Genomic DNA, 111,893 nt, shown 5'->3' on the forward strand with positions numbered 1-111,893 from the left:
CGCAAGCCGAGGCGTGTCTCGTCGGCGACGAAAAACGATGAAACAGCCGGCGGACACCCGCCCGGGCGCAGCGAAATAGGCTCGGCGGCGGCACCGGATCAGCGGCGCAACGTCACCGATAGGCCCAGCGGCAGCGCATCTGCGGCGTGATCACGTCGCCGCTCGGCCGGCGCTCGATCGCCAGCCAGTCGACGCATTCGCGGTAGAGTTGCCGGTTCGGCGTCACCTGGATCCGCGTCGGACCCCGCGCGGCGCGGCGCGCTTGCGCGCGCTCTTCCGCCGATGGCACCGTGTAGCCCGGACCGGCTTGCGCATGCGCCACGCCGAGCCCGGCAGAGACTGCGAGCATGAGCCCCGCGGTCGCGACGCGCCAAAACCCCCGCATGATCCGTCCTCCTGTGCCCCTTCGGCACGCTCGCGCATCGCCACCGTTCGTGTCAATCTCGGCCGTCCATGATGCCCGGTCATTGTGCCTTCCGGGTCTCAACTGCGTCCGACGGTCCTGCCATGCCCCAATATCCGCTGTCCGATCCGCTCGCCTGGCGCACCGTCAAGGCGCCGTCGCTGATCGCGTTCGAGGTCCTGGCGACCGCGGCGTTTCGCCGGCTGCCGGCGCGGTTCCGCGGCATGTGCGAGGGGCTGGTCATCCAGGTCGACGACTTTCCGACCGAGGAAGTCCTGGACCACATGGACCTGGAGAGCGAGTTCGACCTCCTCGGCCTCTTCCAGGGTGTCGGCCTGCCGTTCCGCTCCGACAGCGCGCCCGGCCAGATGCCCAACATGATCTGGCTCTATCGACGCCCGATCCTCGACTATTGGGCCGAGCACGACGAGACCCTGGGCGCCGTCGTCACCCATGTGCTGGTGCACGAGATCGGCCACCATTTCGGCCTGTCGGACGACGACATGGAAACGATCGAGAAGGGCGCCGACTGAGATCACCCGGCGGTGCTCCGGGCCTTGACGAGATCGCGCACCGCCGTCTCGGCCCGCCTCACCTCGGGAATGCCGCGCCACCAATCGTAGACCTCCTGGAGATCGCCGTCGGAGTCGCGGGCGCTGCCGCGGCTGAGCTTCAGGTGTCCGCGTCCGCCGTCGCCGTCGGTACGCTCGATCGCGGTGATCTCTTGTCCGAAGTGGCTGACCACCGTGCGCCACGGCCGCGCCCTCAGCGTGAACATGCGCTGGTCGGTCACGACATGGACGGAACGGGCGGCCTTGACGGCCGCCACCAGCGGTGCGGCCAGCATCCCGAGGCCGATCAGCACGAAGGGCAGGCCGAACAGGGTGAAGCCGAGCCCGAACAAGGTCGGCATGTCGCCGCCAGCCTGGTCGCGTCCCCACAAGCCGAGCGACAAGCCGATGGCCGATCCCTCCCACACGATGACGAACGTCATCCAGGCGATCCCGAAGATGAAGATCGGCAGCGTCGGCAGCAGCGCGGAGCGGGGGCTCGGCTGCCCGGCATAGACGATCCGCTCGCGCGGCTGCACTTCGTTGCAAACCGCGGCCTGGACGGCCGGCGGGAGCGACAGGAGGTCGGCACTCATGCGGCTTTCTACCACCGGATCCGTGAACGTAGCGTCACACCTAAGCCGCCAGGGTGCCCCGGCATGCAGGCCAGGCAGCGCCTCCGCGTCGTGGACCCTCGGGACAAGGGAGGCAACCACCAGCCGCCTTGACCGCGGCGCCGCCAGCGTTCATCACACGCAACGCGCTCGAACGCGCAAGATCGCAGGACCGACCCGCGCAGGACCGACCGACATGGACAAGTTCACCACCCTCGAAGGCATCGCCGCACCGCTGCGGACCATCAACGTCGACACCGACGCGATCATCCCGAAGCAGTATCTCAAGACCATCAAGCGCACCGGGCTGGGCACCGGCCTGTTCGCCGAGAAGCGCTTCCGCGACGACGGCTCGGAGAACCCGGACTTCGTCCTCAACAAGCCGGCCTACCGCAAGGCGAAGATCATCGTCGCGGGGGACAATTTCGGCTGCGGCTCGTCGCGCGAGCACGCGCCCTGGGCGCTGCTCGACTACGGCATCCGCGCCGTGATCTCGACCTCGTTCGGCGACATTTTCTACAACAACTGCTTCAAGAACGGCGTGCTGCCCATCCGGGTGTCGCCCGAGGATCTGGAAAAGCTGTTCGACGATGCCGAGCGCGGCGCCAACGCGACGCTGTCGATCGATCTCGAGAAGCAGGAAATCCGCGGCCCCGACGGCGGCACCGTGAGGTTCGAGATCGATTCGCACCGCAAGCATTGCCTGCTGAACGGCCTCGACGATATCGGCCTGACGCTGGAGAAGAGCAGCAAGATCGCCGGCTTCGAGAGCAAGCTGAAGGAAGACCGCCCCTGGGCGTGAGCCTTTCGGCCCCGTAGGGCGCAATGAGCGCAGCGAATTGCGCCGATCATGATCGCCGTGTTTCGCTTCGCTCGACCGGGCCTACGGTTTCTTCGGCGCAATTCGCTGCGCTCATTGCGCCCTACGGCTTGTCGCCCGCCTTGACGAAGGCCGCGAAGGCCTCGGCGTAATCCGGATGCCAGCGCGACAGCGGCGGCCGGTTCTCGACGATGTCGCCGGCCGCCCACAGGATGCGGCGCGCGTCGAGGGCGTGCGACACCTCGTTGTCCGGGCACAGGATGTAGAAGTCGCCGTGCTCCAGCCGCTCCATCATCGACTCGATGGTCTGCTCCGGCGTCCAGGCGCCGGCCGGCTTCTCGGTGCGTCCGCGCGCCGTCAGCGCCGTGAACACGAAGCCGGGGATCAGCAGATGGGCCGAGACGGCGCAGCCCTCGGTGGTGCGCAGCTCGTAGGCCAACAGCTCCGTAAAAGTCTTCACGCCCGCCTTCGAGACGTTGTAGGCCGGGTCGCCCGGCGGCGTGGTGATGCCCTGCTTCGACCCGGTGTTGATCACGAGGCCCGGTCGGCCGCGCGCCATCATGCCGGGAACAAACACCTGGCAGCCGTGGATCACGCCCCACAGATTGACCTCGAGCACCCGCTGCCAGCTCGCTTCGGGACCGAACATGTGGCTGCCCGGCTGCACGCCGGCATTGTTCATCAGCACGTCGGTGCCGCCGAACTCTTCGCGCACCGTCGCTTCCAGCTTCTGGAGGTCGTCCAGCCGGCTCACATCGGTCGCCATGGTCATCACGGCAGCATCCGGCACCGCTGTCTTGATGGCCTGGGCGGCCGCCGCCAGCCGTTCCTCGCCGAGGTCGGCGAGGCACACGGTCAGGCCGAGCCGCGCGAAGCGCGTCGCCGCGGCGCGCCCGATCCCCGACGCGCCGCCCGTGACCACGGCGACGGCTCCGGGCGCAAAAGCGGGGTGTGGCATCGGGGTCTCCTCGTTCGCGACGGACCGTCCAGCCGAAAACGCGTGTTCGGGCGATCCCGTGTACCCGAAATCGCCGGAACCCGCTGTGCCCGTTTCGCAATGGAGCATAACGCTGACGGCGCGACATTGATCGCCCGTCAGCGATCTCGCCGATTTGAACGGATTGTCGGTCGTCCCGGCCGCCGGCTTACGGCGTGATGCGCGTGCCGCCGCGGCCGGCGAGCGCCGCGGCGAGGTGCTCCTGGTCGGTGATGATGGCCTCGCGGCCACCGCCTTCCAGGAACTCGACCACGGCCTGCACCTTGGGCAGCATGCTGCCGGGCTTGAAGTGCCCCTCGGCCATGTGGCGCTTCGCGTCGGCCACCGTGATGGTGTCGAGCGTCCGCTGCTTCGGCGTGCCGAAATCGAGGCACACCTTCTCGACCCCGGTGGTGATGACCAGCACCTCGGCGCCGAGCTGGCGCGCCAGCAGGCTGGAGGCGAGATCCTTGTCGACCACGGCGGAGGCGCCGCTGATGTCGCCGTTCGGCTCCTGGACCACGGCGATGCCGCCGCCGCCCGCCGCCACCACGACGAAGCCCGCATCGAGCAGGGTCTTCACCGCGTCGATGTCGAGAATGGCCTTCGGGTCGGGCGAGGCGACGACGCGGCGCCAGCCGCGGCCGGCGTCCTCGACGATGGCCCAGCCGTCGTTGCGCCGGTGCTCCTCGGCCTTCTCCCTGGCGAGGAACGAGCCGATCGGCTTGGTCGGGTTGCGGAACGCCGGATCGTCCGGGTCGACCAGCACCAGCGTCACCAGCGCGGCCGGCGAGCGGGCGAGGCCGGCCCGGCGCAGCGCGTTGCGCAAGGCGAGCTCGAGCTGATAGCCGAGCGCGCCCTGGGTGTCGGCGACGCAGGAATCGAGCGGCACCTGGTGCATGGTCGGTGCGGCGAGCTCGGAGCGGCGCAGGATGAACCCGACCTGCGGGCCGTTCCCGTGCGTCACCACCAGCCGCAGCTCGGGATCGCGCAGCAGGGACACGATCTCCCCGCAGGCGCGCTCCGCGGCCCGGTACTGGTCGGGCACCGACTGGTGCGTCTCGTCCGAGATGAACGAGTTCCCGCCGAGCGCGACGACAACCGTCTTCTTCATGCCAGCCTCCTTCCGGCGGAGACCGCCGGCAATCAGATGCTCAATGCCTTGGCGCGACGGACGATCTGCTCCAGCTTGGCGCCCGGATCGGAGAGGCGCGTCAGGAACATCAGGGCGCTGATGACGAACGGCTTGTAGCTCGCCTCGTTGTAGGTCGGGATGCGGTACTGCTCGAACACCTCGGCGCTCACCTCGCCCGCCTTGCAGCTCACGTCGGTGATGTCGGCCGGCAGGCAGTGCATGTAGAGCGCCGACTTGTCGCGGGTCAGGTTCATCTTGGCCCGGTCGCATTCCCAATTCTGGAACTTGGCGTTGTTGGCGAGGCACTCCTTCTCCAGCGCCTTGAGCCCGTCCTTGTCGGAAACCTTCAGGAGCTCGGTGCGGCGCTGCATGACCTGATAGGGCGCCCACGACTTCGGATAGACGATATCGGCGCCCGTGAAGGCCTGCTCCATGCTGTTGACCACCTCGAACGAGCCGCCGCTCTCGGTCGCGTTCTTGCGGGCGACCTCGATCACCTCGGGGATCAGGCCGTAGCCCTCCGGGTGCGCCAGGCTCACCTGCATGCCGAAGCGGCTCATCAGGCCGATGACGCCCTGCGGCACCGACAGCGGCTTGCCGTAGCTCGGGCTGTAGGCCCAGGTCATGGCGATCTTCTTGCCGCGCAGGTTTTCCAATCCGCCGAAATGCTTCTTCAGCCAGGCGAGGTCGGCGAGCGCCTGGGTCGGGTGGTCGACGTCGCACTGCAGGTTGATGATGCTGGGGCGCCGATGCAGCACGCCCTTCTGCGTGCCTTCGGTGAGCGCGTCACCGACCTCGCGCATGTACTTGTTGCCTTCGCCCAGGAACATGTCGTCGCGGATGCCGATCGCCTCCGCCATGAAGCTGATCATGTTGGCGGTCTCGCGCACCGTCTCGCCATGCGCGATCTGGCTCTTCTCCTCGTCGAGCTCCGACAGCGTGAAGCCGAGCGCGCTCGCGGCGGCCGCGAAGGAGAACCGGGTGCGGGTCGAGTTGTCGCGGAAGATCGAGATGGCGAGACCCGCGTCGAAGGCCCGGTAGGAGATGCCCTCCTTGTGAAGCTGCTTGAGCGTCTCGGCGAGCGTCAGGATCGCCTTGATCTCTTCGGTCGGGTGCTCCCAGGTGATCAGGAAGTCCTTCTGGAAGAGGTTGGTCTTCAGGGCCTGGAAGGCGGCGAGCTCTTTCTCGACGGCGGCGCTCATGGCGGGTTCCTTGCGGGATGGAGTAGGGCAGGGATCGGCTTGGTGGGTCCGGGGTGGAGGTGTCGGTCAGTGCCCCGGCAGCACCGGCTCGGCGTCGAGCAGGGCGATGAGGGTGGCGCAGGGGGTGAGGTCGATGGCTTCGCCTTCGGCGAGAGCGCTGGTCGGCTCCGACGAGAGCCATTCCCATGTGCGTGGCTGGAGGCGGGCGACGAGCTTCTCCGAGCGGTACACGGCCGCACCGTCGCGGCGCTCCAGGCTGTGGAGGCGACCTCCGAGCCGTGCCTCGACGACGGTCGCGTCGGCGCTGCGCACCAGGCGGAACGCGTCGCCGTGGGCCTCGCGCCAGCCGTCACCGTCGATCCAGAACCGCGGCTTCTCCTGGTAGGGCGCGCCGGCGGTCGGGCAGAACGTGGTGCAGTTTCCGCACTCGTTGCAGTAGTCGCCGATATTGACGATCTGCACGCGCTGGCCCACGGCGTGCGGCTTTGCACCGGCGTCGACCAGCGCGCCGCCGCGCGCGACCAGCGAAGGCCAGGTGACGCTGAACGGCGAGACCGTGTAGGCGAGGTTGGCGCGGTTCGGGCAGACGGTGACGCACAGGCTGCACAGGTCGTCGCAGTCGAGGCAACGGCTTGCTTCGCGCACGGCCGCCTCGGGGCCGAAGCCTCCGACGACCTCCGCGAAGCCGGTCCGCTCCGCGACGGGGAGCACCGGCACGGTCTGCGGGGGCACGCTCCGCGCCTTCTTGTCGAGGAGCGCCGCCGGCTTAGCCTGCTTGTCGAGCGCCGGTTCCGCCTCCGGGGCGATGCCGTGGCGGCGTGCGATCTCGGCCGCGACCGCATGGCCGTCGGCGATGGCCTTGATGACCGACGCCGCGCCGCGCGACACGTCGCCGCCGGCGAACAGCCCGGCGACACTGGTCTCGCAGGTGGTGGCGTCGACGACCAGCGTGCCGTCGCGCCGGCGCGCGACCTCGAGGCCCTCGAGGAAGTCCAGCACCGGCTCCTGGCCGATGGCCGGGATCACGGCGTCGGCGGGCAGCAGCACCTCGTCGCCGCCGGCGGGCACCGGCCGCGGCCGACCCGAATCGTCGGGCGGTCCCAGGATCATCCGGGTGCAGGCGAGGCCGACGACCCGGCCGCCTTCGGTCACGATGCGGGCAGGCGCCAGGAGGTCGCGGATGACGGCGCCCTCCTCGATGCACTGCAGCACCTCCTCGGCGTCGGCCGGCATCTCGGCGCGGGTGCGGCGATAGATGATCGACACCTCGCCGTCCGGGGCGAGGCGACGCGCCGTGCGGGCGGCGTCCATCGCCGAGTTGCCGCCGCCGACGACCAGGATGCGGCGACCGAGCGCGGGCGGCCGTTTGGCGCGCACCGCATTCAGGAACTCCAGCGCGTCGACCACGCCGGCGGCGGTCTCGCCGTCGATCGCGAGCCGCTTGCCGCGCTGCGCGCCGATGGCGAGGAAGACGTAAGGATAGTCCCGGCGCAACTGGTCGAGCGTCATGTCGCGGCCGAGCGCCTTGCCGAATGCGATGGGCACGCCGAGCGTCCGGAGCCGGTCGACGTCCTGCTCGATCGCGTCGCCGGCGAGCCGGTAGCCCGGGACGACGCCGTTCACCGTGCCGCCCGCCGCCGCCCTGGCGTCGAACAGCGCCGGCTCGAAACCCGACTTGGCGAGATAGTATGCGGCGGCGAGCCCGGCCGGCCCGGCGCCGACGATGGCGACCTTGATGCCGTTGGGCGGCCCGGCGCGTTCCGGCGACGCCTCGCCGTGCTCGAAGGCGAAGCGCTTCACCTCGCGGATGGCGAGGGGCGCGTCGTAGAAATTGCGGACGCAGCGCTCGGTGCAGGGGTGGTCGCAGATGCTGCCGGTCATGCCGGGCTGCGGGTTGGTGCGCAGGATGACGTCGAGCGCGTCGGAGGGGCGCCCGTGTCCCACCAGCCACAGATAGTCGGCGATGTTCTGGTGCGCCGGGCACGCCTCCTGGCAGGGCGCGGCGATGCAGTCGAAGCGGCCGAGCGCACGCGGCCCCTTGAAGACCAGCGGGCGCTCGCGGCTGGCGTAGCGTTCGTCCCGTGCGACCGACTCGGCATGGCGGGCCAGATTGAAGCGGGCGCCGCGCCCGCCGGACCTCGCCTGCACGAACGCCTCGATGCTGTCGGCCCCGGCGTCCGCCATGGCGGCGTCCAGGTTGACGAGATACTGCTGCAGCCGCGCGTAGCCGCCGGGCTTCAGCAGATCGGTGCAGACCGTGACGGGCCCGAGCCCGTCGGCCACCAGGTCGGCGAAGTTCCGGGCGTCGGCGCCGCCGCAGAAGCTGATCGGAACCCGCCCGTCCAGCTCGTCCGTCACCAGGCCCGCCAGGGTCAGGGTCAGCGGATGCAGCGAGCGGCCGGACATGTACATCATCTTCTCGGCGGCCGGGAAGACGGGACGCCGGTTGACCACCTCCAGCGTGTTCGACAGCTTGAGCCCGAAGCTCTGCGGGCGGCCGGCGGCGATCTCGGCGAGGTTCTTCACCATCGTCATGGCGTCTTCGAAGCGCGGGTCGTGCTCGAACGCCGCGTCCGGAACCTCGATGTCGAAGCCGAGCGTCCGGTTGAGGATGCTGCGCAACCGGTCGGGGCCGAGCAGCGTCGGATTGAGCTTCACCCAGGTGTGGACGCCCAGCTCCGTCAGCAGGTAGCGCGCGATGCGCTCGATCTCGGCCGGCGGGCAGCCGTGCATGGTCGACAGCGTGATGTGGTCCGAGATCCGAAGCGGGATCTCGATGTCGCGCACCGCCGGATAGACCTTCGCGACCGCCTCGACGGCCGCCGGCAGCGCCTCGCTCGCGTCGCGCAGCGAGGCGATGAATCGCTGCACGCGCGGCGTCTGGATGCCGGCGAGGTCGTAGCCGACGCTCATCGCGAAATGGGTGCCGGGATCGGCGAGGCCCATCCGGTGCGCCAGCGCGTGCACCAGCACCCAGGCGTTGAGGTATTCGTCGTAGGACTGCTCGAGCTTCAGCTCCTGCGACCATTCGCAGTTGTAGGTCTCGTCGGCCGAGTCGATGCAGGGTCGGCTGACGGCGATCTCGTCTAGAATCTGGACCGTCTTCAGCTCGATGAAGCGTGCGCCGCACAGCCAGCTCGCCACGATGTTCTGGGCGAGCTGCGTGTGCGGACCGGCGGCGACGCCGAGCGGCGCGGCCACCGTGTGCCCGAACATGCGCGCGGCGACCCGCGGCCCGGGAACGGCGAAGTTGGCCTGCGGAATCCCCATGACCGAGTCGCGCGATTCCAGCTCGCCGAAGATCCAGCGAGCCAGCAGCTCGATCGGAGCGGGACGGAACGGCTTGTCCATGGAGCACCCGTGGGTTGTCTTCGCCTCTCGAGCCGGGAAGGTCAGTGGCCGGTCGCGAACACGCTGGGGAAGCGCGCCAGGAACGCGATGCAGTGCCGCAGCTCGCGCACGTCGACGCACTCGGCGATCTTGTGGGTGTTCTGCTCGATGCCGGGCGCGAAGCCGAACATGGCCGGGTGCTTGTAGGCGCCGGAGACGACCCACTTCTTGCTCTCGCCGACCGGGATCGAGGTGTCGTCCTTCGGCACCGGATAGCCGACGCCGTCAGTCGAGAAGATCCAGCGGTCGACGCGCGGCTCCTTCGGGATGCTGCCGCCGGTGCCGCTCTTGCCGTTCACATGCGGGCTGATGACGCCCTTGTAGGCCGTCACGGCCGCCGCGATGGCGGGATGCTCCTCAGGCGTCACCCAGCCGAGATAGATCTGCTTGTTGTTGAGCACGTAGCCCTTCCAGCTCGCGTCCGGATAGACCGGCACGGCGACCTCGACCTGGAGGCCGGCGGCGCGCGCCGCCGCGACCGAGGACAGGGCCTCGACGTCCTTCACCGACTGCTCCGGCGTCTCGCCGATGGTGAGGCGACGGTCGAAGCGGAACACGAAGCGGGCCGGCACGGCGCAGTCGCTCGGCGTGTCGAGGGTCGACCACGAGGCCGTGCGGGTACCGTGGCCCAGGAAGGCGTTGTCCAGGAAGCCCTCGCGCTTCTCGTACTTCTCGGCGGCTTCTTTCAGGATGGCGGCGCCGTATTCGAGCGGGTTGAGGCCCATCCACGGCATCGAGCCGTGCGAGGAGCGGCCCGTCACCGTCACCTCGATCTGCATGCGGCCGCGCTGGCCGCGATAAATGCCGAGCGCGCCCTTCTTGGCGTCGCCGGTGGAGTCGGTGAGGATGACGACGTCCGGGATCAGCTCGGCTTTGGCGCCCGGCAGCACGTTGCGCATCACATACATAGGGCCGGCGCCGTCGTTGTCCTCCTCGCACACCGTCGCGTAGGAGCGCACGATCACGCCCTTGAGCGCGCCCTCCGGCGCCAGCTCCAGGAGAATCTTCGAGGCGACGATCTGCGAGATGACGCCGCCGAGCTGGTCGGCCGAGCCGCGCCCGAACAGCAGGTGCTCCCACTCGGTTTCCGGCGGCACCCAGCCGAGCTCCTTCTCCAGCATGGCCTTGTCGATCTTGGAGCGGTCGAGCAGGCCGTCATAGACGTCGACGCCGCCGTTGGTCTTCTCCAGCCACACGGGCCGCAGCGGCTTCACCGTGTCGGTGTGGCCGTCGAGATAGATGACCTTCTTGCTGTCGGCCGGAATGCCGTCGCTCGGATCGCTCACGACCCAGACGAGATTGCCGAAGGCGTCGAAGTTGACGTCCTTCGGATCGCGGACGGCGCCGATCTCGATGATGCGCTTGCGGAGATAGTCGAGCCGCGGAAACTCGTGGTTGGAGGTGCCGCAACGCGGGTCGCCGCCCTGGTCGGCCGGGCGGTCCACGTAGTCGGCGGGGATGCGAATGGCTTCCTTCAGGATCTCGATCGCCAGGGGATGATACTTGGCGGCGAGCTCGGCCACGCGCCCATCGAGTTTCGACATGATTTTCTCCAGTTGACCGGAATGCGGGGTCCGCACTCCGCGACGAACCGCCCCCTCGGGCCGCACGCCGACAACGCCCACCCAGGCCGTCGCCACCGATCCGCAGGACTTCGTACGGGACGCGAACCTCGTGACGGTCCGGATGCCGCGGCGGGCGGACGCGGCGTATACCCGGCCGGTTCGCTCTCCATGAAACACGAATTTCGTATTTGCGTCTAGATGAAATTTGTGTTTCTTTTCTCCTCATGGTGCAGCCGTTGGAACAAGCGATCCGCGCCCATTATGAACGGCTGCCCGCCGGCGAGCGGAAGATCGCCGATGTGCTGTTGGATATCGGCGACGATCTCCCGGCCTATTCGGCGACCGAGCTGGCCGGCCGCGCCGGGGTGTCGAAGGCCACGGCGACCCGGCTGGTGCGCCGCCTCGGCTTCGCCGACTATCAGGAGCTCCGCCAGCGCACGCGCGCCAGCCAGGCGGCGGGCTCGCCGCTCGCCGAGCTGCACGGCGCCGCCTTGCCCGGTTCGCTCGGCCGCCATCTCGAGCACGACCTCACCTGCCTGGCCCGGACCCTCGAGGGGGTGGCGGCCGGCCAGGCCGGCCGCGCCGTCGACATTCTGGCCGGCGCCGGCACCGTGTGGGTGGTCGGGTTCCGCAACAGCCACGCCCTCGCTCTCTATGCCCGCGAGCTGCTCGTGCAGGTGAAGCCGGACGTGCGGCTGCTGCCGCTGCCGGGCCAGACGCTCGCCGAGGATCTGTCCGCCCTCAAGCGGCGCGACGCCGTGCTGACCATCGGTTTCCGTCGGCGGCCGCCGGTACTCGCCAAGATCGTCCGCGCCGCCAACCAGGCTGGCGCCGAGGTGGTGCTGCTGGCTGACCCTTCGCTCGGTGATCTCGGCGACGAGGCTGCCGTGACGTTCCGCTGCCTCGGCCGCGGCGCGAGCCTGTTCGATTCCTACGTGGCTCCGATGAGCCTTCTGAACTACCTGTGTGCAGAGGTCGCTCTCGCGCTCGGCGAGGCGGCGCAAGCGAAGCTTCGACGCAGCGAGCAGTTGCACGAGGCCTTCGGCGACTTCGGATTCTGAGGAGGGGCGCCACAATGAAAACCGTCCGCTTCAAGCTGAATGGTGTTCCCCGCGAGATAGACACGCTCCCCGACGAGCCATTGCTCGACGTGCTGCGCGAGCATTTCAAGATCAAGTCGATCAAGCCCGGCTGCGGCCCGCAAAAGGAATGCGGTTGCTGCCTGGTGCTGATCGAGGGCCAGCCCAAGGTCACCTGCTCCATCAAGGTGTCGCAGGTGGAAGGGCGCTCAATCCTGACGCTCGAGGGCGTCTCCGACAACGAGCGCCAGCTCTATGCCGCCGCCTTCCAGGCCGCCGCCGGCCTGCAATGCGGCTACTGCACGCCGGGCCTGGTGCTGCGCATCAAATACCTGACCGACCAGGACCGCGAGCTCAGCCGCGCCGACATCGCCAAGGCGATCGACGGGCACCTGTGCCGCTGCACCGGCTATGTGAAGATCATCGACGCCGTCGAGCTGATCCACAAGGCGAAGCGCGGCGGCGCGCTGCCGCCCGTGGTCGAGAACGGCGGCGTCGGCGAGCCGCTGCAGCGCTGGCAGGGCGCCGATCTCGCGCTCGGCCGGCGCCCCTTCGTCGCCGATATCGACGCGCCCGGGATGCTGTACGGCGTCGTCGTGCTGTCGCCGCATGCGCGTGCCCGCGTGAAGCGGATCGACACCTCGAAGGCGCTGGCGCTGCCCGGCGTCGCCGCGGTCGCGACCGCCAAGGACGTGCCCGGCAACCGCTGGGTCGGTCTCATCTACAACGACTGGCCGTGCTTCGTCGCCGAGGGCGAGGAGGTGCGTTACGTCGGCGACGTGGTCGCGGCGGTGGCCGCCGACACGGCGCGCATCGCCCGCGAGGCGGCCAAGCTGGTCGAGGTCGAGTACGAGGTGCTGCCGGCGGTGCTCGATCCGTTCGAGGCCGTCAAGCCCGGTGCCCCGCAGGTCAACCCACATCACGCCAACACGCTGTCGGTCACGCGCATCGTCAAGGGCGACGCCGAGGCGGCGCTCGCGGCGTCCGCTCACGTCGTCACCGGCACCTGGCAGACGCAGCGCATCGAGCATCTGTTCCTGGAGACCGAGGCGGTGCTCGCCGTGCCGCTGCCGGACGGGCGCCTGCATCTCTACAGCCAGGGCCAGGGCATCTTCGACGACCGCCGCCAGGTCGCCTCCGTGCTCGGCGAGCCCGAGGATCGCCTGTTCGTCGAGCTGATGCCGAACGGCGGCGCCTTCGGGGGCCGCGAGGACATGACCATCCAGGCGCAGACGGCGCTGCTCGCCCGTCTCACCGGCCGCCCGGTGCGCCTGACGCTGACGCGCGAAGAATCGGTCCGCATGCACCCGAAGCGCCATCCGCTCACCATGACCTACACGGTCGGGTGTGATGCCGAGGGCCGGCTCACCGCCGCCAAGGTCTCCATCATGGGCGATTCGGGCGCCTATGCCTCGGTCGGTGGCAAGGTGCTGGAGCGCGCGGCGGGCCACGCCTGCGGGCCCTACAGGGTGCAGGCGATCGAGATCGAGTCGACCGCCGCCTACACCAACAATCCGCCCTGCGGTGCGATGCGCGGCTTCGGCGTCAACCAGACCAGCTTCGCCATCGAGGGCTGCCTGGATCTGCTCGCCGAGAAGGTCGGGCTCGACGGCTTCGAGATGCGCTGGCGCAACGTGCTGCGCAACGGCGACACCTACACGACCGGCCAGATTCTCGACAAGGCGGTCGGGGTCGAGACGACGCTCGCCGCCGTGAAGGACGCCTATTACGCCGCCAAGCGCGACGGCCACGCGGTCGGCATCGCCTGCGCCCTGAAGAACTCCGGGCTCGGCAACGGCGCCATCGAGCGCGGCCATGCGCGGCTCGTCGTGCAGCCGGACGGCACCGTCGATCTTCACACCGGCTTCACCGAGATGGGGCAGGGGCTCTTGACCATCCTGACGCAGTGCGCCGTCGAGGTGACGCATCTGCCGGCCGAGATCTTCCGCCCGCAGGTCAACACGCGCTTCGAGCTCGGCGCCGGCCAAACCACCGGATCGCGTGCGACGCTGCTGGCCGGCCGCGCCATCATCGACGCCGCCGAGAAGCTCAAGGCCGATCTGCACAAGGGCCTGTCGCTCGACGATCTCGCCGGCCGCGTCTATGTGGGCGAGACCGTGATCGACGACACCACGGCGCCGGGCGAGACCAAGAACGGCAAGATCAAGACTCACACCACGTTCGGATGGGCCACCCAGGTGGTGGTGCTCGACGACACCGGCGCGGTCGCCAAGGTGATCGCGGCGCACGACGTCGGACGCGCCCTCAATCCGCAGCAATGCGCCGCCCAGATCGAGGGCGCCGTGCATATGGGCCTTGGCTACGCCCTGACCGAGGAGCTTCCCTGCAAGGACGGCATGCCGGTGACGTCGAAGCTGCGCGAGATCGGCGTGCTGCGCGCCCAGCACATGCCGCTGGTCGAGGTGAAGCTGGTCGAGGTGCCGGAGCCGGAAGGGCCGTTCGGCGCCAAGGGCGTCGGCGAGATCGGCCTGGTGCCGACGGCCGGCGCGGTCGCCGGTGCGCTCGCCATGTTCGACGGCACGCGGCACCGACGCCTGCCCATGAAGGAGTCGCCCGCCGCCCGCGCCATCAATGTCGGAAAAATTCCCGGCGACCGCAGCGAGTGGCATTGAGGATATGATGCGACCGAGCATCACCTTTCGTCATTCCGGAAGCCGACCGAAGGTCGGCTGTCCGGAATCCATAACCCCGGTCTGTGTGTATGGATTCCGGGCTCGCCGCGGAGCCTGTCATCGGGCCGGCCAAAGGCCGGACCCGGTGGCGGCGCCCCGGAATGACTGGAGCTGAAACCATGGCTTCCGCAACCCTCCTCGTCGGTCCCGACAAGCACGGCCGCAGCGTCGCCATCGTCGACGGCATCGTCGCCGCGACGGCGCCGGCCGGCACGCCGGTGCTGGCCTGTCCGGACGGCGAGATTTTTCCAGGCGCCGTCTGCGCCCACACCCACATCTACAGCGCGCTGGCGCCCTATGGCATGCCGAAGGCCGAGCCGGCGCCGGAAAACTTCATCCAGATCCTCGAGCGGGTGTGGTGGCGCCTCGACCGCGCCATCGACGCCGAGACGCTGCGGGCCGGCGCGCGCGACTATGTCGCCAAGGCCCTGCTCGCCGGCACCACGACGCTGATCGACCACCACGAGTCACCCAATCTGATCGAGGGGTCGCTGAAGGTTCTCGCCGACGTGTGCGACGAGCTCGGCATCCGGGCGATGCTGTGCTTCGGCGCGACCGAGCGCAATTTCGGCCGCGACGAGGCGGTGCGCGGGCTCGCCGAGAACCGCAACATCAAGCCGTCGCCGCTGCTGCGCGTCCTGGTCGGCCTGCATGCGAGCTTCACGGTGTCGGACCAGACGATCGGCGAGGCCGGCGATCTCGCCCGCGCCCTCGGCACCACCGTGCACGTCCATGTCGCCGAGGATCTGGCCGACGTCGCGGATGCCAAGCAGCGCGGCTATGTGGGCCCGCTGGAGCGGCTGATCGCGCTGGGCGCTCTCGTGCCGGGGTCGATCCTCGCGCACGGCGTGCATCTCGATGCCGCGCAGGTGCGCCTCGCGGCGGAGCACGGTGCCTGGTTCGTGCAGAATCCGCGCTCCAACGAAGGCAACCAGGTGGGCTACGCCCGCAACCTCTCGCAGGTGCCGACCGTGGCGCTCGGCGTCGACGGCTGGAACCCCGACATGGGCGAGGAACTCTCGGCGCTTTCGCGTCTCGCGGCGCAGAACGGTGACGACGCGGTCTCCGGACCACGGGCGGCCGGCCGTCTCGCCAAGGGACACGCCCTGATGGCGGAGCGTTTCGATCTGCAGTCCGATCCGCTGGCGCCCGGCGCGGCCGGTGACTTGGTGGTACGCAGGGGGGGCGCCGTCGTCGATGTCGTCGTCGCCGGACGCCACGTGGTGGCGGACGGACGGCTGGTCGGCGGCGATGCAGGCGCGTTCGAGACGGCGGCCCGCGCCGAGGCGACCCGCCTGTGGGATCGGATGAAGAATGTATGATAGGACCCTACGGCTCGCGTCGGTGCATTTCACCACTCCCCGCGCGCGGGGAGAGGTCGGAGTCCGCGCCCGCGGCGCGGACTCCGGGTGAGGGGGCGCTCCCGTATCCACGAGGCGCCCCCTCACCCCGACCCTCTCCCCGCAAGCGGGGAGAGGGAGAAGGAACCAGCTCTCCCGCCCGGGAGGGGAGCGCGCCCGGCGCTCGACTGACGCAAACGAACTGATCATCACGAACGGAAGGACATCATGGCGCGGCTTGGACTCGAGCGTACGGTGGTCGACACCGATGTCTATGCACGGACGAACGCCCGCTTCGGCGAGGCGAACGTGGTGCTTCCGACGCTGGCCGAGCTGGCGAACCCGACCACCATCGATCCGACGATTCGGGGAAAGCTGAGCGAGGTCGATCCCGACTCGCCACACCCGCTGAATCTGTTCCGGGTGCACTGGTGGAACGACGCGGCGCGTCGCGGTCTCGTCGACGTGCCCGGCTTCGTCGAGCTGCCGAGCGAGCTGACCGGCGTCAAGGCCCGCATCGTGCTGGCGCTCGGCGACCGCTTCCCGATGATCGCCGCCCACAAGGTCCTGGCCGCCTATGGCTGCCTGGTGCCGCGCGTCGTAACCGGCCAGTTCGACCCGACGCATCATCGCGCCATCTGGCCGTCCACCGGCAACTACTGCCGCGGCGGCGTCGCCATCTCGCGCATCCTCGGCTGCCGCGGCGTCGCCGTGCTGCCCGAGAACATGAGCAAGGAGCGCTTCGACTGGCTCGACCGCTGGGTGACGGATCCCTCCGACATCATCCGGACGCCGGGCTCGGAGAGCAACGTCAAGGAAATCTACGACACCTGCGCGGCGCTCGATCGCGATCCCGACAACATCATCTTCAACCAGTTCTGCGAGTTCGGGAACTACGTCGTCCACCGCACTTGCACGGGCGCAGCGCTCGCCAAGGTGTATGAGACCATCACCAAGGGCAAGAAGGGTGCGACGCTCGCGGCCTATGTCTCGGCGACCGGCTCGGCCGGCACTCTCGCGGCCGGCGATCACCTCAAGAGCAAGTTCGGCACCAAGATCGTCGCGGTCGAGGCGGAGGAGTGCCCGACGCTGCTGTACAACGGCTTCGGCGAGCACAACATCCAGGGCATCGGCGACAAGCACGTGCCGTTCATCCACAACGTGATGAACACCGACATGGTGGTCGGCGTCAGCGATCATTCGACCGACACGCTGTTCGTGCTGTTCAACACCGACGAGGGCCGCAAGTATCTGATCGAGCGTCGCGGCCTCGATCCTTCCGTGGTGGCGCAGCTTCCGCATTTCGGCCTGTCGGGTCTGTGCAATATGCTGGCCGCCATCAAGGCCGCGAAGTACTGGGACCTCGGCCCCGACGACGTGATCATGACGGTGGCGACCGACGGCTCGGCCATGTACGGCAGCGAGATCGTCAAGGCGATGCCGAAGTATTTCGGCAACCGCTTCGATGCCGTGGCGGCCGGCGAGACCTGGGGCCGCTCGCTCGCCGGGATCGGCACCGATCACCTGATCGAGCTCACCCATGTGGACCGCAAGCGCATCTTCAACCTCGGCTACTTCACCTGGGTGGAGCAGCAGGGCGTCTCGCTCGAGGAGTTCACGGTGCGGGCCAGGCAGTCGTTCTGGGACGGCCTGCTCGACATGGTGCCGGCCTGGGACGAGATGATCCGCACCTTCAACGCCAAGAGCGGCGCCGGCAGGTAATCGGTCCAACCGCCCTCACCCTGAGGAGGCCGCGAAGCGGCCGTCTCGAAGGGCGGGGCGGCCTAGGTGCCCAGCCGCAAAGCTCAGAGCCGTCATGCCCGGGCTTGTCCCGGGCATCCACGCCTCCGGGCCGATACCGCAAAGTCGTGGATGGCCGGGACGAGCCCGGCCATGACGAGGCAGAGGCCAGGCCTCTTTGATCCACTCCGGTTTCCGATGACCAATTCCGTTCCCAACTTCGTCTGCCACGGCTGCGGCGCGCGCGTCGCCATCGATGCAGCCTTGCCGTTCGCCTGTCCGAACACCCGCGACGGCGACGATATCGATCATCTGCTGGTGCCCGAGGACGGCCCACCGGCGTTTGCGCCGGGCGCGGAGACAAATCCGTTCCTGCGCTATCGCGCGCTGCTGTCGCCGTATCGGCTCGCCCGCGCGGCGGGGCTCTCCGACGCGGCCTGGGACGATCTCGTCGATGCGCTCGACCAAAAGCTCGTCGCGGTCGACGGGCGCGGCTTTCGCGTCACGCCGATGACGGCACAGCCGGCGCTCGCCCGGGCGCTCGGGCGCGACGCACCGCTCTGGGTGAAGGACGAGACCCACAACGTCTCGGGCTCGCACAAGGCGCGCCACCTGATGGGCGTGCTGCTGTATCTGCGGGTCTTGGAAGCGGCCCGCCTTCCGGCCGCCGATGGCCTGCGTGGGCGAAAACTGGCGATCGCGTCCTGTGGCAATGCGGCGCTCGCTGCCGCCGTGGTGGCGCGGGCGGCCGACTGGCCGCTCGACGTGTTCATTCCCCCCGATGCCAGCCCCGCCGTGGTGGCGCGGCTCGTCGACCTCGGCGCCACCGCCACGATCTGCGATCGCCGTCCCGGCGAGACCGGCGACCCCTGCGTCACCGCGTTCCGCGCCGCGGTGCGCGACGGCGCGTTGCCGTTCGGCGTGCAGGGACCGGACAACGGCCTGGCGATCGAGGGCGGCCGCACGCTCGCCTTCGAGATCGCCGAGGTCTTGGCGCACGCCGGCGGTGATCCCGGCACGCTCATGGTGCAGGTCGGCGGCGGTGCGCTGGCGTCCGCGCTGGCGCAAGGGCTTTCCATCGCGACGGCGGCCGGGCGGCTCGCCCGGATGCCGCACCTGATCGCGGTCCAGACCGCCGGCTGCGCGCCGCTGGCCCGGGCCTTCGGCAAGACGGCCGGCGTCGACCTCGCCGAGGCGGCCCGGCATCGCGCAAATTTCATGTGGGCCTGGGAGACGACGCCGCACAGCCTCGCCCACGGTATTCTCGACGACGAGACCTACGACTGGCTGGAGATCGTCAAGGGCGTCCGCGGCAGCGGCGGCAGCGTGGTCGTCGTCGACGAGGCTGCGGTGGCGCGGGCCCATGCGCTCGCCCACGAACACACGGACGTCGACGCCTCGGCGACCGGCACGGCCGGACTCGCCGGGCTCGTCGCCGCGCCGGTTCCGGCCGGTCCGGTCACGGTGATTTTCTCCGGGGTGGAGCGGTAGCGCCGAGGCACCGCGCTCTTTCGAGCGATTCCAATCCGGATTTCCCCCAAATGGCGCGCGAGGCGCCGGCCTGATACGCCGGATTCCGAGAAGGAGACTTGCGTCATGGCCTACAAGATCGTCGCCTCGCAATGCACCGCCTGTGGCGCCTGCGAATTCGAATGCCCGAACACCGCCATCAAGATGAAGGGCGACATCTACATCATCGATCCGGCGAAATGCCAGGAATGCGAGGGCAGCTTCGACGAGCCGCAATGCGCGGCCGTGTGCCCGGTGCCGAACACCTGCGTTCCGGCCTGACACCAGCCTCGTCGGCTTCGACCTTCGTCGTCGTTGCCGGGCTTGACCCGGCAATCCATCGAGCTTCGAAAGACGCTCTTTTCCAGCGATGGATGCGCGGGTCGAGCCCGCGCATGACGCGTCGGAGTCGGTGAAGGCAGGTCCGGTCACCCGCCCGCGCTCATCGACGAGCGGAACGCCCAGCCGACGAAGTACGATTCCACATAGGCGAAGATCGCGTACATCACGATGCCTTCCGCCGCGAGCAGCAAGAGCCCGGCGAAGACCAGCGGCATCTGGAAGTTCGAGCCCGCCTGCACCATCAGGAAGCCGAGGCCGGCATTGGCCGCGATCGTCTCCGACACCACGGTGCCGACGAAGGCGAGCGTGATGGCCACCTTCAGCGAGCCGAACAGATAGGGCTGGGTGCGCGGAATCCCGATCTTCAGCATGATGTCGAGCTTTTTCGCCCCGAGTGCGCGAAGAACGTCCTCGAGCTCCGGCTCGATGGTCGACAGGCCGGTCGCGACATTGACGACGATCGGGAAGAACGAGATCAGGAAGGCGGTCAGGATCGCCGGGATCTCGCCGATGCCGAACCAGATCACCAGGATCGGCACCACGGCGACCTTGGGCACCGAGTTGAAGCCGATCATCACCGGGTAGAGCCCGCGATAGATCGCCCGCGACCAGCCGACGACGATGCCGAGCACGATCCCGAACGCCACCGCGAGCGCGAAGCCGGCGAGCGTCGTCCACAGCGTGACGAACGAGTTCTTGGCCAGCGGCCACCAGTACTGCCCCATCGCGACGAAGATCTGCGAGGGTGCCGGCAGGATGAACGGGTCGACCTTGAAAGCGCGGCAGACGATCTCCCAGATCAGGAACATGCCCAGCGTGAACAGCCAGGGCGACAGTCGTTCCATTGCGTTGGTACTCATCCCTTGCGCACCTCCCCGATTTTGGCGCGCAGCTCGTGCACGATGTCCGTGAAGGCCGGCTCGAAGCAGACCTCGATCGGCCGCGGGCGAGGAAATGGAATCTCCTTGGTCATCACCAGGCGTCCCGGCCGGGCGCTCATCATGTGAATCCGGTCGGCCAGAAAGGTCGCCTCGCGCAGGTCGTGCGTCACCAGGATCACGGTGAAGCCGATCTTTTCCCAGAGGTCGCGCAGGACACACCAGAGCTCTTCGCGCGTGAAGGCGTCGAGGGCCGCGAAGGGCTCGTCGAGCATCAGCAGCGCCGGCGAGTGGATCAACGCGCGGCACAGCGAGACGCGCTGCTGCATGCCGCCGGAGAGCTCCCACGGGAAGCGCTCGGCAAAGCCGTCGAGGCCGACGGTGGCGAGCAAGGCGCGCGCCTCCTCGCGGTAGCGCTCCTTCTCGCGCCGGAAGCGCGAGCGGTGCGGCTGCACGATCTCGAGCGGCAGCAGCACGTTGTCGATCACCTTGCGCCACGGCAAGAGGTTGGGGTTCTGGAACGCCATGCCGGCCATCTTGACCGGGCCGCGCACCGTCTCGCCGCCGATCTGGATCTTGCCGAAGTCGGGCGGCACGAGGCCGGTGACCAGCTTCATCAGCGAGGATTTGCCGCAACCGGACGGACCGACCACGGCGGCGAACTCGCCTTTCTGCAGGCTGACGCTGAAGCGGTCGAGCGCATGCACGCCGCCATTGGCGCCCTTGTAGACGAGGGTCACGTCATCGATGTCGACGAAGGCCGTCATGATGCGGCGTCCGTCGGCATCGGGCCGCAGGCGCGGTGGGAGGAAGAGAAGAAACGCATGGCGTACTCGTGTTGCGCCGTCATTCCGGGGCGCGGGCGAAGCCCGCGAACCCGGAATCCAGCGGCGGACTCGGAGTTTGGGGCTGGATTCCGGGTCCGACGCTGTCGCGTCGTCCCGGAATGACGTGGTCTTCGATCACAGCTTGCGGTCGGCGGCGGGAGGCAGGAACTCGCTGGTGAAGACGTCCTCGGCCTTCGGCTTGGCCTTGAACTCGTAGGTGATGCCGATCTGCTCGATCGACTTGGACAGCCGCGCCATGTCGACGTCGCCGAGCCCGTTGGCCTTGACCCAGGGGGTGACGAAGTTGTCGCGCAGCGACATCTTCAGGCGCTCCAGCTCGGTCTTCTCGTCGGCCGTCTCGTTGCGCTTCATCACCGACTTGATGGCGGCGTCCGGGTCCTTCACGGTGTCCTGGATGCCCTTGATGGTGGCCCGCACGAAGCCGGCGACGATCTTCGGGTTGGCCTTGGCGAAGTCGGGATTGACCATCACGGCATTGCCATACAGCACCAGCCCGTAATCGGACATCAGCATCATCTTGATGTCGTCAGGCTTGAGGTTGCGCTGCAGCAGGTTGAAATACATCGAGAACGAGAAGCCCGTGATGGCGTCGACCTTGCCGTCGGCCAGCATCGGCTCGCGCACCGGGAAGCCGATATTGTCGATCTTCACCTTGGAGTCGTCGATGGCGTTCTCTTTCACGAACGCCTTCCACTGGGCGAAGGCGCCGTCGGCCGCCGGGGCGCCCAGGATCTTGCCTTCCAAATCCTTCGGCTTGCTGATGCCGGTCTTGGTCGTGGTGGCGATCGCGAAGGGCGGGTTGTCGTAGACCATCAGCACGGCCTTGACGGCCTTGTCGGGGTTCTGGTCGCGGAACTTGACCAGCGAGTTGATGTCGAAAAACCCGAGCGGATACGTGCCGGCCGCGACCCGGCCGATGCCGGCCACCGAGCCGGGACCGGTGTCGATGGTGACGTTGAGGCCTTCGGCCTTGTAGTAGCCCTTGTCGAGGGCGACGAAATAGGGTGCCGACGGTCCCTCGAACTTCCAGTCGAGGGCGAACTTCACGTCGGTGTCGGCGTGCGCCGGCTGGGCCACGGCCGCGAGGCCCGCCGCCAGCACCCCGAACGCAAGCGATTTGATCATCTCGAAAACTCCCCTTGGCCAAAGGCCGGGCTCCGCTGCTCAGGTCAGCAAGCCGCATGCCACCCGTTTCGCCACGTAGGCCCGCAAATCCGCGGCTTTGGCTCGCAAAACCCTGCCTAGAAAAACAGCAGCCGGCCCGGTCCTGCTCACGATACCGCCGTGGCCGCTGGCCCTGAAGAGCGATCGGAACGTCGTCCCCGGTCAGGTTGTCGCGCCGCGTCAGCTCCCGCGGTAGGTTGAAAAGCTCCACGGCGTCACCAGAAGCGGCACGTGGTAATGGCCCTCGGCCTCGGCCACGGCGAAACGGATCGGCACCACGTCGAGAAACGGCGGATCGGCGAGCGGCACGCCGCGTTTGGCAAAGTAGGCGCCGACCTCGAAGACGAGCTCGTAGGTTCCGATCGGTACCGGCCGGCCGCCGATCAGGGGCTGGTCGGTGCGGCCGTCGCGGTTGGTCCGGGTCTCCACCACCAGGCGGCGCGCGTCCCCGGGGCCGAGCTCGTAGAGGGCGACCGGGATGTCCTTGGCCGGGCTGCCGCCGTGGGTGTCGAGCACATGGGTCGACAGCCGCCCGGCGAGCGGCAGCCGGTCGGCGGCCTGGACGCGCTGGTCGAGCCGCAGTGCGGCGATGCGGAACACCTCGTCGAGCGCGGTCGCGTGCTCGGCCGCGGCGTCGTTGGCGAGCCGACGCTCGAACAGCCGCAGGATCGAGCCCTTGGTGTGCCGGCGCACGCAGACGATGAAGGGGATGCCGAATTTTTCCCGATAGGCATCGTTGAGGCGGTGGAAGGCGGCGAGCTCCTCCTCGCTCAGCCGGTCGAGGCCGGCGCTCGCCTGCTCGGCGGTCGAGGAGGCCGTCAGGCTGCCGGCCCGCGCCGCCTTGCCGGCGAGATCGGGATGCGCCACGAGCAGCGCCCGCTGCCGATCCGCCGGCGCGGCCCGGACGGCCGCGACCATGGCCTCGTGGAGAGCGGCGAGCGAGCCGAACGGTCGTGCCGCGACGGCCGCCTCCGCGACCCAGGGCGAATGCTCGAAAATGTCGCCCAGCGCGGTGACGAAGGTGGCGTGGTCCGTGGCGTCGAGGCCGTCGAGGGTGAGTGTGGTCATGAGCAACTCGTTCCGATGAAAGACGAGGAATCGCCGAGCGTGTTCGTCACCCTCCCCTGGAGGGGGAGGGTCGGGCGCGCGCGTCAGCGCGCGTCCGGGGTGGGGTGAAGCCCCGAGCGCCGGCTTCGCCGATCACCCCCTCCCGACCAGCCTGCGGCCGGTCGACCTCCCCCCTCCAGGGGGAGGTGAATAAAGCCTCACTCCCCCGGCGCGCCGGCGGCGAGCCAAGCGGCGAGCTGGGCGCGCTCGTCCAGCGTCATCTCGGTGACGTTGCCGGGCGGCATCGCGTGGGTGCGCACCGCCTGCAGGTCGATCAGCCGCGCATGGCGCCGGATGCTTTCGGGGTCGTCGAGCCGCAGATCCCTCGGCGCATGCGGGATGCCGGCCCACACCGGCTCCTGCGCATGGCACATGCTGCAACGGGACATCACGATGTCGCCGACCTCGGCGAATTTCGGCGTCGGCGGCAGCGCGCCGCTGCGACCCTCGCGCGGGCCCGCCATCGACAGCCAGACGATCGCGGCGATGCCGGCCGCCGCCAGGCCCCAGGTCCACCACGGATCGCCCTTGCCGGCGTGCCGCGTGTTGTAGAAGTGACGGATCACCGGGCCGATCAGCAGAACGATCGCGACGATCAGCCAGTTGAAACGTGTCGCGAACACCAGCGGATAGTGGTTGCTCAGCATCAGGAAGACGACCGGCAGCGTCAGGTAGTTGTTGTGCACCGAGCGCTGCTTGCCGATGTCGCCCCAATACGGGTCCGGGGTGCGGCCATCGACCAGCGCCGCCACGGTCTTCTTCTGGTACGGGATGATGATGACGAAGACGTTGGCCACCATGATGGTGCCGACCAGCGCGCCGATCTGGGTCAAGGCGCCGCGTCCGGAAAACACATGGGTGAAGCCCCAGGTCAGCGCCACCAGGAAGGCGAAGCCGACCAGCGCGAGGGCCACCTCGTAGCGGCCGAGCGGCGAGCGGCACAGGCCCTCGTAGCCGAGCCAGGCGACCACCAGCGTGCCGAAGGCGAGGCCCGCCGCCTGCGGCGCCGTGAGGTCGAGCACGGCGCGGTCGATCAGGAACAGGTCGGCATTGAGATAGTAGACGACGACCAGCAGGGCGAAGCCGGACAGCCAGGTCGCGTAGGATTCCCATTTGAACCAGGTCAGCTCGTCGGGCATCCGGGCCGGCGCCACCACGTATTTGAGAATGTGGTAGAAGCCGCCGCCGTGCACCTGCCAGGCCTCGCCCTTGACGCCGTCGGGCAGCGGTGTGCCGTCCGAGCGGCCGCGCAGGCTCAGGTCGAGATGGATGAAGTAGAACGAGCTGCCGATCCAGGCCATCGCGGCGACAACGTGCAGCCAGCGCAGCAGCGCGGAAAGCCATTCGGTCAGTATCAGATCCAAGGCCGAGACCTCGTGATGTCGGGGGTGGCGAGCCCGCCTGGGAGGTCCGTCGGGCGACCTCCATTCGAATCCCCGGTCGGGCTCCGAGGGCGGCGCACCATGGCAGAGGCGAGCCGGCGAGTTCAAGCCGGCGCCGACCGGTAGCCGCCGGCTAGTTTTTGGGCAGGCCGCCCACGACGCGGGCGGTAGCCGCGAGGCCTGGCCTACGGAGTTGTCCGGATGACGGGATTCCGGTCGTCCGACTGATCGGCCGACCTGCGGACAACCTTGGCATGCTCCTTGCGATTTGCTCCCCCGCCGGCCGTCCGGCCGCGCTCTCGGGGCGCCCGACTCTGGCGCCCGGGTTCTGGAACGAACAAGGAGTGACGATGCACGCATCTCTTCGGATGGGGGCCGGACGCCTGGCCGGCCGGATGCTCGCCGCCACGGTCGGCGCCGCGATCAGTCTTGCCGCCGCGCTGCCCGCGCAGGCGCAGGCGCAGGAGACCATCAAGGTCGGCATCCTGCATTCGCTGTCCGGCACCATGGCGATCAGCGAGACCACGCTGAAAGACGTGATGCTGATGCTGATCGAGGAGCAGAACAAGAAGGGTGGCCTGCTCGGCAAGAAGCTAGAAGCTGTGGTGGTCGATCCGGCGTCGAACTGGCCGCTGTTCGCCGAGAAGGCGCGCGAGCTGATCACCAAGGACAAGGTCGCGGCGGTATTCGGTTGCTGGACCTCGGTGTCGCGCAAATCCGTGCTGCCGGTGTTCAAGGAGCTGAACTCGATCCTGTTCTACCCGGTCCAGTACGAGGGCGAGGAAAGCGAGCGCAACGTCTTCTACACGGGCGCGGCGCCGAACCAGCAGGCGATCCCGGCGGTCGATTATCTCGCCAAGGAGGAGAAGGTGCAGCGCTGGGTGCTCGAGGGCACCGACTACGTCTATCCGCGCACCACCAACAAGATTCTCGAGGCCTATCTGAAATCCAAGGGCGTCAAGGACGAGGACATCTCGATCAATTACACGCCGTTCGGCCATTCCGACTGGCAGACTCGCGTCGCCGAGATCAAGCGCTTCGGCTCCGCCGGCAAGAAGACCGCGGTCGTCTCCACCATCAACGGCGACGCCAACGTGCCGTTCTATAAGGAGCTCGGCAACCAGGGCGTCAAGGCGACCGACATTCCGGTCGTCGCCTTCTCGGTCGGCGAGGAGGAGCTCGCCGGCGTCGACACCAAGCCGCTGCTCGGCCATCTCGCCGCGTGGAACTACTTCCAGTCGATCGACACGCCGGTCAACAAGGACTTCATCGCGAAGTGGAAGGCCTTCACCAAAAACCCGAAGCGCGTCTCCAACGATCCGATGGAGGCGCATGTCGTCGGCTTCGCCATGTGGGTGAAGGCGGTCGAGAAGGCCGGCTCGACGGATCCCGACAAGGTGATCGACGCGTTGCCGGGCACCACGGCGCCGAACCTCACCGGCGGCACCTCGGAGATGCTGGCCAACCATCACATCACCAAGCCGGTGTTCATCGGGGAGATCAAGGACGACGGCCAGTTCGACGTGGTGTGGAAGACCGAAGGCCTGGTGCCCGGCGAGGCGTGGTCCAAATATCTCGAAGGTTCCAAGGACCTCACCGCCGACTGGGTGAAGCTCAAATGCGGCAACTACAACACCAAGACGCAAAAGTGCGGCGGGTGAGCTTGCTGCTTCTGACCTGACCGGTGGACCGACGGGCGTTGTTCCGTGTGGCTACCCCCCTCCCTGTTTCTCCCCCACAAGGGGGGAGGGAACCCCTACGGAAGGGCCTGTGCATTTGATTTCGACCGGACTTGCCGCAAGCAATTGCCGTTGTGATTGGGACGGCGCTGCCGCACCCGGTTCCCTCCCCCCTTGCGGGGGAGGGATAGGGAGAGGGGTGAGCCCCGGGCGACGGCGCCTGCGAGCCTTGTTCGTCGCGACCTTCGCTGTCCTTCTCACGCTTGTTTTGACGTCGCCGACGTTCGCCGACGCCTTCGACGACGCACTCGCAAATTTCTTCACCAACTCCTATGCCGACACCGAGGTCGGTGTGACCGCGCTCGCCGCCGCCGGCGATTTTCGCGCAGCTCCGGTGCTGAAAGCCCTGCAGGACGGCAAGCTCGCCGTCGACCCGTCGAGCCGGCGCGTGCTGATCGAAGACGGCGTGGCTTGGCGCGATGCCGCGAGCGGCGCCGCCATGTCGCCCGCGCCTGCCGATCTCAAGCGTGTCCGCCTCAACAACCGGCTGCGCCGCGCCGTCGATGCCGCCCTCGGCGCGCTGACGCTGCGGGCCCCCGATCCGGCCCGCCGGCTCGAGGCCGCCCAGGCGGTGTTCAAGTCGCGCGACGCCGGTGCGCTCGCCGCCGTCGACGCGGCGCTGGCGCAAGAAACCGACGCCCGCGTCAAGGCGGCACTGGCCGACGCGCGCGCCGCGATCCTGATCACCAGCGCCGAGGCACCGGAGGCGGCCCGCATCGAGGCCGTGGCGGTGCTGCGCGAGCGTGGCGACCAGAGCGCGCTGGCGCTGCTCGGCTCGCTGCCGCCCGGCACGCCCGCAATCTTACAGCGCGCCGCCGACAGCGCCGCGAGTGCGATCCGCGGCCGCCTGCAGGTGTGGGAGGCGGTGCAGAACGCTTGGTACGGGCTCTCCCTCGGCTCGGTGCTGCTGCTCGCCGCCATCGGGCTCGCCATCACGTTCGGCGTCATGGGCGTCATCAACATGGCGCATGGCGAGATGGTGATGCTCGGCGCCTACACGACCTTCGTGGTGCAGGAGGCGATCCGCCAAAAGGCGATCGTGCTCTCTCTGCCGGGCACCGACATCGGCGTCATACTGCCGCTGCCGGCGGCGCTGACGCTCGACTGGTCGCTGCCGATCGCCGTGCCGCTCGCTTTCGTGGTCACGGGGCTGGTCGGGATTCTCATCGAGAGGAGCGTCATCCGCTTTCTCTACGGGCGTCCGCTCGAAACCCTGCTCGCCACCTGGGGCATTTCGCTGATCCTGCAGCAGGCGGTGCGCACCGGTTTCGGGCCGACCAACAAGGAGGTGAGCAATCCGTCCTGGATGAGCGGCGCCTTCGAGATCGGCCAGCTCGCCATCACCTGGAACCGCCTGTGGATCCTCTGCTTCAGCCTGGCCACCTTCGCGCTGCTGCTGACGATGCTGCGCTGGACGCGGCTCGGCCTGGAGATGCGTGCCGTGACGCAGAACCGCAGCATGGCGGCCGCGGTCGGCATCCGCACGGCCCGCATCGACGCACTCACCTTCGGGCTCGGCTCCGGCATCGCCGGCATCGCCGGCGTGGCGCTGTCGCAGATCGACAATGTCAGCCCCAATCTCGGCCAGAGCTACATCATCGACAGTTTCATGGTGGTGGTGTTCGGCGGCGTGGGGAACCTGTGGGGCACGCTGGTCGGCGCCTTCACGCTCGGCATCGCCAACAAGTTCCTGGAGCCCTTCGCCGGCGCCGTGCTGGGCAAGATCGCCATCCTGGTGCTGATTATCCTGTTCATCCAGCGCCGCCCGCGCGGCCTCTTCGCGCTGAAGGGAAGGGCCGTGGAGGCATGAACGCCACCATGACGACCTTCGTCATTCCGGGGCGCCGCGCAGCGGCGAGCCCGGAATCCATACACACAGACCGGGGTTATGGATTCCGGGCTCGCGGGCTTGCAGCCCGCGCCCCGGAATGACGGAGGTCAGTCCATGACCCCCCGCGTCCTCGATCCTGGCACCATCGCGTTTCTGATCATCCTCGCCGTCGCCGCGATCGGTGTGCCGCTGCTCAACCTGGCGACGCAGGACTCCTCGGCCCTCCATGTGCCGACCTATCTGATGGCGCTGTTCGGCAAGTATGTCTGCTTCGCGCTGCTGGCGCTGTCGATCGATCTGATCTGGGGCTTTTGCGGCATTCTCTCGCTCGGCCACGGGGCGTTCTTCGCGCTCGGCGGCTACGCCATGGGCATGTATCTGATGCGCCAGATCGGCGGTCGCGGCGTCTACGGCAATCCGCTGCTGCCCGACTTCATGGTGTTCCTCAACTGGAAGGAGCTGCCGCTCGCTTGGTGGGGATTGTCCTCGTTCCCCTACGCCGTGCTGATGGTGCTCCTGGTGCCCGGCCTGCTGGCGCTGGTGTTCGGCTGGTTCGCGTTCCGCAGCCGCGTCACCGGCGTCCATTTCTCGATCATCACCCAGGCCATGACCTTCGCGCTGCTGCTCGCCTTCTTCCGCAACGATTTCGGCTTCGGCGGCAACAACGGTCTCACCGATTTCAAGGACATCCTGGGCTTCAACGTGCAGGCCGACACGACGCGGGCCGCGCTGTTCGCGATCTCCTGCGTCGCGCTGGCGCTCGGCTATGTCGTCTGCCGCGTGCTGGTGTCGTCGAAGTTCGGCATGGTGCTGATCGCCATCCGCGATGCCGAGTCGCGCGCCCGCTTTCTCGGCTACCGGGTCGAGTCCTACAAGCTCGCCGTCTTCACCATCTCGGCCTGCATGGCGGGGGTTGCCGGCGCCCTCTACGTGCCGCAGGTCGGCATCATCAATCCCGGGGAATTCTCGCCGGCGAACTCGATCGAGGCGGTGATCTGGGTCGCGGTCGGCGGCCGCGGCACGTTGGTCGGTGCGGTGGCAGGCGCCATCCTGGTCAACTACGCCAAGACCACCTTCACCAGCGGGCCGCTTGCCCCCTACTGGCTCTTTCTGCTCGGCGGCCTGTTCGTCGGCGTCACCCTGTGGCTGCCGCGCGGGATTTTCGGGACGATCGCGCACTGGCGGGCGTTTCGGCGCAGCCGATTGGCCGAAGCCGACGCGTCCGACGCGTCGGCTTCGGCCAAGCCGCTGGCGGCGGAGTGAGGGCGTGATGGAACTCCGCACCACACCAACCCTCCTTTATCTCGACGCCGTGAGCGTCTCGTTCGACGGCTTCAAGGCCCTCAACGGGCTGTCGCTCACCATCGCGCCGGGCGAGATGCGCGCCATCATCGGCCCCAACGGGGCCGGCAAGACCACCATGATGGATGTGATCACCGGAAAAACCCGGCCCGACGAGGGCGAGGTGGTGTTCGACGGCAGCCACGATCTGACGACCCTCGACGAGGCGTCGATCGCCGTGCTCGGCATCGGCCGAAAGTTCCAGAAGCCGACCGTGTTCGACTCGCACACGGTCGAGGACAATCTGCGCCTCGCGCTCGCAGGCGACCGACGCGCCCGCACGGCCGTCGCCTGGCGCGAGAGCGCCGCGGCGCGCGAGCGCATCGGCGCAATTCTCGACACGGTCCGCCTCAAGGGGGCGCGCCAAAAGCTCGCCGGCAGTCTGTCGCACGGCCAAAAGCAGTGGCTGGAGATCGGCATGCTGCTCGCCCAGGATCCGAAGCTTCTCCTGGTCGACGAGCCGGTCGCCGGCATGACGGACGCCGAGACGCACCAGACGGCGGAGCTGCTGCGCACCATCAATGCCGAGAAGACCGTCGTGGTGGTCGAGCACGACATGACCTTCGTGCGCGCGCTCGGCGTCAAGGTCACGGTGCTGCACGAGGGCCGGGTGCTGGCCGAGGGCTCGATCGACCAGGTTTCCGAGAACGAGCGGGTCGTCGAGGTGTATCTGGGACGATGACGATGAACGAGATGCCATGCGGCGCCATCTCTTCACCTCCCCCTGGAGGGGGGAGGTCGCCGCGCGTAGCGCGGCGGGAGGGGGTGACAGCGTCGCCGGTGCGCGCGGCTTCACCCCACCCCGGTGCGCGCTGTCGCGCGCCCCGACCCTCCCCCTCCAGGGGAGGGTGAAGGACGTGCCATGCTGAACGTCCAATCCATCGACCTCTACTACGGCGCGGCGCAGGCGCTGCGGGGCGTCAGCCTCGTCGCCGAGCCCGGCAAGGTGACGTGCGTGCTCGGCAGGAACGGGGTCGGCAAGACCAGCCTCTTGCGCGCCATCGTCGGCCAGCACGCCGTGCGGGCCGGCACCATCGACTGGGACGGCGAGGACATCAGGGGCCTCGCCCCCGACCGGCGCGCCCGCCGCGGCATCGCCTATGTGCCGCAGGGCCGCGAAATCTTCCCGCTGCTCACCGTGCAGGAGAACCTGGAGACGGCTTTCGCGGCGCTGCCGCGGCGTGACCGCACGGTGCCGCCCGATGTTTTCACTTTGTTTCCAGTGCTGTCAGGCATGCTGCGCCGGCGCGGCGGCGATCTCTCTGGCGGCCAGCAGCAGCAGCTCGCCATCGGCCGCGCCATGGTGATGCGCCCGCGCCTGCTCCTGCTCGACGAGCCGACCGAGGGCATCCAACCGTCGATCATCAAGGATATCGGCCGCGCCATCGCCTATCTGCGCGATCTCGGCGGCATGGCCATCGTGCTGGTCGAGCAATATCTCGACTTCGCCCGCGAACTCGGCGATCATTTTGCAGTCATGGATCGCGGCAGCGTCGTCTATGCGGCGAGCCGTGCCGATCTCGACGAGGGGGCCCTGCGGCGCGCGCTGGCGCTTTGACTCGTCGGCCGGACGCGACGGCGGTGAACAGGGGCTGGGGAGCGGTGAGCGAGCAGGCGGTTCCGCCGGGCGAGACCTTCGCGGCCAACCGGGCGGTGGGCAAGATCCGCTTCGGGGTCGGCATGCGCGAGGGCGTCAGCCGCCGCACCCATGTGTTCGAGGAGGGCTCGCTGCGGGTGCGGTTTCCCACCGCGACGACCGCCGACACCGACCTCGAGGCCGTGATCATCAATACGGCGGGCGGAATCGCCGGCGGCGACACCGCCGACGTCGATATCGCGGTGGAGGACGGCGCGTCGCTGCGGGTCACCACCTCGTCGGCCGAGAAGGTCTACCGGTCGGCCGCCACGGCCGCCTCGATGGCGGTCCGTCTGAAAGTCGGGCGGGGCGCCAGCCTCGCCTGGATGCCGCGCGAGATGATCCTGTTCGACCGCGCCCGGCTCGACCGCACCATCGACATCGACCTCGCCGAGGATTCGCGGCTGCTGCTCGCCGAGGCCGTGGTGTTCGGCCGCTCCGGCATGAACGAGGTGGTCGCCGAGGGCTGGTTCTCGGACCGCTGGCGGGTGCGCCGCGCCGGCAAGCTCGTCTATGCCGAGACGATCCGGCTCGACGGGGCGATCGCCGACACGCTGCGCGAGCCGGCCGTGGCGAAGGGCGGCGTCGCCATCGCCATCATCCTGCTGATGCCGGCCGACGAGGCCTTCGTCGCCGCACTGCGGGCCTGCGAGGGCCTGCGCGGCGAGGTCGGGGCGTCGTCGTGGAACGGCATGACGGCCGTGCGTTTCTGCGCCCCCGACGGCGAAAGCCTGCGCTACGATCTGATGACGGCCCTGACGGTGGCGCTCGCCGGCCCGCTGCCGCCGCTGTGGCTGAACTGAACCAAGATGGACTCCGATGCACCTGACGCCGCGTGAAAAAGACAAGCTGCTGATCGCCACCGCCGCCATGGTGGCGCGCCGCCGCCTGGAGCGGGGCGTCAAGCTCAACCACCCCGAGGCCGTGGCGCTGATCTCCGACTTCATCCTGGAGGGCGCCCGCGACGGCAGGAGCGTCGCCGAGCTGATGGCGGCCGGCGCGACGGTCCTCACCCGCGACCAGGTGATGGACGGGATCCCCGAGATGATCCACGACGTCCAGGTCGAGGCGACCTTTCCGGACGGCTCCAAGCTCGTCACCGTGCACAATCCGATCCGCTGAGGCCTTGCTGATGGTCCGCTCCGGGAGGATCGCGACAATCGGCGTGCTCGCCGCGGCCCTGCTTGCGGCCGGGCTGGTCGCCACGCCTGCCCATGACGGGCCGATCGAGCAGACGCCGCCGGACGAGCGCGACCTGTGGGTGTCGCTCGGCGCCCGTATTCACGGCGGTTTCGGCTCGCTGATCGCGGTCGGCATCCGGATCGGCGACGATGCGCGGCAGAAGCTCGGCGCGGCGCCGCGCGAGCTCGACGTCACCTATTTCACCAGCCCCGAGGCGCCGTGCCCTTGCGTCGTCGACGGCGTCATGGTCGCGACGCGAGCCTCGCCCGGCCAGGCGAGCCTGCGAGTCGCCGACGCGCCGGCCGGGGCTGGTCTGTTCGGGCGCGTGACCATCCGCCACAAGCCGAGCGGGCGGGTTCTCGAGTATGCCGTGCCCGCTGCGATCTGGCCGCGGCTGCGCGACATCAACAAGGAACCCACCGGCACGGCCCGCTGGAATGCCGTGATGGCGATCCCGGCCGCCGAGCTGATGACGGTTCGCGAGGAGCCGGTTGCCGCGGCGCAGCCGGCGAAACCCCAGGAGACGAAGCCATGATTCCCGGCGAGATCATCACGGCCGAGGGCGACATCACCCTCAATGCCGGCCGCAAGACCGTGATCCTGACCGTGACCAACACGGGCGACCGGCCGATCCAGGTCGGCTCGCACTACCATTTCTTCGAGACCAACCCGGCCCTGAAGTTCGAGCGTCGCAAGGCCCGCGGCCTGCGGCTCGACATCGCCGCCGGCACGGCGGTGCGGTTCGAGCCCGGCCAGTCGCGCGAGGTGACGCTGGTGCCGCTCGCCGGCAAGCGCAGCGTCTACGGCTTCCGGCAAGCCGTGATGGGGAAGTTGTAGATCGTAAGGAGAACGCTTATATTGTAAGGAGAATAGAAGAAAGTAAGGAGGATTTGATGCCTCATTACGAAGCCAAGGTAAGCTCCAAGGGGCAGATCACCATTCCGGCGGAGGTCCGCAGTTTCTTCATGCTGAAGGACGGCGACAAGGTCGATTTCTATGTGGATCCGCGCAGCCGCGCCGTCAGCATCCTGGCCCGGAACGCCAAGGCGTCGGACCTGTTCGGTATCCTGAAGGACCGCATTCCGGATCGGCCTCCGGTGACTCTCGGGGAGATGGATCAGGGCATCGCCGATCACCTCGCCGAGAAGCACGCTCGGATCAGCCGCGAGTGGAACGAGTGGCGCGAGTTCCAAGAGTGGAAGAAATCGAGGGCGGCCGAATGAACGGCTGGGACACCAACGTTCTGCTGCGGCTGTTCACGGCCGACAGTCCGGAGCAGAGCGCGGCTGTCGCGCGACTTCTGGACGGGTGCGGCCCGGCCTCGATCCGGCTCACCAACATCGTGCTGGCCGAATTCGTGTGGACCCTGTCGCGATCCTATAAGCGAGACAAACGCGAGATCGCCGATGTCCTGGAACTCATGCTCCAGCGCGAGGAGTTCGTCTTCGAGAACCGGAGCGCCCTGATGACGGCGATTCACTGGTTCGGCAAGGGCAATGCGGATTTCGCCGACTATCTGATCGCGGCCCTGAACGACGAGGCCGGAGCCTCGCCGACTTACACGTTCGACCGGTCGGCCGCCGCATTCCCGGTCTTCGCGCTGGTGCCGCCTTGATCCGGACTGCCGAACATCTTCTGAACCCGATGTGACGAGCCTTCGCAGCAAGGATCCGATATGCCGACGAAACACTACACCGGCGGATGCCAATGCGGCGCGGTGCGTTTCGAGGTCGACGCCGATCTCGATCGCACCATCTCGTGCAACTGCTCGCGCTGCGCCAAGCTCGGCGCCATCCTGGCTTTCGCGCCGGCATCCGTGTTCACGCTGACGTCGGGCGAGAACGCCACGACCGACTACCAGTTCAACAAGAAGATCATCCATCACCTGTTCTGCGCCACCTGCGGGATCGAATCCTTCGCCCGCGGCGCCATGCCGGACGGCACCGAGATGGTCGCCGTCAATGTCCGCTGCCTCGACGGCGTCGACCCGGCGACGCTGTCGCCGCAGGCGGTCGACGGCCGCAGCCTCTGACTCTCGGAGACGACCATGCCCGTCACGCTCTCCCGCGCCGCCTATGCCGGCATGTTCGGGCCCACCACGGGCGACCGGGTGCGGCTCGCCGACACCGACCTGTTCATCGAGGTGGAGAAGGACTTCACCACCTATGGCGAGGAGGTGAAGTTCGGCGGCGGCAAGGTGATCCGAGACGGCATGGGCCAGAGCCAGCTCACCAACCGGCAGGGCGCCGTCGACACCGTGATCACCAACGCCCTGATCCTGGATCACTGGGGCATCGTGAAGGCCGATGTCGGCCTCAAGGAGGGCCGCATCGCCGCGATCGGCAAGGCCGGCAATCCGGACATCCAGCCGAACGTGACGATCGTGATCGGCCCGGGTACCGAGATCATCGCCGGCGAAGGAAAAATCCTCACGGCCGGCGGCTTCGACACCCACATCCATTTCATCTGTCCGCAGCAGGTCGAGGACGCGCTGATGTCCGGCGTCACCTCGCTGCTCGGCGGCGGCACCGGGCCGGCGGCCGGCACCAACGCCACCACCTGCACGCCGGGACCCTGGCACATCGCCCGCATGATCCAGGCGGCCGACGCCTTCCCGGTCAATCTCGGCTTCGCCGGCAAGGGCAACGCGTCGCGCCCCGCCGCGCTCGAGGAGATGATCAAGGCCGGCGCCTGCGCCCTGAAGCTGCACGAGGACTGGGGCACCACGCCGGCCGCGATCGACTGCTGCCTCACGGTCGCCGACGAGTTCGACGTGCAGGTGATGATTCACACCGACACGCTCAACGAGTCGGGCTTCGTCGAGGACACGATCGCGGCCTTCAAGGGCCGCACCATCCACGCCTTCCATACCGAGGGTGCCGGCGGTGGGCACGCACCCGACATCATCAAGGTGGCGGGCCTGCCCAACGTGCTGCCCTCGTCGACCAACCCGACGCGGCCGTTCACCAAGAACACCATCGACGAGCATCTCGACATGCTGATGGTGTGCCACCATCTCGACCCGTCGATCGCCGAGGATCTCGCCTTCGCCGAGAGCCGCATCCGGAAAGAAACCATCGCGGCCGAGGACATCCTGCACGATCTCGGCGCCCTCTCGATGATGTCGTCGGACAGCCAGGCCATGGGCCGCATCGGCGAGGTGATCATCCGCACCTGGCAGACCGCCGACAAGATGAAGAAGCAACGCGGCCGGCTGAAGGAGGAGCGGGGCGACAACGACAATTTCCGCGCCAAGCGCTACATCGCCAAGTACACCATCAATCCGGCCATCGCGCACGGCGTATCGAAGCACATCGGCTCGGTCGAGAAGGGCAAGCTCGCCGACCTGGTGCTGTGGTCGCCGGCCTTCTTCGGCGTCAAGCCGGACTGCATCATCAAGGGCGGCTCGATCGTCGCGGCACCGATGGGCGATCCCAATGCCTCGATCCCGACGCCGCAGCCGGTGCACTACCGGCCGATGTTCGCGGCCTTCGGCCGTTCGCTCACGGCCTCCTCGGTGGTGTTCGCCTCGAAAGCCGCGGTGCGCGCGGGCCTGGGCAAGAAGCTCGGCATCATGAAGGAGCTGGTCGCGGTCGAGAAGACCAGGAAGATCGGCAAGAAGAGCCTGATCCACAACGACGCGACGCCGCTGATCGAGGTCGATCCCGAGACCTACGAGGTGCGGGCCGACGGCGAGCTGCTGACCTGCGCGCCGGCCGAGGTGTTGCCGATGGCGCAGCGTTATTTCTTGTTCTGACGTCCTGGCCGGCGCGCCGCCCGCTTTGCTGCTGACGCCGGCCGTTCGCCCGCCTCGTCGAGGCCGGCGGCTGCCGCGTGGGCCGCGGCGAGGAACGGCGGCACCAGCAAGGGCGGCTGCCCGCCGCGCCAGGCGACGCTGACGTCGGCCGGCTCGGGCGGGTCGGTGAGGTCGATCAGCACGGCGCCGGCGCGCGGCAGCCGCTCGGCCGAGGACGGCACCAGCGCGAGGCCGATGCCGGCCGCGACCAGCCCCATCACGGTGTGGATCTGGGTCGCCTCCTGGACGATCACCGGCGTGACGGCGGCCCGCTCGAAGGCCGCCGTGATGCGCATGTGGAACAGCGGGCTCGCCTCGCGCGGGAACATCACCAGCGGCTGGCCGGACAATTCGCGCAGGCTCACCGATCTGCGGCGGGCGAAGTCGTGGTCGGCCGGCACGGCCAGCCGGAACGGCTCGCGCATCACCGTCTCGAAGGCGATGTCGGTGACGTCGGGCAGCGAGCGCAGCAGGCCGATGTCGATGTCGCCGGCGCGCAGCGCCCGCACCTGCTCGACCATGGTCATCTCGACGAGGTCGAGCATCACGGCGGGCCGCATGGCGCGGAACGAGCGGATGATCGCCGGCAGCATCCCGTAGGTCGACGAGTGGATGAAGCCGATGCGCAGCCGCCCGGCCGCGCCGGTGCCGACCTGTCGGGCCTCGACCTTGGCCTTCTCGACCTCGTCGAGGATGCGGGTCGCGCGCAGCCGCAGGGTGGCGCCGGCGGCCGTCAGTTCCACCCGGCGCTGCGAGCGGGTGAACAGGCGCACGCCGATCTCCGCCTCGAGGTCGCGGATGCGCCGGCTGAGATGCGGTTGGGCGATGCCGAGCCGTGCCGCGGCGCGGCCGAAATGCAGCGTATCGGCGAGCACCAGGAAGCTTTTCAGGCGAAGCAGGTCCATCGGACGGCGGCCGGGATTGAGACCAATTCAGTATCAATCATAGCCTAGCAAGTTATTGGACGTCTGTTCAAGCTGCGCCTAGATCTCGAGCATCAACGATCCCGGAAGGTCCCATGTCCATCGGCTTCAGCATCGCCCCGCGCGCCCCCGCCATCGATCCCGCCCTGCTTGCGGCTTTCGCCGGCGTCCCCACCCCGATCGCCAGCGACAACATGTCCCGCATGTTTTCGGGCGGTGCCGGCCTGCGGCCCTACCACGACGGCACGCCGCTGCTCGGCGTCGCCCTCACGGTGCGCACCCGGCCGGGCGACAACCTGATGGTCCACAAGGCGATCGATCTCGCCGAGCCGGGCGATGTCATCGTCATCGACGCCGGCGGCGATCTCACCAACGCGATCCTCGGCGAGATCATGACGACGCTGGCGGCCAAGAAGGGCATCGCCGGCTTCGTGGTCGACGGCGCGGTGCGCGACACCGACAGCATCGCCAAGGCCCCGTTCGCAGTCTATGCCCTCGGCGTCATCCATCGCGGCCCCTACAAGGACGGTCCGGGCGAGATCAACGGCCTGATCAGCATCGGCGGCACGCCGGTGCGGCCGGGCGACATCATCATCGGCGACGCCGACGGCGTGCTGGCCATCCCGCGCGACGAGGCGCCCGCCATCGCCAAGCTCTGCCATGCCCAAATGGAGCGCGAGAAGGCGATCCTCGCCTCGATCGCCGACGGCACGGTGGACCGCCGCTGGATCGACGAGACCCTCAAGGCGAAGGGCTTCAAGCCGTGAGCCGGGCCGTCGGCCCCGTGCCGGGCGCGGTGCGCGCCGACGATCTCGGTGCCTTCTGCGCCGCGGTGTTCGAGGCGGCGGGCGTGCCGGCCAAGGTCGCCCGGATCGTCGCCGACTCGCTCGTCTGCGCCGACCTGCGCGGCGTCGACTCGCACGGCGTCCTGCGGCTGCCGATCTATCTGCGCCGCGTCGCCGAGAAGATGATCGACGTCGCCGCCGAGCCGCGCATCGAGCGCGACGAGGGGGCGACGGTCCGGATCGACGGCGGCAACAATTTCGGCGCCTATGTCGGTCAGCGGGCCCTCGAGGTCGCGCTCGACCGCGCCGGCCGGCACGGCGTCGCCTGCGTCGGGGTGCGGGCCTCCAATCATTTCGGCACGGCGGCCTATTTCGCCGAGCAGGCGACCGCGATCGGGCTCGCCGCGATGGTGATGTCGAACGCCTCGCAGACCATGCCGCCGACCGGCGGCTTGCGGCCGTTCATCGGCACCAATCCGCTGGCCATCGCCTTCCCGACCCGCGAGGGCGCGCCGTTCCTGCTCGACATGGCGACCAGCCATGTGGCGCGCGGAAAAATCCTCTCGGCAGCGAAGAAGGGGGATTCGATTCCGCTCGGCTGGGCGATCGACAAGGCCGGGCGGCCGACCACCGACGCCCAGGCGGCGCTCGACGGCGCCGTGCTGCCGGTCGGGGGCGCCAAAGGGTCCGGCCTGTCGATGGCGATCGACATCCTGTCGGGCGTGCTCACCGGTGCCGGCTACGGCCCACACATCCGCAACATGTACGAGGACTGGAACGAGCCGCAGAACGTCGGCCACTTCTTCTTCGTGCTCGACATCAGCCGCTTCCTGCCACTGGCGATGTTCACCGAGCGGCTCGCCGATTACGTGGCGCTGCTGCGGGCGGAGCCGAAGGCCGACGGGTTCAGCGAGATCCTCTATGCGGGCGAGCACGAGCACCGCTTGGCACAGGCGCGCCGCGCCAACGGCATCGTCCTGCCGCCGGCCCTGATCGAGGAGTTGTCGGCGCTCGGCGCCGGCAAGGGCATCGCCTGGCCCGCCTCGATCCCGGGCGCGCCCGGCAACGGAAAGGTCGCAGCCAAGGTCTGATCGGAATCGCATCCACGGTCGGACAGGTGCGGTGCTCGGTACGAAATCAGAGAAGCACGTCATCCCGGGAGGTGACACATGATGGACCGTCGTCGTTTCCTCACTGCCGCGCTCGGCACCGCGGCGTTCCCGCAGGCGCTCTCCACGTCCCTCTCGCCTGCGGCCGCGCAGGCCGCGTGGCAGCCGACCCGGATGGTGCAGATCTTCGTCGGCTTCCAGGCCGGCGGCGGCACCGACGTGATCGCCCGGCTCTATGCTGCGGCGGCGGACGAGCTCGCGCCCGTGAAGTTCGTCGTGATAAACCGCCCCGGTGGCGCCGGCGCCATCGCGGCCGATGTGGTCGCGCATCTCGAGCCGGACGGCTACTCGCTGCTGCTCGGCGGCGGCAGCGAGAGCACGACGCTGCCGCACTATACCAAGCTCAACTACAAGCTCGACGACTTTGCCGCGATCGGCCGGGTCAATCGCGAGCACATGGTGCTGGTGACCAGCCGCAAGGGGCAGCTCGACAGCGTCGACGCGCTGGTGAAGTACGCCAAGGCGAACCCCGGCAGGCTCGCCTACGGCTCGTCCGGCGTCGGCGGCATCCTGCATGCCGGCTTCCAGGCGTTCGAGAAGGCGGCCGGCATCGAGCTGAACCACGTGCCCTACCGGGGCGGCGCCGACGCCTTCAAGGACGTGCTCGGCGGCAGCATCGCGATGACCCTGGTGATTCCGGCCGAGGCGAAGTCGCAATACGACGCCGGCAACGCCTATATCCTGGCGACGTTCTCGGACCGCAGCACGATCATTCCCGACGTGAAGGGCATGTCGGAGCTCGGCTACGACATGACCATGGACAACATGAAGGGCCTGCTGATCTCGTCGCGCACGCCGGAGCCGATCATCCGTTGGCACCGTGAGATGTTCGACAAGGTGATGAAGAGCGAGCGGATGGCGGAGCTCGCCAGGCGCATGAATGTCGAGCTCGGCTATCTCGACGGCCCGGCCTTCATGAAGGCGATGGCCGACACCTCGAACACCGTGCTGGCGCTCCGGCGCGGATGATACGGGGTCCGGGTTTTCGTTTGGGGGTCATTCCGGGGCGCTGCGAAGCAGCGAGCCCGGAATCCAGAGACGAATTCCGAGCGTGTGGTTGGATTCCGGGTCCGGCGCTCCGCGCCGTCCCGGAATGACCAATGGATGATCCGTGCGGAACTCAAAGGCCCAACGACAGGGGGACGTGACGGCATGGCGGCACCGCAGGTCGCATTCATCGGGCTCGGCGTGATGGGCGCCGGCATGGCCGCCAATCTGGCGCGCAAGGGCTTTCCGCTCGCCGTGTTCAATCGTACGCCCGAGAAGGCGACACCCGTCGTGGCGCTCGGCGCCACGCTCGTGGGTTCCGCCGCCGAAGCGGCGCGCGGCGCCGACGTGGTGTTCCTCTGCCTGCCGGCGACCGAGGACGTCGCCGCGGTGTTGTTCGGCGAGGGCGGCATCGCCGTCGTGATGAATCCCGGCGCCGTCGTCATCGACACCAGCACCATCGATCCGGTGGCGACCCGCGAGCTCGCGGCGCGTCTCGCCGCGCAAAGCATCGCCATGCTGGACAGTCCGGTTTCGGGCGGCCAGAAGGGTGCCGCCGACGGCACCCTCTCCTGCATGGTGGGCGGGCCGGCCGACGTGCTGGCGCAGGTGCGGCCCTGCCTCGAGGCGATCGCGACGACCATCGTCCATATCGGCGACGCCGGCGCCGGACAGGTGGCAAAAGCCTGCAACCAGATCTGTGTCGCCGCCAACATGCTGGGCGCCAGCGAGGCGGTCGCTCTGGCGCTGAGCATGGGCGTCGACCCCAGGCGGGTGCGCGAGGCGCTGCTCGGCGGGGCGGCGAAGAGCACGGTGCTAGAGCGGCATGCGCTTCGCCTGATCGAGCGCGATTTCAAGCCGGGCTTCCGCGCCGCCCTGATGGAGAAGGATCTGCGCATCGCCGTCGAGGCGATGAACCGGACCCTCGTCTACGCGCCGGTCTCGGCCGGCATCCATCAGCTCCTGAAAGCGCTGCTGCAGACCGGCCGCGCCGACCTCGACTGGGGCGCCGTCGGCGCGCTCATCCAGGAGCTGTCGGGCATTGCGCCGGAGACGGGGACGAAGGGTTAGGACCCCGCCTATTGAGACTCAAGCAGCCGCCCCGATCTCCGCTCATTCCCGCGCAAGCGGGAATCCAGATGCGGGGCACTGGGTCCCCGCTTTCGCGGGGACGAGCGGACAATTCAATTCGGACTCACTGCAGATACGCATTCGTGTAATACGCGCCCGGCTCCTTGCGGACCTTCAGGTTGCCGGTCTCGGCCAGGAGATCGAGGCAGGCCGTCCAGGTCGCCTCGTCCTGCCAGCCGATCGGCTTGCCGGCGGGCGCGTTGGTCGAGGCCATGGTGGCGCGCACCTGACGCTCGAGCACGCCCGGGTCCTCCTTCAGGGTCAGGTATTTTTGGAAGATCTGCGCGGCGCCGGCCGGATCCGCGATGGCGTCGGCATAGCCCTTGGCGGTGGCGCGCAGCACTTTTCGGACGAGCTCGGGGTTCTGTTCCGCCCAGGCAGCGTTGGCGATCAGCGCCGCGCCCGGCACCTTCAGGCCGAAGGCGCCGACGTCGAGCACGTTGAACTTGACGCCGGTGACATGCTCCATCTTGGGCAGATCGTTGGTGAGGAACACGGCCATGGCGTCGATCCGGCGGGCGAGGAATTGGGCGGCGCGGGCGGAATTGTCCATCTGGACGCGGGTCACCTTGTCGATGTCGACGCCGTTGATCTTCAGGAACGGCCGCACCATGTCCGAAAACGTCTCGCCGACCGAGATCGCCAGCGTCTTGCCCTCGAGATCCTTCGGCGTCTTCAGCGCCACCTCGGGGAACGAGATCACGCCCATCGGCGTGCTGGTTTGATAGAGCGCGACCAGCTTGACGGGCAGGTCCTGGCTCACCGCCTGCACGGCGTTCACGGCGGGGCCATAGGCGAACTGCTCCTGGCCGATGCCGACCATCTTGATCACCGTGAGCGCGCCGGAGCCCTCGGCGAGCTCGACGTTGAGCCCCTCGGCCTTGTAGTAGCCCTTGTCGAGGGCGACGAAGAGCGGCGCGTACTCGCCCTTCAGCTTCCAGGTGAAGCGGATCGTGATCTTGTCGGACGCCGTCTGCGCGGCGGCGGGGGTGCCGCCGATCAGCAGAGAGGCCGGCAGCAGCGCCGCGAGTGCGGCAGCACAGATCAGGCGTCGGATCGGTCGCATCGTGGTCCCCGTAAAAGCCGCTCCAGGCGGGTCGACGTCCCAATACGCGCGGGCCGGCCCGCGCCTCAATATCCCTGCGGACCGAACACCGTGATGCCGAGACGTCGTTCCAGCGCCCGGCCGAAGCGGTATTTCATTTCCGGGCCCTCGTACGGCATCGGCGGAATCGCGCGATGCGACGGGTCCGGCTCGACCCGTAGATTAGCAAATACCGGACCATCGCCGGCCAGGATCGACGGCAGCGCGGCCTCCAGGCTCGCCGTATCGGACACTGTCGCGGTCCGCCCGATCCCGGCCGCCTGCGCCATCGCGGCATAATCGGTGCGGCCGCGATTGATCATCGGCACGGCGCCGACCGTCTGGTAGACGCCGTTGTCGACCAGAAAGTGGCGCAGGTTCTTCGGCGCCTGCTGCGCCTCGGTGAGCAGGCAGCCGAGGTTCATGCACAACGACCCGTCGGCGTTGATCACCCAGACGGGCAGGTCCGGTTTCGCCAGCGCCAGCCCGAGGGCAAAGCTCGCCGCGAAGCCCATGGCGCCGTGCATGTAGAACGTGTCCTCGCTCGCGGTCGCCGCCCACCACTCGTTGGCGGCCATCCCGAGCGCGCACACCACGGCCGCCTCGCCGCGGTGCTTCGCCAGGATCGAAAGCGCCTCGCTGGCCCTCATGGCGCGCGGCCCTTCACCAGCTTGCGGGCCAGGAACAGCACGAAGGGCCGCTTCTGCAGCCGGCAGGTCTCGTAGGCGTCGGGGATGCAGTCGAGATCCTCGGCGCGCTCGACCACATGGTATGGAAAGTCGTAGGCGTCGAGCACGGCCAAGGTGCGGCGGCCCTGCACCTCCTGATAGATGCGGTGATCGTCGATCGAGCCGCGACGGCTCGCCACGATGAACACCGGAATCTGGTGGCGCAGATTGAGGGTGGCGAGCTCGCCCGTGCAGGTCAAAAGCCCGGTCGCGCCCATCACGGCCGCGGCGCGCACGCCGCCAAAGAAGGCGCCCGAGCAGATCGCGATCGCCTCGGCCTCGCGCGCCACCGGCACGTGCCGGATCTCCGGGTCCTTGTCGATCCGCCCGATCAGTGGCGCCACCCAGTCGTCCGGCAGCGTCGCCGCGAGCGTGACGCCCGCTTTGCGCAGTTGGTCGTGGATCGCGTCGTTCACGTCCATGCCGTGCGACTCGCCTGAACACATCGGCGGCGATCATGGCCGACCGCGCCGCGCCGGCGCAAGCCGGCGTCGCAGGGCACGGCGCAGTTTGACGCTGAGGGCGGCCGCTGCCTAAGGTCGCCGGTCTTCGCGCCGCCCCCTGCCCGGTGGCCGACCAGCGAGCCGAGAAAACCGATGACGGACCGGATCGACGACCTCCGCAGCTTCATGGTGCTGCTCCGTAAAAAGGGCCTGCTGTGCGAGATCACCACGTCGGTCGATCCGGTGCACGAGCTCGGTGCTGTCCTGCGCGCCTGCGAGCAGGACGGGAAGGCGGCCTACTTCCATCGGGTGGCCGGCTCGTCCGTGCCGGTGCTGGGCAGCGCACTCGGCTCGCACGAGCGCATCGCGCTCGCCGTGGGGGCGTCTCGCGAAAACCTCGGCGAGGTGCTGGAGGCGGCGACCCGCGCCCCGGTGCCGCCGCGCCCGATCGACGGGCCGGCGCCGTGTCAGGAGATCGTCGAGACCGAGGTCGATCTCGGCACCCTGCCGGTGCCGACGCACGCGCCCAAGGACGGCGGGCCCTACATCAACGCCGGCGTCGTCATCGCGCGCGATCCGGTCAGCGGCCGCCACAACCTCTCCTATGTGCGCCTGCAGGTGAAGGGACGGGACCGCATCGGCGTCAACCTCAACACCTGGCGCCATCTGCTGGAGTTCTTCGAGGCGGCCGAGAGACAAGGGCAAAACCTGCCGTTCTGCGTCGCCATCGGGGTCGACCCGGCCCTGATGATCGCGGCGGCCTATCGCTACGACGGCGACGAGTACGAGATCGCCGGCGCGCTGCGCGGGGAGCCGACGCCCGTGGTGCGTGCAAAAACCTGCGACGTGCTGGTGCCGGCGACCGCCGAGATCGTGCTGGAATGCGAGATCATCTCCGGCGAGCGCGAGGCCGAGGGGCCGATGGCCGAGTACACGGGCCACTACTCGGGCGTGCATCCGCAGCCGGTCGGCCGCGTCAAGGCGATCACGCATCGGCGCGACCCGATCTTTCAGACCACGGCCGGCGCCTCGTTCGAGCATCTGCTGCTCGGCACCGCGGTGACGCGCGAGCCGAAGCTGAAGCATCTTTGCCGGCAGGCCTCGCCGCGGGTGCGCGAGGCCTATCTGCCGCCCTTCGCCTCGGGTTTTCTCGCCTTGATCGCCATGCAGGAGCCGCGCCCCGGAGAGGCGCGCACAGTCGGTCTCGCGGCGCTCAACGCCCACGTCAACATCAACACCGTCGTGATCGTCGACACCGATGTCGACGTATTCAATCCGACCGAGGTGTTCTGGGCGCTGTCGACCCGGGTGCGTTGGGAGCGCGATCAGGTGGTGATCCCGGGCACGCTCGGCAACGAGCTGCACCCGGCGGCGGACCGCACCGGCGTGATCGCCAAGACCATCATCGACGCGACGCTCGCCCCCGAGCTGCGCGGCGCCTACAGCAAGATTGTCTATCCGAAGGTCGATCTCGCGGCCCTGCTGGCAGGGCAGAGACCGAAGGGGGAGTGAGGTTAGGGTGCCGCGTTTCCTTCCCCTCTCCCCAGTGGAGGGCTTTGCATGATCCGTCATTCCGGGGCGCGCCGAAGGCGCGAACCCGGAATCCAACCCCGAACTCGGCATTCCGGGCTGGATTCCGGGTTCGGCGCTGCGCGCCGCCCCGGAATGACCAGTTTGCGCAAAGCCCTCTTTGGGAGAGGGTAAGACCCTACACCAGCTTGCCGACGTGCTTCTCCAGCAGCGCCCAGGCCTTGTCGCCGTAGACGCCCTTCCAGCGCGTATAGAAGCCGGCGAGCGGCGTCTTGAAGCCGGCGGTGTCGCAGTCGTTGACGATCATGCCCTTGCTCTTCAGGACTCCGACCGCCTCGTCCGTCAGCTTCGCCACGTCCTGGCGCTGGGCCAGCGCCATCGTCTTGGCGTGCTTCTCGACCACCGCCTTGAGGTCGTCCGGCAGCGTGCTCCACGCCTTGGTGCTCGCCGTGAACGTGAAGCCGGACCACCAATGGTTGGTGAGGGAGAGATAGGTCTGCACCTCGTAGAGCTTCATCAGCACGATCAGGCCGAGCGGGTCGGTCTGGCCGTCGCAGGTCTTGTCCTTGAGCACCTCGTAGAGGCGGTTCAGCGTGAAGGTCTTCGGCTTGGCGCCGAGCGTCTCGAAGAAGTCCACCGTCATCTTCTGCACCGGCGTGCGGATCGTCATGCCGGCCAGATCCGCGACCGAGTTGATCGGCTTGGTGCTGGTGGTGAGGTGATGGAAGCCGTTGTCGAGCCAGTAGCGGAACGAGTAGATGCCCTTGGCCAGGAGCTCGGCGTGGATGTAGTCGCCGAGGTCGCCGTCGAGCGCCTTGAACACCTCGGCCGGCGACTTGAACGTGAAGGGCAGGCCGGGAATCTCGGCGACCGGCACCAGGGGGCCGAGCACGTTGCCGGCGTTGTAGAGCTCGAGCTCGCCGCTCTGCACCATCTCCAGCATCTTGCTGTCGGAGCCGAGCGCGCCGGCGCCGTGCACCGCGATCTGCAGGCGGCCGTTGGTCTCGGCCCGGATGGCGTCGGCCATCTCCTTCAGGCGGATGTAGTTCGGGCTGTCGAGCGGCTGGCTGAGGCCGAGGCGCCAGGTGATGTCGGCGGCGCGGGCACGCGTGCCGATGACGGCTGCCGCCGCGGTCCCGGCCAGGACGGCACGGCGCGAAAGACGGGTCGAACCGATGAGGCTGTTCATGGCATTCCCCGATGGATTATGGGTTGCTTTGAAAACAGGGAAGCGTCAGGCGAGACGTCGAGAGCGACGCTGCCCGAAACGCTAGCATGGTGCTCAACCGCTGGGCGATCCCGGTAAAACGCGGATCTGTGCGGCGGCCTTGGTATGAAGAGTGCGACGAAACGGCGCGGAGCGAGGACGAGGATGTTGCGAGCCACGACTGTCTTGCCGAGCGGAACCGCGGCGCCGTCCGCGGTCGTCGACCGGGTCCTGCTCGACGCCGATGCGCGGCATCGCCGCCGCTTGGTGATGACCGGCGAGGGCGGAACGACCTTCCTGCTCGATCTCGCCGAGGCGACGCGGCTGCGCGACGGCGACGGCCTGCTCCTGGAGAACGGCTCGGTCGTGATTGTCGCGGCGCAGCCCGAGGCCCTGGTCGAGGTGGCGGCCAAAAGCCCGGCCGATCTAGCCCGCCTGGCCTGGCACATCGGCAATCGCCACACCGATGTGCAGATCGTCGGCGACCGTCTGCGCCTGCGCCGAGACCACGTGCTGGAGGACATGCTGCGCGGCCTCGGCGCCGTGCTCGCGCCCGTCGAGGCGCCGTTCGATCCCGAGACGGGCGCCTATGATCATGGGCCGGCCCATGGGCATGCCCACGATCACCACCACGGCCACGATCGCGGCCACAATCGCGATCGCGACCACGCGCACCCGCATGGGCATGACCATTCGCATGGCGGCTGAGCCGCAACCGGCCTCGGCGGCGCCGCTGCCGGCCGCCGGGCTGTACCGGCTGATGGCCTGGCTGTCGCCGTCCTTTCCGGTCGGGTCGTTCGCGTATTCGAGCGGGCTCGAATGGGCCGTCGAGGCGGGCGACGTACGCGACGCCGCCAGCTTGCGCGGCTGGCTCGCCGTGATGGTGGCGGAGGGCGGCCTGTTTTGCGACGCGGCGCTGTTCGTCCACGCCCACGGCGCGGTCGTTCGCGACGATGCAGCCCACGTCGCCGAAACGGCCGAGCTGGCGCTGGCGCTGGCGCCGTCGCGCGAGCGCTTCCTCGAGACGGTGACGCAGGGGAAGGCCTTCGTCATGGCGGTGCGCTCCGCCTGGCCGTGCGCCGCGCTCGACCGGCTGCCGCTCGGTCCGGACGGGGCGATCGCCTATCCGGTCGCCGTGGCGGTGGCCGCGGCCGGCCACGGCATTCCGCTCGCGCCGGCCCTGCACGCCTTCATGCATGCGCTGGTGGCGAATCTCATCTCGGCCGGGGTACGGCTGGTGCCACTCGGCCAAACCGACGGCCAGCGCGTGCTGGCCGCGCTGGAGGATCCGATCGCCGCCGCCGCAGCGCGGGCGCAGGCGACGCCGCTCGACGCCATCGGCAGCGCCGCCTTCCGGGCCGACCTCGCGGCGATGCGCCACGAGACCCAGTACACGCGGCTGTTCCGGAGCTGATTTGCGACGGATCTTCGCATGCCACAGGTGCTCAGCCGAAGCATTGCCATGCACACAGGCGTCATGCGCGGGCTTGACCCGCGCATCCATCAAAGGAGAGAACGGCGTCGTTTCGAAGGGATGGATCGCCGGGTCGAGCCCGGCGATGACGCCGCGGATGGAGCGTCGCGCTCGGGTCCAGGCCGCCTTCAGGAGGTTTCGGCATGTCGAAGCAAAGTCCCAACGGTCCCCTGCGGGTCGGAGTCGGCGGTCCGGTCGGGTCGGGCAAGACGGCTCTGATGGACATCCTCTGCAAGAGGTTGCGTGAAAGGTTCGACATCGCGGCCATCACCAACGACATCTACACCAAGTGGGATGCCGAATATCTGGTGCGCTCGGGGGCGCTGGCGCCGGAGCGCATCGCCGGCGTCGAGACCGGCGGCTGCCCGCACACGGCGATCCGCGAGGACGCCTCGATGAACCTCGCCGCCATCGCCGAGATGCGGGTGAAGTTTCCGAACCTCGACCTGGTGCTTGTCGAGTCGGGCGGAGACAATCTGGCCGCCACCTTTTCCCCTGAACTGGCCGACCTCACGATCTATGTCATCGACGTCGCGGCGGGGGAAAAAATCCCGTCCAAGGGCGGCCCCGGCATCACCCGCTCGGATCTTCTGGTGATCAACAAGATCGACCTCGCGCCTTATGTCGGCGCCTCGCTGGAGGTCATGGAGCGCGACGCCCGGCGCATGCGCGGAACGCGGCCGTTCGTGTTCACCAATCTCAAGACCGGCGAGGGCGTCGACACGGTGGAGAAGTTCGTGGTGGAGACGGGCGGTTTGGGATGAGGCTGCAGTGGCAGTTTATCAAGATGTACGAACGTGCGGCCACCCCTCTCCCCAACCCTCCCCCACAAGGGGGGAGGGAGCAGACTGCGGTGACTTGGCAGTCTGTTTGATACAGTTGATGTCGCAGATCCGAGGTCGATTGCGTTTCGGTTCCAGCGTTCCCTCCCCCCTTGTGGGGGAGGGACAGGGAGGGGGGTAAGCCCCGAACGCAAAACCTTCGTCCGATCCATCGGGGGAGTGCAGGCCCGAACCGCAGCTCACCCCTGCGACGCGTAAGGCGAAATCCCGCGCCTCAAGAACGTGCCGTCGCCGGGGGCGCCGAGGATCTTGCCCTCCTCGCACGCCGGCTTGCCTTTGAGGATGGTCATCACCGGCCAGCCGGTCACGGCGAGGCCCTCGTAGGGCGTGTAGTCGCAGGCGCCGTGCATCAGCTCCTGGCGGATCGTCTCCTTGCGGGCCGGATCCCACAGCACGATGTCGGCGTCGAAGCCGGGCGCGATCGAGCCCTTTTGGGGATAGAGGCCGTACATCTTGGCGTGGTTGGTCGAGGTCAGCGCGACGAACTCGTTCATGCCGATGCGGCCCTTGTCGACGCCCAGGCCCCACAGCACCTGCATGCGGGTCTCGACGCCCGGGATGCCGTTCGGCACCCATTTGAACGAGGTCTTCGCCTTCGGGCTGCGCTTGCCGTCGACCCCGTCCATGAACGGGCAGTGGTCGGACGAGAAGGTCTTGAACACGCCGGCCTGGATGCCCTGCCAGATCGCCTCCTGGCTGGCATGGTCGCGCGGCGGCGGCGAGCAGACATACTTGCCGCCGCTCTCGTCCATGTTGAGGCCCTTCATGTCGTCGGCCGTCAGCGCGATGTATTGCGGGCAGGTCTCGCCATAGACTTTTAAGCCGCGGTTCTGCGCCCAGCGGATCTGCTCCATCGCCTCGCGGCCGGAGACGTGGACGATCATGATCGGCACGTCCAAGAGCTCGGCGTGGCTGATGGCGCGGTGCGCCGCCTCGCGCTCGACGATCTCGGGGCGCGACACGCCGTGATAATAGGGCGCCGTCTTGCCGGCCTGCTCGAGCCGCTCGGTCATGAACTTGATGGCGTCGTAGCCCTCGGCGTGGACCATCACCAGGGCGCGGCAGGCGCGCGCGCACTCGAACACCTCCAGCAGCTCGCGGTCGTTCAGGACCATGTCGTCGTAGGTCATGAACACCTTGAACGAGGTGTAACCGTCGTCGACCAGCGCCGGCAGCTCCTGGCCGAGCACGGACGGCGAGGGGTTGGTGATGATCAGATGGAAGCCGTAGTCGCAGAAGGCCTTGCCGTCGGCCTCCTTGTGGTACTCGTTGACGATCGCCCGCAGGCTGGCGCCGCGCGGCTGCATGGCGAAGGGCAGCACCGTCGTGGTGCCGCCGGCGATCGCGGCGCGGGTGCCGGAGACGAAGTCGTCGGACATCTTCGGCCCGCCGAAGGTCGGCTGGGCGAGATGCACGTGGCTGTCGATGCCGCCCGGCATCACCAGCAGGCCGGAGGCGTCGATGCTTCGCGCGGCCCCCTCGATGCGGTCGGCGACCGCGACGATGCGCCCGCCCCGGATGCCGACATCGGCCCGGACCGTGTCGCTCGCCGTCACCACAGTGCCGCCGCGGATGGAAAGATCGTAGTCGGGCATGGAGTACTCCGGATGCGGGAGGACCGCGGCCGGCGCTCGCAACGGGCGGCCGCGTGGACCGGCCGCGAGCCTTACCCCGATCCGGAAAGCGGCGCAACGGCGTGGCCGAACGCTGCGCGACCGGGCATCCGCTGCCGTAAACTTGACCCTACCGGCGCGGGCGGCGATTTCGTATGATTCGCAGCTTCCCGGAGGAGTCATGTCGCGAGACTGCATCCAGTTCATCCGCCAGGGGCGGGTTCTTCGGCTGCGCGGCTTTGCGCCACGCACCACGCTGCTGGACTGGCTGCGGCTGGAGGAACGTTCGACCGGCACCAAGGAGGCCTGTGCCGAAGGCGATTGCGGCGCCTGCACCGTGGTGCTGGCGCGCCGCTGCGGCGACCGCATCGCCTACGAGCCGGTCAATTCCTGCATCGCCTTTCTGGGTCAAATCGACGGCACCGAGCTGATCACCATCGAGGATCTGGCCCGCGATGGCACGCTCCACCCCGTGCAGGCGGCGCTCGCGGCCGGCCACGGCTCGCAATGCGGCTTCTGCACGCCCGGCATCGTGATGAGCCTGTTCGCCTACTACCATCGCGTGTCCGGCACGCCGTCGCGCGAAACAATCAACGACGTGCTGGCCGGCAATCTGTGCCGCTGCACCGGCTACCGGCCGATCGTCGAGGCGGCGTTGGAAAGCCTCGCCGGGCCGGCCGCCGACCGCTTCACCGCGGCCGAGCCGCAGCGCCTCGCGATGCTGCGCGACCTCGATGACGGCGCGGACGTCTTCGTCGGCGACGAGACGTCGTTCTTCGCCGCGCCGAAAAGCGAGGACGCGCTTGCCGCGCTCCTGGAAAGGCATCCCGATGCCACCATCGTGGCGGGCGCGACCGATGTCGGCCTGTGGGTCACCAAGAAGCTCGCCGCGCTGCCCAAGATCATCCATCTCGGCCGTGTTCTTGGGCTCGACGGTGTCGAGGAGACGGACGCGACGCTGACGCTCGGCGCCTCGCTCCCGCTCGGCCGCGCCGCGCCGCGGCTGGGCTCGCTCGATCCAGACATCGAAGAACTGTTGCGCCGCTTCGGCTCCGTCCAGGTGCGCACGTCTGGCACGGTCGGTGGCAACATCGCCAACGGCTCGCCGATCGGCGATCTCGCACCCGTGCTGATAGCGCTCGGCGCCTCGGTGGAGCTGCGCAAAGGCGAGCGCGTCCGCACGCTGCCGGTGGAAAAGTTCTTCGTCAGCTACGGAAAGCAGGACCGCGAGGCGGGCGAATATGTCCGCCGACTCGTCGTTCCGAAACCCGCTCCGGACGCACGGTTGCGGGTGATGAAGATCACCAAGCGCATGGACGAGGATATTTCGGCCGTGATGGGCGCTTTCGCGGTGACGGTGACGGACGGCCGCGTCGCCGCGGCCCGCATCGCCTTCGGCGGCATGGCCGGCGTGCCGAAGCGGGCGAGCGCGGTCGAGCAGGCGCTCGCCGGTGCGCAGATCGCCGATCCGGCGACCTGGCACGCCGCCGCGGACAAGATCAGTGACGATTTCACCCCGCTGACCGACCAGCGCGGCAGCGCCGCCTACCGGCTGCAGGTCGCCAAGAATCTGGTCGTCAAGGCGCTGGCCGAAATCGCCGGCGTGCCCGGTGCGGCGACGCGCGTGCGGCCGAGACAGGAGCGTGCCCGTGTCGCGTCCTGAGAAACCCGACATTATGCTGCGTCACGTTCGAAAACCGCTGGCGCACGACAGCGCCATAAAGCAGGTGCAGGGGGCAGCGCCCTATATCGACGACCTGCCGGAGCCGCAGGGCACGCTGCATGTCGCGGTCGGCGGCGCGCCGGCGGCGCGCGGCACCCTCACGAAGCTAGACCTCGACCGCGTGCGAAAAGCGCCCGGCGTCGTCGCCGTGATCACGGCAGCCGACATTCCGGCCAAGAATTGCGTTTCGGCCCACATGGACGACGAGCCGATTTTTGCCGCGGCGCAAGTGGATTTCCACGGCCAGCCGGTGTTCGCCGTGGCGGCGACGAGCCGCGATGCCGCGCGCCGCGCCGTGCCGCTCGCCACCATCGAGGTCGCGGCCGAGCCGCCCGCCGTCACGGTCGATCAGGGACTCGCGACCGGCGAGCGCGTGCTGCCCGACTACGCCTTCGTCGGCGGCGACGTGAGTGCGGCGATTGCGGCCGCGCCGCTGCAGGCTGGCGGCACGCTGCGCATGGGCGGCCAGGAGCATTTCTATCTCGAAGGCCAGATCGCGCTCGCCGTGCCGGGCGAGGACGGCGCCATGCTGGTCCATTCCTCGACCCAGCATCCGACCGAGGTGCAGCATATCGTGGCGCGGGCGCTCGGCGTGTCGGATGCCTTCGTCACCTGCGAGGTGCGGCGCATGGGCGGCGCCTTCGGCGGCAAGGAGACGCAGGGCTCGCAGTGGGCCGCCATCGCGGCGGTCGCGGCACGCGTCACGAGGCGGCCCTGCAAGCTGCGGCTCGACCGCGACGACGATTTCGTCATGACCGGCAAGCGCCACGATTTCCGCGTCGACTGGTCGGTCGGCTTCGACCACGACGGCCGCATCGCCGGCCTCGACGTGCTGCTGGCGGCGCGCTGCGGCCTGTCGGCCGATTGTTCCGCCGGCGTCGTCGACCGCGCCATGTTCCACGCCGACAACACCTACCATCTGCCGGCCTTCCGCATCGACTCGCGGCGTGTGCGCACCAACACGGTGTCCAACACGGCGTTTCGCGGCTTCGGCGGGCCGCAGGGCATGCTGGCCGCCGAGCGGATGATCGATGCCATCGCCTGGCAGCTCGGTCGCGATCCGCTCGACATCCGCAAGACCAATTTCTACGCACCGGGCCGCGACCGAACGCCCTATGGCCAGGTAATCGAGGACCACGATGTCGGGCTGGCGCTGATCGAGCAGATCGAGTGCACGTCCGACTACCGGGCGCGTCGCGCCGAGATCGCCGCGTTCAACCAGACGTCGCCCATCCTCAAGCGCGGCCTCGCGCTCACCCCGCTCAAATTCGGCATCTCGTTCACGCTCGCCTCGATGAACCAGGCCGGCGCGCTGGTGCACGTCTATCAGGACGGGTCCGTGCATCTGAATCACGGCGGCACCGAGATGGGGCAGGGCCTGTTCCAGAAGGTGGCGCAGATCGCGGCGGAGGAGTTCGGCATCGGGCTCGACCGCGTCCGCATCACGCCGACCTCGACCGAAAAGGTCCCCAATACCTCGCCGACCGCCGCCTCCTCGGGCAGCGACCTCAACGGCATGGCCGTGCTGGCCGCCGCCCGTACCATCAAGGCGCGGATGACGGCGTTCGCGGCGGACAACTGGTCGGTGCCGGAGGAGCAGGTCGTCTTCCAGGACGACCATGTGCTGATCGGCAACCAGCGCATCGGCTTCGGCGAGCTCGCCAAGGCGGCGCATGGCGGCCGCGTGTCGCTGTCGTCGACCGGCTACTACAAGACGCCGAAGCTGCATTGGGACCGCGCCCGCGGCATAGGTCATCCGTTCTTCTATTACGCCTGGGGCGCCGCCGTGAGCGAGGTGCTGATCGACGCGACCACCGGCGAGAACAAGGTTTTGCGCGCAGATATCCTCCACGATGTCGGGCGCTCGCTCAATCCGGCCATCGACATCGGCCAGATCGAGGGCGGCTTCGTCCAGGGCATGGGCTGGCTCACCACCGAGGAGCTGGTGTTCGACGACTCCGGCCGCCTGCTGACGCATGCGCCGTCGACCTACAAGATCCCGGTCGCCTCCGACGTGCCGGCGGATTTCCGCGTCGCGCTGTTCGGCGGGGCCAATCGCGAGGAGACGATCTATCGCTCCAAGGCGGTGGGCGAGCCGCCCTTCATGCTGGCCATCTCGGTGTTCTGCGCCATCGCCGACGCCGTCGAGGCGGCCTGCCCGGGCGCCGGCCAGAAGCTCGATGCACCGGCGACTCCGGAGGCGATCCTTCAGGCGATCGGGCCGTTCGACGCTGCCGCGGCGCTGGCGGTGCTGGCGCCGCCGAGCTGATCAGGTCGCGAGGACACCATGGCCGTCTGGGCCCGCATCGCCGAGACCATCGCGCGGCACGGCTCCGCCGCGCTGGTGAGCGTCGTGCGGGTCGCCGGCTCGGCCCCGCGCGAGGCCGGCGCCCGCCTGGTGGCGCGGCCGGACGGCGGCTTCTTCGGCACCATCGGGGGTGGCCGGCTCGAATATGAGGTGCTGGCCGAGACGGCCGCGGCGCTCGCGGCCGGGCGCGCGCCGGCGAGCTTGCGCACCTGGACGCTCGGTCCCGACCTCGCCCAGTGCTGCGGCGGCGCCGTCACGACGCTGACCGAGATTTTCGACGCGGCCGACCTGGAGACAGTCACGATGCTGGCGACGGCCGAGCGCGGCGGGCCATTCGCTGTTCTGGCGTGTCTCGGTGAGGACGGGCGTGTCCGCCGCGAGATCACCAGCGATCCGGCGGTGCTCGGCGCGCCCTCGGCACGGCCCGCGCCCGGGCAGCCCTTCGTCGAGCACCACGGCGACGATCTGGCGCCGGTGCTGCTCTTCGGCGCCGGGCATGTCGGCCGCGCTCTGGTGCTGGCGCTGGCGCCGCTGCCGTTCTCGGTGCGCTGGATCGACAGCCGCGCCGATCAGTTTCCGCCCCATGTTCCGGCCAACGTGGTCGCCGTGCACAGCGACACGCCGGACCAGGAGATCGACGCTGCGCCGAGCGGCGCGCTCGCGCTGGTGATGACGCACGCCCATGCGATCGACTACGCCATCGCGACCCGGGCGCTCGCGCGCGAAAACTTCGATCTGGTGGGCATGATCGGCTCGGCGACCAAGCGGGCGCGATTCGCCTCGCAGGCGCGCCAGCTCGGCGTTTCGGAGAAGGCGATCGCCCGCCTCGTCTGTCCCATCGGACTCCCGGACATCGGCGGCAAGACGCCGGCCGTGATCGCCGCCTCGGTTGCAGCGCAATGCCTAGTCGCCCGCGAGCGCCTCGGCGCGGTGCCGCGGCGGATGGTTGGCGCGACAGCATAACCATTCCGGTCATTCCGGGGCGCGGGCTGAAAGCCCGCGAGCCCGGAATCCATACACGCATTCATGGGTTATGGATTCCGGACAGCCGACCTGCGGTCGGCTTCCGGAATGACGAAGGTCCGGATAGTCACCCGGATCCGTGCGGCTTGTTCAGGCCGCCACCGCCGCGCCGGCCGCCTTCTTGTCGCGCCACGCCTTCAGGCGGAACGCCCAGGCGATGTAGACGATGCCTTCGATGATCGCGTAGGCGGCGATCATCCACACCACGGCGAGGGCGCCGGCGAGCGGCTGGGAGAGCAGGAGGCCACCGAACAGCACCGACACCACGCCGGCGAGGATCAGCAGCCACTCATGCTCGATCTCCTTGCGGAGCTGGATCGCGGCGACGATCTGCATGACGCCGAGCGCGATCGACCAGGCGGCGATGAAGATCAGCAGCGCCACCGCGACGGCGCCGGGCGCCACGAAGGCGATGGCGCCGACCGCGAGACCGAGCACGCCGGACAGCACCAGCCACCAGCGCGCCGAGGTCGGGCCCTTGCCCGCGATCGCACCCCCGATGGCGAGGACGCCGTCGGCAAACGCGAAGGCGCCGTAGAACACCACGAGGGTCACCAGCGTCAGGCCGGGCCAGGCGAAGGCGACCACGCCGAACAGGATGGCGACGATCCCGCGCAGCAGCACCAGCCACCAGCGGCCGGCGAGCATGTGCAGGGTGGGGCGTGCGAAGGGCGGCGTGGGCGCCGGGGCGGTGTCGGGCATGGTCGGCATGGTGGTTCTCCTGGCCAGGATGTCGGGTTAACGCGCCAATCCTAAAACTGTTCCCTGTTACCGCCTTCTCGTGCGCGGCCCTCGGCCACCACGGTTAATCATCTCCCGGTCTTGCCACCGGCCGATCGATTACGCCGTTCGTCCGACGGGGCTCGAGGCCCCGCAGGAGGCGATGCCGTTGTCCCTGGTGTCGGCGGCGAGCCACGCGGTCGCGGCATCGGCCGGCACCGGCGTGCCGATCAGATAGCCCTGGCCGAAGTCGCAGCCGAGCATCTGCAGGCGGCGGAGCTGCACCTCGCTCTCGATCCCCTCGCCGACCACCTCCATGTCGAGACTGTGGGCGAGATTGATGATGGCGCGGGCGATCGCGGCGTTCTCGGTCTCGGTGCCGAGGTCGGCGACGAAAGAGCGGTCGATCTTGAGCACGTCGACCGGAAATCGCTTCAGGTGGGCGAGCGACGAGTAGCCGGTGCCGAAATCGTCGAGCGCGATGCGGGCGCCGGCGCGGTGCAACCGACCGAGCGCCGCCTCGATACGCGGATCCTCCTCGATCACCACCTGCTCGGTCACCTCGACGAGGAGCCGCGACGGCGCGATGGCGGCACCGGCGAGCGAGGCCTCGACGTCGTCGGCGAAGCTGTCGGCCTTGAGCTGGTTGCCCGACATGTTGACGCCGACCCAGCCGGGATCGAACCCGTCGTCGAGCCAGGTGCGCACCTGGCGGGCCGCGGTGTCCAAGGTGAAGCGCGCCAGCCAGCTCAGCAGCCCGGCGGCCTCCAGGGCGTCGAGAAACTCGGCCGGCGGAACCAGGCCGCGATGTGGATGCGCCCAGCGGATCAGCGCCTCGAAGCCGACATGGCGCCTGCTCCGCATGTCGACGATGGGCTGGTAGGCGAGGCGGAACTGGTGTGCGGCCATCGCCTGCCGCACCTCGTCGAGGAGCTTCAGCCGCGCGATGGCGTCGGTCATCATGCCAGCGTCGAAGAGCGAGATCGAGCGGCGTCCGCCCGCCTTCGACCGGTAGAGGGCGACGTCGGCGTTCTTGAGAAGCTGGGCGGCGTCGCGGCCGTCGCGAGGGAATTGCGTCACGCCGATGCTGCCGCTCGGGTGGATCATATGGCCGCGATGCCGCAGCGGTTGGCTCAGCGTCTCGAGCATGCGGCGCGCGCAGCCGGTGATCGCCGCGCTGTCGTCGATGTCGTCGAGGATGACGGCGAACTCGTCGCCTCCGAGCCGCGCCACCACGTCGCCCTCGCGGGCGCAACGGCGCAGCCGCTGGCCGACCTTCTGCAGCAGCGCGTCGCCGGCGTCGTGGCCAATCGCGTCGTTGACGTCCTTGAAGTGGTCGAGATCGATCAGCAGCAGCGCGCCGCGCGGCGCCCGACCGGCCGAGGTCCGGCGCAGGCAGCGCGCGAGCTGCTCGTTGAAGGAGCGGCGGTTCAGCAGGCCGGTCAGCGTGTCGCGATAGGCGAGGTCGCGGATCTGCGCCTCCCTGGCCTTCTGCTCGCTGACGTCCTGCACCAGCGCCATCCAGTGCTGTGCGGCCGGGTCGATCGCGACCGAGCTCACCGAGACCGGGACGGGCGTCCCGTCCCGGCGCAGGCAGTTGCGGTGGAACGGCTTGACGTGCTCGGCCGGCGGCGCGGGGGTGCCGCGGCCGCCTTCGCGCGGATCGGGCGGGGCGAGCCGCGACCAGGTCAGCGCGCCGGCTTCCAGGTCGGCGCGCTCCCAGCCGACGATGCGCAGGAACTCGCGGTTGGCGTCGACGACAAGGTCGCCGCGGCACGTGATCACGCCGATCACCCCAGAATCCTGCAAGGCATGCAGCTTGGCGCTCATCTCGCGCATCGCCGTCTCGGACAAGACCATTGCGGTGACGTCGCGGCCGGTGCCGCGATAACCGCGGAATTGGCCGTAGTCGTCGAACACCGGCTTTCCGTTGGTCTCGAGATGGCCGAGGCTGCCGTCGTGTCGCCGCATCGCGTAGCGGAAACCGCGGAACGGTCGCCGCGCCGCGAGATCGTCGAGATGCGCCTGCCAGGCCGGATCGTCGGGATCGGCCTCGGCCGCCTCGCACCGCGTCCGTCCGATGAAAGCGCCGCTGCCGAGGCCCGCCGGGGAGCCGAGCGACACATAGGTGAATCGGTGCTCGGGGTCGGTCTCCCACAGCCAATCGGTGGCGGTCTCGAGCAGGTCCTGCATGCGACGCTGCATCCAGGCCCGCTCGGTCTCCAGCACGGCCCGGGTGGTCAGCTCGCGGGCGAGCCGCTGGTTGGCGCTGCGCAGTTTGAGTTCGGTCGCCACCATGGCGGCGAGCTCGCGCAGGATCGCGACCTGGGCGTCGTCGAAGCGGCGCGGCGCGTGATCGATGGCGCACAGCACGCCGACATTGAACCCGTCCGGAGTCTGGATCGGCGCCCCGGCATAAAAGCGCACGCCGTTCTCGGCGAGGACCAGCGGGTTGTCGCAGAAACGCGTGTCGCCGAGTGCGTCCTCGATCACCAGCGGAGTGTCGCCGAGGATCGCATGGGCGCAGAAGGCGACGTCGCGCGTGGTCTGCTCGGTGCTTAGGCCGACGCGCGACTTGAACCACTGGCGGTCCTGGTCGACGAAGCTGATCGCCGAGATGGGCACGCCGGTCATCAGCGTCACCAGGCGGGTGATGCGGTCGAAGCACTCCTCCGGCGCGGTGTCGAGGACGGCGTAGCGCCGGAGCGCGGCGAGGCGTTCTTCCTCGTTGGGCGGGACGGCGGCAGACTCCATCGACGCAGACCCTCGATCCTGATCCGCTCACGGCGGTGTCGATGACGGGGGCGGTGCCGGGCACGCCCGACGGACAGGCGCTCGACGATTGCGCGTGGCGTCGCTTGTCGCATCCCGGCCCATGAACCCCGGTCCCTCGTCCCGTCATGGGCTAATCCGATCTGGCTGTCCTAATGGAGCCCGGTTAAGACACGGTGAGGGCTCAGCCTGTGCGTGTGGCCTCGGCTTGTCGTGGTTAACGGACTCGCCTGCGGGGCGGCCGCCGTCGAGGCGTCGGCCCGCCGGGATGGTTTCGGTTTGGTCGGTCGGGCTATCAGGGCGTCGTCGTCATGCACGACGTCATGAAGCTGCGTCGGGCCGAGGCCCGCAGCCCCTTGGCATCGGCCTCCTTCCAGCAGGTGGCGTGCTTCTCGGGATTCTGGACACGCCAGCACGGGCCGCCCTGGCCGGTCACGCACGGGCCGCCGGCCTGCCGCCAGCCCGGCCCCCGACCGTATCCGTAGCCCGGGCCATATCCGGAGCCGCGGCCCCATCCGGAGCCCGGGCCATAGCCGCCGCCGCGGGCGCAGCCCTGGGCCCATCCGCAGCCCTGGCCCTGGCCGGATCCCGGGCCGTAGCCTTGTGCCCCGGCCGTCATCGTGCCGGCGGCCAAAAGGGCGATCGCGACGACGAGCGAACGAGCGGGTACCATGTCGACCTCCTTCGGTCTGTCGGGGGAAAGCGTCCCGATCGACCGACAGCGTCGCACACGGCCCCTGATTTCGATCTGACGGGATCCGTCAGGTGTCCGTCAGCGCGACGCAACGAGAATGCGACGATGACGATCCACCGCCGAACCCTGGTTTTCGCCGGCCTGGCGCTTTTCGCCGGCGCGCTTCCGGTTCTCGCTCAGCGGGGCGACGGGCCGCCGCCATGGGCCGGTCCGCCCGGGGGCGGGGGTGGCCGCGGCGAAGGCCGCGGCTGGCGGCGACGCCACCGCGGCGACCACGACTGCGCTCTGCGGGCTCTGGCGGAAGGCCGCGCCAAGCCGCTGTCGGAGATTCTCCCCATCGTCGAGAAGGATCTCGGCGGCCAGGCCATCGACGTCGAGCTGGAGCACTGCCAGGGCCGCATCGTCTACGAGGTCAAGCTGCTGCGTCCCGACGGCCGCCTGGTCGAAGCCGTGGTCGACGCCATGACGGGCAAGCGCATCGAGGACAGCGACTGATGCGCATCCTGGTGGTCGAGGACGAGCCGCGGATCGCCCGCGATGTCGCCGCGGCGCTGTCGGCCGCCGGCGGCGTCGTCGACGTGGTCGGCGACGGCGAGGAGGCGTGGTTCAAGGGCGACACCGAAGACTACGCCGTCATCGTGCTCGATCTCGGCCTGCCCGGGCTCGACGGCCTCGCGGTGCTCAAGCGCTGGCGCAACAACGCGCGCCAGATGCCGGTCCTCGTCCTCACCGCCCGCGGCACCTGGGCCGAGCGGGTCGAGGGCATCGACGCGGGCGCCGACGACTATCTGCCGAAGCCGTTCCGCATGGAGGAGCTGGTCGCCCGCGTGCGCGCCCTGATCCGCCGCTCCGCTGGGATCGGCTCCGCCTCGATCGAGGCCGGGCCGCTGACGGTCGATCCGCGCGACATGCGGGTTCTTTTGCGCGGCGTACCCGTCAGCCTCTCGCCGCTGGAGTACCGGCTGGTCGCCTATCTGGCGCTCCACAAGGATCGCGTGGTGCCGGCGCACGAGCTGATCGATCAGCTCTACGGCACCGACGACGCCCGCGACGCCAATGCGCTCGAAGCCCTGGTGACCCGGCTGCGCCGAAAGCTCGGCGCCGACGTGATCGAGACGCGGCGCGGCTTCGGCTACCGGGTGGCGGAGCCGAAGCCGTGATCGCCGGCTCGCTCCGGCTGCGCCTCCTGCTGGCCGGGGCGGTGTCGATCCTGATCGCGCTCGGGGTCGCGGCCTTCGGGCTCTCGGTGCTGTTCGAGCGTCATGTCGAGCGGCGGATGGCGGACGACCTGGTGGTGGTGCTCGACCGCCTGCTGGCCGGGCTCGACCGCGACGCCGAGGGGAAGCTCACCGTCGCCGACACGCCCGACGACCCCCGGTTCGAGCGGCCGCTCTCCGGCCTCTTCTGGCAGGTGACGACCGAGCCGCGCGGCCTGGTCGACCGCTCGCGCTCGCTGTGGGACACCGAGCTGGCGCTGCCCGACGACGAGCTGTCCGAGGGGGCTCTGCACCAGCACCACATCGACGGGCCCGGCGGCTCGACGCTGCTGGCGGTCGAGCGGCGGGTGGTGCTGCCGGCCCGGCTCGGCGGCGGCCCGGTTCGGCTGGTGGTGGCGCGCGATCTTTCCGACATCACCGCGGCGACCCGTGACTTCACCGGCGAGCTGCTGCCCTTTGTCGGGCTGGTCGCCTTCCTGCTGGTGATCGCCTCGGCCGTTCAGGTGCGGGTCGGCCTGGCGCCGCTCGCCGCCGTGCGGGCCCGCCTCGCCGCCATCCGCTCCGGCGAAGCCGAGCGCCTCGGCACGGCGTTTCCGGACGAGGTGCAGCCGCTCGCCGCCGAGGTCGACGCTCTGCTCGCCTCGCGCGACCGACAGGTCGAGACGGCGCGGGCGCGCGCCTCCGATCTCGCGCACGGGCTGAAGACGCCCCTGCAGGTGCTCTCCGGCGACATCGACCGGCTGAAGCAGAGGGGCGAGACCGAGATCGCGGCCGATCTCGCCGGCCTCGGCGAGACCATGCGACGACATGTCGAGCGCGAGCTCGCACGGGCCCGGCGCAACGCCGTGGCGGGGAGCGCCGCCGCCGCCATTGCCGAGGTGGCGGGGCGGGTCGTCAAGGTGGTCGGCCGTACCCCGGCCGGCGATGCGCTCGACTGGGAGATGGCGATCGACGCGCGCCTCAAGGTACGCATCGCCCCGGATGATCTCGCCGAGATTCTCGGCAACCTGCTCGACAATGCCGCCCGCCACGCCCGCGAGCGCGTCGCCGTCAGCGCCGAGGTGGACGGGCGCGAGGTGATCATCCGGGTGGTCGACGACGGTCCCGGCATTCCGCCCGAGCTGGTGCCGCAGGCGCTCCGCCGCGGTGGCCGCATCGACACCGGACCGGGAACCGGCCTCGGCCTCGCCATCGCCAGCGACATCGCCGAGGCCTGGGACGGCGCGCTGCGGCTCGGCCCGACCGAGCCGGGCCGGATGACGGCCGCCGTCCATCTGCACCGCGCGCCGTGAGGGTGTTCAGCCGGCCCCCGGCCACCCTGACGAAAGCCTGACGGCGGTGGTCAGATCCGCGTCAGCGGCCGCGTGCGAAAAACCGGCATCGATTCACAATCCGGTTCGAGCACCCGAGATCATCGCCATGACCAAGCTTCGTTACGATCCTCTCACCCAGATCATTCATTGGCTCACCCTGATCGGCGTCGCCGGCGCCATTGCCAGCGGGCAGATCATGGAGGAAGTCGCCCGCGGGCCGGCCAAGGCTCAGCTCATCTCGTTCCACATGTCGCTCGGCGTGCTGGTGCTCGCCCTCACGCTGCTGCGCCTGTCGTGGCGGCTGGTGACGCCGCAGCCGGAGCCGATCCCAGGCTCGCCGCTGGTGCAACTCGCCGCCCGCGCCATGCACCTCGCGCTCTATGCGGCGCTGGTCGCCGTGCCGGTCGCCGGCATGCTGATGGTGTGGGCCAAGGGCCGCTCGGTCGGCTTCTTCGGCTTCTTCACCCTGCCGCCGCTGATCAGCCCGGACCGCGGGCTGGCCGAGACGCTGGAGGATGTGCACGCCTTCGCCGCCAATCTGATCATGATCCTGGCCGGCGTGCACGCGGCCGCAGCGATCGTCCACCACCTCGTCTTGAAGGACGGCGCCATCGCCCGGATGCTGCCGTTCGGCGAGCCGCGGCACGGTTGAGCCGGGCCGCCACGGCGGCCTTCCGCAAGCACGACCTTCCGCAAGCAAGAGAGATCGATCATGGCCCTCGTCGTCAGCCGGCTCGCGCAGCCGGCCGTGCCCCTGCTGTTCGCCGCGGCCCTCGTCTCCGCGGCGCAGGCCGAGCCCGGCCCGGCGCAGCGCGCCGTGCTGGCCCAGCAGGTCGAGGCGGCGCGCGCCGTCGCCCCGGGCTTCGCGCCCTCCGCCGAACGCGGCCGCACGTTGTTCATGAGCAGCCCAGCGGCCGGCAAGCCCGACACGCCGTCCTGCACGTCGTGCCACACCACGAATTTGAGCCGGGCCGGGCAGAGCCGCGCCGGTAAGGCGATCGAGCCGATGGCGCCGTCCGTGGTGCCGACCCGGCTGTCGGATTCCGCGACAGTCGAAAAATGGTTCCGGCGCAATTGTCCCGACGTGCTCGGGCGCGACTGCAGCGTGGCCGAGAAGGCGGACCTGCTCGCCTTTCTGATCGGTCTGTGAGGGCCACGATGGACACGACGAACCGAACGATGCGCTTTCTGCGTGGTGCCGTGCTGGTGGGTGCGCCGCTCGCCGTCCTGGTGGCGATCGCGAGCCCGCTGGTCGCCGACGGCGTCCGGCTCGAGCCGGTCCGGGATTCCGTGGTGGCGAAGGAGTGCAGCGCCTGCCACATGCTGTATCCGGCCGGGCTGTTGCCGGCGCGCTCGTGGCGCGGCATGACCTCGACGCTCGCCGATCACTTCGGCGACAATGCCGCCCTGGACGACCCGACCGCCGCGCGGATCGCGGCCTATCTGGCCGCCAATGCGGCCGATGCCGCCGCACGGAACCGCAAGATGATGCGGGGCCTCGCCGCCGACGTCACGCCGGCGCGGATCACCGAGCTGCCGTGGTGGACGCGCAAGCACGAGCGCAAGGACCGCGTCGCGCCGGCGACGCTCGCGCGCAAGGGCGCCAAGTTCAAGGGCGACTGCAAGGCGTGCCACGACGACGCCGAGCGCGGCCTGTTCGACGACGACTGACCAGTCACGCCTAGGCTGCCGCGGTGATCGGGCAGGCCCGGATACCGTTCGGGCCGGCCGTGTCCTAGTGTCCCGTGACGACCGTCACGGGAGCGCGCCATGCCGATCGACCGCCGGGTCTTCCTCGCCTACGGGGCGAGTGCGTCGCTCGGCCTGTTCGCGGTAGGTGCATCGGGGCGCCGCGAGGCGGTCGCCGCCTCGGTGACGGGCGGCACGCTGAGGCTCTCCCGGGTCGAGAGGTTCGCGCTGCCGCTGGCCGTGCCGCCGGCGATGCCGCGCTCCGGCCGGAACGCCTGGCGGATCGCGGCGCGCGAGCAGGCGCAGCAGATGTTGCCGCCGCCCTTCGGGCCGACCCGGGTGTGGTGCTACGGCGCGAGCGGCGTCGACGACAGCTTCGCCTCGCCCGCCTTCACGATCGAGGCGACGCGCGGCACGCCCGTCGAGATCACCTGGATCAACGAACTCGTCACGCCGGAGCGGCGCTTCCGGCCGCATCTGTTCGCCGTCGATCCGACCCTGCACTGGGCCAATCCGGGCGGCCGGCGCGACACCCGTCCGACCTTCGCGGCGACGCCTGGGCCGTACCGCGGGCCGGTGCCGCTGGTCACCCATGTGCACGGCATGGCCGAGGTTGACGACTGGAGCGACGGCTATCCCGAGGCCTGGGTGTTGCCCGACGCGGCCGACATTCCAGAGGGCTTCGCGCCGGTCGGCACCTGGTTCGACTTCTTCTGGACCAAGTCGGGCCGGCGCGACTGGGGCCCTGGCCACGCGACCTTCCGGTATCCCAACAGCCAGCGGCCGACCATGCTGTGGTTCCACGACCACGTGCTCGGCCTCACCCGGCTGAACGTCTATGCGGGCCTCGCCGGCTTCTATCGGCTGCGCAGCGACGACCCCGCCGACCACCCGACCGTCGCCGGAACCAACGCGCCCGCCGTGCTGCCGGACGGTCCATACGAAATTCCGCTCGCCATCCAGGACCGCTCGTTCAACGCCGACGGCTCGCTGTTTTATCCCGATGCCCGCCAGATGTTCGACGGCTATGCCGGCCCCTATGTGCCGGCCTCGGCGGTGCCGCCCATCTGGGTGCCGGAGTTCTTCGGCAACGTCATGGTGGTCAACGGCCGCACCTGGCCCCATTGCAATGTCGAGCCGCGGCGCTATCGCCTGCGCGTTCTCAACGGCTGCAATTCCCGTGTTCTGATTCTGCGCTTCGGCGATCCCAAGGTGGAGGTCTGGCAGATCGGCACCGAGGGCGGCTATCTGCGCGCGCCCGTGAAGCTGCGCGAGATCCGACTGGCGCCGGCCGAGCGCGTCGATCTCGTCGTCGACTTCTCGCGGCTCGCCGCCGGCAGCCGGGTGACGCTGCGCAATCTCGGGCCGGACGGTCCCTATCAGGGGGCCGCCGACGCCGAGCCGGCCGATCCGCGCAGCAGCGGCCAGGTGATGCAATTCCGGATCGTGCGCGCGTCAGGGCCCGACCCGACGACGCCGCCGGCCCGGCTGGTGATGCCGGCGATCGCGCCGCTGACCGCGGGGCGCGAGCGCGCGCTTGCGCTGGTCGAGGCGATGACGCCGGCGAAGAGCGGCGAGGTTCCGCACGAGGCGGCGCTCGGCATCTTCGATCCGGCGGCTGGCCGCCCGGCCGGGCTCACCGTGGCCCATTGGGCCGATCCGGTCACCGAGAACCCGGCGGTCGGCGACACCGAGACCTGGGCGTTCCACAATTTCACCGCCGACGCCCATCCGATGCATGTCCACGACGTGCTGTTCCAGGTGGTCGACCGCCGCGCCCTCGATCCGGCGACCGGCCGGCCGACCGGGCCGGCGCGGCCGCCGGTCCCGGAGGAGGACGGCTGGAAGGACACCGTGACCGCCTATCCGGGCGAGGTGGTGCGGGTCCGAATGACGTTCTCGAAGCCCGGCCAGTTCGTCTGGCACTGCCACATCGTCGAGCACGAGGACAACGAGATGATGCGGCCGTTCCGCATCGGGCCGGAGCAATCCGGCGAGCCGCAGGACCACGGCGCCCCGAAGACGTGACGGGCGCGGGTCAGCGATCCCGCCAGGTCGCCGCAGCCATGACGGCGCCGATCAGCGCGAGCAGCACGGCCGGCACCGCCAACGCCAGAAACCCGATCCGCCCGTGCGTGAGCCCGCCGGCGACGGCGCCGCACAGCAGCGCGCCCCACAGCAGCGCATGGGTGAGAGAGGGGCGCCAGGAGGCACGCCGCTGCACGACTTGCCCCAGCATGCGCCCGAGATTGACCAGCGCGCCGGTGACGTAGGTCATCGCCACCCGCGTCTCGCCGATGCGCGACAACGGGATGTTCTGCATGCCCATGGCGACGGTGATGGGCAGGAGCGACAGCGCGGGGGGCACGCCGCTCGCGAGCGCGGCGAGGGCGGCAGCGAGCAACGCCGCCTCCAGCCCGCACACTGCTGCCATGGCCCAGCGCCCCGCCGGCCCAGTGATCAGCGCGCCGACGAAGGCCCCGAGCACGAAGCCGGCAATCGCCAGCGCCGGTTCGACAGCGGCCGTCCATTCGGCATTGGCCGCATGAATGCCGAGCACCGTCGTGTTGCCGCTCATGAAGGAGACGAACAGCCGGCTGAACTGGAGATAGCCGACCGCGTCGACGAAGCCCGCGATGGCGGCGAGCGCGCCGGCGAGTATCACGACCGAAGCCTGCATGGGTTGGGTCTCTCCTGCGAGTGCGCGACCCTATCGGGCGGCGGCAGCCGGCGCGATCCCCCGACCGTCGACCGCGCGGTCGCCGGCCCGCACGGGTCAGGCCGGCGGCCCGAGGCCGAGCTCGACGCCCTCCGGCCAGGCCAGCAGGTGACTGCGGCAGCGTCGGCAGTCGCTGCTGCCGAAACCGGGCAGCGGCACCGGCAGGGCGGCGAGGCGAGCGACGAGGTCGCATTCGTCGCCGCCCGGGATCGCCCAGACGGCAAACACGGTGCCGCGGGTCGTGAGCCGGTCGACATGCCAGCGCAGCGTCTTGCGCCGGCGCAGGTGGCGGGCGATGCGGGCCCGCAGGCCGCCGGGTCCGCGGGCCGAACCGCAGTAGAGATAGCGCCCCGCTGGAAGCGTTTTTGCCATGCGCCCAGCGACGGTCACACGCACCGGTCGAGCCAGCCGGATGGCGAGGACATAGGCACCCGCCAGGGTCGGAAGGCTGGCCCCGGACTCGCAGGTATGCCCTGCGGCACAGGCACTACCGATAGTCGTTCCGGGCCTGTCCATTCGGTGAAATCCTGAGGCTCATGGCCGCAATTGTATGCAAGTACCACGAAACGTACGCGGATGGCGCATACCTGGCATTTATTGTGCATAGCACAAATTTGTATTGACTCGTATACCTCCCCAGGGTCGACTAGCCCCTGCGTAATTGCACGGACTGGAAAAGCCGAGGAGTTCGCATGCGCCGTCTCGCCGTCGCCTCCGCTAGTTCGCTTCCGTCGCTGATCATTCCATGCCCGCGCTGCGCGAAGCGCATGTCGTACCGATCGACCAGCTCGACCAAAGCCGAACCTCGTATCCAGGACACCGTGTTCGCCTGCGACCAGTGCGGCACCGAAGTGATCCGCACCAGCTTCCGCTCCTTCGATCCCAAGCAAGCCGCCTGACGCTATTCGCTTGATCCGGGCCGCCTGCCGGTCCGGCCGACCCCCGCTATCCCGTTTCGCCAACGCTCGCCCCGCCGCGCCGGTTCTTCGACCGGCGGGATGCCGTCGTGCGTCGGGCGACCATCCGGGTCGGGGACGAATGTGGTACCGAGGTCCGCAGGGCTGGCGTGAGGCGGAACCGGAGGGGGCCATGGGCGAGCGGGTGTTCGGCATCGACGAGAGCCGCATCTGGTCCGACCTGATGGCGCTCGCCGAGATCACGGATCCGGCCCGCCCGTACACACGCCGCTCCTTCACGCCACTGTTCCAGGCCGGGCGCGACTGGCTGCGCCGGCGCTTCGCCGAGGCCGGCCTCGCGGTGCGGCTCGACACCGCCGCCAACCTGTTCGGCCGGCTGGAGGGCAGCGAGCCCGGCCTGCCGACCATCATGCTCGGCTCCCATTCCGACTCGGTGCCGTCCGGCGGGCGCTTCGACGGGCCGGCCGGCGTCATTGCGGCGCTCGAGGTGGTGCGGGCCCTGCAGGACGACGGGCGGCGGCTGCGCCATCCGGTCGAGGTGGTCGACTGCCTGGCCGAGGAGCCGAGCGACTACGGCCTGTCCTGCGTCGGCAGCCGCGCCATGGCGGGGCTGCTCTCGGCCGAGATGCTCGACCTGCGCAATCCGGCCGGCGAGCGGCTCGGCGACGCTATCGTGCGGGTCGGCGGCGACCCGGCCCGGCTCGCCGAGGCGCGGCGGTCGGACGTGGCGGCCTTCCTGGAGCTGCATATCGAGCAGGGCGTCGTGCTGGAGCGCAGCAAGACCGACATCGGCATCGTCACGGCACTGGTCGGCATCATCCGGCTGGAGATCGTGTTCGAGGGCGAGGCGGCGCATGCCGGCACCATGCCGATGGCGATGCGCCGCGACGCCGGCGTCGCCGCCGCCCGGCTGGTCGGCTTCGTCTCGCAGCGGGCGCGGGCGCTCGCCGGTGCCGGGCGCGGCTACGTCGTCGGCACCACGGGCGTCATCGACATCGCGCCGAACGCCATCAACGTGGTGCCGCAGCGTGCCCGCATCGTGGTCGACACGCGAGCCGAGGATGCGGCGCTGCTCGATGCCTTCGTGGCCGAGATCGAGGCCGAAAGCCGCCGCATCGCCGAGGAGACCGCCACCGTGCGCGAGCGTTGCACCGTGCTGTCGCGGGCGACGCCGGCGAGCTGTGATCCGGACTTGAGAAGGCTGCTCGCCGAAGGTGCTGCAGCGTGCGGCCTGTCGAGCCTGGCGCTGCCCTCCGGGGCTGGCCACGACGCCGCCTTCCTGTCGCGCATCGCCCCGGCCGCCATGGTGTTCGTGCCGTGCCGCGACGGCCGCAGCCATGCGCCCGAGGAGTGGGCCGAGCCCGCCGCCATCGCGGCCGGCGCCGTCGCCCTGCTGGAGGCGGTGGAGCGCTTCGACGCCAAGTCGCCCGATCGCGCGGCCGCCTGATCGCGCCTGCGGCGATTCTCGCCCGCCAAACCGCGTGCCCATCGGGACAGGCGGCCTCGGCCGCGATAACATCGCGGTCACGCCGTTGCGCCGTTCGTCGCGTGAACCCGCGGGCTGCCCGCCGACACCTTTGTCGAGGGGATCCGGCTGCGCCGGGGTCGCGTAAGGGCCGGCTGCGCCGGACTCGAGCGAAGGCCGGCCGGGCCGGCCAGGGAGACTGTGATGTCCTCATCGGTGCTCACCGCGGCCGCCGCGGCCGTGTTGCTGACGCTCCTCGGGCCGGGCTTCGTCGTGCCGAGCGATGCTGCGCCAGCCGACCGCTCCGACGGTCGCACGACACCCGCCCGCAAGCCGAAGGCAGCCGAACGGCCGCCCGGCGTGCCGGTGCCGGCGCCGCGGCCGCAGCCTGTCGCCGCAAAGCCAGCCCCGGTCGCGGTCGATGCCGCCGGCATGTTGGCCGCACAGTCGCGGCTCGCCTTCCGCCTTGTCGAGACGCTGCAGAAAGAGAAGCCAGACGCCGCCAATCTGGTGGTGTCGCCCGGCAGTCTCGCGATGGTGATGACGCTGATCGACCTCGGCGCCGACGCCACGCTGAAAGCCGCGCTCGCCCGCACGCTCGCCTTCGGCGAGGAGGCGGCACCGGCCGCACCGGGCGCCGAGACGAAGCCGGCCGCCAAGCCCGGCAAGGAGGCCAAGCCGCGCAAGGGCGACAAGGGCCGGGTCGACGCCGCCAAGCCGGCACCGCCGCCGCCCGCGGTCGATCTCGCGACGGTGCGCGAGCTGGTGGCCGCGCTGCAGTCCGACAAGGCGCTCGCCGAGGTGCTGTCGGTCGCTAACGCCATCTGGGTCGATCCGGCGGCGAAGACCAAGGAGCCGACGCTGGCGGCGGTCGGCGCCGCCGGCGGCGAGGTGTTCCGCGAGAGCCTGTCGACGCCCGAGGCGCTGGCCAAGATCAACGGCTGGGTCAGCGAGAAGACCCGCGGCATGATCCCGACGATCCTCGAACGGGTGCCGGCGGATCCGGGGCTGGTCGCACTCAACGCCCTCTATTTCAAGGACCGCTGGCGGACCAGCTTCGCCGTGGCCCGCACCAAGCCGGCGCCGTTCACCCTGCAGGACGGCAGCAAGGTCGAGGTGCCCATGATGGCGGCGACCATCGAGGCGGTGCCGGTGCGCAGCGACGACGGCTTCGTCGCGGCCGAGCTCGGCTACACGCATGAGCGCTTCGCCCTGGTGCTGCTGACCAGCAAGGACAAGCCGCTGCGCGCCGCCGAGTTCGCGCCGGCCGCCGCGTGGCTGTCGGGAGAAGGGTTTGCGCCCGCGACCGTCGACCTGTCGCTGCCGCGCCTCAAGCTGGAGGAGCGCACCGAGCTGTTGCCGGTTCTGGATGCGCTCGGCCTGAAGGAGGGGCGCATGTCGCCGACCGCGCTCGACGGTTTCGCGCCGGGTCAGCGCATCTCAGACGTGATCCAGAAGACGGTGCTGAAGATCGACGAGTCGGGCACCGAGGCGGCGGCGGCGACCGCCGTCCTCACGGTTCGCTCCGCGGTGCGGTCGCAGAACCAGCGGATCGCCTTCGACAAGCCGTTCTGGTTCGCGCTGCGCGACCGCGACACCGGCGTGGTGCTGCTCGCCGGTTTCGTCGGCAATCCCGGCCGCGCCGTGGCGACGGCCGAGGCGGTTGCGCCGGCAGAAGCGGCGCCGGCGGCGGCGGCTCCAGCTCCGATGCCGGCACCATCGCCCGCCGAGGACACGCCCGCGCCGGCGACGACGACCACGCCGCCCGACACGGCCCCGCCGGTCGGCGAGGAGCCGCGCAGCGAGACGCCGCGCGGCGACGAGGCGCGCTGATCAGTTGGTCTTGTCGAAGTAGTGCAGCGCCGCCGAGGTGAGGGCGCCGCCGACCACGCAGGGCAGGCCGAGCGCGACCTGCCCGACGGCGGCCGCGGCGACGCAGCCGAGCGACATGGCGCCTTCGCCGACATGGCCCCAGAAGGTGAGCTCCTTCCGGCTGTCCGGCCGGTTCTTCTCCAGCGCCCGGATCGCCGCCAGCGCCTCCTTGCGGACGCGCCCGACATCGACCGTCTCGGCCGCCGCGACCGCGTCCTTCAGCACGGCGGCGGTCGCAGGCGGCTGGCGCGAGACCTCCTCGCGCAGCAGCGCCAGCAAGGCGGGATCGCGCGACGCATTGGCCACCAGCGTGAACTTGGCCATGCTGCCGACCGTGAGCCGCTCGAGGTCGTCTTGCTCCTGCGACCACGGCAACAGTGCGACGATGCGGCCGATCGGGCCCGCGTCGCCGGTGGCGAAATAGACGCCCCACAGCGTGTCGAGCACGTCGGGGCCGACGGCGAGCCGCGCCGGCCTGGTCGGCGCGTCGCCGATCCGCAGCCAGCCGCGCATGCGGGTCCACACCGTGGGGTCGTCCTCGGTCGCGAGCCGCGCCAGGGTCGGCATGCGGTCGTTCACATAAGCTTCGATCATGGCGGCGTGCTGCGGCAGACGGGCGGCATTGCGGGCGAGCAGGCCCTTCCAGTCGGGATGGCCCGAATAGGCGATGGCGCGGACGATCACCCAGGAGTCGGCCTGCGGGAACGGCAGGATGGCGGCGATCAACCGGTCGGCGCGGGTCGGCTGCGCGGCGATCACGCCGGCCAGGAAGCCGACATAGATGCCGGCGGCGTCCGGCGTCGCCAGTGCGCCGGCCTCGCTCGCCGCCCGGTAGGCGGCCGGCAGGCGTCCCGGATCGGGCCGCGAGCGATAGGCGTGAATCCAGTGCAGCACGCTCTCCGGCGAGCCGAATGCCGGGGCCGCGCTCGACGCGACGGATGCGGGCGAGCCTAAGGGTCCGGTCGATGCGGTCGCCACCTCGGCGGCCGTCGCCGCCAGCGGCGAGGCGAGCAGCACGCCCGCCGTCAGGACCGCGATCAGTGATCTCATGCTCGCTCCCTCCGACCGCCTGCGCCGCCGTCCCGGGCGTCCATGCGGCCTCTTCCCGGGTGTCCAAGGACCAGACCGGAGGGGCGGTTTCGTGGGGCGGAGGTGCCGATTCGATGGCACGATCAGGGCCGGCCCGCGCGTGTCCCACGGGCCGCAGGCGCGGCGTCTTGGCGCAACGCCGAGAGACGAGCGGCGCATTCCTGCGCGGGCGCTCGAAAGTCAGATCGGTGGGCTAATCGGATTAGGCGGCGTCGAGCGTGCGGCTGCGGTTCTGCGTCAGCTCGACATAGCGCGCGATGTCCTGCACGCGGCTGTCGCGGCCGTTCATGCTGTCCGTCCAGATCGTCCGGATCTCGGCTTCGTTCTCGTAGTAATTGATGCTGCGCCATTGGTTGAGCCGGATGCTGCCGTCCGCCAACCGGGTCGCCGAGAACATCAGCCCGAGCGTGCCGAGCCGGTCCAGAAAGTCCTTGATCCTGAAATCCGACATGGGCCTGCCTCGCTCCCTGATTCGTCAGTGTGAGGCGTTTTCGCGGCAGGTCAATTTCGAACCACCCTTTTAACAAGATGTTAACTGCGGACAGCCCTCGGCTGTGGCCGACGTGTCACACGCGTCGCTTCGGGCTACCGCAAGGACGCGTGGCTCGGTCGGCTGGACGACACCACGGGGTCCACGCCGCCGAAATGTCGCGACCATGGTGTGGTGCGGCAAAGGCGCCGCGGGTCGGGAGTGGCGCCGTCCGGAGCCGCGTGTTAGGTGCAGCCGCCTGCGCCGACGCTTGGAACCTCGCATGCCCGACACCCGCCTGCACCCCGGCCTCAAGGTCGCTCTCGACGTCGGCCCGCTTGTGCTGTTCTTCGCCGCCAACGCCAAGCTCGGCATCTTCGCCGCGACCGCGACCTTCATGGTCGCCGTTTTGGCGGCGCTCGCAGTGTCCTGGGTCCTGACCCGCCACCTGCCCCTGATGCCGGTGGTGTCGGCCGTGATCGTCGTCGTCTTCGGCGGGCTGACTCTGGTGCTGCACGACGAGACCTTCATCAAGCTCAAGCCGACGCTGATCTACCTGTTGTTCGCCACCGTGCTGGCGGTCGGCCTGTGGCGCGACCGGCCGCTGCTCGCGCTGGTGTTCGACACGGTGCTCGATCTCACCGACGAGGGCTGGCGGCGACTGACGCTGCGCTGGGCCGTGTTCTTCGCCGTGATGGCGGTGGTCAACGAGCTGGTCTGGCGCACGCAGAGCACCGACTTCTGGGTCAACTTCAAGCTGTTCGGCTTCGTGCCGCTGACCTTCGCATTCGCGCTGCTGCAGGTACGGCTGCTGTCGCACCATTCGCGCGCCGAGCAGGCCGCCGGCGAGGCCGCGCCGCCGGCCGCCGAGGCCCCGCAACCGCCGCCCCCACCGCCGCCGCGGCAGCCCTGAAGGCCCGCCGCTCAGGCCCGATATCGCTTGCAATGGCAGCTCGGGTTTGCGAAGCCGTCCCCTCACGGACGCCGCCGTGCCGCTGCTGCGGCGGCGCGATCAAGCGGACATCTCATGGCTGAACGGGTTGCACTGATCACCGGCATCACCGGGCAGGACGGTGCCTATCTGGCCGAGTTTCTGCTCGCCAAGGGCTACACGGTGCACGGGCTGCGGCGGCGATCGTCGTCGTTCAACACCGGGCGGATCGACCATGTCCTGCACGATCCGCACGAGCACGGCGTGCCGCTGACGCTGCACTACGGCGACCTGACGGACTCGACCAATCTGCTGCGCGTCGTGCAGGAGACCCAGCCGACCGAGATCTACAATCTCGCGGCGCAGAGCCACGTCGCGGTCTCGTTCGAGACCCCCGAATACACGGCGAACGCCGACGGCATCGGCACGCTGCGCCTGCTCGAGGCGATCCGCATTCTCGGCCTGCAGAAGCAGGTGCGTTTCTATCAGGCCTCGACCTCGGAGTTCTACGGCCTGGTGCAGGAGACGCCGCAGCGCGAGACGACGCCGTTCTATCCGCGCTCGCCCTATGCGGTCGCCAAGCTGTATGCCTACTGGATCACGGTGAACTATCGCGAGGCCTACGGCATCCACGCCTCCAACGGCATCCTGTTCAATCACGAGAGCCCGATCCGCGGCGAGACCTTCGTCACCCGCAAGATCACCCGCGCGGCGGCGGCGATCGCGGCCGGCGTGCAGGAGAAGCTCTTTCTCGGCAATCTCGACGCGCGGCGCGACTGGGGCCATGCGCGCGACTATGTCGAGGGCATGTGGCGGATCGTGCAGCAGAACGAGCCCGGCGACTATGTGCTGGCGACCGGCGAGACCCATATGGTGCGGGAGTTCACCGAGAAGGCCTTCGCGCGCGCCGGCCTGTCGATCGTCTGGCAGGGCAGCGGCATCGACGAGAAGGGTGTCGATACGGCGACCGGTCGCGTCGTGGTGGAGATCGATCCGCGCTACTTCCGGCCCACCGAGGTGCAGCTCCTGCTCGGCGATCCGACCAAGGCGCGCGAGCAGCTCGGCTGGCGCCACCGCATCAGCTTCGACCAGCTCGTCGAGGAGATGGTCGACGCCGATGTCGTGGCGCTGCGTCGCCACGGCGGCGTGCGGACCTGACGCGGGTCCGCGCCGCGCTGAAGAGTCCGATCGGTGTCGATGGCAGCGGCCGGCCCGGTCAGAACGGTCGCGTCGGACCCGGGCCGATATGCCAGTCGCGCTTGAAGCCGGTGAGACGGCCCTTGCGGAACTGCAGATAGACGAGCCCGTCGACCGGGGTGAGGCCGGGCGTCGCCGCCGGCAGCCGGGCGACGAAGACCTCGGAGCCGGGGCGCCCGGCGATGGGTTGGAGCGGCACGCCGAGCGCCGCGGATGCGGCGGCCGGCGTCATGCCGAGCTCGAGCGGCACCGTGTTGGGCGCCGTGGTCGGCGGCGTCATGCAGCCGCCGAGCCAAGCCGCGCAGGCCAACGCGCCAGCCAGACCGACGATCCCGCGTCTCATGATGCCGTCCCCCTCGCGACGATCGTGCGGCAGGCCCGTGCCCCGGTCAACCGCGCGGCGCGGGTCGTCCGGCGGAAACAAAACGGCCGGGCGAAACGCCCGGCCGTGGATCCAGATCGCGTGCAAGTCCGCCGCCCAGCGGCTCGACGTCAGCGAAGCACCTGCGGCAGGCCGGCGCTGTGCGGGACCTGTCCGCGGCTCGGCATCTGGGCGCCGCTCGACGACTTGCCGCTCGGCTTCACCACCACGCGGGTGCCGACGCCGACGCGGCGGTAGAGATCCTCGATATCCTCGTTCACCAGGCGAATGCAGCCCGACGACACGAAGGTGCCGATGGTCGAGGGCTGGTTGGTGCCGTGAATGCGGTAGACGGTCTTGCCGAGATAGAGTGCGCGCGCCCCCATCGGGTTGCTCTCGCCGCCGGCCATGAAGCGCGGCAGGTAGGGCTGGCGCTCGATCATCTCGGTCGGCGGGTGCCAGTCCGGCCACTCCGCCATGCGGGTGACGCGCTCGACGCCCGACCAAGTGAAGCCCTCGCGGCCGACGCCGATGCCGTAGCGCATCGCCTTGCCGTTGCCGAGAACGAGATAGAGGTAGGTGTTGGGCGTGTCGACGATCAGGGTGCCGGCCGGCTCGGAGGTGGGAAAGTCCACCACTTGGCGCTTGAACTGCGCCGGCAACTCCTTCCGCTCGCCGACCTCGGGCTGATAGTCGGGCGGCAGCGCCGCATAGCCCTGGCCGCCACCGGAGGCGGGCGGGATCGCGCCGACCGGGGCGCGGTCGGCCTCCTGGGGCCGGGCCCCGTAGGGCTGGGTTCCGTAGCCGGGGGCGGGCGTTCCGTAGCCGGGCTGCGGAGCCGCATAGGTCGGGCTCGCGGGCGCTCCGTATCCGGGGGCCGGAGCCGCATAGCCGGGCTGCGGCAGGCCACCGCCGATATCGCCGGGCGGCCGCATCGGCCCCTCGGCGGCGCCGGGTGCGGCATAGCGGGGCGCCGGGCCGGGCGGGCCCGACTCTGGAACCGCATAGGTGTCGCGGTACTGCGGCAGGCGCGGCGGCTCGCGATAGAGGGACGGCGGCGTGTCACGATAAGGCGACGAGGCGGGCGGCGGGGCGCTGCGCGAATAGTCGACCGCGCCGGGCGGCGGCAGCGGCTGGCTCTCGTAGGGGACCGGGGCGGCGGCCGGATGGCCGCTCAGGTCGGCGCCGCCGGGCGCCGGATAGCCGGCCGGGACATCGTCGTCGTCCTCGTCCATGACGGGCGCGCCGCCATACGGGCCGGGCACCGCATAGGAACCGGGCGAGCGATACGAGCCGGGCGGATAGGACTGGGCGGTGGCGTCCACGGCCGACGCGGCAAACGTCGTCGCGGCGAAGCCGGCGGCCAGCAGGACCAGACAGGTTGCGCGCAAAAACTCATCCCCCTCGAATTCAAGCTCGATTTTGCTCGCCTTGTGGGAAGAAGATAGGGCAGGAACAAGGCGGAAAATGGCGTCGGCGACCTGTCGAGACTGCATCCCAACCCTGAGAATTTGGTAAAGGGACAGCAAATCCGCACCGCCACACCGCCCGCATCCTCAATGCGGTGCCACCGTACCAGGAGAGAGCCGGCGAGCGGCGGCACCATACCGTTCCGGCCGCGATTCGGGTGATGAATTGCGGCGCGATATGCGCTAGCTGTCGCGCCGACCTTCGGGGACGCGTGTCCCGGCCCGCCACCTCCGGCACCCGACCAGGCCGCGCGGCGACCTCCGATTGCCGTCCTGCCCGCATGATCCGCACCAGGAGAGCCCCATGACCGCGACGCCGCGCCGCCTGATCGTCGGGATCAGCGGCGCCTCCGGCATCGTCTACGGGGTGCGGCTGCTCGAGATCCTGCGGCGGACCGACATCCAGACCCATCTGGTGGTCAGCAGCGCCGCCAAGGTGACGCTGTCGCTGGAGACCGAGCTGACGCTGCCCGATCTTCTGGCGCTCGCCGACGTGGTCTACCCGACCAACGACATCGGCGCCGCGATCTCCTCGGGCTCGTTCCGCACCGAGGGCATGATCGTCTGCCCGTGCTCGATGCGCACGCTGGCCGAGATCGCCAACGGCATCACCGCCTCGCTGTTGTCGCGCGCCGCCGACGTGGTGCTGAAGGAACGCCGCCGGCTGGTGCTGGTCGCCCGCGAGACGCCGCTGCATCTCGGCCACCTGCGCAACATGGCGGCCGTCACCGAGATGGGCGCCATCGTCTATCCGCCGGTGCCGGCCATGTATGCCAAGCCCGTCTCGATCGACGAGATGATCGACCACACGGTCGGCCGGGCGCTCGACCTGTTCGGCATCGACACCGGCACGGTGCGGCGCTGGCGCGAGCCGCCCGACGAGCCGGGCGGCGAGCCGAACGGCGTGTGACGGCGTCTGCGTCCCGCCGACGCCGAGCGCCCGGACCGGCGCTCGGCGCCGTCCGGGGCAAGGTTTCAGCCCCTTCGGCCTGCAGGCTTCACTGATCGATGACGAAGCCGTCGAAGTGCGGCCGCATCGAGATCGGCTTGGACAGCGGCGGCCGGATCTTCTGGGCGTCCGGCAGCAGGTTCATGCCCAGGCCCGGCGTCGACGGAATGTCGACGAAGCCGTTCTTCGGCAGCGGCACCGTGTCGACGATGTTGCTGCCGAGATGGATCGGCAGCGACTCGAAGGTGCCGGCCTCGAAGCCGGTCGAGTACTCCTGGATGGCGAAGTTCGGGATCGCGGCGTCGAGCTGCAGGCAGGCCGCGAGGCCGATCGGCGACAGCGGGTTGTGCGGCACGATCTGCACGTTGTGCGCCTCCGCCATCGCGGCGACCTTGCGGGCGCCCGTGATGCCGCCGCACACGCAGGGGTCGACCCGGGCGTACTCGGCGCTGTTGCGGGACATGATCGCCTGGAACTCGTAGATCGTGGTGAAGCGCTCGCCGGTGGCGATCGGCACCTGGATCTTCTCGGCGACCCGCGCCATCTGGTCCGGGCTTTCGGGGCGCACCGGATCCTCGATGAACATCGGGTGGTACTGCTCGATGCCGCGGGCGAACACGATCGCCTCGGCCGGGGTGAGCCGGCGGTGCAGCTCGATCAGCAGGTCGACGCGGTCGCCCACCACCTCGCGCATGCGGCGGACATTGTCGATCGCGTCCCGCATCTTCTTGATGTGGGTCTTGAACCAGACCTTGTCGTTGCCCTCGTCGAGGAACGGGTTGAGGTGGCCGAAGGCGGTGAAGCCCGCCTCCATCTTGCGATGGCACTCGTCGAGGATCTTCTCGATGTTGCTCTCGTAGATGTGCCCGTAGATGCGGGCCTTGGTGCGCACCGGCCCGCCGAGAAGCTGGTAGATCGGCACGTTCAGGGCCTTGCCCTTGATGTCCCACAGGGCGATGTCGATCGCCGCGATGCCGGAATTGATGGCGATGCCCTGGAAGTAGCCGAAGCGGTGCATCACGTTCCAGTGGTGCTCGATCGCGAACGGGTCCTTGCCGACCAGGTATTCGGCGAAGCGGGTGATGGCGGCGCTCGACGCCTCGAGCTGGCCCCAGGAGCCGCCCTCGCCGACGCCGACGATGCCGTCGTCGGTCTCGACGCGGGCGAACATGAACTGCCCGACATGGAGCGGTTCGACCTTGGTGATCTTCATCGTGATTCCCCTTGATGGTCTTGTCGGTGGCCGCGAGCCGATGCGCGTCACCGCGCCGTGGCGGGTGCTGCCGCGCCCGGCGCACTCGTCTCGGGCGCCGACTCGTCGTCGGCGTCCTCGGTCGTGTAGTGCAGCGGCACGCCACGCGTCTCCGGGCCGAGGAAGACCGAGACGGCGGTGATCACCGCGAGCGCCACCACGTACCAGGCGACGAGATGCGGCGAGCCGTCGCCGGCGGCCAGCAGGGCGATGGCGATCATCGGCGCGAGGCCGCCGGCGATCGGCGAGGTGACCTCGCGGGCGAGCGCGAAGCCCGAGTAGCGGACGCGGGCCGGGAACATCTCGGCGAGCCACGGGCTCTGCGCCGACGTCATCATGGTCTTGGCGATCGACGAGACCAGGAACAGGCCGAGATAGATCAGCAGCTCGTTCTTGGTCTGCAGCAGGTAGAAGAACGGGAACACCGAGAGGCCCGACAACAGCGCGCCGGCGATGTAGACCGGCTTGCGGCCGATCTGGTCGGACAGCCAGCCGAAGCCCGGCACGGTGACGAACTGCGCCGTGGTCGAGAACATCAGCGCCGTCACGATCATGTCGCGCGACATGCCGAGCTGCTTGGTGACGTAGACGATGACGAAGGACTCGTAGACATAGGCGAGCGAGTTGTCGCCGAGCCGGGCGCCCCAGGCGCACAGCAGCGGCTTCAGCGAGGTGCGGAACACCTCCTTGATCGGCGCGCGCGAGCGCTTGTTGCGCGCCTTCAGCTCCTCGAAGATCGGCGTCTCCTTCAGGGTGGCGCGGAACACCATGCCGATCGCGACCACGATGGCGCTGAGCAGGAACGGGATGCGCCAGCCCCAGTCCTCGAACTGCTCGTGCGACAGGAGCGAGGACAGCCGGAAGGTGACGAGCGACAGCAGCAGGCCGAGCGCGACGCCCATATAGGGGGCGGCGCCATAGAGGCCGCGGCGGTTCGGCGGCGCGTACTCGACCACCATCAGCACCGCGCCGGCGTATTCGGCGCCGGACCCCAGTCCCTGCAGGGCGCGCAGGATGCACAGCAGGATCGGCGCGACGATGCCGATGCTGGCGTAGCTCGGCAGCAGGCCCATGGCCGTGGTCGAGCCGCCCATCAGCAGCAGCGTGGTGATCAGCACGAACTTGCGGCCCAGGCGGTCGCCGAGATGGCCGAAGATGACGCTGCCGAACGGCCGCACGAAGAAGCCGATCGCGAAGGTCGCGAAGGCAAGCAGGGTGCCGGTGAGCTGGTCGTAGGAGGGGAAGAAAAGCTTGTTGAAGATGGTCGCCGCGGCGGTCGCGTAGAGATAATAGTCGTACCATTCGACCGCGGTGCCGATGATGGCGCTCAGGGTGGCGTTACGGACCGCCCGGCGGACCTCGGGATCCTGACTCGATAGCTGCTCCACAGCAGTCTCCCCAATGTTGATGTGCCGCCACGGCTGGGTTCGGGGGATTTGGTCGGTGGTGTATCGGGCGCGCCGCAGCCGCGGACGCAGTAGTGGTGAGGTCGAAGGTCAAGTGGAGATCGAGGATTCGATGTCGATCATCGTCCCAGGCCGGACGTGCGGATTTCTGTCGAGCCGGTTTATCTGTACAATGACGTATATCGGCCAGACTGTACTGCAGTGTCCCGGACACGTTTGTGTTGGAAACGGTTCCGGAAACGTTTCCAACTGTCGGGCGACGGCTTGCGTTTGTCAAGCGGCGGCGTAGAAAAAGTCGTGAGCACGAGATCGACCGGATCAGGATCGAGTCGCCCCGGCATCCGTCAGGTCGCCGAGCGGGCGGGGGTCGGCATCGCCTCGGTGTCGCGGGTGCTGTCCGGCCAGCCGGGGTCCAGCCCGCAGCTCACCGAGCGCGTGCTGGAAGCCGCCCGGCAGCTCGGCTACACCCCGAACCTGCTCGCCCAGAACCTCAGGCGGCGCACCACCCAGTCGATCGGCTTCGTCGGATCGGACATCACCAATCCGCTGCTCGCCTCGATCGTCGGCGGCGCCGAGAGCGTTCTCAGCGCCGCCGGCTACTCGGTCCTGCTGACCAATTCGGGCGGCATCCCGGACGTCGACGCCAAGCGCATCGCCGTCCTGCTGCAGCGCCAGGTGGATGGCCTGATCCTGCTGCCGGCGCTCGAGGACGATCCCGCGACGCTCGCCGCGCTGCGCAGTTCCGAAGCCCCCATGGTGGTGATCGACCGCACCATGCCGGCCGATCTCGGCGCCCACTCGGTGCTGTCGGATCACCACGCCGGCCTCGGCGAGGCGACGCGGCATCTGCTCGATCTCGGGCACCGCCGCATCGGCGTCGCGGTCGGCCGCGACGTGCGGCCGTCGCGCGAGCGCATTCGCGCGGTCGAGTACGGCTTTCGGGCCCGTGGGCTGGTGCCCGATCTGATCGTCGACTGGGGCACGCTGTCGGGCGAGCACGGCGAGAGCGCGATGGAGCGGTTCCTCGCCGACCCTGTGCCGCCGACTGCCGTGGTGCTCGGCGGCATCCAGCTTCTCGAAGGCGCTCTGCGGGTGGTGCGCCGGCGCGGCCTGCGGCTCGGCGACCAGCTCTCGCTGGTGTGCTGCGACGACAGTCCGCTCAGCCGGTTCCACGACCCGCCGATCGCCGCGGTGCTGCGCGACACCGCGCTGCTCGGCCAGCGCGCCGCCGCCATCCTGCTGGAGCAGATCGAGCGGCCGCATCCGACCGAGCCCGAGGTGCTGCCGACCTGGTTCGAGCCGCGCGCCAGTTGCGGCCCGGCCCCGGCCGTTGCGCCGGGCGTCGCCGCCGGGGACGGCGCGACGACGAGTCGGACGGGATCGCGCCGAAACCGTCCGGCGCCGGCGTGAGCCGGACAGGCCGTCCGGCTCGTGTGACGCCAGAAATCAGATCGCGTCGGCGATCGCCTTGCCGCAGGCGGTCGTGTCGGCATTGCCGCCGAGGTCGCGGGTGCGCAGCGTCTTCTCGGCCAGCACCCGCTCGATCGCCGTGACGATGGCGCCGGCGGCCTCGTGCTCGCCGAGATGGTCGAGCATCATGGCACCGGACCAGATCTGGCCGATCGGATTGGCGATACCCTGCCCGGCGATGTCCGGCGCCGAGCCGTGCACCGGCTCGAACACCGACGGGAAAATCCGCTCCGGGTTGATGTTGGCGGCCGCCGCGATGCCGATGGTGCCGGCGCAGGCGGGCCCGAGATCCGACAGGATGTCGCCGAACAGGTTGGAGCCGACCACCACGTCGAACCAGTCCGGATGCAGCACGAAGTTCGCCGTCAGAATGTCGATGTGGAACTTGTCCCAGCGCACGTCCGGATAGGCCTTCGCCATCTCGACCACGCGCTCGTCCCAGTACGGCATGGTGATCGAGATGCCGTTCGACTTGGTCGCCGAGGTGAGATGCTTCTTCGGCCGCTTCTGGGCGAGGTCGAAGGCGTATTTCAGCACCCGGTCGATGCCGATCCGCGTCATCACGGTCTCCTGCACGACGAACTCGCGCTCGGTGCCGGCGAACATGCGGCCGCCGACCGAGGAGTATTCGCCCTCGGTATTCTCGCGCACGACGAAGAAGTCGATGTCGCCCGGCTTGCGGCCGGCGAGCGGGCAGGGCACGCCGGGCAGCAGCTTCACGGGGCGCAGATTGACGTACTGATCGAAGTCGCGCCGGAACAGCAGCAGCGAGCCCCACAGCGAGACGTGGTCCGGCACCTTTTCGGGCCAGCCGACCGCGCCGAAGAAGATGGCGTCGTGGCCGCCGATCTGCTGCTTCCAGTCCTCCGGCATCATGCGGCCGTGCTTGAGGTAATAGTCGCAGGAGGAGAAATCGTACCAATCGAGCGTCAGCTCGAAGCCGTGCTTCTTGGCGACCTTCTCCAGGACGCGGACGCCCTCCGGCACCACTTCCTTGCCGATGCCGTCGCCGGGGATCACCGCCACTCGATAGGTCCGTGTCATGCCTCGCCTCCGGCTGCCTGTGCGCCGCCTGCACTGTCTGCTGTCGGGAAAGTCGATCGTCGAGCGCGACCGAGGTTGAGGGGAGATGTTCGATGCCGTCAATCCCCGACCGCAGCAGACCCGGCGCGCGGTAAATGGAGCACGGGTTCCTGCGGTTGACCCAAATCAAGGCTGGCGCGCAGCCGCCCCATAGTCTTCGCGTGGTTGCATGCGGTCAGGTGCCTGTCGGCGAAGCAGACGGAGGGTGAGGGCCGGTTTCGACGTCGACATGGGCTGGGCCGCGGAAGGACGCCAGCCATGATCACCGCGCCGACTCTGACGATCTCCCCGGAAAAGGTCTGCTACGTCATCATGAAGGCGCGCGAGTTCGAGGTTCTGGACGTCGCCAACGACGACGCCGGTGCCGAGGACGACGAGGGTAGCTGGTCGGCGATGGACGCCCGCCGCGACGACCCCACCTTCCGCGAGCTGAAGTCCTTCATCCGAGGCCTCAACCAGGACGAACAGGTCGATCTCGTGGCGCTCACTTGGCTCGGCCGCGGCGACGCCACCATCGACGAGTGGGACGACATTCGGGCCGAGGCCGCCCGTGCCCACAACAAGCGCACCGCCGACTACCTGCTGTCCAAGCCGATGCTGCCCGACCACCTGCAGGACGCGCTGGAGCAGTTCGGCTGCTCCTGCGACGATTACGATCTCGGGCATTTCTGAGTCTCACCCGCAAGAAATTCTTGCGTCATCGCCGGGCTCGACCCGGCGACCCGGCGATTCATCCTATTGAAAATAAAGAATCTTCCGTCCTTTAGTTGAATGCGCGGGTCGAGCCCGCGCATGACGGCATTCGACGCTTGGCGGCCTGCCCTTGCCTCGGGCGGCTCGCTTTTGCAGATTGCGCCGCCGATCCGCGCCGTCGCCCGACAGCCGCGGCGCGCCAGGACCGCCATGACCGAGACCATCACCTCCCACTACCTCGCCCGCACGCCGCTCGACGCGCTGCATCGCCGCCGCGGCGCCCGCATGGTGCCGTTCGCCGGTTACGAGATGCCGGTGCAGTACCCCATGGGGATCCTGCAGGAGCACCTGCACACCCGCAGCGCCGCCGGTCTGTTCGACGTCTCCCACATGGGCCAGATCGTGTTGCGTGCGCCCTCGGGCAAGGCCGAGGACGCGGCGCGGGCGCTGGAGTCGCTGGTGCCGGCCGACATCGTCGCGCTGGCGCTGGGCCGCCAGCGCTACACGGTGTTCACCAACGACACCGGCGGCGTCCTCGACGACCTGATGGTGTCGAACCAGGGCGACCATCTCTTTATCGTCGTCAACGCCGCCTGCAAGGCGGCCGACGAGGCGCATCTGCGCGACCGGCTGGCCGGCCTGTGCACAGTCGAGCCGCTTGCCGACCGGGCGCTCGTCGCCCTGCAGGGGCCGCAGGCCGAGGCCGTGCTGGCGGCGCTCGCCCCCGAGGTTGCCGCGATGCGCTTCATGGACGCCAGGCCGGTGACCCTGATGGGCGCCGCCTGCCTGGTCTCCCGCACCGGCTACACGGGCGAGGACGGCTTTGAAATCAGCGTGCCGGCCGGCCGTGTCGAAGAGCTTTGCGAAACGCTGCTCGAGAGCCCGGCCGTGGCGCCGATCGGGCTCGGCGCCCGCGACTCGCTGCGGCTCGAGGCGGGCCTCTGCCTCTACGGCAGCGATCTCGACACCCGGACGACGCCGGTCGAGGCGGCGCTGGAGTGGAGCATCCAGAAATCCCGCCGCCGCGGCGGTGCGCGGGCCGGCGGCTTCCCGGGCGCCGACACCGTGCTGCGCCAGCTTTCCGAAGGCGCGGCCCGTCGCCGCGTCGGCCTCGCGCCCGAGGGCCGCGCCCCGGTGCGCGGGCACACGGCGCTCTACCGCGACCAGCAGGGCGGCGAGCCGGTCGCTGGCGAGCCAGCCGCTGGCGAGCCAGCCGGCGAGGTCACCTCCGGCGGCTTCGGGCCGAGCATTGGCGCGCCGGTCGCGATGGGCTATGTGCCGGTCGCGGACGCCGGCGTCGGGACCCTCCTGTTCGCCGACGTGCGCGGCAAGCGCCTGCCCGTGCGGGTGGCGGCGCTGCCGTTCTGGCCCAACCGCTACAAGCGCCCCTGACGGATCCGGAGAGCCCGATGCTGAAATTCACCAAGGACCACGAGTGGCTGCGGCTCGACGGCGACGTCGCCGTGGTGGGCATCACCGACCACGCCCAGGAGCAGCTCGGCGACCTGGTCTTCGTCGAGTTGCCGGGCATCGGCGCCGGCTTCTTGCAGGGGTCGGCGGCGGCCGTGGTCGAGTCCGTCAAGGCGGCCTCCGACATCTACGCGCCGGTGTCGGGCGAGGTGACCGAGGTCAACGACGCCGTCGTCCAGGAGCCCGGCCTGGTCAATTCCGATCCGACCGGCCAGGGCTGGCTGTTCAAGATGAGGGTCGCCGACAAGACCCAGCTCGACTCGCTGCTGGACGAGGCCGGCTACAAGGCGATTTTGGCGGGATAGGGCGAGATTTTCCGCGGCGGTCATTCCGGGGCGCGCTGAAAGCGCGAACCCGGAACGACGGCACACTACCCCTCGATCCCCGCGACCGCCTTGGCAAAATCCTTCGCCTCGAAGGGGGCGAGGTCGTCGATCCCCTCGCCGACCCCGATGAAATGCACGGGCAGGCCGAACTTGGCCGAGACGGCGACCAGGATGCCGCCCCGTGCGGTGCCGTCGAGCTTGGTCATCACCAGGCCGGTGACGCCGGCGATCTTGGTGAACACCTCGACCTGCGACAGCGCGTTCTGGCCGACGGTGGCGTCGAGCACCAGCAGCACGGCATGCGGCGCGGTGGCGTCGACCTTGCGCATCACCCGGACGATCTTCTCGAGCTCGCCCATCAGGGCGGTCTTGTTCTGCAGCCGGCCGGCGGTGTCGACCACCAGCACGTCGGCGTTCTGGGCCCGGGCGGCCTCCAGCGCCTCGTAGGCGAGGCTGGCGGCATCGCTCCCCTGGGCGCCGGCGATCACCGGACTCTTGGTGCGCTCCCCCCAGATCTTGATCTGCTCGATGGCGGCGGCCCGGAAGGTGTCGCCGGCGGCCAGCACCACCTTGCGGCCCTCGGCCGAAAGGCGCGCCGCGAGCTTGCCGATGGTCGTCGTCTTGCCGGAGCCGTTGACCCCGACCACCAGCACCACGAAGGGCTTTTGGGCCGCGTCGATCACCAGCGGCCGGGCGACGGGCAGGAGGATCTTCTCCACCTCGGTGGCCAGGACCGCCCGCACCTCGTCGGCCGAGACCTGCTTGTCGTAGCGGCCCTCGCCGACCTTGGCGGCGATCGAGACCGCGGTCTCGACGCCGAGATCGGCGCGGATCAGCGCCTCCTCGAGCTCCTCGATGACGCCGGCGTCGAGCTTGCGCTTGGTGACGAGGTCGGCGATCGCCCCGCCGAGCGAGGCGGAGGTGCGCTTGAGGCCGCTGGAGAGCCGGCGCCACCAGCTCGGCCGGCCGGTGGTGTCATGGTCTTCGGTGCTATCGGTCATGTCGGGGGCCGTGATAGCGCTTTCGCCATGACACAGGAAGAGATGCTTGCGCGCGTCCTCTACCGGGACGGGCTGATGATCGTGATCGACAAGCCGGCCGGGCTGCCGGTGCATCGCGGGCCGAAGGGCGGCGAGAGCCTGGAGGAATCCTTCGAGGCGCTGCGCTTCGGGCTGCCGCGCGCGCCCTCGCTGGCCCACCGGCTCGACCGCGAGACCTCCGGCTGCCTGGTGCTGGGGCGCCACCGCAAGGCGCTCGCCCATCTGGGCCTCCTGTTCAAGCACGGCGAGGTGAAGAAGACCTACTGGGCCGTGGTCGAGGGTGGGCCCGAGGCCGACACCGGGACCATCGACATGCCGCTCGGCCGCCTCGACGAGACCCGCGGCTGGTGGATGCAGCCCGACCCCAAGGGCCAGCCCGCCGTCACCACCTGGCAGGTGCTGGGACGCGGTGCCGCGCCCGACGAAGCCGGCCGAGACGGCGACAGCCCACGGCTGACCTGGCTGGCCCTTTCGCCGCTGACCGGCCGCACCCACCAGCTCCGGGTGCACTGCTCGGCCATGGGTTTTCCCATTCTCGGCGACAACATCTACGGCCGCGCGCCCCGCTTCGGCGGCCCGCGCCTGCACCTGCACGCCCGCGAGATCGTCGTGCCGCTGTCGAAGAACAAGCCGCCCGTGCGGATCGTCGCGCCCGTGCCGGAGCACCTGCGGCCGGTGCTGGCGGCCTGCGGGTGGGCCGGGGAGGAATGAGCGCCAAAGGCAAAGGCTTTCAGGGCCAAATACATTCGACCGTCACCCCGAGCAGCTCGGGCGAAGCCCGAGCCTCGAAGGGCGACGGCGTGGCGCGGAATCCACCGGAAATCGTCGTCTCAAAAGCTCCCCCCCACCAGAATCCGCGCCTTGGCCGTGGTGGCGACCTTGCCGGCGGCGGTGAGGATGCGGCCGCGCAGGATGACGACGTCGCTCTTGAGGTGCGGGGCTTCGGTCACGCTGTCGACCGACCATTCCAGCGTGATCTCCTGGTCGGCCGGGATCGGCACGTGGAAGCGGAACGAGATGTCGTGGCCGATCACGGCGCCGCGCGCCGCATAGTGGCTGGCGAGAAATCCCATGAGCTGCGCCGCCATCTGCGGGCCCGAGATGATCGGCACCTTGTAGCGCGTGCCGGCGGCGAAATCGGGATCGTGGTGCAGCGGGTTCCTGTCGCCGGCGAGCGCCGCGAAGGCGCTGGCGTCGGCAAAGCTCACATGGAGCGTGGTCGAGAACTTTTCCGTCGGATCGACGCGCATGGGCTCACGGGCGCTCAGTACAGGGTGGCTTTCTGCCGTTCCGGATAGGTGCGGTCGTGCTCGGCGGCATCGATCCGCCCGGACGACGCGGCGGCCAGGATGGCGCCGGAGCTCGGCAGGCTCTTGCGGTCGACCCGCCGCGCCGGATCCCACAGATGCGAGCGCACCAGCGCCTTCGGGCACTGGAAATAGACCCGCTCGACCGTGACGACGATGACGGTCCGGGGCGTCTTGTTCTCCAGGCGAAAGCTCTCGGTCAGGGCCGGGTCGGTCGAGATGACGGCGCGGCCGTTGACCCGCAGGGTCTCGTCGCAACCCGGGATCAGGAACAGCAGCGCGATGCGCGGATCGACGATCAGGTTGCGCAAGGAGTCGATGCGATTGTTGCCGCGCCGGTCGGGGATCAGCAGCGTCTTCTCGTCGGCGACCCGCACGAAGCCGGCCGGGTCGCCGCGCGGCGAGCAATCGAGCCCGTCGGCGCCGCCGGTGGCGATCACCACGAAGGGCGCGGCCTCGATCAGGGCCCGGTAGGGGGCGTTGACGTGGTCGATTTCCTTCAGGACCGCATTCGGGAGCGGCGTGTCGTAGAGCGCCTCCAGCGCTTCGATGGTGGTGACGGTGTGATCTGCTCCCGACCTGCCTGCCATGCTGCTCCCTCTCTGGCCTGCCCGTGCAGGCGGACCGGCCACTCCGGCCGGCCGCCCAGTATAGGTCATCCGGCGGCGGCGATCCTGCCGGTCGCCGCCGGGCCGTCATGCACGAGCGGGCCGGTCCTCCGGCCCGACGCCGCTGACGCGATCAGAACGGGCCGCGCGAGGCGATGCCGGCGATGACGCCGTCGAGTTGCCGGATGCGTGCCGCATAGACGCCGGTGAGGCAGCCGACATCGCTGCCGCACGCCTCGCGGGTCTGGATGAAGGCGCGCTGCGCGTCCTGGATGTCGCCGCGCTGGCCCATGGCGACCAGCGAGGTGGCGACCCCGTAGAGCGTCGCCATCCGGGCCTCGTTCTGGCCGAGGGCGTAATGACTGCAGACCGTGCGGTCCGCCGGGGTCGTCGCCTTGGCGCAGTCGATCGGCGAATAGTCGGCAGCCGAGGCCGTACCCGTGACGGCGGCAGCAAGGCACACGCCGAGCAGCAAGGCTTTCATCGCAACCTCCTGGTGTCGTCGACGGACGTTTTCAAAACACCGCGCAAAAAAACGGCCCGCAGGCCGTCGTCAGGCGGCGAGCAGCCGGCGTCCGTCGTGGCCGGCGATCAGCACGTCGATCAACGTGCCGGGGGACGCGCCCCCCGTGAGCCGGACCGGCGTGAACTGCTCGGTGCGGCCGATCGTGCCGGTCTCGGCCAGCACGGCGCGTTCGTGGCCGATCTCGCCGTCGAGATGCCGGGTCAGCAGCGCGTCGCCCAGCGTGCGCAGCCGCATGGCGCGCTCCTTGACGACGTGGCCTGCGACCGGCGGCATCCGGGCGGCCGGCGTGCCGGGCCGCGGCGAGAACGGGAAGACGTGCAGATAGGTGAGCCCGCAGGCCTCGACGAGGTCGAGCGAGCTTTTAAACATCGCCTCGGTCTCGGTCGGGAAGCCGGCGATGATGTCGGCGCCGAACACGATGTCGGGGCGCAGCCGCCGCACGGCGGCGCAGAAATCGATGGCGTCCCGGCGCAGGTGCCGGCGCTTCATCCGCTTGAGGATCATGTCGTCGCCGGCCTGCAGCGAGAGATGCAGGTGCGGCATCAGCCGCTTCTCCTCGGCGAGCGCGGCCAAGAGGTCGTCGTCGGCCTCGACCGAATCGATCGACGAGAGCCGCAGCCGCGGCAGCTCCGGCACCTCGGCGAGCACGCGGCGCACCAGCGTGCCGAGCCGCGGCGCGCCGGCGAGGTCGGCGCCGTAGCTCGTGAGATCCACGCCGGTCAGCACCACCTCGGCGTGGCCGTTGAGGGCGAGGCGGCGCACCTGGGCGATCACGTCGGCCATCGCGACCGACCGCGAATTGCCGCGGCCGAACGGGATGATGCAGAACGTGCAGCGGTGGTCGCAGCCGTTCTGCACCTGGACGAAGCCGCGGGCGCGGCCCTCGATGCCGTCGATCACCGGGGCGGCGCCACTCCGCACCGCCATGATGTCGTCGACGGCGGCCTTGGTGGATGCATCCACGGCGCCGCGGGCAAACACGGCGCGGGTCTCGGTCCAGGCGTCGTCCGAGAGCTTCTCGGCATTGCCGAGGACGCGGTCGACCTCCGGCATGGCGACGAAGGTCGCCGTCTCGGTCTGAGCCGCGCAGCCGGTGACGACGACGCGCGCATCGGGCCGCTCGCGCTTGAGCTTTCGAATGGCCTGGCGGGTCTGGCGCACCGCTTCGCCGGTGACGGCGCAACTGTTGACCACCACCGTGTCGGCGAGCCCGGCCGCCTCGGCGCGGCGGCGGATTGCCTCCGACTCGAAGGCGTTCAGCCGGCAGCCGAACGTGACGACGTCGACCGTCATGACGCGGGAGCTCCCGCGAACAGGGCCGGGTCGAAGCGGCCCTCGCGCTCGTATTCCACCGGGCCCGTCATCAGCACATGGTCGTCGCGCTCGCGCCAGTCGATGACGAGGTCGCCGCCCGGCAGCGTCACCCGCACGCTGCGCCCCGTGCGGCCGGTGCGGGCGGCCGAGACGGCGGCCGCGCAGGCGGCCGAGCCGCAGGCCCGCGTCAGGCCGGCGCCGCGTTCCCAGGTGCGGACCGTCAGATGGTCCGGTCCCGTCACGGCGGCGAGCGAGATGTTGGCGCGGTCCGGAAAGATCGGATGGTTCTCCAGGAGCGGGCCGATCTTTTCGAGGTCGTAGGCCCACGGATCGTCGACCCAGAACACCGCATGCGGGTTGCCCATGCTGGCTACCGACGGCGAATGCAGGATCGGCGCGTCGATCGGGCCGATCTGAAGCTCGATGGCGCGGGTGTCGCGGAATTCTTCCGCCAGCGGGATGTCGCGCCAGCCGAACTTTGGGGCGCCCATGTCGACGGTCGAGACCAGCGGCTCGGCGCCCTTCCAGCAGTTGAGAAGGCCGGCGCGGGTCTCGAAGGTGAGCGCGGTCTTGCCGGTCTCGGCAAAGACGATGTCGGCGACGCAGCGCATGCCGTTGCCGCAGGCGCCGGCTTCCGAGCCATCGGTGTTGTAGATGCGCACGAACGCGTCGGTGCCGGGCGTGCGCGGCGGATACAGCACCATGAGCTGGTCGAACGGCGCCCCCTCGGGCCGTGCCGCCGCCCGCGCGTCCGCGGCGGTGAGCTTGTCCGGCGCGCCGCGCAGATCGACGACGACGATCTCGTTGCCAAGGCCGTTCATCTTGAAAAATGGCTGGTTGGCGAGCGCGCTCATCAGGGGGCCGGGGGTCAGATGCGGTATCGGGGCCTTATATGGGAGATAGGCCGCCTTTGGCCAGCCGAGCGGGCGCCTGCGGGCGTCCGGCCAGGCGACGCGGTTGCTTCACCTCTTCCCGCACGCGGGGAGAGGGAGAACCGGCGCCGCGCTCCTCACGCAAACCTCCATCCGTCCCGCGACGCGCATTTCGCGCCCGGGGTTTGCCCATGACCTGCACCCTCGGTTCCTTACGAAAACCGAGGGAGGCGGAGCGCCGGCAGGCGCTACACCTTTGTCTGCGTCCGACGGGACGCAGCGCGCATCGAAGCGTCGATGCGCACGCCTCCCGGCGCTCCGCCGCGGCGATTTTGGGCTTTCGGGCCGCGCTTGGATCCCGTCCCGACCGGGGATGGGGATCTTTCAGCGATGCTCCTCGCGCCCGGGTCGTTTTGCCCGGAGGGCGGAGCCCCAAAAACCCCCGGGAGCCCGGGGGACGAGCCCGGACCCGCAGGCGCCGCATCCGCCGGCCGGATTTCCCGGGAGTTCCGGCGGCCGGTCGTTCCACACGACACCGTCGTGCGGAAAAACCGGCCCGCTCCGCCGCCCGACGTCACCGGTCGACGCCCCTCGACGAGCGAGATGTTTGGAGTATAGGAATATTATCCGCATACGCAAGCCCGATCCAGTCCGCCCGCGCGTCGCCGCGGCGGTCCTCGCCGCGTGTCGTCCGGCGAGGAGGCGGCGGAGCCGGCGGACCGCCCATGCGTTGGGCTTCCGTTCATCCGGCCGGTGCTCTATCGGTTGGACGGAGCAGACCGACAGGAGTGAACGATGCGACCGACCCGCTGGGTGGCGACCATCGCCGTATTCGTCGCGGCCGCCGTGCTGTGGCAGTCCGGTCTCACCTTCGCGCAGGCCCAGGGCGGAAGCCCGGCGGCGAGCCCGCCCGCTGCCACGCCCCCGGCCGCAGCCACGCCCCCGGCCGCAACTCCGACGCCCGCGACGCCCCCGGCGACGTCACCGCCGGCTGCAAGTGCCCCGGCCGCGCAGGCGCCCGCCGCTTCCCCTCCCGCCGCGCAGGCGCCCGTCGCATCGCCTCCGGCGGCTGCGGCCCCCGCGGCGCCGCCGCCGGCCGCCAGTGCTCCGGCCCCCACCGGCGACGCGCCGTTCGGCGAGGACGTGACCCTGACGGCCAAGACCATCGTCTACGTCTCCGGCAAGGCGACCTGGGACAAGGCCTTCGAGGCCATCCAGGACGCCCTGAAGGCCGTCAACGCCTACCTGCAGAAGCAGAGTATCGCCCCGATCGGGCCGGCGATGACGATCTACACCGCGACCGACGACAACGGCTTCAGCTTCCGGGCCGGGATGCCGGTCGCCCAGGCGCCGACCCCGGCCCCGACCGGCGACCTCGCGGTCGGCCAGTCGCCGGCCGGCAAGGCGCTGAAATACGTCCATCGCGGCTCCTACGACGCCATGGACTCGACCTACGAGGCGATCACCAACCAGCTCGACGACAAGAACCTGGAGGCGCAGGACCTGTTCGTCGAGGTCTATGTCACGGACCCGCTGACGACGCCCGACGACAAGCTGGTCATCGAGGTCTACGTGCCGCTGCGGTAGGCAGCGGCGCTTCCATGTCCCGTCATGCGCGGGCTCGACCCGCGCATCCATCGAGTTTCGTAAAAACGCTTTGTTCGTAAGATGATGGATCGCCGGGTCAAGCCCGGCGATGACGCCGAACGGGCCGCTACAATTCCCACGCCTCGCCGGGCTTCAGCACCCGGAACCGCTCGGGCGGGATCTCGGCGGCCGCGCAGGCGAGGCCGAGGTCGCGGGCCGGCGCGTCGATCGCCTCGTCGGTGAGCTTGAAGGTGCCGTGGTGGTGGGCGAGCGCCAGCTCGGCGCCGCAGTCCTGCAGAGCCTGCACGGCCTCGGCCGGGTTCATGTGCTGGTCGCGCATGAACCAGCGCGGCTCGTAGGCGCCGATCGGCAGCACGGCGAGGCGGAACGGGCCGTAGCGCTCGCGCGCCTCGCGGAAGCGGAAGCCGTCGCCATAGCCGGAATCGCTGACGTGGTAGATGCGGCCGGCCGGCGTCTCCAGCACGAAGCCGGCCCACAGCGCCTTGTTGCGGTCGAGGAGGCCGCGCGCCGACCAGTGCCGCAGCGGCACCAGGGTCACGGCGAGGTTTTCCGCCAGCTCGACGCGGTCGTGCCAGTCGTAGGTCTCGGCCACGATGGCGGGGTCGTGCGCCGCCATGGCGGCGTCGTTGCCGAGCGGCGTGACGATGCGCGGCCGGTGGGCGGCGACCAGCCGCGACAGGGTGTCGACGTCGAGATGGTCGTAATGTCCGTGCGACACCAGCACGGTGTCGATCCTGGGCAGCGCCTCGAACGGGATGCCGGGATCGTTGACCCGCTTGGGCCCGGCGAAGTCGACCGGCGAGGCGCGCTCCGACCACACCGGGTCGATCAGCAGGTTGTGGCCGGCGGTCTGCACCAGCACGCTGGCATGGCCGACCATGACGACCCGCAGCGCGTCGCCGTCCACTCTTGCGGGCGGCTGATCGACATGCGGGCTCGGCGCCCGGTCGGGCCACGGCTCGCCGCCGCGCGACGCCCACCACCGGGCCAGGTCGGCGAAATTCTTCGGCGGCGCGCCATGCGGGTCCCGGAAGAAGACCCCGTCGAAATGGTCGCTGACCGGCCCGTCGTAATAGCGGGCGGCGCGCGCCCGCGCCGTGAACAACGTGGCGGCGGCCGCCGCCAGTCCAGACAATCCGAGCAGCAGGCCTCGACGGGTGGACGGCACGTTCCTATCTCTCTGTCAGGGCCGCAGCGACGTTCGTGCCGCGGCCCTGCGACCGGGCGGCGATCGGCTGACGAAACGTAGGCGATCCGCAGCCCGGAACAAGACGCGGCAGGGCGTCGCGTCGGAGGCGTCGGGAGGTTGGCATGTCGGAGTTGACGCGGGACGAGATCGTGTCGGTGGTGCATCCGGTGGACGACGCGACCGTTGCCGAAATCATCGCGACCGGGGCCACCCAGGCCGACCTGGCCCTGGCCTGCACGTTCGTGGCGAAGGAAATGCGGCAGCACGAGAACCGCGAGGTGCCGACCGGCACGGTCGGGCAGGTGATCTCGATCCTGGAGCGGGTCGGGGCGCGGCCGCTGCGCGGCTCGCCGTTCGGCGAGGCCGGGTCGACGATGGAGTAGCAAGAGCATCGACGTGTCATGCGCGGGCTCGACCCGCGCATCCATCGAATCTCGCAAAAAAGCTTTGTTCGCAAGATGATGGATTGCCGGGTCAAGCCCGGCAATGACGCCGGTGAGACCGGTGCCGGGGTCGCTCCGGGCGGATATTTGACTTGCCCTCGCGCCGGATAGTAGTGTCCGGCCGCTCTCGACAACAGCCGAGACGACATCAACCGACCGGTCCTGGAGGCCGGAGGCCAACGCCCGACAGCGCGACGCGCCCTCGGGCGCCACAAGTGTTTGGTTCGGCCGCGTCCGATGCAGGGCGGGGCGAGCGGGAACAGACGCGCATGTTCGACGGTCTTTCCGACAAGCTTTCCGGCATCCTCGACCGGCTGACCCGGCGCGGCGCGCTGACGGCCGGCGACGTCGACGCCGCCGCGCGAGAAGTCCGCCGCGCGTTGCTCGAGGCCGACGTCGCCCTCGACGTGGTGCGCGGCTTCATCGACAAGCTCAAGGAGCGTGCCGTCGGGGTCGAGGTCATCAAGTCGGTGACGCCCGGCCAGATGGTCGTCAAGATCGTCCACGACCAGCTCATCGAGACGCTGGGCTCGACCGCCGATCCGATCGACCTCAACGCGCCGTCGCCGGTGCCGATCATGATGGTCGGCCTGCAGGGCTCGGGCAAGACGACCACCTCGGCCAAGATCGCCAAGCGGCTCACCGAGCAGGGCAAGCGCAAGGTCCTGATGGCCTCGCTCGACACCCGCCGCCCGGCCGCCATGGAGCAGCTCGCGGTGCTGGGCCAGCAGGTCGGCGTCGAGACGCTGCCGATCGTCGTCGGCCAGACGCCCGTGCAGATCGCCCGCCGGGCGCTCGAGGCGGGCCGGCTCGGCGGCTACGACGTCGTCATGCTCGACACCGCCGGCCGCACCACGCTGGACGAGGCCATGATGGCCGAGGCCGCCGAGGTGAAGCAGGCCGCCAATCCGCACGAGGTGCTGCTGGTCGCCGACGCCCTCACGGGCCAGGACGCCGTCAATCTGGCGCGCTCGTTCAACGAGCGGGTCGGTCTCACCGGCATCGTGCTGACGCGTGTCGACGGCGACGGCCGCGGCGGCGCCGCGCTGTCGATGCGGGCCGTCACCGGCAAGCCGATCAAGCTGATCGGCGTCGGCGAGAAGCTCGACGCGCTGGAGGAGTTTCACCCCAGCCGCATCGCCGACCGCATCCTCGGCATGGGCGACATCGTCAGCCTGGTCGAGAAGGCGGCGGCGACCATCGACGCCGAGAAGGCGCGGCGCACCGCCGAGCGGATGCGCAAGGGCCAGTTCGACCTCAACGACCTGCGCGAGCAGCTCGAGCAGATGATCAAGATGGGCGGCCTCGGCGGCATGATGAGCATGCTGCCCGGCATCGCCCGGATGAAGAACCAGATCGCCGCGGCGAATGTCGACGACCGCATCCTCAAGCACCAGATCGCCATCATCCAGTCGATGACGCCGAAGGAGCGCCGCACCCCGGATCTCCTCAAGGCGAGCCGCAAGAAACGCGTCGCGGCCGGCTCCGGCACCAAGGTCGAGGAGATCAACCGGCTGTTGAAGATGCACCGGCAGATGTCCGACATGATGAAGCAGATGGGCTCCGGCAAGCGCGGCCCGATGGCCGGCCTCGCCAATGCGCTCGGCTTCGGTGGCGGCATGCCGAGTGCGGCCGATCTGGAAAAGCTCGCCGACCGCATGCCCGGCGTCCTCGGCAACATGCCGGGCGGTCTTCCGCCCGGATTGCCTGGTGCGCCGCCGGGCATGCCCGGGGTTCCCCCCGGCATGCCCGAGCTGCCGAGCGCGGCGCCGAAGGGCGACGCGGGCAAGGGCGATGCACCGGCCGACAAGCCGGCCTCGCTGCCGCCGCTGCCCGGCCTGCCGGGCGGCATGCCCAGGCTCCCCGGTCTCCCGGGCCTGGGCGGCCTCGGCGGCCGGTTCCAGGGTTTCCCGGGCTTCGGGAAGAAGAAGTGAGGCGGATGCGATCGACCAACCTGTCATGCGCGGGCTCGACCCGCGCATCCATCGCGAAAAGAGCCTTGTTTCGTTTGATGGATGGCCGGGCCGGGCCCGGCCATGACGAACTCTGAGTTTCACCCCTGGCGCCTCGGACCGACCGGGCGCTGACAGAAAAACGAGACGAGAAAGGACTGAAAATGTCTCTGCGAATCCGGATGGCCCGTGCCGGGACCAAGAAGCGGCCGTTCTATCACATCGTGGTCGCCGACTCGCGCAGCCCGCGCGACGGCCGCTTCATCGAGCGCATCGGCTACTTCAACCCGCTGCTGCCGAAGGACCAGGCCGACCGGCTGAAGTTCGACCTCGACAAGGCCAAGGCGTGGATCGCCAAGGGCGCCACCCCGTCGGACCGCATCCTGCGCTTCCTCGACCAGGCCGGCGTCCAGAAGCGCGAAGCGCAGAACAATCCCGAGAAGGCGATCCCGCGCAAGGAGCGCAAGGTGATCGCCGAAGCGAAAGCCAAGGAGGCGGCCGAGCTGAAGGCCAAGGCCGTCGCCAAGGCCAAGGCCGCCGCGGCTGCGGCGAGCTGATCCGGCCACGATCGGGGGATGCGATGAGCAGAAGGTTCAGCCGGGGTCCGCTCGCGGCCGTCGCGTGCGGCGTCGTGGCCGCGATGCTGGCCTTCGCGCCTCCCGCCGGCGCGCAGGACCGGCGGGGCGGCACCGCGCCGACCATGGTGGTCCGCGGCTCCGGCACCTTCGAGGTCAAGCCCGACATCGCGATCCTGACCGTCGTGGTGACGACCACCGGCGATACGCTGGAGCGCGCCGCGAAGGCTCACGAGGAGCGTGCGACGCGGGCTGCCACGGCTCTGCAACAGCTCGCGGCCGAGGGGGTGGAGATCGGACGGGCCGACTTCGACCTTGCGCAACGCTCGCAGCCTCGGCCGTCGACAACTGCCCAAAAGCCCGAAGAGCCTTCTTTCCGCGCGTCGACCACGTTCCACCTGAAGCTGCGGAATGTCGCGCGGACCAACGACATCGTCACGCGGATCGCGAGTACCGGGATCATCGAGGTCCGGATGGCCTCGTTCCAGGTCGAGAACGAAAGCCAGGCGCTCAACGAGGCGCGTCGCGAGGCGGTGCGCGATGCACGTGAGCAGGCCGAGGTCTATGCCGCCGCCGCCGGCGTCCGGCTGGTCGAGGTCGTCGAGATCGAAGGCGATCTCGCCTCCTCGACAGGTGCGGCTCACGCGAGCCTGGGTGTCGAGCGTTCGGTCAAGATCATTCCGCCCGCCGTGGTGAGCTTCAGAGCGAACGTCACCGTCAAGTGGCGGATCGGACCGCGACTCTAGGGAGCGAGCCATCACGCCGCCCACCGACCAACGCGTCTGCGTCGCCCGCATCGGCGCGCCGCATGGCGTGCGCGGCGAGGTGCGGCTGTGGACGTTCACGGCCGATCCGGCCGCGGTCAAGCGTTATGGCCCTTTGTCGAGTGCCGACGGCCGCGTCTTCGAGATCGCGTCCTTGCGTCCCGCCAAGGACTGCTTCGTCGCCCGGCTGAAGGGCGTGGCCGACCGCGACGCGGCGGAAAAGCTCCGCAACCTCGAGCTTTACGTCGCCCGCGAAAAGCTGGGGCCGGCCGGCGAGGACGAGTTCTATCACGCCGACCTGATCGGGCTCGCGGCCGTCGACATGGCGGGCGGAGAGCTCGGCACCGTCGTCGCGGTGCAGAATTTCGGCGCCGGCGACATTCTGGAGATCGCACCAAAGCGCGGCGAGACGCTGCTGGTGCCGTTCACCAAGGCGGTGGTGCCGCAGGTCGATCTCGCCGCCGGCCGCCTGGTGGTCGATCCGCCGCCGGGGCTGCTGGATGCCGCGGGCGAGCCGCCTCCCGGTGAGTCCGGCGAAGCCGGCTGAGGGACACGCCATGTGGCGCGCCAGCGTGATCACCATCTTTCCGGAGACGTTTCCCGGGCCGCTCGGCGCCAGCCTGGCGGGCAAGGCGCGCCAGAACGGCATCTGGGACCTTCAGGCCGTCGATCTGCGCGACCACGCGACCGACCGTCACCGCAGCGTCGACGACACGCCGGCCGGCGGCGGCCCCGGCATGGTCTTGCGCGCCGACGTGCTGGCCAGGGCGATCGATGCGGTGGCGCCGGACGCGGACGACCGCCCGCGCCTCCTCACCAGCCCGCGCGGAAGGCCGCTGACCCAGGCCCGGGTGGCCGCGCTCGCCGCGGGGCCGGGCGTCGTCGTCGTCTGCGGCCGCTTCGAGGGGGTCGACGAGCGGGTCATCGCGGCGCGCAACCTGGAAGAGGTGTCGATCGGCGACTACGTCCTGTCGGGCGGAGAGCTGGCCGCCATGGTGCTGATCGACGCCTGCGTTCGGCTCTTGCCCGGCGTCATGGGCAAGGAGGCGTCCGGCGCCGAGGAGAGCTTTTCCGACGGGCTCTTGGAATACCCGCATTACACCAGGCCGCAGGTGTTCGAGGGGCAGGACATTCCGGCCGTGCTGGTCTCGGGCGACCACGGCCGGGTGGCCGCCTGGCGGCGCGCGGAGGCCGAGCGGCTCACCCGCGAGCGCCGGCCCGACCTCTGGGCCGCCTTTCTGGCGGCCGGGGGTGCCCATGTGTCGGGCGCCATGCCAAAAAAGACGACCGACGGATGACAAAGCCGTGGACATGGCGTATAGGCACGCCGAACCCGTAGCTTACCGACTGACAGACCGGCGCGCTTGCGCCAGACGCAGCGCTGGAGACCTCCCATGAACCTGATTCAAGAGCTCGAAAACGAGCAGATCGCGAAGCTGTCCGCCGGCAAGGACATCCCGGATTTCGGCCCGGGCGACACCGTGACGGTCAACGTCAAGGTGGTGGAAGGCGAACGCAGCCGCGTGCAGGCCTACGAAGGCGTCTGCATCGGCCGCTCCGGCGCCGGCCTCCACCAGAGCTTCACGGTCCGCAAGATTTCCTACGGCGAAGGCGTCGAGCGCGTCTTCCCGCTGTACTCGCCGCTGATCGACTCGATCAAGGTCGTGCGTCGCGGCAAGGTGCGGCGGGCGAAGCTGTATTATCTGCGCTCGCGGCGCGGCAAGTCGGCCCGTATCGGCGAGCGGCAGGACCGGCCCGGCGAGCGGCAGGCCGAGACCGCGGCCGCCGGGACAGCCGCCGAATAGGCCCGGATGGCATCGCCACGAACGCATAAGGCCGGCTCGTCCGGCCTTTTGCTTCCGAGCCTCCGCCGGCTCGCGGCGGTCGTGCGGCTCGTGGTCCTGCTTGCCGCCGGCACCAGTGCCGCCGTGGCCGAGCCGATCTGGCTCGAAGTGTCGCAGGCGATCTACGGCACCGACCAGCGCAGCGGCCAGGCCGTCGTCAACTTCATCCTCACCACGGCCGGCCGCGAGGTGTTCGCGCGCTTCACGGCCGAGAATGTCGGCCGCCGGATCGACATCCGGGTCGACGGCCGCACCATGCTGCGGCCGGTGGTGCGCGAGGCGGTGAACGGCGGGGTCGGCCAGATTCCCGTCGCCACCGTCGACGAGGGCCGGGTGCTGGCCCGCCGCCTCGGCGCCGAAGGCGCACGCCTCGAGGTCGAAGCGGCGGAGTGAGGCTGGCTGTCACCCTCCCCTGGAGGGGGAGGGTCGGGGTGCGCCGAAGGCGTACACCGGGGTGGGGTGAAGCCCCGCCCACCGGAGACGCTGTCACCCCCTCCCGCCGAGCTTTGCCCGGCGACCTCCCCCCTCCAGGGGGAGGTGAAGAAAAGCCGCTGGCTCGGTCTCTACCTCCGCCCCTGCCCCCGCCTTGCGCCGACCTGCCGCGCTCCCGACATTCGTTGTGGCGCCAGTTTGGATTTGCTACAGACCAGCCATGTCATCACGTCGCCACATGTCCGGGCGGACGAAGCGGGCCAGGCGGTCCGCGCCGGTTTCGCGCGTCGTGCTCGACGACCATGCCCGGCTGCCCGGGCGCTTCTTCGGCCGGCTGACGGCGGCGATCCTGGCCGGCCTTCGCTGAGGGCGCGCCGCCCGCGCCCGCCCGCCGCAGCGCGGCGTCCGACATTCCGATTTGTCGCCGCCGACCCGTCTTTCAACGCTTCACCTTCGCGAGACCAGCCCGATGAAACCCCGCACCCTGTATGACAAGATCTGGGACGACCACGTCGTCGACGAGCAGCCGGACGGCACCTGCCTGATCTATATCGACCGCCATCTCGTCCACGAGGTGACCAGCCCGCAGGCCTTCGAGGGCCTGCGCCTCACCGGCCGCAAGGTGCGGGCGCCCGAGAAGACGCTGTGCGTGGTCGACCACAACGTGCCGACGACCGACCGCTCGAAGCCCAACGAGGATCCCGAGAGCGCCGCCCAGATCGCCTATCTGGCCGAGAACGCCAAGCTGTTCGGCCTCGAATACTACGACGAGTTCGACAAGCGGCAGGGCGTCGTCCACGTCATCGGCCCGGAGCAGGGCTTCACGCTGCCCGGCACCACCATCGTGTGCGGCGACAGCCACACGGCGACGCACGGCGCCTTCGGGGCGCTCGCCTATGGCATCGGCACCTCGGAGGTCGAGCACGTGCTCGCCACCCAGACGCTGATCCAGGGCAAGTCGAAGAACATGCTGGTGCAGGTGAACAACACGCTGCCGCCCGGCGTCACCGCCAAGGACATCATCCTGGCCGTGATCGGCGAGATCGGCACCGCGGGCGGCACCGGCTACGCCATCGAGTATGCCGGCGAGGCGATCCGCGCCCTCTCGATGGAGGGGCGCATGACCATCTGCAACATGTCGATCGAGGGCGGCGCCCGCGCCGGCATGGTGGCGCCCGACGAGAAGACCTACGCCTATCTGAAGGACCGGCCGAAGGCGCCGAAGGGCGCCGCCTGGGAGCAGGCGGTGCGCTACTGGGAGACGCTGAAGTCCGACGAGGGCGCGCATTTCGACGCCGTGGTGACGCTCGACGCCGCCAACCTGCCGCCGCTGGTCACCTGGGGCACCAGCCCCGAGCAGGTGGTCGCCGTCACGGGCCGCGTGCCGGTGCCGGCCGAGATCGCCGACGAGAAGAAGCGGACCGCCGCCGAGGCGTCGCTGCGCTACATGGGCCTGCAGGGCGGCGAGAAGATCACCGACATCGCCGTCGACCGGGTGTTCATCGGCTCCTGCACCAATTCGCGGATCGAGGATCTGCGCGCCGCGGCGGCGCTGGTGAAGGGGCGCAGCGTCGCGTCCACGGTCAAGGCCATGGTGGTGCCGGGCTCGGGCCTGGTGAAGGAGCAGGCCGAGGCCGAGGGGCTGCACGAGATCTTCACGGCCGCCGGCTTCGAGTGGCGCGAGCCGGGCTGCTCGATGTGCCTCGCCATGAACCCCGACAAGCTCAGCCCCGGCGAGCGCTGCGCCTCGACCTCGAACCGCAACTTCGAGGGCCGCCAGGGCTACAAGGGCCGCACCCATCTGGTGTCGCCCATCATGGCGGCGGCCGCCGCCATCGCCGGCCACTTCGTCGACGTCCGCGACCAGCTCTGATCGCCGCGCGACTGGTTTTGCGGGCGCGCTGCTGGTCGGCGCGCCCGTTTTTTTTGACCAAAGCCCGGGCGCCCGGGTCGACGGCTTGCATTTTTTCGACGGGCTTGCTTAAAAAAGCGTTTCCACGAAGGCGTGCGCCGGTGCGGCATTGCACGGACTGGCGCAGGCCGATTTCCAAGAGAAGTATCGAGTACCAGCACACCGGGAGGCGCTGCATGGAAGGGCGTTACTTCGAGCACAAGAGGATTGCCGAAATGCTGCGTGGCGCACTGGCCGAAATGGCCGCGTTGTGCGCCGAGCAGTCTCCCACGACGGAGGCGGTCGACCATGTCGAGCGGTGGACGCTGCGCTGGATCGACCTCGTCGAAGCGATGATCCGGAACATGCCCGAGGGCGAGGATGCGACCGAGCTGCGCGAGGCGCTGGACCAACTGCGCGCGATGGCGCCGCAGATGCGCCGCCGCGCCGGCCAGGCGTCGTTCCCTATTGCGGCCGCGGGCTCGCTGTCGGCGAACGCCTGATCGGCGGCGCGCCGCTCAGCGGGTCTTCATCGCGGCGATGCTCTCCTCGATGCGGACCCGCGCCTCCTTCAGGGGCTGCACGATCTGCTCGATCAGCTTGGAGCGCGGCACCGCCGAGCGGAAATAGGTCAGCCCCACCGTCGCCAGCACCCGCCCGTCGGCCATGATCGGCATGGCGACGGTCGACGACGACATCGGCTCGGTCGACGGATCCCGCTCGGCGAAGCCGCGCGCCCGGACGGTGCGCACCAGGTTCCGCACCACGGCGTGCAGGTCCGGGGGGTGATCCTCCGGGTCCTGCGAGGTCTCCAGCATGCGCACCAGGAGATCGCGCTCGGCCCGCGGGCACCAGGCCAGATAGGCGCGGCCGAGCCCGCGCGACACCAGGCTCAGCCGCATGTTGATGGTGGCGTGGAACGGCGACACCGGGCTGTCCGGAATCGTGCTGAACCGCACCGCGACGGCGTCGCCGGCCAGCAGCGCCACCGACACGGGCCATTTCAGCCGGCGGGTGAGATCGATGGCCCAGGGCCGCGCCGCCTCGATCACCATCGGGGAGCCGTGGAAGCCGCTGGCGAGCGTCGTCACCTGCGACGTCACCTGATAGCCGCCGAGCCGCTTGTCGCTCGCCACATAGCCGTCGGCGATCAGGGTCTCCAGCAGCCGCACGATGGTCGGCTTGGGCAGCCCGGTGCGGGCGTGCAGGTCGGCGATGGTCGCCACCCGCTGCTTGTTCAGCTCGCGCAGCAGCACGAAGGCGCGCTGCACCGATTGCACCGGAGGAAACGAGGGCATGCGGGTCCGCCGTCCGACGTGTCGCACCATCGCGGCGCCGGCGCAGGATAGACTATCCGGGACCGGCGTCGACCAGCGTCCGATCGACCACCAGCACCACTTTGCCGATCTGCTCGCCGGCCTCCAGCATGGCGTGCGCCGCCGCGACCTCGGCGAGCGGCACGGTCGCGTGGATGCGGGTGCGGATGCGGCCCAGCGCGATCAGCGGCCACACCTCCTCGACCAACGCGCGGGCGATCCGACCTTTGTATTCGGGCGGGCGCGGCCGCAGGGTCGAGCCCGTGAGGGTCAGGCGGCGGCGCACGATGTCGCGCACGTTGACCTCGGCCATGGCGCCCTGATGGCTGGCGAGCAGCACGACGCGTCCGTCCGGAGCCAGCAGGCCGAGCTCGCGGTCCGTGTAGGGGCCGGCCTGGCCGTCGAGCACCACGTCGACCCCGCGTCCGCCGGTCAGCTCGCGTGTGCGAGACACCCAGTCCTCGGTCTTGTAGTCGATCGCCGCATCGGCGCCGTACTCCAGGCACACGCGGCATTTCTCGGCCGAGCCGGCCGTGGCGTACACCGCAGCGTCGCGCAAAGACTTGGCGATCTGGATCGCCGCCATGCCGACCCCGCTGGTGCCGCCCTGGACGAGCAGCGACTCTCCCTGCGCCAGCCGGCCCAGCATGATGACGTTGTTCCACGCCGTGAAGAACACCTCCGGGAGAGAGGCCGCCTCGACGAATCCGAGGTTTTTTGGAATCGGCATGCACTGCACGGCCGGCACGGCGCAGAGCTCGGCATAGCCGCCGCCGTTGGCGAGCGCGCAGACGGGCGTGCCGGGCGGCGGCCAGGTCACGTCGTCGGCGACACGTTCGACGACACCGGCGACATCGAGGCCGAGGATCGGCGACGCCTCGGGCGGCGGCGGATAGAGGCCCTTGCGCTGCTGCACGTCCGGGCGGTTGACGCCGGCGGCGGCGACCCGGACCAAAACCTCGCCGGCGCGCAGCACCGGCTCGGGCGCCTCGGCCAGCACCATCTGGTCCGGACCGCCGGCCTGCAAAACCTCGATCCGCTTCATCGCGGCTCAGCTCCCGGCCGGCATCGGATAATCGTCGGCGTTGATTACCATGCCGGGCCGCTTGGAGAAGTCGAGCCGCGGCGGCGCGAACACGTCGAGCAGCCACGACCGCGCCGGCCCGACATTGTTGCTGGTGTGGACGACCTTGGCCGGAATGACGGTGACGGACGGCGCGCCGATGCCGACATGCTCGTCCTCCCGCCAGGTGGTCTGATCCGGCGTCCACGGCCAGCGCAGATGGTGGACATAGTCGCCCTCCAGCACGACCGAGCACTGCTCGAAGTCGTCGTGCGAATGCGGGCTGAGCTTCTTGGGGTCGCGCGGCCCCTCGCGGCGAGTCATCACGTTGACCATCAGGTTGGTCGAGCGGAAAATCCGCATGTTGGTGTCGGGCTTGTCGCAGGCGAGCGGCTTGTAGCTGCGCAGGCGAAAGCCGTCGGGCGGCGTCGGCCACGGCACGATCGGCGCGACCTCGGGGGCGCCGTCGGCGTAAGTCGCGGCGTTGGAGGCGAGCGACGCCATGTCGGCGGCCTGGGTGGAGAACACCCGCACGATGCGGCCGTCGGTGGTTGCGGTGATGCGGCTTTCGCCGGGCGGCACGATGGTCAGGGTCTCGGCGTCGGCCGCGATGGTCTCGTGGCCGGCCCGGACGATGGCGGCGCCGCGGGCCAGAAACACCATGTACTCGTCGGGCTGGTCGCTGCGCGCCAGCTCGACGCCGGCCGTGACGTCGGAGACGGCGATCACCAGGTTGGCGCCACGGGTGATCCAGGTGCGGTGGCCGGGCCCCTCGAGATCGGGCGCCGACGTGGCGTGGTTGGCGTAGCTCGCGGGTCTCGGTTGCATGGGGCTTTGTCCGTTTTTTGTCTGAGGCGGGCGCATCGGTGTGATCAGGCGGCGCCCTTTCCGAGGGCGGCGATCTCGTCGAGCGCCTGTGCGGCGGCACGTCGGAGAAAGCCCTGGTCGGAGGAGACCACGAAGGCGGTGGCGCCGCGCTCCTTCAGCCAGGTCGCCTCGGCGAGTCCGCCGACAAACACGGCGACGGGCTTGCCGGCCCGGCGGGCCGCCGCTGCGATGCGGTCGACCGCGTCGCGCACCTCGGGGGCGTCGTTCTTGGCCGCGCCCATGGCGCAGGTGAGGTCGCCGCGGCCGATGAACAGCGCATCGATCCCGTCGACCGTCGCGATGGCGTCGATCTCGTCGAGCGCCTCCGGGTCCTCGATCTGGGCGATCACCGTGGTCGCGGCGTCGTTCGCGTCGATGGTCGCCCACATCTTGCCGGCGCCGTAGCCGGCCGAGCGGGGCGAGCCCGAATAGCCGCGCTTGCCGCCGCGATAGCGGCAGGCGGCGGCCGCGGCGCGGGCCTGCGCGGCACTCGCCACGTGCGGCACCAGCACGCCGGTGGCGCCGAGATCGAGCACCGACAGGAGCCGCGCCGGATCGGCGCTGGCGACCCGCACCAGGCCGGCCGTGCCGACGGCGCGGGCCGCGAACAGCGCCAGGTCCATCGCGGTGCGGTCGAACGGGGCGTGCTCCTCGTCGATCACGACGAAGTCGAAGCCGAGCGCGCCGATGATCTCGGTCGCGTGGATGGTCGGCGTCTTGAGGAAGGTGCCGACCAGATGCTCGCCCGAGGCGAGCCGTTGCCGGAAGCTTTTTTGCGGAACGGCGGTGTTGGACATGATGGGCGGTCCGCTCAGGCTGTCTTCGCGGCGGGGGCGTTGTCGCCGAGGCCGGCGAGCCGGGTGGCATTGGTCGAGACCATGCGGCGGACCTCGTCGGGCGTGTAGCCGAGCGACAGGCAGAGCTTGATGATCTGCCGGAAGCCCTCGACCGGCGAGGGGCAGTTGGTCTGGCCGAGATCCGAGCCGAAGAAGGTGTTGTCGACGCCGGCCGTGTCGATCCACTCCTTCAGTTGCTCGGGCGTGTACACCTTGAAGCGGCAGTCGATATAGAGGCAGGCCGAGTGCTCGATCATGACGCCGAGATCGAGCAGGCGCTTGATGTCCTTCGGTGCCGCGCCGACCGTGTAGGGCGGGTGATTGACCAGGAGCCGCTTGCAGCCGCGGCGCTTCGCCTCCTCGAACAGCACCCACGCCTCGCTGATGTGGAGATGGCCGCAGGACAGCACCGCGTCGTGCTGCGCGACGAGATCCAGGATGGGCTTCACCTCGTCCTTCAGCTCGCCGTGCTCGTCGACGGCCGAGAGCGCCGTCGGCCGCCGCATCTCGGACTTCGCCACCAGAAGCTTCTTGTTGTGGCCCTCGCGGATGTGGTTCGCGGCCGAGACGGTCGGCATCCACACGATCTTGGTGCCGAGCTTGAGGGCGTGCTCCACCGCGTAGGCGTTGAAGCCGCCGAGCGCGTTGTTGAGCACGATGCCGCCGAGCGGCTCGGCGCCGCCCTTGCTGCGGGCGCGCAGCATCTCGGCGATCGGTGCCGTCGGATAATAGTGGTCCTTGAACAGCACGGCCCGCATGCCGGCGCTCGACGCCTGCTCCAGGGCGTCGATATGATCGACCAGACGCGCCATCACGGACGGGCCGCTGTGGACATGGAGGTCGACGGCGCCTTTCAGCAGATCGTCGACCAGCGTCTCGGAGACCGGGGCTTTGGAGGGGGCGGCGGACATCGAAGTTCCTTTCTGACGGCGCGATCAGCGTGTGCGCTGCAGCACATGGCGTGAGAAGGAGACTACGAGAAACGCCGCATCTATCGCGCACCAATCGCGGTCATTTCGCATCGTGAAACGCATGGAGAAACCGATCGCAGCGCCCGCGTTCTCGGCTAGCTTCGCCTCGATCGACGCCGGCCCCCCGCCCCCCCCCGCGGGCCGCGGCGTAAACCGTCCGGGAGAACCGCACCATGCCGAACCGAGTGTCACGCCGTCTCGCGCTCGCGGCGGTCGTCTGTGCCCTCACGGCGCCCATGCTCGTGCCGACGCCCGTCGCAGCCCAAGGCTGGCCCACCCGGCCCGTCACGCTGGTGGTGCCGTTCCCGGCCGGCGGCAACACCGACATCCTGGCGCGCGCCGTGGCGGCGGCGCTGAGCGACGGCCTCGGCAAGCAGTTCATCGTCGACAACCGAGCCGGCGCGGGCGGCAATATCGGCGGCCTCGCGGTCGCCAAGGCGCAGCCGGACGGCTACACGCTGCTGTTCTCGACGCCCGGTCCGGTGGCACAGAACCGGCTGATGTACAAGTCGATGCCGTACGATCCCGATCGCGACCTGCTGCCGATCGTGCTGATCGCCAACTCGCCGCTGATCGTCACGGCGAAGAAGGATGCCCCCTTCCAGACGCTGGCCGAGCTGATCGGGGCCGCCAAGGCGGCCCCCGGCAAGATCAATGCCGGGATCCCGGGGCAGGGCACGCTCGGCCACATCACGTCGGAGCTTCTGCAGGCGAGCGCCAAGGTGCAGTTCACCAACGTGCCCTATCGCGGCACCTCGCCGATCGTCACGGATCTGCTCGGTGGCCAGATCGATGTCGCCATGGACTTCATGTCGAGCTACGTGCCGCTGGTGACCGGGGGCACCATCAAGGCGCTCGCCATCACGGGCGCGAAGCGCAGCGCTTTGCTGCCCGATGTGCCGACCGTGATCGAGACCGGCGTCGCCAATTTCGAGGCCTCCGCCTGGTACTCTCTGCTGGCCCCGGCCGGCACGCCTGCCGAGGTGGTGCAGAAGGTCAACAGCGTGGTCAACGCCTGGCTGAAGACCGACAAGGCCAAGGAGGTGCTCGCCTCCATGTCGATGGAGCCGAACGGCGGCACGCCCGACGAGCTCAAGGCCTATATCGCCTCCGAGGTCGCCAAGTGGGGCCCGGTCATCAAGGGCGCCAACATCCAGTTCTGACCTCGGCGTTCCCCTCTGCCGAGAACCGTCGCGGCCGCGCGCGGGTTTCGAGCCCGTTCCCGCCCGGGGCCACGACGAGACGAGCACGCCGGCCGCATGTCGCGGGCCGGCGTGCTCGTGATGTCTCGACGTTCGCTTCGGCGTCGAGGACGCGGGGGTCGTCGTCCGCGCAGGCGGACGATCCAGTATCCCCGGTCTCGGCCGACTATCGAGAGGCTATTCCGGGGTCCTGCTTTCGCGCTATGGGATGCACAGAGAACTCGTTATTTTGCGAAGATGCGGTGGTCCGGCAAAGCGCACGCCTGAGCCGACGTCGTCATCGCCGGGCTTGACCCGGCGATCCATCATTCTGCGAAAAAAGCGTTTTTGCGAAACTCGAGGGATGCGCGGGTCAAGCCCGCGCATGACGGCTCTCATGCGAAAGGCGCGATGTGTGCATCCCGTAGCGCTTGCGCGGGACGACGCGACAAGCCTGCTCCCGCTTCACCCCACGCTGCGCCCGGCCTTCAGCCGCGCCAGGATGTCGGGCCGCTTCGCCTCGGCGGTGCGCAAAAGATCGTCGTAGAGGCTGCGGCCGTGGGCATCGATCCCGACCGTCAGCGGGCCGAAGCCGGACAGGCGTATGCGGGTGAGCCGGAACTGCATGATCAGGTCGTCCCAGGCCGTCTCGACGATTTCGGCGACGCCGTCGGAGAGCAGCGGCGAGGCGCCGCCGATCATCGAGAAATAGACGCAGCCGACCTCCTGCATGGCGCGGGCGCATTCCATGTCGAGGCCGCCTTTGCCGGCGGTCGCGCACAGGCCGAATTTTCGGATGACGGTCGGCAGAAACGGATTGAAGCGCGTCGAGGTGGTCGGGTTGGCGTAGAGCGGCTCGGCGCCGCCGGCCGTCTCGCGGCTGCAGATCGACAGATGGAAGAACGCCGCCCCGCCGAGATCGAACGGCAGCGGCTTGCCCGCCTCGATATGCGCCATGATGCGCTGATGGGTCGGCATGCCGATGGTGACGATCGCCTCGCCGTCGAGCCGGACGACATCGCCGAGCGCGAGGTTTCTGGCGTCGCTGCGCGACAGCGGCAGCGCCAGGCGGGGCAGGTCCATTTCGGCGTCTGTCATGGCGGTGCTCATTCGCAGCGGACGATCTCGCCCGAATTGTACAGGCGGGCGCGGGTGCGGCGGTTGATCCAGCAGTTGAAGCAGACGGCGACCGGCGTGTAGCCGTGGCCGCTCGCATAGTCGATGTGGACGCCGAGCGCCGTGGTGTCGCCGCCCGTTCCCATCGGCCCGAAGCCGGTCTGGTTGACGGCGTCGAGCAGCCGGCGCTCCATGTCGGCCAGGATCGGCTCGGGGTTCGTTTGGCCGAACGGTCGCAGCGTCGCCTTGGAGGCGAGCTTCGCGGCGACATCGAAGGTGCCGCCGATGCCGACGCCGACCACGATGGGCGGGCAGGCCTGCGAGCCGGCCTTGATGACGCAGTCGAGGATGTGAGCCTCGATGGTGTCGAGGCTCGGCGACACGAACGTCTCGATCGTCGCCCAGCGCCCGGTGCCGAGCGCCTTCGGCGAGCAGACGACCTCGACATAGTCGGCGCCGCTCACCATGTCCCAGGTGACCAGCGGCATGTCCTTGCCGCGAAAGCTGCGCGCGTTGGTCAGCGGATTGGTGACGAATTTCAAGAGCGGCGGATCGGCGGTCTCGCACAGATGGGCGAAGCCGTCGACGATCGCCTGCTTGATGTCACCCTCGATCCGCGCCGCGGTGCCGATCCGAACGTCGTAGCTCGGCACGCCGGCGTCGGTGCAGAGATATTTGTTGCTGCGCTGCGCCGTCTCGGCGGCGGCCAGCATGAAGCGCAGCACCTTTCTGGCGGACTCGACCGTCTCGGTCGCGCCGGCGGCCCGCAGCGCCGCGACGGCGTCGTCCGGCACGGTGCGCAGCGACCAGGCATACAGGTCGGCCGTGACGGTCTTCATCGCATCGTAGGTGATGGCCACGCGGCGTCGTCCTTCGCTGTCGGGTCGGTGACCGGTGTGTCGGCCGCCGTCGTGCCGGAACCCGCATGGTAGTGCGGAGTCGGTCCCAGCGGGCCGGTTTGATGGCGCGTTTCGAGATGCGAAATTGCGGCGAAGCCCGTCGGCCCCGGGCGCCGTCGCCGGCGGCCGCGACGCCGCGGCGCAGAGTTGTGCCCAAAGTTTTATGTCTCAAAATACGATAAAAAATATTGCAATTCGACATACGTGAGAATGCTGACCGGGTCCAGCCGACCGCGGTCGACCGGGTGCCGACAATCGGTCGCGTCCAGGTCTCCGCAGGTCCCGAAATCAACGTGGAACAGAGAGTTTAGCACAGCTTGATGCGACGAAGTCGCGCCGTGCCCCGTGGGACTGCTCACTGTCGGAACGGATGCAGGCCAGGCTTCAGGTGAACGAGAGCGCGCCACGGCGGCTTGACTGAATCCGAAAAGCAGACCTAGATGTCTCACATAACAAAAAAACGTCTCGTATCGCGATACAAATACCCGTGTCGTCGTGCTTCCGGGAGTGTCCCATGCGACTGTGCGCCTGACCGTCTTGATGCGCGCTTTCGAACGCCTCCTCGCGCCGCCCCCGTCGGCGCAGCCCGGACAGCGTCGGCAAGGATCGTCGCCGTGATGCTGCGCCTGTCGTCTTCGCGCCTGTGCCTGCGAGGCACTCCGCGAGGACGGTCGCAAGGCATTTCGGCCCCGTACCGTCGACCCGCATCATCTGAACCGTGGACGAACTGGGGGAAGTCCGAATGATCTACCTGCCACGATCGAATTTTCCGGCCGAGCACGAGGCCGAGTGGCGCGTCTACAACAAGATCGCCGCCCGCCTTCTGCCGTTTCTGCTCGTGCTCTACGTGATCTCCTTCCTCGATCGCGTGAATGTCGGCTTCGCCAAGCTGCAGATGTCGGTCGACATCGGCCTCAGCGACGCGGCCTTCGGTTTCGGGGCCGGCGTTTTCTTCCTGGGATATTGCGTCTGCGAGATCCCGAGCAACCTCGCCCTCCAGCGCTTCGGCGCCAAGATCTGGATCGCCCGGATCATGATCGTCTGGGGCCTGATCTCGGCCGGGCTGATGTTCGTCACCAACGAGACGCAGTTCTATGTCCTGCGCTTCCTGCTCGGCATCTCGGAGGCCGGATTCTATCCCGGCATCATCCTGTATCTGACTTATTGGTTCCCGAGCCGGCTGCGCTCGCAGATCTGCGCGATCTTCTTTCTCGGCATCGCCTTCTCGGGCGTCATCGGCGGGCCGCTGTCGGGCTGGATCATGCACACCTTCAGCGGCGCCTACGGGCTGCACGGCTGGCAGTGGCTGTTCCTGCTGGAAGGCCTGCCGGCGACGCTGGGCGGCATCGTCGCCTTCTTCTATCTCGACGACGGGCCCGCCAAGGCGAAATGGCTCACCGACGGCGAGCGACACATGGTCGTCGATGCGCTGATCGCCGAGGAGGCCAAGAAGAAGGCCGCCGGCTATGGCCATCGCTTCCTCGACGCGATCAAGGACATCAATGTCTGGCTGCTGGCGATCACCAACTTCTCGCTGCTGGGCGGCACCTACGGGCTGTCGTTCTGGCTGCCGCAGATCGTCAAGGATCTCGGCGTCAACAACCTGCTGTTCAACGGCCTGCTCACCGCCATTCCGTTCACCTGCGGCAGCATCGCCATGATCGTGGTGGGCAAGAGCTCCGATCGCCACGACGAGCGCAAGTGGCACACCACGATCTGCGCCTTCGTGGGCGCCGCCGGACTCGTGCTCAGCGGCGTCTTCGGTCACAATCCCTATGTGTCGCTGTTCGGCCTGTCGGTCGCGGTCTCCGGTGCGCTCGCCGGTCTCGCGGTGATGTGGGCCCTGCCGGCCACCATCCTGACCGGCGCGGCCGCCGCGGCGGGCATCGCCCTGATGGCGACGATCGGCAATCTCGGCGGCTACACCATGCCGTTCATCCTCGGCTGGGCCAGGCAGTTGACCCAGCAGGTCGAGTTCGGCCTCTACGCCATGGCGATGATGATGGTGATCGGCGGCCTCGTGATGCTGGTCATCCCGAAGCTGCGGCGGCCGGTGGCCGTGTCGGCCCCCGTGCCGGCCGAGCCGAGCCCGGTAGCTTCGACGCTTTGATTGTCATAGACTTCTCTGGACATTGAGACCGCATCGCGGTGGGGGCACGCCTTCGGGCGTGCCTCTCGTCGCAATGGGACGGCGTCGATCCGAGCACGCCCCCCGCCACGTCGAGAGTGCGATGACGAACGAGACCGCGCCGCCGAGCCAAACCGGGATCGTCACCGGACAGAGGCGCGAGCGCGCGACAGCCACGGACAACGACGACGTCGCGGTCCAGTCGGTCGGGACATCGTTTCGGATTCTGGACGAGCTCGCGGCCGCCGGCCGGCCGCTGCGCCTCACCGAGATCGCCAATGCGCTGCACGAGACCAAGGCGAAGGTCCACCGCCACCTGACGACGCTGCGCCAGATCGGCGCCGTCGAGCAGGACGGCGGCACCGAGCGCTATCG

General features: G+C 69.5%; 109 protein-coding genes (1 of these 109 running past the window's edge). 65 read left to right on the forward strand and 44 right to left on the reverse strand.

Annotation, left to right across the window (positions count from 1 at the left end):
• Positions 1–112 precede the first annotated feature (112 nt).
• A complete protein-coding gene (locus HXX10_RS04470; protein ID WP_296520337.1) occupies positions 113–349 on the reverse strand; it encodes a hypothetical protein in 237 nt (78 codons plus the stop codon).
• Between the two features lie 158 nt (positions 350–507).
• On the opposite strand from HXX10_RS04470, the gene HXX10_RS04475 reads away from it, so the two are divergent.
• Positions 508–936: a metallopeptidase family protein gene (locus tag HXX10_RS04475; RefSeq protein WP_296520338.1), complete on the forward strand. Its 429-nt coding sequence runs from the start codon at positions 508–510 to the stop codon at positions 934–936.
• A gap of 2 nt (positions 937–938) precedes the next feature.
• Here HXX10_RS04475 and HXX10_RS04480 read toward each other — a convergent pair whose 3' ends face one another.
• Complete coding sequence (locus HXX10_RS04480; protein ID WP_296520339.1) at positions 939–1,550, reverse strand: hypothetical protein; 612 nt, start codon at positions 1,548–1,550, stop codon at positions 939–941.
• 214 nt (positions 1,551–1,764) lie between these two features.
• On the opposite strand from HXX10_RS04480, the gene leuD reads away from it, so the two are divergent.
• On the forward strand, positions 1,765–2,370 hold the full coding sequence (gene leuD / locus HXX10_RS04485; RefSeq protein WP_296520340.1) for a 3-isopropylmalate dehydratase small subunit: 606 nt from the start codon (positions 1,765–1,767) through the stop codon (positions 2,368–2,370).
• Positions 2,371–2,491: 121 nt separating this feature from the next.
• Here the strand turns inward: leuD and HXX10_RS04490 are convergent, their stop codons facing one another.
• From HXX10_RS04490 to HXX10_RS04510, 5 genes are all read right to left on the reverse strand, one after another.
• Positions 2,492–3,346, reverse strand: coding sequence for an SDR family oxidoreductase (locus HXX10_RS04490; protein WP_296520341.1), 855 nt, complete (start codon positions 3,344–3,346; stop codon positions 2,492–2,494).
• A 187-nt stretch (positions 3,347–3,533) separates the two neighbouring features.
• Positions 3,534–4,478 carry a carbamate kinase gene (locus HXX10_RS04495; RefSeq protein WP_296520342.1) on the reverse strand — a complete coding sequence of 315 codons (945 nt, stop codon included), beginning with the start codon at positions 4,476–4,478 and terminating at the stop codon, positions 3,534–3,536.
• Between the two features lie 32 nt (positions 4,479–4,510).
• Positions 4,511–5,701, reverse strand: coding sequence for a knotted carbamoyltransferase YgeW (gene ygeW / locus HXX10_RS04500; protein ID WP_296520343.1), 1,191 nt, complete (start codon positions 5,699–5,701; stop codon positions 4,511–4,513).
• A 66-nt stretch (positions 5,702–5,767) separates the two neighbouring features.
• Positions 5,768–9,052 (reverse strand): putative selenate reductase subunit YgfK, encoded by a 3,285-nt coding sequence (gene ygfK / locus HXX10_RS04505; RefSeq protein WP_296520344.1) that lies wholly within the window; start codon positions 9,050–9,052, stop codon positions 5,768–5,770.
• A 41-nt stretch (positions 9,053–9,093) separates the two neighbouring features.
• Positions 9,094–10,635, reverse strand: coding sequence for a M20/M25/M40 family metallo-hydrolase (locus HXX10_RS04510; protein WP_296520345.1), 1,542 nt, complete (start codon positions 10,633–10,635; stop codon positions 9,094–9,096).
• A gap of 257 nt (positions 10,636–10,892) precedes the next feature.
• Here HXX10_RS04510 and HXX10_RS04515 point away from each other — a divergent pair, with 257 nt between their 5' ends.
• From HXX10_RS04515 to HXX10_RS04540, 6 genes are all read left to right on the forward strand, one after another.
• Entirely contained in the window at positions 10,893–11,717 is an 825-nt protein-coding gene (locus HXX10_RS04515; RefSeq protein ID WP_296520346.1) for a MurR/RpiR family transcriptional regulator, read from the forward strand.
• A gap of 14 nt (positions 11,718–11,731) precedes the next feature.
• Positions 11,732–14,368 carry a selenium-dependent xanthine dehydrogenase gene (xdh, locus tag HXX10_RS04520; RefSeq protein WP_296520347.1) on the forward strand — a complete coding sequence of 879 codons (2,637 nt, stop codon included), beginning with the start codon at positions 11,732–11,734 and terminating at the stop codon, positions 14,366–14,368.
• 179 nt (positions 14,369–14,547) lie between these two features.
• Positions 14,548–15,750, forward strand: a complete 1,203-nt coding sequence (locus tag HXX10_RS04525) for an amidohydrolase family protein (RefSeq protein ID WP_296520348.1) — start codon at positions 14,548–14,550, stop codon at positions 15,748–15,750.
• Positions 15,751–15,996: 246 nt separating this feature from the next.
• On the forward strand, positions 15,997–17,490 hold the full coding sequence (locus HXX10_RS04530; protein ID WP_296520349.1) for a pyridoxal-5'-phosphate-dependent protein subunit beta: 1,494 nt from the start codon (positions 15,997–15,999) through the stop codon (positions 17,488–17,490).
• 216 nt (positions 17,491–17,706) lie between these two features.
• Positions 17,707–18,999 carry a pyridoxal-phosphate dependent enzyme gene (locus tag HXX10_RS04535; protein WP_296520350.1) on the forward strand — a complete coding sequence of 431 codons (1,293 nt, stop codon included), beginning with the start codon at positions 17,707–17,709 and terminating at the stop codon, positions 18,997–18,999.
• A 105-nt stretch (positions 19,000–19,104) separates the two neighbouring features.
• Complete coding sequence (locus tag HXX10_RS04540; protein WP_367141927.1) at positions 19,105–19,299, forward strand: 4Fe-4S dicluster domain-containing protein; 195 nt, start codon at positions 19,105–19,107, stop codon at positions 19,297–19,299.
• A gap of 146 nt (positions 19,300–19,445) precedes the next feature.
• Here HXX10_RS04540 and HXX10_RS04545 read toward each other — a convergent pair whose 3' ends face one another.
• The 5 genes from HXX10_RS04545 to HXX10_RS04565 all read right to left on the reverse strand — a co-directional run bounded on the left by HXX10_RS04545 (position 19,446) and on the right by HXX10_RS04565 (position 24,720).
• Positions 19,446–20,219, reverse strand: coding sequence for an ABC transporter permease (locus HXX10_RS04545; RefSeq protein ID WP_296520351.1), 774 nt, complete (start codon positions 20,217–20,219; stop codon positions 19,446–19,448).
• Complete coding sequence (locus HXX10_RS04550; protein ID WP_296520352.1) at positions 20,216–21,004, reverse strand: ABC transporter ATP-binding protein; 789 nt, start codon at positions 21,002–21,004, stop codon at positions 20,216–20,218. Before HXX10_RS04550 ends, HXX10_RS04545 begins: the two co-directional genes overlap by 4 nt.
• A 195-nt stretch (positions 21,005–21,199) precedes the next feature.
• A complete protein-coding gene (locus HXX10_RS04555; RefSeq protein ID WP_296520353.1) occupies positions 21,200–22,210 on the reverse strand; it encodes an ABC transporter substrate-binding protein in 1,011 nt (336 codons plus the stop codon).
• Positions 22,211–22,429: 219 nt separating this feature from the next.
• Positions 22,430–23,317 (reverse strand): 2-oxo-4-hydroxy-4-carboxy-5-ureidoimidazoline decarboxylase, encoded by an 888-nt coding sequence (uraD, locus tag HXX10_RS04560; RefSeq protein ID WP_296520354.1) that lies wholly within the window; start codon positions 23,315–23,317, stop codon positions 22,430–22,432.
• A gap of 197 nt (positions 23,318–23,514) precedes the next feature.
• A complete protein-coding gene (locus HXX10_RS04565) occupies positions 23,515–24,720 on the reverse strand; it encodes a urate hydroxylase PuuD (protein ID WP_296520355.1) in 1,206 nt (401 codons plus the stop codon).
• A 368-nt stretch (positions 24,721–25,088) separates the two neighbouring features.
• Here HXX10_RS04565 and urtA point away from each other — a divergent pair, with 368 nt between their 5' ends.
• The 13 genes from urtA (at position 25,089) to ureC (ending at position 36,224) form a co-directional block, all read left to right on the forward strand.
• Positions 25,089–26,399 (forward strand): urea ABC transporter substrate-binding protein, encoded by a 1,311-nt coding sequence (urtA, locus tag HXX10_RS04570; protein ID WP_296520356.1) that lies wholly within the window; start codon positions 25,089–25,091, stop codon positions 26,397–26,399.
• Positions 26,400–26,685: 286 nt separating this feature from the next.
• Entirely contained in the window at positions 26,686–28,287 is a 1,602-nt protein-coding gene (gene urtB / locus HXX10_RS04575; RefSeq protein WP_296520561.1) for an urea ABC transporter permease subunit UrtB, read from the forward strand.
• Positions 28,288–28,422: 135 nt separating this feature from the next.
• Entirely contained in the window at positions 28,423–29,571 is a 1,149-nt protein-coding gene (gene urtC, locus HXX10_RS04580; protein WP_296520357.1) for an urea ABC transporter permease subunit UrtC, read from the forward strand.
• A 7-nt stretch (positions 29,572–29,578) separates the two neighbouring features.
• Positions 29,579–30,331: an urea ABC transporter ATP-binding protein UrtD gene (gene urtD, locus HXX10_RS04585; protein ID WP_296520358.1), complete on the forward strand. Its 753-nt coding sequence runs from the start codon at positions 29,579–29,581 to the stop codon at positions 30,329–30,331.
• Positions 30,332–30,511: 180 nt separating this feature from the next.
• On the forward strand, positions 30,512–31,207 hold the full coding sequence (urtE, locus tag HXX10_RS04590; RefSeq protein WP_296520359.1) for an urea ABC transporter ATP-binding subunit UrtE: 696 nt from the start codon (positions 30,512–30,514) through the stop codon (positions 31,205–31,207).
• A 122-nt stretch (positions 31,208–31,329) separates the two neighbouring features.
• Entirely contained in the window at positions 31,330–32,088 is a 759-nt protein-coding gene (locus tag HXX10_RS04595; RefSeq protein ID WP_296520562.1) for an urease accessory protein UreD, read from the forward strand.
• Positions 32,089–32,104: 16 nt separating this feature from the next.
• Positions 32,105–32,407, forward strand: coding sequence for an urease subunit gamma (locus HXX10_RS04600; protein WP_296520360.1), 303 nt, complete (start codon positions 32,105–32,107; stop codon positions 32,405–32,407).
• 10 nt (positions 32,408–32,417) lie between these two features.
• Positions 32,418–33,002, forward strand: coding sequence for a formylmethanofuran dehydrogenase subunit E family protein (locus HXX10_RS04605; protein WP_296520361.1), 585 nt, complete (start codon positions 32,418–32,420; stop codon positions 33,000–33,002).
• On the forward strand, positions 32,999–33,304 hold the full coding sequence (locus tag HXX10_RS04610) for an urease subunit beta (protein ID WP_296520362.1): 306 nt from the start codon (positions 32,999–33,001) through the stop codon (positions 33,302–33,304). Before HXX10_RS04605 ends, HXX10_RS04610 begins: the two co-directional genes overlap by 4 nt.
• A gap of 56 nt (positions 33,305–33,360) precedes the next feature.
• Entirely contained in the window at positions 33,361–33,690 is a 330-nt protein-coding gene (locus HXX10_RS04615) for an AbrB/MazE/SpoVT family DNA-binding domain-containing protein (protein ID WP_296520363.1), read from the forward strand.
• The gene (locus HXX10_RS04620) at positions 33,687–34,082 is read left to right on the forward strand and encodes a PIN domain-containing protein (protein ID WP_296520364.1); all 396 of its coding nucleotides are present in this window, start codon (positions 33,687–33,689) and stop codon (positions 34,080–34,082) included. The genes HXX10_RS04615 and HXX10_RS04620 overlap by 4 nt, the downstream gene beginning before the upstream one ends.
• A 60-nt stretch (positions 34,083–34,142) precedes the next feature.
• Positions 34,143–34,499, forward strand: coding sequence for a GFA family protein (locus HXX10_RS04625; protein WP_296520365.1), 357 nt, complete (start codon positions 34,143–34,145; stop codon positions 34,497–34,499).
• Between the two features lie 15 nt (positions 34,500–34,514).
• Positions 34,515–36,224: an urease subunit alpha gene (gene ureC / locus HXX10_RS04630; protein ID WP_296520366.1), complete on the forward strand. Its 1,710-nt coding sequence runs from the start codon at positions 34,515–34,517 to the stop codon at positions 36,222–36,224.
• Here ureC and HXX10_RS04635 read toward each other — a convergent pair.
• Positions 36,209–37,168 carry a LysR family transcriptional regulator gene (locus tag HXX10_RS04635; protein WP_296520367.1) on the reverse strand — a complete coding sequence of 320 codons (960 nt, stop codon included), beginning with the start codon at positions 37,166–37,168 and terminating at the stop codon, positions 36,209–36,211. The two genes, ureC and HXX10_RS04635, sit on opposite strands and share 16 nt — an antisense overlap.
• A gap of 113 nt (positions 37,169–37,281) precedes the next feature.
• Here HXX10_RS04635 and HXX10_RS04640 point away from each other — a divergent pair, with 113 nt between their 5' ends.
• The 4 genes from HXX10_RS04640 to HXX10_RS04655 all read left to right on the forward strand — a co-directional run bounded on the left by HXX10_RS04640 (position 37,282) and on the right by HXX10_RS04655 (position 41,198).
• Positions 37,282–37,953 carry an RraA family protein gene (locus HXX10_RS04640; protein WP_296520368.1) on the forward strand — a complete coding sequence of 224 codons (672 nt, stop codon included), beginning with the start codon at positions 37,282–37,284 and terminating at the stop codon, positions 37,951–37,953.
• On the forward strand, positions 37,950–39,062 hold the full coding sequence (locus HXX10_RS04645; protein ID WP_296520369.1) for an Ldh family oxidoreductase: 1,113 nt from the start codon (positions 37,950–37,952) through the stop codon (positions 39,060–39,062). Before HXX10_RS04640 ends, HXX10_RS04645 begins: the two co-directional genes overlap by 4 nt.
• A 78-nt stretch (positions 39,063–39,140) precedes the next feature.
• Entirely contained in the window at positions 39,141–40,109 is a 969-nt protein-coding gene (locus HXX10_RS04650; protein WP_296520370.1) for a tripartite tricarboxylate transporter substrate binding protein, read from the forward strand.
• A 183-nt stretch (positions 40,110–40,292) separates the two neighbouring features.
• Positions 40,293–41,198, forward strand: a complete 906-nt coding sequence (locus tag HXX10_RS04655; protein ID WP_296520371.1) for an NAD(P)-dependent oxidoreductase — start codon at positions 40,293–40,295, stop codon at positions 41,196–41,198.
• 124 nt (positions 41,199–41,322) lie between these two features.
• On the opposite strand, the gene HXX10_RS04660 is transcribed toward HXX10_RS04655, so the two are convergent.
• The 3 genes from HXX10_RS04660 to HXX10_RS04670 form a co-directional block, all read right to left on the reverse strand.
• Entirely contained in the window at positions 41,323–42,324 is a 1,002-nt protein-coding gene (locus HXX10_RS04660) for an ABC transporter substrate-binding protein (RefSeq protein WP_296520372.1), read from the reverse strand.
• Positions 42,325–42,389: 65 nt separating this feature from the next.
• Positions 42,390–42,992 (reverse strand): thiamine pyrophosphate-dependent enzyme, encoded by a 603-nt coding sequence (locus HXX10_RS04665; RefSeq protein ID WP_296520373.1) that lies wholly within the window; start codon positions 42,990–42,992, stop codon positions 42,390–42,392.
• Positions 42,989–43,492: a thiamine pyrophosphate-binding protein gene (locus HXX10_RS04670; protein ID WP_296520374.1), complete on the reverse strand. Its 504-nt coding sequence runs from the start codon at positions 43,490–43,492 to the stop codon at positions 42,989–42,991. Before HXX10_RS04670 ends, HXX10_RS04665 begins: the two co-directional genes overlap by 4 nt.
• Positions 43,493–43,666: 174 nt before the next feature.
• Here HXX10_RS04670 and HXX10_RS04675 point away from each other — a divergent pair, with 174 nt between their 5' ends.
• Positions 43,667–45,025, forward strand: a complete 1,359-nt coding sequence (locus HXX10_RS04675; protein WP_296520375.1) for a UbiD family decarboxylase — start codon at positions 43,667–43,669, stop codon at positions 45,023–45,025.
• A gap of 196 nt (positions 45,026–45,221) precedes the next feature.
• Here HXX10_RS04675 and HXX10_RS04680 read toward each other — a convergent pair whose 3' ends face one another.
• Positions 45,222–46,232, reverse strand: coding sequence for a TRAP transporter substrate-binding protein (locus HXX10_RS04680; RefSeq protein ID WP_296520376.1), 1,011 nt, complete (start codon positions 46,230–46,232; stop codon positions 45,222–45,224).
• Positions 46,233–46,415: 183 nt separating this feature from the next.
• Here HXX10_RS04680 and HXX10_RS04685 point away from each other — a divergent pair, with 183 nt between their 5' ends.
• The 3 genes from HXX10_RS04685 (at position 46,416) to ureG (ending at position 48,488) form a co-directional block, all read left to right on the forward strand.
• Positions 46,416–46,958: an urease accessory protein UreE gene (locus tag HXX10_RS04685; RefSeq protein ID WP_296520377.1), complete on the forward strand. Its 543-nt coding sequence runs from the start codon at positions 46,416–46,418 to the stop codon at positions 46,956–46,958.
• Positions 46,930–47,664: an urease accessory protein UreF gene (locus HXX10_RS04690; protein ID WP_296520378.1), complete on the forward strand. Its 735-nt coding sequence runs from the start codon at positions 46,930–46,932 to the stop codon at positions 47,662–47,664. The genes HXX10_RS04685 and HXX10_RS04690 overlap by 29 nt, the downstream gene beginning before the upstream one ends.
• Before the next feature lie 203 nt (positions 47,665–47,867).
• Positions 47,868–48,488 (forward strand): urease accessory protein UreG, encoded by a 621-nt coding sequence (ureG, locus tag HXX10_RS04695; RefSeq protein ID WP_296520379.1) that lies wholly within the window; start codon positions 47,868–47,870, stop codon positions 48,486–48,488.
• 257 nt (positions 48,489–48,745) lie between these two features.
• Here ureG and hydA read toward each other — a convergent pair whose 3' ends face one another.
• Complete coding sequence (gene hydA / locus HXX10_RS04700; protein WP_296520380.1) at positions 48,746–50,161, reverse strand: dihydropyrimidinase; 1,416 nt, start codon at positions 50,159–50,161, stop codon at positions 48,746–48,748.
• A gap of 199 nt (positions 50,162–50,360) precedes the next feature.
• On the opposite strand from hydA, the gene xdhA reads away from it, so the two are divergent.
• Genes xdhA through xdhC form a run of 3 tightly spaced genes read left to right on the forward strand, consistent with a single transcriptional unit; the run spans position 50,361 to position 55,173 of the window.
• Positions 50,361–51,842 carry a xanthine dehydrogenase small subunit gene (gene xdhA, locus HXX10_RS04705; protein ID WP_296520381.1) on the forward strand — a complete coding sequence of 494 codons (1,482 nt, stop codon included), beginning with the start codon at positions 50,361–50,363 and terminating at the stop codon, positions 51,840–51,842.
• 13 nt (positions 51,843–51,855) lie between these two features.
• A complete protein-coding gene (gene xdhB, locus HXX10_RS04710; protein WP_296520563.1) occupies positions 51,856–54,171 on the forward strand; it encodes a xanthine dehydrogenase molybdopterin binding subunit in 2,316 nt (771 codons plus the stop codon).
• A gap of 18 nt (positions 54,172–54,189) precedes the next feature.
• Complete coding sequence (gene xdhC, locus HXX10_RS04715; protein ID WP_296520382.1) at positions 54,190–55,173, forward strand: xanthine dehydrogenase accessory protein XdhC; 984 nt, start codon at positions 54,190–54,192, stop codon at positions 55,171–55,173.
• 150 nt (positions 55,174–55,323) lie between these two features.
• On the opposite strand, the gene HXX10_RS04720 is transcribed toward xdhC, so the two are convergent.
• From HXX10_RS04720 to HXX10_RS04730, 3 genes are all read right to left on the reverse strand, one after another.
• Complete coding sequence (locus tag HXX10_RS04720; protein WP_296520383.1) at positions 55,324–55,944, reverse strand: HdeD family acid-resistance protein; 621 nt, start codon at positions 55,942–55,944, stop codon at positions 55,324–55,326.
• 129 nt (positions 55,945–56,073) lie between these two features.
• Entirely contained in the window at positions 56,074–58,707 is a 2,634-nt protein-coding gene (locus HXX10_RS04725; RefSeq protein ID WP_296520384.1) for an EAL domain-containing protein, read from the reverse strand.
• Between the two features lie 313 nt (positions 58,708–59,020).
• Positions 59,021–59,398, reverse strand: coding sequence for a PsiF family protein (locus HXX10_RS04730; protein ID WP_296520385.1), 378 nt, complete (start codon positions 59,396–59,398; stop codon positions 59,021–59,023).
• A gap of 126 nt (positions 59,399–59,524) precedes the next feature.
• Between HXX10_RS04730 and HXX10_RS04735 the strand changes: the two genes are divergently transcribed.
• The 7 genes from HXX10_RS04735 to HXX10_RS04765 all read left to right on the forward strand — a co-directional run bounded on the left by HXX10_RS04735 (position 59,525) and on the right by HXX10_RS04765 (position 65,666).
• Positions 59,525–59,914, forward strand: a complete 390-nt coding sequence (locus tag HXX10_RS04735) for a PepSY domain-containing protein (RefSeq protein WP_296520386.1) — start codon at positions 59,525–59,527, stop codon at positions 59,912–59,914.
• A complete protein-coding gene (locus HXX10_RS04740) occupies positions 59,914–60,579 on the forward strand; it encodes a response regulator transcription factor (RefSeq protein ID WP_296520387.1) in 666 nt (221 codons plus the stop codon). The genes HXX10_RS04735 and HXX10_RS04740 overlap by 1 nt, the downstream gene beginning before the upstream one ends.
• Positions 60,576–61,928: a HAMP domain-containing sensor histidine kinase gene (locus HXX10_RS04745; protein WP_296520388.1), complete on the forward strand. Its 1,353-nt coding sequence runs from the start codon at positions 60,576–60,578 to the stop codon at positions 61,926–61,928. The genes HXX10_RS04740 and HXX10_RS04745 overlap by 4 nt, the downstream gene beginning before the upstream one ends.
• A 127-nt stretch (positions 61,929–62,055) precedes the next feature.
• Complete coding sequence (locus tag HXX10_RS04750) at positions 62,056–62,601, forward strand: cytochrome b (protein ID WP_296520389.1); 546 nt, start codon at positions 62,056–62,058, stop codon at positions 62,599–62,601.
• A gap of 60 nt (positions 62,602–62,661) precedes the next feature.
• Positions 62,662–63,099 (forward strand): DUF1924 domain-containing protein, encoded by a 438-nt coding sequence (locus HXX10_RS04755; RefSeq protein WP_296520390.1) that lies wholly within the window; start codon positions 62,662–62,664, stop codon positions 63,097–63,099.
• Positions 63,100–63,128: 29 nt separating this feature from the next.
• The gene (locus HXX10_RS04760) at positions 63,129–63,620 is read left to right on the forward strand and encodes a hypothetical protein (protein WP_296520391.1); all 492 of its coding nucleotides are present in this window, start codon (positions 63,129–63,131) and stop codon (positions 63,618–63,620) included.
• A 99-nt stretch (positions 63,621–63,719) separates the two neighbouring features.
• The gene (locus HXX10_RS04765) at positions 63,720–65,666 is read left to right on the forward strand and encodes a multicopper oxidase family protein (RefSeq protein ID WP_296520392.1); all 1,947 of its coding nucleotides are present in this window, start codon (positions 63,720–63,722) and stop codon (positions 65,664–65,666) included.
• Between the two features lie 10 nt (positions 65,667–65,676).
• Here the strand turns inward: HXX10_RS04765 and HXX10_RS04770 are convergent, their stop codons facing one another.
• Positions 65,677–66,318, reverse strand: a complete 642-nt coding sequence (locus HXX10_RS04770) for a YoaK family protein (RefSeq protein WP_296520393.1) — start codon at positions 66,316–66,318, stop codon at positions 65,677–65,679.
• 96 nt (positions 66,319–66,414) lie between these two features.
• Positions 66,415–66,729 (reverse strand): DUF123 domain-containing protein, encoded by a 315-nt coding sequence (locus HXX10_RS04775; RefSeq protein WP_296520394.1) that lies wholly within the window; start codon positions 66,727–66,729, stop codon positions 66,415–66,417.
• A 320-nt stretch (positions 66,730–67,049) separates the two neighbouring features.
• Between HXX10_RS04775 and HXX10_RS04780 the strand changes: the two genes are divergently transcribed.
• From HXX10_RS04780 to HXX10_RS04790, 3 genes are all read left to right on the forward strand, one after another.
• The gene (locus HXX10_RS04780) at positions 67,050–67,256 is read left to right on the forward strand and encodes a hypothetical protein (RefSeq protein ID WP_296520395.1); all 207 of its coding nucleotides are present in this window, start codon (positions 67,050–67,052) and stop codon (positions 67,254–67,256) included.
• 190 nt (positions 67,257–67,446) lie between these two features.
• Positions 67,447–68,721 carry a Zn-dependent hydrolase gene (locus HXX10_RS04785; RefSeq protein WP_296520396.1) on the forward strand — a complete coding sequence of 425 codons (1,275 nt, stop codon included), beginning with the start codon at positions 67,447–67,449 and terminating at the stop codon, positions 68,719–68,721.
• Positions 68,722–68,943: 222 nt separating this feature from the next.
• Positions 68,944–70,572, forward strand: a complete 1,629-nt coding sequence (locus HXX10_RS04790) for a serpin family protein (protein WP_296520397.1) — start codon at positions 68,944–68,946, stop codon at positions 70,570–70,572.
• On the opposite strand, the gene HXX10_RS04795 is transcribed toward HXX10_RS04790, so the two are convergent.
• Together HXX10_RS04795 and HXX10_RS04800 are read right to left on the reverse strand one after the other, a co-directional pair.
• Complete coding sequence (locus HXX10_RS04795) at positions 70,573–71,661, reverse strand: hypothetical protein (RefSeq protein WP_296520398.1); 1,089 nt, start codon at positions 71,659–71,661, stop codon at positions 70,573–70,575.
• 241 nt (positions 71,662–71,902) lie between these two features.
• Positions 71,903–72,151 (reverse strand): hypothetical protein, encoded by a 249-nt coding sequence (locus HXX10_RS04800; RefSeq protein WP_296520399.1) that lies wholly within the window; start codon positions 72,149–72,151, stop codon positions 71,903–71,905.
• A 301-nt stretch (positions 72,152–72,452) separates the two neighbouring features.
• Between HXX10_RS04800 and HXX10_RS04805 the strand changes: the two genes are divergently transcribed.
• Together HXX10_RS04805 and gmd are read left to right on the forward strand one after the other, a co-directional pair.
• On the forward strand, positions 72,453–73,082 hold the full coding sequence (locus HXX10_RS04805) for a septation protein A (protein WP_296520400.1): 630 nt from the start codon (positions 72,453–72,455) through the stop codon (positions 73,080–73,082).
• Positions 73,083–73,196: 114 nt separating this feature from the next.
• On the forward strand, positions 73,197–74,258 hold the full coding sequence (gene gmd, locus HXX10_RS04810; RefSeq protein ID WP_296520401.1) for a GDP-mannose 4,6-dehydratase: 1,062 nt from the start codon (positions 73,197–73,199) through the stop codon (positions 74,256–74,258).
• Between the two features lie 58 nt (positions 74,259–74,316).
• Here the strand turns inward: gmd and HXX10_RS04815 are convergent, their stop codons facing one another.
• A complete protein-coding gene (locus tag HXX10_RS04815) occupies positions 74,317–74,640 on the reverse strand; it encodes a hypothetical protein (RefSeq protein WP_296520402.1) in 324 nt (107 codons plus the stop codon).
• A 149-nt stretch (positions 74,641–74,789) separates the two neighbouring features.
• The gene (locus tag HXX10_RS04820; protein WP_296520403.1) at positions 74,790–76,049 is read right to left on the reverse strand and encodes a L,D-transpeptidase; all 1,260 of its coding nucleotides are present in this window, start codon (positions 76,047–76,049) and stop codon (positions 74,790–74,792) included.
• Between the two features lie 382 nt (positions 76,050–76,431).
• Here HXX10_RS04820 and HXX10_RS04825 point away from each other — a divergent pair, with 382 nt between their 5' ends.
• On the forward strand, positions 76,432–77,037 hold the full coding sequence (locus tag HXX10_RS04825; RefSeq protein ID WP_296520404.1) for a UbiX family flavin prenyltransferase: 606 nt from the start codon (positions 76,432–76,434) through the stop codon (positions 77,035–77,037).
• An 88-nt stretch (positions 77,038–77,125) separates the two neighbouring features.
• Here HXX10_RS04825 and dgoD read toward each other — a convergent pair whose 3' ends face one another.
• Both dgoD and HXX10_RS04835 read right to left on the reverse strand, forming a co-directional pair.
• Positions 77,126–78,289, reverse strand: a complete 1,164-nt coding sequence (dgoD, locus tag HXX10_RS04830) for a galactonate dehydratase (RefSeq protein ID WP_296520405.1) — start codon at positions 78,287–78,289, stop codon at positions 77,126–77,128.
• Between the two features lie 47 nt (positions 78,290–78,336).
• Positions 78,337–79,716: an MFS transporter gene (locus HXX10_RS04835; RefSeq protein ID WP_296520406.1), complete on the reverse strand. Its 1,380-nt coding sequence runs from the start codon at positions 79,714–79,716 to the stop codon at positions 78,337–78,339.
• Positions 79,717–80,031: 315 nt separating this feature from the next.
• Here HXX10_RS04835 and HXX10_RS04840 point away from each other — a divergent pair, with 315 nt between their 5' ends.
• On the forward strand, positions 80,032–81,144 hold the full coding sequence (locus tag HXX10_RS04840; protein WP_296520407.1) for a LacI family DNA-binding transcriptional regulator: 1,113 nt from the start codon (positions 80,032–80,034) through the stop codon (positions 81,142–81,144).
• A 36-nt stretch (positions 81,145–81,180) separates the two neighbouring features.
• On the opposite strand, the gene HXX10_RS04845 is transcribed toward HXX10_RS04840, so the two are convergent.
• Entirely contained in the window at positions 81,181–82,248 is a 1,068-nt protein-coding gene (locus HXX10_RS04845; RefSeq protein ID WP_296520408.1) for a tartrate dehydrogenase, read from the reverse strand.
• Between the two features lie 297 nt (positions 82,249–82,545).
• Between HXX10_RS04845 and HXX10_RS04850 the strand changes: the two genes are divergently transcribed.
• The 3 genes from HXX10_RS04850 (at position 82,546) to gcvH (ending at position 84,755) form a co-directional block, all read left to right on the forward strand.
• Positions 82,546–82,959 carry a DUF3775 domain-containing protein gene (locus tag HXX10_RS04850; RefSeq protein ID WP_296520409.1) on the forward strand — a complete coding sequence of 138 codons (414 nt, stop codon included), beginning with the start codon at positions 82,546–82,548 and terminating at the stop codon, positions 82,957–82,959.
• 231 nt (positions 82,960–83,190) lie between these two features.
• On the forward strand, positions 83,191–84,372 hold the full coding sequence (gcvT, locus tag HXX10_RS04855) for a glycine cleavage system aminomethyltransferase GcvT (protein WP_296520564.1): 1,182 nt from the start codon (positions 83,191–83,193) through the stop codon (positions 84,370–84,372).
• 17 nt (positions 84,373–84,389) lie between these two features.
• The gene (gene gcvH / locus HXX10_RS04860; RefSeq protein WP_296520410.1) at positions 84,390–84,755 is read left to right on the forward strand and encodes a glycine cleavage system protein GcvH; all 366 of its coding nucleotides are present in this window, start codon (positions 84,390–84,392) and stop codon (positions 84,753–84,755) included.
• 65 nt (positions 84,756–84,820) lie between these two features.
• On the opposite strand, the gene ftsY is transcribed toward gcvH, so the two are convergent.
• Positions 84,821–85,777, reverse strand: coding sequence for a signal recognition particle-docking protein FtsY (gene ftsY, locus HXX10_RS04865; RefSeq protein ID WP_296520411.1), 957 nt, complete (start codon positions 85,775–85,777; stop codon positions 84,821–84,823).
• A gap of 27 nt (positions 85,778–85,804) precedes the next feature.
• On the opposite strand from ftsY, the gene HXX10_RS04870 reads away from it, so the two are divergent.
• Positions 85,805–86,527 carry an RluA family pseudouridine synthase gene (locus HXX10_RS04870; protein ID WP_296520412.1) on the forward strand — a complete coding sequence of 241 codons (723 nt, stop codon included), beginning with the start codon at positions 85,805–85,807 and terminating at the stop codon, positions 86,525–86,527.
• A gap of 119 nt (positions 86,528–86,646) precedes the next feature.
• Here HXX10_RS04870 and HXX10_RS04875 read toward each other — a convergent pair whose 3' ends face one another.
• From HXX10_RS04875 to dapF, 5 genes are all read right to left on the reverse strand, one after another.
• Positions 86,647–87,066 carry a MaoC family dehydratase gene (locus HXX10_RS04875; RefSeq protein WP_296520413.1) on the reverse strand — a complete coding sequence of 140 codons (420 nt, stop codon included), beginning with the start codon at positions 87,064–87,066 and terminating at the stop codon, positions 86,647–86,649.
• A 14-nt stretch (positions 87,067–87,080) separates the two neighbouring features.
• Positions 87,081–87,713 carry a pyridoxamine 5'-phosphate oxidase family protein gene (locus HXX10_RS04880; protein WP_296520414.1) on the reverse strand — a complete coding sequence of 211 codons (633 nt, stop codon included), beginning with the start codon at positions 87,711–87,713 and terminating at the stop codon, positions 87,081–87,083.
• Positions 87,714–87,864: 151 nt separating this feature from the next.
• The gene (locus HXX10_RS04885) at positions 87,865–88,215 is read right to left on the reverse strand and encodes a lysozyme inhibitor LprI family protein (RefSeq protein WP_296520415.1); all 351 of its coding nucleotides are present in this window, start codon (positions 88,213–88,215) and stop codon (positions 87,865–87,867) included.
• Positions 88,216–88,284: 69 nt separating this feature from the next.
• A complete protein-coding gene (mtaB, locus tag HXX10_RS04890; protein WP_296520416.1) occupies positions 88,285–89,550 on the reverse strand; it encodes a tRNA (N(6)-L-threonylcarbamoyladenosine(37)-C(2))-methylthiotransferase MtaB in 1,266 nt (421 codons plus the stop codon).
• Entirely contained in the window at positions 89,547–90,425 is an 879-nt protein-coding gene (dapF, locus tag HXX10_RS04895) for a diaminopimelate epimerase (RefSeq protein ID WP_296520417.1), read from the reverse strand. The genes mtaB and dapF overlap by 4 nt, the downstream gene beginning before the upstream one ends.
• 813 nt (positions 90,426–91,238) lie before the next feature.
• Here dapF and HXX10_RS04900 point away from each other — a divergent pair.
• Positions 91,239–92,030, forward strand: a complete 792-nt coding sequence (locus tag HXX10_RS04900; RefSeq protein ID WP_296520418.1) for a GyrI-like domain-containing protein — start codon at positions 91,239–91,241, stop codon at positions 92,028–92,030.
• 127 nt (positions 92,031–92,157) lie between these two features.
• Here the strand turns inward: HXX10_RS04900 and HXX10_RS04905 are convergent, their stop codons facing one another.
• Positions 92,158–93,219: an MBL fold metallo-hydrolase gene (locus HXX10_RS04905; protein ID WP_296520419.1), complete on the reverse strand. Its 1,062-nt coding sequence runs from the start codon at positions 93,217–93,219 to the stop codon at positions 92,158–92,160.
• A gap of 143 nt (positions 93,220–93,362) precedes the next feature.
• Here HXX10_RS04905 and HXX10_RS04910 point away from each other — a divergent pair, with 143 nt between their 5' ends.
• The 11 genes from HXX10_RS04910 (at position 93,363) to HXX10_RS04960 (ending at position 101,644) form a co-directional block, all read left to right on the forward strand.
• Positions 93,363–93,623 (forward strand): hypothetical protein, encoded by a 261-nt coding sequence (locus tag HXX10_RS04910; protein WP_296520420.1) that lies wholly within the window; start codon positions 93,363–93,365, stop codon positions 93,621–93,623.
• Between the two features lie 329 nt (positions 93,624–93,952).
• On the forward strand, positions 93,953–95,617 hold the full coding sequence (gene ffh / locus HXX10_RS04915) for a signal recognition particle protein (RefSeq protein ID WP_296520421.1): 1,665 nt from the start codon (positions 93,953–93,955) through the stop codon (positions 95,615–95,617).
• Between the two features lie 182 nt (positions 95,618–95,799).
• Positions 95,800–96,192, forward strand: coding sequence for a 30S ribosomal protein S16 (gene rpsP, locus HXX10_RS04920; RefSeq protein ID WP_296520422.1), 393 nt, complete (start codon positions 95,800–95,802; stop codon positions 96,190–96,192).
• 83 nt (positions 96,193–96,275) lie between these two features.
• The gene (locus tag HXX10_RS04925) at positions 96,276–96,956 is read left to right on the forward strand and encodes an SIMPL domain-containing protein (protein WP_296520565.1); all 681 of its coding nucleotides are present in this window, start codon (positions 96,276–96,278) and stop codon (positions 96,954–96,956) included.
• Positions 96,957–96,966: 10 nt separating this feature from the next.
• Positions 96,967–97,521, forward strand: coding sequence for a ribosome maturation factor RimM (gene rimM, locus HXX10_RS04930; protein ID WP_296520566.1), 555 nt, complete (start codon positions 96,967–96,969; stop codon positions 97,519–97,521).
• Between the two features lie 10 nt (positions 97,522–97,531).
• The gene (gene trmD, locus HXX10_RS04935) at positions 97,532–98,272 is read left to right on the forward strand and encodes a tRNA (guanosine(37)-N1)-methyltransferase TrmD (protein WP_296520423.1); all 741 of its coding nucleotides are present in this window, start codon (positions 97,532–97,534) and stop codon (positions 98,270–98,272) included.
• Positions 98,273–98,368: 96 nt separating this feature from the next.
• Positions 98,369–98,779 carry a 50S ribosomal protein L19 gene (gene rplS / locus HXX10_RS04940; protein ID WP_296520424.1) on the forward strand — a complete coding sequence of 137 codons (411 nt, stop codon included), beginning with the start codon at positions 98,369–98,371 and terminating at the stop codon, positions 98,777–98,779.
• Between the two features lie 81 nt (positions 98,780–98,860).
• Complete coding sequence (locus HXX10_RS04945) at positions 98,861–99,211, forward strand: hypothetical protein (RefSeq protein WP_296520425.1); 351 nt, start codon at positions 98,861–98,863, stop codon at positions 99,209–99,211.
• A 259-nt stretch (positions 99,212–99,470) separates the two neighbouring features.
• The gene (locus HXX10_RS04950) at positions 99,471–99,617 is read left to right on the forward strand and encodes a hypothetical protein (protein ID WP_296520426.1); all 147 of its coding nucleotides are present in this window, start codon (positions 99,471–99,473) and stop codon (positions 99,615–99,617) included.
• Between the two features lie 102 nt (positions 99,618–99,719).
• On the forward strand, positions 99,720–101,123 hold the full coding sequence (leuC, locus tag HXX10_RS04955; protein ID WP_296520427.1) for a 3-isopropylmalate dehydratase large subunit: 1,404 nt from the start codon (positions 99,720–99,722) through the stop codon (positions 101,121–101,123).
• Between the two features lie 215 nt (positions 101,124–101,338).
• Positions 101,339–101,644 (forward strand): hypothetical protein, encoded by a 306-nt coding sequence (locus tag HXX10_RS04960; RefSeq protein ID WP_296520428.1) that lies wholly within the window; start codon positions 101,339–101,341, stop codon positions 101,642–101,644.
• Positions 101,645–101,659: 15 nt separating this feature from the next.
• Here HXX10_RS04960 and HXX10_RS04965 read toward each other — a convergent pair whose 3' ends face one another.
• Genes HXX10_RS04965 through HXX10_RS04985 form a run of 5 tightly spaced genes read right to left on the reverse strand, consistent with a single transcriptional unit; the run spans position 101,660 to position 106,134 of the window.
• On the reverse strand, positions 101,660–102,439 hold the full coding sequence (locus HXX10_RS04965; protein ID WP_296520429.1) for a DNA-binding transcriptional regulator: 780 nt from the start codon (positions 102,437–102,439) through the stop codon (positions 101,660–101,662).
• A gap of 52 nt (positions 102,440–102,491) precedes the next feature.
• Positions 102,492–103,502, reverse strand: coding sequence for an NAD(P)H-quinone oxidoreductase (locus HXX10_RS04970; protein ID WP_296520430.1), 1,011 nt, complete (start codon positions 103,500–103,502; stop codon positions 102,492–102,494).
• 6 nt (positions 103,503–103,508) lie between these two features.
• On the reverse strand, positions 103,509–104,348 hold the full coding sequence (locus tag HXX10_RS04975; protein WP_296520431.1) for a hypothetical protein: 840 nt from the start codon (positions 104,346–104,348) through the stop codon (positions 103,509–103,511).
• A gap of 44 nt (positions 104,349–104,392) precedes the next feature.
• Positions 104,393–105,184 (reverse strand): aldolase/citrate lyase family protein, encoded by a 792-nt coding sequence (locus HXX10_RS04980; protein WP_296520432.1) that lies wholly within the window; start codon positions 105,182–105,184, stop codon positions 104,393–104,395.
• 14 nt (positions 105,185–105,198) lie between these two features.
• Positions 105,199–106,134, reverse strand: coding sequence for a DUF6282 family protein (locus tag HXX10_RS04985; protein WP_296520433.1), 936 nt, complete (start codon positions 106,132–106,134; stop codon positions 105,199–105,201).
• Positions 106,135–106,367: 233 nt separating this feature from the next.
• On the opposite strand from HXX10_RS04985, the gene HXX10_RS04990 reads away from it, so the two are divergent.
• Complete coding sequence (locus tag HXX10_RS04990) at positions 106,368–107,357, forward strand: tripartite tricarboxylate transporter substrate binding protein (protein ID WP_296520434.1); 990 nt, start codon at positions 106,368–106,370, stop codon at positions 107,355–107,357.
• A 483-nt stretch (positions 107,358–107,840) separates the two neighbouring features.
• Here HXX10_RS04990 and HXX10_RS04995 read toward each other — a convergent pair whose 3' ends face one another.
• Positions 107,841–108,473, reverse strand: coding sequence for a fumarate hydratase C-terminal domain-containing protein (locus HXX10_RS04995; protein ID WP_296520435.1), 633 nt, complete (start codon positions 108,471–108,473; stop codon positions 107,841–107,843).
• Positions 108,474–108,481: 8 nt separating this feature from the next.
• Positions 108,482–109,351 (reverse strand): fumarate hydratase, encoded by an 870-nt coding sequence (locus HXX10_RS05000; protein WP_296520436.1) that lies wholly within the window; start codon positions 109,349–109,351, stop codon positions 108,482–108,484.
• A 781-nt stretch (positions 109,352–110,132) separates the two neighbouring features.
• On the opposite strand from HXX10_RS05000, the gene HXX10_RS05005 reads away from it, so the two are divergent.
• Positions 110,133–111,500 carry an MFS transporter gene (locus tag HXX10_RS05005; RefSeq protein WP_296520437.1) on the forward strand — a complete coding sequence of 456 codons (1,368 nt, stop codon included), beginning with the start codon at positions 110,133–110,135 and terminating at the stop codon, positions 111,498–111,500.
• Between the two features lie 121 nt (positions 111,501–111,621).
• Positions 111,622–111,893, forward strand: partial view of an IclR family transcriptional regulator gene (locus tag HXX10_RS05010; RefSeq protein WP_296520438.1) — the beginning only. Its footprint extends 646 nt past the window's final position; 272 of the gene's 918 nt are visible here — the first part of the coding sequence; the start codon lies at positions 111,622–111,624; its stop codon lies off the right edge, out of view.

Source organism: Rhodoplanes sp., assembly GCF_013377085.1.
Taxonomy (GTDB): domain Bacteria; phylum Pseudomonadota; class Alphaproteobacteria; order Rhizobiales; family Xanthobacteraceae; genus Rhodoplanes.

Bases quoted from the DNA above. Each gene is read 5' to 3' on its own strand.
- trmD (WP_296520423.1), top strand. From the start codon at position 97,532: ATGTGGCGCGCCAGCGTGATCACCATCTTTCCGGAGACGTTTCCCGGG.
- HXX10_RS04550 (WP_296520352.1), bottom strand. From the start codon at position 21,004: ATGACGGCCTTCGTCGACATCGATGACGTGACCCTCGTCTACAAGGGC.
- HXX10_RS04815 (WP_296520402.1), bottom strand. From the start codon at position 74,640: ATGAGACGCGGGATCGTCGGTCTGGCTGGCGCGTTGGCCTGCGCGGCT.
- ftsY (WP_296520411.1), bottom strand. From the start codon at position 85,777: ATGACCGATAGCACCGAAGACCATGACACCACCGGCCGGCCGAGCTGG.
- HXX10_RS04985 (WP_296520433.1), bottom strand. From the start codon at position 106,134: ATGTCCGCCGCCCCCTCCAAAGCCCCGGTCTCCGAGACGCTGGTCGAC.
- gcvH (WP_296520410.1), top strand. From the start codon at position 84,390: ATGCTGAAATTCACCAAGGACCACGAGTGGCTGCGGCTCGACGGCGAC.
- urtA (WP_296520356.1), top strand. From the start codon at position 25,089: ATGCACGCATCTCTTCGGATGGGGGCCGGACGCCTGGCCGGCCGGATG.
- HXX10_RS04795 (WP_296520398.1), bottom strand. From the start codon at position 71,661: ATGAGATCACTGATCGCGGTCCTGACGGCGGGCGTGCTGCTCGCCTCG.
- HXX10_RS04670 (WP_296520374.1), bottom strand. From the start codon at position 43,492: ATGGACGTGAACGACGCGATCCACGACCAACTGCGCAAAGCGGGCGTC.
- urtC (WP_296520357.1), top strand. From the start codon at position 28,423: ATGACCCCCCGCGTCCTCGATCCTGGCACCATCGCGTTTCTGATCATC.
- HXX10_RS04925 (WP_296520565.1), top strand. From the start codon at position 96,276: ATGCTGGCCTTCGCGCCTCCCGCCGGCGCGCAGGACCGGCGGGGCGGC.
- HXX10_RS04990 (WP_296520434.1), top strand. From the start codon at position 106,368: ATGCCGAACCGAGTGTCACGCCGTCTCGCGCTCGCGGCGGTCGTCTGT.
- HXX10_RS04785 (WP_296520396.1), top strand. From the start codon at position 67,447: ATGGGCGAGCGGGTGTTCGGCATCGACGAGAGCCGCATCTGGTCCGAC.
- leuC (WP_296520427.1), top strand. From the start codon at position 99,720: ATGAAACCCCGCACCCTGTATGACAAGATCTGGGACGACCACGTCGTC.
- gmd (WP_296520401.1), top strand. From the start codon at position 73,197: ATGGCTGAACGGGTTGCACTGATCACCGGCATCACCGGGCAGGACGGT.
- HXX10_RS04480 (WP_296520339.1), bottom strand. From the start codon at position 1,550: ATGAGTGCCGACCTCCTGTCGCTCCCGCCGGCCGTCCAGGCCGCGGTT.
- HXX10_RS04650 (WP_296520370.1), top strand. From the start codon at position 39,141: ATGATGGACCGTCGTCGTTTCCTCACTGCCGCGCTCGGCACCGCGGCG.
- HXX10_RS04750 (WP_296520389.1), top strand. From the start codon at position 62,056: ATGACCAAGCTTCGTTACGATCCTCTCACCCAGATCATTCATTGGCTC.
- HXX10_RS05005 (WP_296520437.1), top strand. From the start codon at position 110,133: ATGATCTACCTGCCACGATCGAATTTTCCGGCCGAGCACGAGGCCGAG.
- HXX10_RS04660 (WP_296520372.1), bottom strand. From the start codon at position 42,324: ATGCGACCGATCCGACGCCTGATCTGTGCTGCCGCACTCGCGGCGCTG.
- HXX10_RS04910 (WP_296520420.1), top strand. From the start codon at position 93,363: ATGTCGGAGTTGACGCGGGACGAGATCGTGTCGGTGGTGCATCCGGTG.
- HXX10_RS04735 (WP_296520386.1), top strand. From the start codon at position 59,525: ATGACGATCCACCGCCGAACCCTGGTTTTCGCCGGCCTGGCGCTTTTC.
- hydA (WP_296520380.1), bottom strand. From the start codon at position 50,161: ATGCCCGACTACGATCTTTCCATCCGCGGCGGCACTGTGGTGACGGCG.
- HXX10_RS04875 (WP_296520413.1), bottom strand. From the start codon at position 87,066: ATGCGCGTCGATCCGACGGAAAAGTTCTCGACCACGCTCCATGTGAGC.
- HXX10_RS04490 (WP_296520341.1), bottom strand. From the start codon at position 3,346: ATGCCACACCCCGCTTTTGCGCCCGGAGCCGTCGCCGTGGTCACGGGC.
- HXX10_RS04470 (WP_296520337.1), bottom strand. From the start codon at position 349: ATGCTCGCAGTCTCTGCCGGGCTCGGCGTGGCGCATGCGCAAGCCGGT.
- urtD (WP_296520358.1), top strand. From the start codon at position 29,579: ATGGAACTCCGCACCACACCAACCCTCCTTTATCTCGACGCCGTGAGC.
- gcvT (WP_296520564.1), top strand. From the start codon at position 83,191: ATGACCGAGACCATCACCTCCCACTACCTCGCCCGCACGCCGCTCGAC.
- leuD (WP_296520340.1), top strand. From the start codon at position 1,765: ATGGACAAGTTCACCACCCTCGAAGGCATCGCCGCACCGCTGCGGACC.
- HXX10_RS04805 (WP_296520400.1), top strand. From the start codon at position 72,453: ATGCCCGACACCCGCCTGCACCCCGGCCTCAAGGTCGCTCTCGACGTC.
- HXX10_RS04765 (WP_296520392.1), top strand. From the start codon at position 63,720: ATGCCGATCGACCGCCGGGTCTTCCTCGCCTACGGGGCGAGTGCGTCG.
- HXX10_RS04510 (WP_296520345.1), bottom strand. From the start codon at position 10,635: ATGTCGAAACTCGATGGGCGCGTGGCCGAGCTCGCCGCCAAGTATCAT.
- HXX10_RS04685 (WP_296520377.1), top strand. From the start codon at position 46,416: ATGTTGCGAGCCACGACTGTCTTGCCGAGCGGAACCGCGGCGCCGTCC.
- ygeW (WP_296520343.1), bottom strand. From the start codon at position 5,701: ATGAGCGCCGCCGTCGAGAAAGAGCTCGCCGCCTTCCAGGCCCTGAAG.
- urtE (WP_296520359.1), top strand. From the start codon at position 30,512: ATGCTGAACGTCCAATCCATCGACCTCTACTACGGCGCGGCGCAGGCG.
- HXX10_RS04720 (WP_296520383.1), bottom strand. From the start codon at position 55,944: ATGCCGACCATGCCCGACACCGCCCCGGCGCCCACGCCGCCCTTCGCA.
- HXX10_RS04600 (WP_296520360.1), top strand. From the start codon at position 32,105: ATGCACCTGACGCCGCGTGAAAAAGACAAGCTGCTGATCGCCACCGCC.
- ygfK (WP_296520344.1), bottom strand. From the start codon at position 9,052: ATGGACAAGCCGTTCCGTCCCGCTCCGATCGAGCTGCTGGCTCGCTGG.
- ureC (WP_296520366.1), top strand. From the start codon at position 34,515: ATGCCCGTCACGCTCTCCCGCGCCGCCTATGCCGGCATGTTCGGGCCC.
- HXX10_RS04665 (WP_296520373.1), bottom strand. From the start codon at position 42,992: ATGAGGGCCAGCGAGGCGCTTTCGATCCTGGCGAAGCACCGCGGCGAG.
- mtaB (WP_296520416.1), bottom strand. From the start codon at position 89,550: ATGACGGTCGACGTCGTCACGTTCGGCTGCCGGCTGAACGCCTTCGAG.
- HXX10_RS04980 (WP_296520432.1), bottom strand. From the start codon at position 105,184: ATGTCCAACACCGCCGTTCCGCAAAAAAGCTTCCGGCAACGGCTCGCC.
- HXX10_RS04620 (WP_296520364.1), top strand. From the start codon at position 33,687: ATGAACGGCTGGGACACCAACGTTCTGCTGCGGCTGTTCACGGCCGAC.
- rplS (WP_296520424.1), top strand. From the start codon at position 98,369: ATGAACCTGATTCAAGAGCTCGAAAACGAGCAGATCGCGAAGCTGTCC.
- HXX10_RS04540 (WP_367141927.1), top strand. From the start codon at position 19,105: ATGGCCTACAAGATCGTCGCCTCGCAATGCACCGCCTGTGGCGCCTGC.
- dgoD (WP_296520405.1), bottom strand. From the start codon at position 78,289: ATGAAGATCACCAAGGTCGAACCGCTCCATGTCGGGCAGTTCATGTTC.
- HXX10_RS04760 (WP_296520391.1), top strand. From the start codon at position 63,129: ATGCGCTTTCTGCGTGGTGCCGTGCTGGTGGGTGCGCCGCTCGCCGTC.
- HXX10_RS04900 (WP_296520418.1), top strand. From the start codon at position 91,239: ATGCGACCGACCCGCTGGGTGGCGACCATCGCCGTATTCGTCGCGGCC.
- HXX10_RS04850 (WP_296520409.1), top strand. From the start codon at position 82,546: ATGATCACCGCGCCGACTCTGACGATCTCCCCGGAAAAGGTCTGCTAC.
- HXX10_RS04655 (WP_296520371.1), top strand. From the start codon at position 40,293: ATGGCGGCACCGCAGGTCGCATTCATCGGGCTCGGCGTGATGGGCGCC.
- HXX10_RS04975 (WP_296520431.1), bottom strand. From the start codon at position 104,348: ATGCAACCGAGACCCGCGAGCTACGCCAACCACGCCACGTCGGCGCCC.
- HXX10_RS04790 (WP_296520397.1), top strand. From the start codon at position 68,944: ATGTCCTCATCGGTGCTCACCGCGGCCGCCGCGGCCGTGTTGCTGACG.
- HXX10_RS04675 (WP_296520375.1), top strand. From the start codon at position 43,667: ATGACGGACCGGATCGACGACCTCCGCAGCTTCATGGTGCTGCTCCGT.
- HXX10_RS04495 (WP_296520342.1), bottom strand. From the start codon at position 4,478: ATGAAGAAGACGGTTGTCGTCGCGCTCGGCGGGAACTCGTTCATCTCG.
- HXX10_RS04635 (WP_296520367.1), bottom strand. From the start codon at position 37,168: ATGGACCTGCTTCGCCTGAAAAGCTTCCTGGTGCTCGCCGATACGCTG.
- ureG (WP_296520379.1), top strand. From the start codon at position 47,868: ATGTCGAAGCAAAGTCCCAACGGTCCCCTGCGGGTCGGAGTCGGCGGT.
- dapF (WP_296520417.1), bottom strand. From the start codon at position 90,425: ATGAGCGCGCTCGCCAACCAGCCATTTTTCAAGATGAACGGCCTTGGC.
- ffh (WP_296520421.1), top strand. From the start codon at position 93,953: ATGTTCGACGGTCTTTCCGACAAGCTTTCCGGCATCCTCGACCGGCTG.
- xdhA (WP_296520381.1), top strand. From the start codon at position 50,361: ATGTCGCGAGACTGCATCCAGTTCATCCGCCAGGGGCGGGTTCTTCGG.
- HXX10_RS04825 (WP_296520404.1), top strand. From the start codon at position 76,432: ATGACCGCGACGCCGCGCCGCCTGATCGTCGGGATCAGCGGCGCCTCC.
- HXX10_RS04610 (WP_296520362.1), top strand. From the start codon at position 32,999: ATGATTCCCGGCGAGATCATCACGGCCGAGGGCGACATCACCCTCAAT.
- HXX10_RS04880 (WP_296520414.1), bottom strand. From the start codon at position 87,713: ATGGCAGGCAGGTCGGGAGCAGATCACACCGTCACCACCATCGAAGCG.
- HXX10_RS04885 (WP_296520415.1), bottom strand. From the start codon at position 88,215: ATGAAAGCCTTGCTGCTCGGCGTGTGCCTTGCTGCCGCCGTCACGGGT.
- HXX10_RS04845 (WP_296520408.1), bottom strand. From the start codon at position 82,248: ATGACACGGACCTATCGAGTGGCGGTGATCCCCGGCGACGGCATCGGC.
- rpsP (WP_296520422.1), top strand. From the start codon at position 95,800: ATGTCTCTGCGAATCCGGATGGCCCGTGCCGGGACCAAGAAGCGGCCG.
- HXX10_RS04475 (WP_296520338.1), top strand. From the start codon at position 508: ATGCCCCAATATCCGCTGTCCGATCCGCTCGCCTGGCGCACCGTCAAG.
- HXX10_RS04595 (WP_296520562.1), top strand. From the start codon at position 31,330: ATGCGCGAGGGCGTCAGCCGCCGCACCCATGTGTTCGAGGAGGGCTCG.
- HXX10_RS04775 (WP_296520394.1), bottom strand. From the start codon at position 66,729: ATGGCAAAAACGCTTCCAGCGGGGCGCTATCTCTACTGCGGTTCGGCC.
- HXX10_RS04525 (WP_296520348.1), top strand. From the start codon at position 14,548: ATGGCTTCCGCAACCCTCCTCGTCGGTCCCGACAAGCACGGCCGCAGC.
- HXX10_RS04640 (WP_296520368.1), top strand. From the start codon at position 37,282: ATGTCCATCGGCTTCAGCATCGCCCCGCGCGCCCCCGCCATCGATCCC.
- HXX10_RS04740 (WP_296520387.1), top strand. From the start codon at position 59,914: ATGCGCATCCTGGTGGTCGAGGACGAGCCGCGGATCGCCCGCGATGTC.
- HXX10_RS04960 (WP_296520428.1), top strand. From the start codon at position 101,339: ATGGAAGGGCGTTACTTCGAGCACAAGAGGATTGCCGAAATGCTGCGT.
- HXX10_RS04730 (WP_296520385.1), bottom strand. From the start codon at position 59,398: ATGGTACCCGCTCGTTCGCTCGTCGTCGCGATCGCCCTTTTGGCCGCC.
- HXX10_RS04755 (WP_296520390.1), top strand. From the start codon at position 62,662: ATGGCCCTCGTCGTCAGCCGGCTCGCGCAGCCGGCCGTGCCCCTGCTG.
- HXX10_RS04780 (WP_296520395.1), top strand. From the start codon at position 67,050: ATGCGCCGTCTCGCCGTCGCCTCCGCTAGTTCGCTTCCGTCGCTGATC.
- HXX10_RS04995 (WP_296520435.1), bottom strand. From the start codon at position 108,473: ATGACAGACGCCGAAATGGACCTGCCCCGCCTGGCGCTGCCGCTGTCG.
- HXX10_RS04535 (WP_296520350.1), top strand. From the start codon at position 17,707: ATGACCAATTCCGTTCCCAACTTCGTCTGCCACGGCTGCGGCGCGCGC.
- HXX10_RS04680 (WP_296520376.1), bottom strand. From the start codon at position 46,232: ATGAACAGCCTCATCGGTTCGACCCGTCTTTCGCGCCGTGCCGTCCTG.
- HXX10_RS04605 (WP_296520361.1), top strand. From the start codon at position 32,418: ATGGTCCGCTCCGGGAGGATCGCGACAATCGGCGTGCTCGCCGCGGCC.
- HXX10_RS04690 (WP_296520378.1), top strand. From the start codon at position 46,930: ATGGGCATGACCATTCGCATGGCGGCTGAGCCGCAACCGGCCTCGGCG.
- HXX10_RS04725 (WP_296520384.1), bottom strand. From the start codon at position 58,707: ATGGAGTCTGCCGCCGTCCCGCCCAACGAGGAAGAACGCCTCGCCGCG.
- HXX10_RS04615 (WP_296520363.1), top strand. From the start codon at position 33,361: ATGCCTCATTACGAAGCCAAGGTAAGCTCCAAGGGGCAGATCACCATT.
- xdhB (WP_296520563.1), top strand. From the start codon at position 51,856: ATGCTGCGTCACGTTCGAAAACCGCTGGCGCACGACAGCGCCATAAAG.
- HXX10_RS04555 (WP_296520353.1), bottom strand. From the start codon at position 22,210: ATGATCAAATCGCTTGCGTTCGGGGTGCTGGCGGCGGGCCTCGCGGCC.
- HXX10_RS04770 (WP_296520393.1), bottom strand. From the start codon at position 66,318: ATGCAGGCTTCGGTCGTGATACTCGCCGGCGCGCTCGCCGCCATCGCG.
- HXX10_RS04545 (WP_296520351.1), bottom strand. From the start codon at position 20,219: ATGAGTACCAACGCAATGGAACGACTGTCGCCCTGGCTGTTCACGCTG.
- HXX10_RS04800 (WP_296520399.1), bottom strand. From the start codon at position 72,151: ATGTCGGATTTCAGGATCAAGGACTTTCTGGACCGGCTCGGCACGCTC.
- HXX10_RS04625 (WP_296520365.1), top strand. From the start codon at position 34,143: ATGCCGACGAAACACTACACCGGCGGATGCCAATGCGGCGCGGTGCGT.
- HXX10_RS04965 (WP_296520429.1), bottom strand. From the start codon at position 102,439: ATGCCCTCGTTTCCTCCGGTGCAATCGGTGCAGCGCGCCTTCGTGCTG.
- xdh (WP_296520347.1), top strand. From the start codon at position 11,732: ATGAAAACCGTCCGCTTCAAGCTGAATGGTGTTCCCCGCGAGATAGAC.
- HXX10_RS04870 (WP_296520412.1), top strand. From the start codon at position 85,805: ATGACACAGGAAGAGATGCTTGCGCGCGTCCTCTACCGGGACGGGCTG.
- HXX10_RS04530 (WP_296520349.1), top strand. From the start codon at position 15,997: ATGGCGCGGCTTGGACTCGAGCGTACGGTGGTCGACACCGATGTCTAT.
- HXX10_RS04970 (WP_296520430.1), bottom strand. From the start codon at position 103,502: ATGAAGCGGATCGAGGTTTTGCAGGCCGGCGGTCCGGACCAGATGGTG.
- uraD (WP_296520354.1), bottom strand. From the start codon at position 23,317: ATGACCACACTCACCCTCGACGGCCTCGACGCCACGGACCACGCCACC.
- xdhC (WP_296520382.1), top strand. From the start codon at position 54,190: ATGGCCGTCTGGGCCCGCATCGCCGAGACCATCGCGCGGCACGGCTCC.
- HXX10_RS04950 (WP_296520426.1), top strand. From the start codon at position 99,471: ATGTCATCACGTCGCCACATGTCCGGGCGGACGAAGCGGGCCAGGCGG.